Origin of the sequence: Mailhella massiliensis (genome assembly GCF_900155525.1) — a bacterium.
In the GTDB taxonomy this organism is placed as follows: Bacteria; Desulfobacterota; Desulfovibrionia; order Desulfovibrionales; family Desulfovibrionaceae; genus Mailhella; species Mailhella massiliensis.
The window spans coordinates 683749-794744 of sequence record NZ_LT706952.1 but is presented as its reverse complement, the minus strand read 5'-3'; the positions used below and the strand labels follow the sequence as shown (position 1 = coordinate 794744).

Here is a 110996-nt window from a genome sequence, read left to right as displayed (position 1 = left end):
TGTAGGTGTTCAGCGTACCCACGTTCTGCAGGAAGATGATCTGCCCGTAGGCGGCGAGCACGGTGGAAATCACGATGGAGATGATGCGCGTGCGCATGACGGGAATGCCCGAGGAATGCGCCACGGCGAGATCCTGACCTGTGGCCCGCATGTCCTGTCCGAGCTTGGTGCGGCGGAACCAGACGATGAACAGGCAGAAGACGCCGATGAGCAGGAAGGTGGCAAGCGGAATGTGAATGCCCATGATGTCGAGCGGAATGGCATTGTCGAGCGTGCCCCGGATATTGTCGAGGTTGGTCACGTTGCGGATGCCGTAGCCGCGCGAGAGCACGAGTTCGGGGTTGAGAATGGGCACGAGGCTCCCGAAGCCGTAGAGCACCACGAGCTGGTACACGCCGTTCATGAAGAAGCCGAGAATGTAGGAAGTGACCATTTCACGGCCGCGGGCCTTGTTGAGCACCACGCCGCACATCCAGCCGAAGAGTATGGCGAGCGGGGTGGCGATGAGCGCCGCAAGGGTCATGCCGTAGAGGCCGGAAATGTTCCAGTCGCTGATGAAGATGAGCCCGATCTGCCCGGCCATGGCGCCGAGCACCATGCCGAAGTTGAGCCCCATGCCCGCCATGATGGGAATGAGCAGGGAGAGCACGAGGAAGGAGTTTCGGGCGAGGCGGGTGAGCATTTCCTGGATCAGGTACTCCGCAGTGAACTGGGAGTAATAGATGCCGATGCTGCTCACCAGCAGAAAGACGATGGGCACGGCGTTGCGGACGCAGAAGAGCTTGACGGCATTGCCGCCGGAGGAACTTTTCATGATCTTACCTTTGTCACGCGGGTCAGGGCGTAGAGAATCATGCCGTTGGAAACGATGATGCGGATGACTTCCGACATGTCGGTCTGCAGCATGCTGTTGATGACCGAGGGCGTCATGGTCAGGATGCCCTGGAAGAGGAAGGTACCCACGATCACGTTGACGATGGAGGCCTTTTTCACCGAAGCGCCGCCGATGAGCAGCGCGGCCACGGCGGGGAAGGCCATCATGAACGGCCCCATGTAGAGCTGGATGAAGCCGAAGCTCTGCTCATACACGATGATGCCGAGAGCGCCGAGCCATGTGGAGAGGATGACGGAAAGGGTGCGCATACGGTTGATGTTCACGCCGCTTGCGCGGGCATACTCGGGGTTGGAACCCACGGTGGTCATGGCCGTGCCCGTGCGCGTGCGCATGAAGAGCCACATGAGCCCGCACAGCAGAAGGAAGAAGAGGAACATGCCCGTGGGGAAGTAGAAGGACTCTCCCAGGGTGAACGCGCCTATGTCGCTTATGGCCTTCTGCCAGAATTCCTCCACGGAAACCGTGGTTCTCAGGCCCACGCCCGCATAGCCCCACACCATGTTGGAACTTGAGTAGGGCAGCACCAGCCACATGATGCACATGAAGGCCACGGAGGAGAAGCCCACATAGGTGGCGATCATCATTTCCTCGCCCTTGACCTTGTTGAGCAGAAGCCCGTAGCCCCAGCCGAGGATGACGGCGATGGGGGTGGCGATGGCCATGGCCGTGAACACGCCGGGAATGCCCTTCGCCTCCAGCTCCACGCTGGTCACCGCGCCGAGAAGCCCGGCGATGATGCCGAGCGGCAGGCCGAAGTTCAGGCCGCAGCCGGACTGCACCATGGGCACCATGGCGAGCACGAGAACGCCGTTCATGCCGAAGCGCACGAGGGTGTCGCTGAAGGCGGCGTCCACAGGCACGCCCACGAACGGGGAAACAATGAAGAGAATGACGAGAAAGACGGCGATCAGGATTCTGGGCCAGCCCGCTTCCTCTATGAATTTCTTGATGCGGTTCATGCGCTTGCCGCCTCCGTAGCGTTGGAATGTTCCGCCGCGGAATCTTCCGCCTCTGCGGAACCCGCGCCCATGAGCAGATAGCCGAAGGCTTCGGAAGGCGTGCTCGCGGGCAGTATGCCCGCCACGGCGCCCTTGTCGATGATGGCGATGCGGTCGCACACGGAACGCAGTTCCTCAAGTTCGGAGGAAATCACCACCACGGTCATGCCGTGTTCGCGGTTGTAGCGCTTCAGGGTGTCGAGCACCACCTTTTTCGCGCCCACGTCGATGCCTCGCGTAGGTTCCGCCACGAAAAGGAGCTTCGGCTTCGTTTCAAAGGCCTTGGCAAGGCATACCTTCTGCTGATTGCCGCCGGAAAGCTCCTGCACATGCTGCTTCTCGCTCGTGCACTTGATTTCCAGGTCGCGGATGTAGGTGCGGGCGCATTCGGCAATGGCCTCTTCGTCGCGCAGCTTCAGGGGGCCTACGCGCTTCAGAAAGCGCCCCTGCATCTGCAGGGAGGTGAAGACGATGTTCCAGGCAATGGATTCCTCAAGCAGCAGGCCCACGCCGCGCCTGTCTTCGGAGACGGCGGAAATGCCGAGGGAAAGGGGCGAGGAGGGATTGTTGAGCTCAAGCTTCTTTCCGTGGAAGGTCACGGTTCCGCCCGCGGGATGCAGCCCCATGATGCCGTTGGCGATGCCGAGCTTGCCCTGACCGGCCATGCCGCCGATGCCGAGGATTTCCCCTTCCCGCACGCTGAGGTTGACGTTGCGCACGGTTTCGCCGGGCATGTCCACCCAGAGGTTCTGTATTTCCATGGCGATTTCGCCGGAGAAGGAGCGCTCCTCGCTTTCGCCTTCGTTCTTTTCTATCTTGCGGCCCACCATGGCGCTGGCAATCTGGCGCACGCTGGTTTCGGCGGGCGTGGTCTGCAGCACCACTTCGCCGTCGCGCAGGATGACGATGTCGTCGCACACGCTCATCACTTCCTGCAGGCGGTGGGAAATGAAGATGATGGAAATGCCCTGGGAGGCCAGGCGGCGCATGGAATCGAGAAGAATGTCGGCTTCGGCCTCGGTGAGCACGGCGGTGGGTTCGTCGAGCACGAGAAGGCGCGTTCCCTTCTTGTCGATTTCACGGGCGATTTCCGTAAACTGCTTGTAGCCTACGGGCAGCTCCGAGATGGGGGTGGAGCTGTCGAGTTCGATATTGAGTCTTGCGATGGCTTCGTCGGCACGCTGCGACATGTTTTTGCGGTCGAGCGTGGTGAGTCTGTCGCCGAAGGCTTCCACAAGGGGGTTGTAGACGAGCGTCTCACGGTTGAGCACGATGTTTTCCGCCACCGTGAAGCCGGGAATGAGGGAAAATTCCTGATGCACCATGCCGATGCCCGCCTTCAGGGCGTCCATGGGGCTGCGGAAGTGCACTTCCTGCCCGTCGATCAGAATTTTTCCTTCATACCCGCCTGTCTCCTGGATGACGCGCATGCCGAAGAGAATATTCATGAGGGTGGATTTGCCCGCCCCGTTTTCGCCTACCAGGCCGAGAATGCGTCCTTTCCCCAGGGTGAAATTGACGTTCTTCAGCACCCGGTTGGAAAAGTACGCCTTGCCGACGCCTTCCACGCGAAGCAATGGATCTGCTGCGCCCATGGTACCTCTTTAAATAAGGGCTGCGCCTCCGCCGAAGAAAAAAAACGATGAGAGGTGCGGAGGCTGTTTTCGAAGCGTTTCCAAAAAACGCAAGAAGCAGTATAGCATAAGATGCCGGAAACGGCAAAACTCGTTTCCGGGGGTGGGCGCGGCCCGGAAATGTGCTTGAAAGCGGGCTTTTTTCAGCGCCTTATACGGTGAGAGGGAAGGCCGGAGCCTTCCCTCTCGCTTACATGGTTACTTGATCTTCTTGAACTTGTCGGGCACGGGCACTTCGGTCATGTGCATGTAGCCCTTGCCGAAGATGTACAGGTCTTCGAACACGAGGACGTGGTTCTTCTTTTCCTTGCCGGTGGCCACGTCCACATAGTAGCCGCCGCTCCAGGTGGAACCGGGGGTCGCGGCGTTGTAGGCGGCGAAGAGGTCTTCCTTCTTGAAGTGACGGCGGAAGCTGCGGCCGCCGGTCACGCCTTCCTTGGCGTACTTGATGGCGAGTTCGCCGAGGCCCAGGGAGTTGGTGAAGCCGTAGGAGTAGGTCCAGGTGCCCATGCGGCCGGCCGCGCCCTTGGCGACGACGGTGTCTTCAACGCGCTTCAGAATGGCGGGGAAGTCGCCGGACACATCGGCAAGGTCGATGCCCAGAGCGCCGGGATAGCCCATGAGCGGGGAGGGCAGGTCGGCTTCGATGAAGTAGCCGCCCTTGTCTTCGGTGAGGCGCTTGAGCAGAGGTTCGGTGTGGGCGTCGTTGGTGCAGAAGAAGGCGGTCTTCGGGCCGAGCTTGTCGAGCCACTGGGGAACCTGTTCCAGAATGTACTGCTGGGCGCCGGCCACACCGACGTCGGAGGTGGGGTCGGGAGCGCTCATGAAGTGGAAGTTGACGCCGAGATCCTTACAGGCCGCTTCCATGATGTTGCGGCGGCGGGAAAGGAGTTCGTAGCTCATGTGGCGGGGGAAGGAAATATGCACGAAGTCGGTGACGCCGAGCTTCTTGGCGGCGGCGATGATGAGGTAGCCGCGGGAGATGTTGTCGGCGTTGATGGCGAGGTCGGCGGCGCTTTCAATGACATTGGGGTCTTCATGGGCTTCACCCACGAGGAGCATGATGTCGGGGCGCTTTTCACGGATGCGCTGGAAGGCGGCCGTGGTGCCGGGGATGCCCTGGTTGACGATGACGGCCTTCATGTCGGGGTCGTCGGCGAAGGACACGATCTGGGAGATGGTGGTCTCCATTTCGGTCATGAAGTTGTCGGGGTAGGTGATGTGCTTGATCATGCCGCCGTTGGCGACATCACCGTACTTCTTGATGAGCGCTTCGGCGCCGCGCAGATCGTCTTCGGACTGAGACACCGTACCGGTGCACACGCCGATGTGGATTTTGGCGGGTTCCGCGGCGTTCGCCTGCGGGGCGAAGGCCATCATGCCCAGACACATGGCTGCAAGAAAGCGTTTCACTTCTGTTCCCTCCTTGGGGTAATAAAAAAGGCCCGTAACAGTTCCTTAGGGCTATGAGAAATTCAAGGTACACCGATACCGCGTTCATTGTCAAAACATCTTGCTCAAAAAGGTCGCTCTGCAAGGACGTCCGGGGCATAAATGTCGTTTTTCCGCCTTTCCGGGGCGGAAAAACGGCCCGGGGAAGGGACGGAGAACAAAAAAAAGCCCCGGCGTTATGCCGGGGCTTCTGATGCGTCATGCCGACCTGCGGCATCCGGCCCTATTCCAGAGGAGCAAGGAACTTTCTGCAGGCCTCGTTGGCGGTTTCGTCCCACCAGGCGAAGCCGAGCTTGTTGAGGTTGGCGTAGAATTCCTCGCACTGTTCGGGAGCGAGCTCGAAGCCGCAGGCCACGCGGCCGTATTCCGCGCCGTGGTTGCGGTAATGGAACATGGTGACGTTGAAGTTCGTGCCCAGCGTTTCCAGAAAGTGCAGGAGCGCGCCGGTGCGTTCCGGGAACTGGAAGCTCAGAATGTGCTCGTTCTTCACCATGCTCGGGGCCTTGCCGCCGATCATGTAGCGCACATGGCTCTTGGCGAAGGTGTTGCGCGTCATGTCGGTGACGCTGTAGCCCGCCTCCCTGAGGCTTGCGATGATGCGTTCAAGCTCGTCCATGCCTTCGGTGAGGCGCAGGGAGGTGAAGATTTCCGCCTGCGAGGGATCGGAGAAGCGGTAGTTGAATTCCGTCACCATGCGGTTGCCGAGCTTGCGGCACAGGTCGAGGAACGCGCCCTTCTTTTCGGGAATGGTCACGGAAATGATGCCTTCGCGCTGTTCGCCCACCTCGCAGCGTTCGGAAACGAAGCGCAGGGTGTGGAAGTTCATGTTCGCGCCGGAAAGAATGGCCGCGGTGCGCGCGCCCGTCATGTCGTGTTCCGCAACGTATTTCTTGAGTCCCGCGAGGGAAAGCGCGCCGGAAGGTTCGGCAATGGCGCGGGTATCGTCGAAGATGTCCTTGAGCGCGGCGCAGATTTCGTCGTTGCTGCAGGTGATGATTTCATCGAGGTTCTCGCGCAGCACGCGGAAGGTCTCGTCGCCTATGCGCTTCACGGCCACGCCGTCGGCAAAGAGGGAAACGCGCTCCAGCGTCACGGGGGAACCCTTTTCCCAGGCGGCCTTGAGGCAGGCGGAACCCTTGGCTTCCACGCCGATGACCTTCACTCCGGGGAGAATCTGCTTGATGTACACGGCGATGCCTGCGGCGAGCCCGCCGCCGCCCACCTGCACGAAGACGTGGGTCAGGCGGCTGTCCTGTTCCAGCAGTTCCCGGGCGATGGTGCCCTGCCCGGCGATGACGTCGGAATCGTCGTAGGGCGGAATGAGGGTGAGGCCTTCCTTTTCGGCAAGGCGCATGGATTCGGCATAGGCCTCGTCGAAGCTGTTGCCGAAGAGCACCACGTTGCCGCCGAAGCGGCGCACCGCGTCCACCTTGATGTCGGGCGTGGTCTTGGGCATGACGATGGTGGCCTTCACGCCGAGCCTTGCGCCGGAAAGGGCGCAGCCCTGGGCGTGATTGCCCGCCGAGGCGGCGATGACGCCGCGCTTCTTCGCCTCATCGGGGAGCTTCGCAATCTTGTTGTAGGCTCCGCGCAGCTTGAAGGAATGCACGGGCTGGAGGTCTTCGCGCTTGAGGCTGACGCGGCAGCCCAGGCGTTCGGAGAGTTTTTCCATGTATTCCAGCGGGGTCACGCGGGCCACGTCGTACACGGGGGAAAGAAGGATTTTCCGCAGATATTCCGCAGAGGTGGGATGTTCACTGGGCATGATGTTCTCCTGGCGCGCCGCACGCGCCCGCCTTGCGTTATGAAGTTCAGTCGTTGTTCTGCCGCCCGGGGGTGCGCAGAGCGTGAAGGGCCTCGCGCGCGTCTTCCCAGGTGGGTTCCCGGAATTCGCTCTCTCTGCACGGCGAAATTTCCACAAGCGAGCTTTCCCCGTTCTGCGTCACGCGCACGAAGATGCGCTGACCTTCCTCTGCGGCCTTGCAGGCCTTGGGGGAATAGGAGGCCACGAGCGAGGCGGCCTTCCGCACGGTTTCGGCGTCCCAGGGGCGGGAGCTTCTGCCCAGGGCGATGGGGCCGGGGAAGCCCGCCATCTTGAAGTGCAGGTCGTTTTCACGCAGGAGGGAGGAATAGATTTCGTTGTCGAACTTGTGGCGGCCTATGGTGAGCCAGTATTCTCCGTACCAGAACTGGCGGCCCACGTCGGCAAGGCGGAAGTCGTTCACATCCGGCGCGCTCAGGCGGGAGAGCACGGGCCAGAAGCGGCGGGTGTTTTCCTTTTCCGTGAGCTTGCAGCCGCCGCCGGGCGTGGGAATTTCCGTAATGCCGAAATGTTCGGCAAGGGCGAGCTGTTCCTTGCGGCCGCGGCCGTTCATGCCGAGCAGAAGGGAACGGTCCACGAGGCCCGATTCCTCGGCCTCCGTGGGGTCGAGAAGCTTCGCGCTGAGGGGGCGCAGAAGAATGCCGCGCACGTCGGCGTCGCGCCGGATGACGTTGAGCGTGTCGCGCCGCTGCGACATGGGGCGCTGGCCCAGCACTTCACCGGAAACGAGAAATGTTGCCCCGTACTGTTCCATGCGTTCCCTGGCCAGGCGCATCATGAGTATCTTGCAGTCCACGCAGGGATTCATGGCGCTGCCGAAGCCGTATTCCGGGCCGTGCCGGAGCATGTCCACAAAGACCGCGCTCGCGTCCACGGGCGTGATGTCGAGTCCGTAGACCTTCTGCCAGTGTTCCACCCGGCCGGGATGGCCGAAAAAGGGCGAGAAGAAGTGCAGGCACTTGATGCTTCTGCCCTGTTCCATCAACAGCCGGGCGGCGAGGATGCTGTCCAGTCCCCCGGAAAAAAGAGCTATGCCGTCATAATTTTTCATGGCTCTTTAGATAGATGGTAAGCGAAGCGCTGGCAAGTGTTTCTCTTGCCCACGGGCCGGGCTTTTGCTAATGTTTGTCGACTTCCGGCTTTTCTTTTCGGAAAAGGCCGCGCAAGGCACCTTGCTGCCGGCTCGAAAGTCCGGCACGACAAGGAATCTCTCTCAGAGGAGTTCATCCATGGCGAAAAAGCCTCTTGTTTCCGCGGAAGACGCCCGCCGCGAAGCGCTCAAGACCGCCCTCAGCACCATTGAACGCAAGTACGGCCAGGGCGCGGTCATGAAGCTGTCCGACGGGGCGCACGTTCATGTGCCCGTCATCCCCACCGGTTCCATCGGCCTCGATCTGGCGCTTGGTATCGGCGGCGTGCCGCGCGGCCGCGTGACCGAAATCTACGGCCCGGAATCCTCGGGCAAGACGACGCTCACGCTCCACATCATCGCGGAATGCCAGAAGCAGGGCGGCGTGGCCGCCTTCATCGACGCGGAACACGCTCTGGATGTCACCTATGCGGCCCGCCTCGGCGTCAAGACCGACGAACTGCTCATTTCCCAGCCCGATCACGGCGAACAGGCGCTCGACATCGCCGACATGCTGGTACGTTCCGGCGCGGTGGACATCGTGGTCATCGACTCCGTGGCCGCCCTCATTCCTCAGGCGGAACTCGACGGCGCCATGGGCGAAACCCAGGTGGGCAGTCAGGCACGCCTCATGTCCCACGCCATGAGAAAGCTCACCGGCACCATCCACAAGTCCCGCACCTGCGTGATCTTCATCAACCAGATCCGCATGAAGATAGGCCAGATGGGTTACGGCAGCCCCGAAACCACCACCGGCGGCAACGCCCTCAAGTTCTACAGCTCCGTGCGCATGGACATCCGCCGCGTGCAGACTCTGAAGGACAGGGAGGAAGCCTACGGCTCCCTCACCCGCGTGAAGGTGGTGAAGAACAAGATGGCCCCGCCCTTCCGCGAAGCCAAGTTCGACATCATCTGGGGGACGGGCATTTCCCGTGCGGGCGAAATCCTCGACATGGCCGTGGATGCGGGCATTGTGGACAAGAGCGGCGCATGGTTCGCCTACGGCGACGAAAAGCTCGGCCAGGGCCGCGAAAGAGTGCGCGATCTTCTGAACGAGAACATCGCCCTGCGCGATGAAATCGAGGCCAAGGTCAAGGAACATCTCGGTTTCGGTACGGATCAGGCTCTCTCCGCAGCGCCCGCGCCCGAAGTGCCCGGCGACGAAGACAGCTACGACGAGGCCTACTAGGAATTTCATTCCGCGCCGGGTTCTTCCTATGAAGAAGAGGCCGCTGCGCGGACCATCACGAAAAAAGACGGGGGGAAGAAGTTTCTTCCCCCATGTTCATGTTGAGGGCTTCCGCCCATCGGAGAATATATGCTCACCGCTAAGGAAATCCGCAGAAAGTTTCTGGAATTTTTTGAAAAGAACGGTCACGCCGTCGTGCCGTCCTCTTCCCTTGTGCCGAAAGACGACCCCACGCTGCTCTTCACCAACGCGGGCATGGTGCAGTTCAAGAAGCTCTACCTCGGTCAGGAGCGCCGCTCCTACCGCTGCGCCGCCACCTCGCAGAAGTGCCTGCGCGTGTCCGGCAAGCACAACGACCTTGAGAACGTGGGCCGTACCGCCCGCCACCACACCTTCTTCGAAATGCTGGGCAACTTCTCCTTTGCCTACTACTTCAAGCGCGAAGCCATCACCTTTGCGTGGACCTTCGTCACCGAAGAACTGAAACTGCCCAAGGACAAGCTCTACGTCACCGTGTACGAGAACGACGACGAAGCCTACAAACTGTGGCAGGAAATCGCGGGTATGCCCGCCGACCACATCACCCGCATGGGCGAGAAGGACAACTTCTGGACCATGGGCGATACCGGCCCCTGCGGCCCCTGCTCGGAAATCTACATCGACCAGGGCGAGGACATGGCCTGCGGACCGGACTGCGGCATCGGCAAGTGCGACTGCGACCGCTTCCTGGAAATCTGGAACCTTGTGTTCACCCAGTACGACCAGAAGGAACCCGGCGTGCGCGTGCCGCTGGAACATCCCAACATCGATACCGGCATGGGCCTTGAACGCATTGCGGCCGTGTGCCAGGGCAAGCGTTCCAACTTCGACTGCGATCTCTTCCAGGACATCATTCAGTATGCCGCTTCCATTGCGGGCGTGACCTACAGCTTCTCCGCTCCCGACACCAACGATGTGGACACCGCGCTCCGCGTCATTGCCGACCACAGCCGCGCCGCCGCCTTCATGATCGCCGACGGTATTCTGCCTTCCAACGAAGGCCGCGGTTACGTTCTGCGCCGCCTCATCCGCCGCGCTCTGCGTTTCGGCACGCTCATGGGTCTGCATGAGGCCTTCCTCTACAAGACCGTGGGCAAGGTGGTGGAAGTCATGGGCGACGATTACCCCGAACTTCGCGAACACGCCGAATTTCTTTCCCGCGTGGTGTTCGAGGAGGAAAACCGCTTCCGCGTCACGCTGGACAAGGGCCTTGCTCTTCTCGACAGCGAACTTGCCGCCCTTGCCGCCGAAGGCAGGACGGTCATTCCCGGCGAAGTGGCCTTCCGTTTGAACGACACCTACGGCTTCCCGCTGGATATCGTGTCCGACGTGGCCTACAAGCGCGGCTTCACCGTGGACGAAGAAGGCTTTGCCGAAAAGATGCAGGAGCAGCGCGCCCGCGCCCGCGCGGCGTGGAAGGGTTCCGGCGAAAAGGATCTCGCGGCCCGCTTCCGCACCCTGCTTGAAGAAGGGATGCAGTCGGAATTCGTGGGTTACGGTTCTCTCACGGCCGAAAGCCGCATCGTGGCGCTTATGGATGAAGACGCGCTCCCCGTGGAAAGCCTGGAAGCCGGAGCAAAGGGCTACGTCGTCACGCTTCAGACTCCCTTCTACGGCGCTTCCGGCGGCCAGAGCGGCGATACCGGCATCCTGACCACGGAAGAGGGCAGGGCCCGCGTCACCGATACCCTGAAGCCCATGCCCACCCTTACCGTGGAACAGATCGAGGTGGAGGAAGGCATCATCCGCGCCGAACAGGAAGTGTCCATGGAAGTGACGGAAGGCGAACGCATGGCCGCCGCCCGCAACCACTCCTGCACCCATCTTCTTCAGGCCGCCCTGCGCAAGGTGCTGGGCACGCATGTGCATCAGGCCGGTTCCTCCGTGGGCCCGGATCATCTGCGCTTCGACTTCACCCACATTGCGGCCATGACGGAAGAGGAAATCGCCGCCGTGGAACGCGAGGTGAACGCCATGATCATGGCCGACTACCCCGTGACCACCCGCGAAATGGACCACGACGAAGCCGTGAAGTGCGGCGCCATGGCGCTGTTCAATGAAAAGTACGGCGACAAGGTGCGCGTGGTCAGCATGGGCGGCGAAGGAGCGGAACCCTGCTCCATGGAACTTTGCGGCGGTACCCATCTTTCCCGTACCGGTCAGGCCGGCTTCTTCGTCATTCTTTCCGAAGGCGGCGTGGCCGCAGGCGTGCGCCGTATCGAGGCCGCCACGGGCTGGAACGCCTACAAGGTCATGGCGGAACGCCGTGCGGAACTCGGCGCGCTGAGTTCCATGCTCAAGGTCCGTTCTTCCGATCTCGCCTCCCGCGTGGACGCCATGCAGAAGGAAATCAAGACCCTGCGCAAGGAACTGGACAAGGCTCAGGCCGCGAGCCGGGGCGATGTCATGTCCGCCGTGGAGGAAGTGTCCGGCGTGAAGGTGCTGGCCGCCAAAGCCGGTTCCATGAACGTGAAGGCCCTGCGCGAAATGATGGACGACGTGCGTTCCAAGATGCCTTCCGGCGTGGCCTGCCTTGTGGCGGAAGACGGCGGCAAGGTGCAGATGATACTCTACGTTTCCAAAGACCTGCACGACCGCTTCACCGCTCCCGCCCTCATCAGGGATGTGGCCGCCGCCATCGGCGGTTCCGGCGGCGGTCGCCCGGATCAGGCCCAGGCCGGCGGCAACAATGCCGAAGGCATCGACGAGGCCTTCCGCATCCTCAGAGCGAAGATTGCGGGCTAAGGGGCCTTCGGGGTCCTGCATGTCCGTCTGAACGACGGCGGGGAGGGAAGCGTTCGCTTTCTTTCCCGCTTTTTCTTTTGTGCCTGTCGAAGCCGGATAAGAGAAGAAGACCGGAGAGAAGGTTCTCTTCCGCCTTTCGGAACAGCGCGGCGCCGCGCCTTTTGAGGATGCCCGGCCGTGCAGGCGCATCAGTCCGCAGGAAACGCTCGCCTGGAGGCCTCGCGGAGACTGCCTGGGCGATGAACATTTCAGGGACGGGAGCGCGGAAGAAGCGGGCGTCTTCACGCGACAAACATCAGATCTGCAAGGAAGGAACATGCCGGAACTGCCGGAAGTGGAAACCGTGGCGCGCACGCTTGCGCCGCAGATATGCGGGCGGCGCATTGCGGCCGTGGATGTGCTGAACCAGGGATCGTGGCAGGGACTGACGGCCCCCGGCGACGTGGCGGAACGGCGGCCCGTCATCCGCGGTACGGGCAGGCGGGGCAAGCTGCTTTTTCTGTATCTTTCTCAGGAGGCTGCCCTTCCCCCGGAAGCGGAGGAGGAAATTCCCGTTCCCCATGCCTCTTCGCTCTGGCCGCTTTTCTATACGGCTTGCGGCATGGAACAGGGGCGGCCATCCCTTTTAGGAAAAACGCCGCGGGAGGTGACGGCCCTTGCCTTTCATCTGCGCATGACGGGGCGGCTTTTCGTGTACGGCGCGGATAAGGAACCGGAAAGGCATACCCGCGTCATTCTTACGCTGGATGACGGAAGGCGCGTGTTCTTCGACGATGCGCGCAAGTTCGGTCAGGTGCGGGCCGTGTGTGCGGATGAGCTGGAAGGGTGGGACTTCTGGAAGAAGCTGGGGCCGGAACCTCTGGAAATGACGGAGGAAGCCTTTGCCTCGCGTTTTTCTTCCGGTCGGGCCGTGAAGGCGCTGCTGCTCGATCAGTCCGTAGTGGCGGGAGTGGGCAACATTTATGCGGACGAGAGTCTTTTCCGCGCAGGCATACGGCCCGACACGCCGGGGAAAAAGCTTTCTCCGCCAAGGCTGGCGAAGCTGCACCGCGCCCTTGTCGAGGTGCTGCTTGCCTCCATACGCGAATGCGGCAGTTCCATACGCGATTACCGTACCGCAAAGGGCGATGTAGGGGCCTTTCAGAACCGCTTCTTCGTGTACGGCAGAGCCGGAGAGAAATGCCTTGTGTGCGGAAAAAAGCTTGTTTCCGCCCCTGTGGCGGGACGCACCACGGTGTGGTGTCCGCACTGTCAGAAAAAGTAGTCTTCCGTCCTGCGAGGGGGAGCGCCTTTTCGGAAGGAAACAACGGTTCCGGCGTGTTCTCCGGCGACAGAATGCGGGGACTGGTCTGTCTCAGGGGAAAGCGGCCCGCCTTCGGCAGGTATTTTTCTCCGTGCGGCGCGGACGGTTACGGGCGGGAACCCGGTATGGGGGGGCAGCGCTGCGGGCCGCAAGCAGGGATGAGGGCTCCCGGAGGGAGGCGCGGAGCGGCACGTTTTTCTGCGCAGGAAAAGAGAAAGGCCCTGAAGCGGGAATGCTCCCGGATCAGGCTCGACCGGCCCCCGGCAGATCTTTCCGCAGAGGCCGGAGGCGGCGAAGCGCCGCGCTCTTTTGGCAGGCAGATTCGCCTTCGCCGCGCGTGCGGGGCAAAAGCGCCCGCCGCACGAAGCCTGTGCGGCGGACACGGGGAAGGTCAGGAGCTTTTCGGGCGGAAGGGCAGCACCGTGGCCTGCCTTGCGGGGGCCTTCTTTTCTTCCTCGGGCTTTTCGGGCATACGCCGCCAGGGGCGCAGATCCTCGTGCCGGGGTTCGGGCGGATTTTTGCGCATGGCTTCCCGTTCTTCCCACTTGGTGTTGAAAAGCTGGTTCTTGCCCCGTACGGCCTGAAGAAGGGAAAGTACGATGGCGGCCTCTTCCCACTCTCGGGAACCGTCGAAATCCTGAACCCGTTGCAGATACTTGTTCCACAGGGCCATGAGGGAGGCCTCGTCCATGGCGTTGAGCTGGCGGGCCATTTTCAGCAGCATGTTTTCCATTGCAGTCCTCTTTCTGGAGTGCCCCCTTATACCCCGCAAGGCGGGCGCGGGCAAATGAATTCTGCGCGTCCCGCCTGCGGAGCGGGAAAGGGGCAATTTGCCCGCCATTAATTTTTATGATAAAAAAGCGGTTTCCCCGAGGTGCGGGCGGCCGCGCCTCTTTCGCCGTCACGCGGCTCGGGCCGCGGGAGGGGCTTCCAAACATTCTTTCGCAGTGCGGAGTTGACATGAGCGAACTCAAGGATATGTATCGCACCATCGTTGCGGACGGTTTCCCCGATACCATGACCATCACGCTGGGAGACAGCGTGCTTACCTACCACAAGCGCACCTGGGAGATGGGCGGCGAAGTGCGCGGCCTGCGCTACGGCGAAAACCCCGATCAGCCCGCCGCGCTCTATGAATTCGTGGAAGGCGAGAACAAGGTGGCGAATCTCAAGTGGCGTTCCCCGAAGCAGGGCATCGTTTCCGCGCTGACGGAAGAGCAGATGGTGCAGTCGGGCAAGCATCCGGGCAAGACCAACCTCACCGACGTGGACAACGCCTGCAACATTCTTCAGTATCTTTCCAGAAAGCCTGCCGCCGCCATTCTGAAGCACAACAATCCCTGCGGCGCGGCCTGGGCCGACACGCTTTTCGACGCGCTGAACAACGCCTTCTGGTGCGACCGCATCGCGGCCTTCGGCGGCGCGGTGGTGGTGAACCGTCCGCTGGACATGAAGTGCGCGGAACTCATCGCCTCCCAGTATTTCGAAGTGGTGGCCGCCCCCGCCTTTGAAGAAGGCGTGGTGGACGTGCTCAAGGGCCGCAAGAACCTCCGCATTTTCGAGCTGCCCGGCCTTGCCCGTCTCGAAGAGCTCAAGGGCATTCCCATGCTCGACTTCAAGAGCCTCACCGACGGCGGCATCGTGATGCAGAAGTCCTTCGTGAACCGCATAAACAGCGTGGAAGACTTCATTCCCGCCACCGGCGCGAAGAAGGACGGCACCGTGTTCACTGCCCGCAAGCCCACGGAGCAGGAAGCGGAAGATCTGCTCTTCGCCTGGGCCGTGGAAGCCGGCGTGACCTCCAACTCCGTCATCTTTGCGCGCAACGGCGCCACCGTGGCCATCGGTACCGGCGAACAGGACCGCGTGGGCTGTGCGGAGCTGGCCATCCACAAGGCCTACACCAAGTATGCCGACGTGCTCTGCTTCAAGCGCACCGGTCTTTCCCTGTACGAGCTGCAGCAGAAGGCCCTTGCCGATGCCGAATCCGCCGCTCTTCTGGAAGAGATCAACCGTGAAACGCGGGAAAACAAGGGCGGGCTCATCGGTTCCGTGGTGGTGTCCGACGGCTTCTTCCCCTTCCGCGACGGCGTGGACGTGGTCATGGCTCAGGGCGTGACGGCCATCGCCCACCCCGGCGGCTCCATCCGCGACTGGGAAGTGGTGCAGGCCTGCAACGAACATGAACCGCAGGTGGCCATGGTCTATACCGGCCAGCGCTCCTTCAAGCACTGATTTCATGCGCGCCGGGCATGTCGTGTGCCCGGCGCGCTCGTCCCCTTTTCGGGGGGCGTCCCTCCGGCGTCTTTGTCCTTTCCGGGCTGCATTGCGTTTCTCTGCCGTCTGTTCCGGCGCGGGGCGCAGGACGGCGCGGCGCGGGCTTTGCGTCTTTTTCCTGGTGTTCGGGCAACTTATTTTATTCTTTCAGGAAGAAAACATGGCATCGCATATCGTGCAGTACCCCGGCGCGGGCTGTATTGTGGAATTCATGCAGGGGAACGAACCCCAGATCGCGTGGGTGATGGAAGAGCAGAAGGGCAAGCTGCGCCTTTTTCTGCCCAATCGCCGCGAAACCACACTGTCCGCCTCCCGCATACTCCCCTGGGCGGGGCCTGCCTACGGCCCGCAGCAGAGCAAGGACGCCGTGGTGGACATCCTGAACAGGCACCGGGAGCGGCGCGAACGCCTTGCCTCGGAAGCCGCGCCCATGGAACTGTGGGAAATGGCCCAGGGCGAACTGGACAAGGCTCCGGCCGAATGGTTTGCGGAACTCGGCTATACCAGCCCGGATGCCGATACCGTGGCGGCCTGCGGCAGGGCGCTTCTGCAGTGCAAGACGCATTTCCGCTTTCAGCCTCCGGTATTTGAAATTTACGATGCCGCCACCGTGGAGTCGCGCCGTCAGGCGGAAGAGGCGGCGCGCGTGCGCGAGGCCATGGTCTGCGGCGGTGCGGACTGGTTCCGCCGTCTGTGGGAGGCGAGAGTCGGCCGCCACGCCGCGCCCGATATTTCCACGGCGCCGGATGAGGCCGTGCGGCAGCGCCTGGAAAAGATGCTCCGCGCCCGCATGATAGACCCGGAAACCGTGGAGGACGAAGCGCTCTGGAAGCAGGTGACCAAGGGCCTGCCGGACGATCCGTACCTTGCGCTCTATCTTGCCATGACCTGGGGCCTGGTGCCTGAGCATTACAATTTCTGGATGGACCGCGCGGACTATGAGGCGGGCACGGACTGGGAAAAGCCCTTTGCCGCGGAAACGGAGGCCCTGTGCCGCGCCGTGGCGGAAGGGGAGAACATGCCCCCCGCCGAGGATACGGCCTTCATCAGCATCGACAGCGCCACCACCCGCGACATCGACGACGCCTTCCGCATATCGGCTTCCGCCGACGGCGGCTGGGATGTGGAAGTGGCTCTGGCCTGCCCCGCGCAGCTCTGGAACTTTGAAAGCCCGCTGGGCCGTGCGGTATTCCACAGAGCCACCAGCATCTACCTGCCCGAGGGCAACTGCCACATGATGCCCGAGGCCCTCGGCGAGGGAGCGTTCAGTCTTTTTGAAGGCGAGTCCCGCCCCGCGCTCATCATAGGCGCGCACATCGCCCCGGACGGCACGCTCGGAGAAGGTTCCTTCCGTACGGCCACGGTGAAGATAGAGAAAAACCTTTCCTATCCCGATTGCGAGGCCGCGCTGGACGGTGCGGAAAACGCGGCTTCCCCCTATGCCGAGGCCCTGCGTCTGGCCTGCGCCATGAGCGAGAAGCGCCTTGCCTGCCGTGTGGAGCACGGCGCCGTCATCATAGAGCGGCCGGAACTCGACTTCGTGCTGGAAGGCGAGGGCGCGGACGTGGTGGTGAAGATAAAGGATATCCCCGCCGCGCCGAGGGCGCAGCTTCTGGTTGCGGAACTCATGGTGGTGGCCAATGCCGTGCTGGCGGAATGGGCGGTGAAGAACGACGTGCCGCTGCTTTTCCGCACGCAGGATGTGGCCGTGCCCCGCGAATACGCGGGCGTGTGGAAGAGCGCGCCGGATATCGCCCGCGTGGTGCGTATTCTTGTGGCGGCCTCTCTGGATGTTTCGCCCCGTCCCCATGCGGGCATGGGGCTTTCGGCCTACAGTCCGGTCACTTCTCCGCTGCGCCGCTTTACCGACCTCGTGAATGAGGCGCAGCTTCTCTTCATGCTGGCAAGCGGCCGTCCGCGCTGGTCGCGCGAGGAGCTTTCGTCCATGCTCATGCACCTTTCCATACGCCTCGAGGCCGCGGGGCAGGTGCAGCGTTTCCGTCCCCGCTACTGGAAGTATCTCTACATTCAGCAGCAGGCCCGCCTGCACGGCGAGGAATGCTGCTGGAAGGCGGAAGTGGCCGAGGAAAACGACATGTGGGTGAGCGTGCAGCTTCCTGAAGTGCAGCTCGGCCTGCGCGGCAAACGCACCCTTTTCGGGGAGAAGGTCTTCCCCGGGCAGGAGCTGCGCGTACGCCTCGGCAAGGTGAATCCGCTCAGAAGCGAAGCCGTCATTCTCAACGTCCGGGAAGACTGATTGCCTCCCGTTTTCTTCCCGTATATAATGAAAAGACAGGGTACCCTTATTCCGGTTCGCCAAGGAGAAGGAATGTCATCAGCCCGAAAGTTTGCAACCATCGCCCTGTATTGCCTCCTCATGGGCGGCATGGGCCTTTCGCAGACGGCCTGCGCGCCGAAACAGGGCAGGCCCGGCACGGAGCTGGAGGAAGCGGCCCAGGCTTCCGACCCCTTTGATTCGCTTGTCATCGACCGTGAACTGTATCTTGCCGCCACCACTCCCGGGAAGCTGGTGCAGAGTTCGTCGCTGAGCGTTTCCGAGCTTGAGGAGCACCGCGCCATGTACGGCGATTCCCTGGAGCTGACGAGCGACCCGCTTTCCCTTTCCCTGCCTTCGGGCGTGCTTTCGCTGGAAAACGTGCCGGGAAGTTCCGGCCAGTGGAAGATGGGCCCGGCCCCGGGCAGCGCCGAGGAACGCCACCTTGCCGAAATGCATACGCGGGAGGCGCTCTGTTCCGCCGGGGAAACGGTGTGCATCACCTCCCCCTACGGTGTGCGCCGCTCCTCCCGCCGCACGCACAAGGGCATAGACATCCGCGCCCCTCTGGGCTCCCCCATCATGGCCTTTCGCGGAGGCGTGGTGGTATGCGCCGAATACCACCGAAGCTACGGCTACATGGTGGAAATTCAGCAGGACGACGGCATTCTCGCCCGCTACGCCCACATGAGCCAGATTCTTACCCGCAAGGGCGACAGAGTGGAACCCGGTCTCATGATAGGCCGCGTGGGCTCCACGGGGCGTTCCACCGGTCCGCACCTGCATTTTGAGCTTCTGCGCGACAACCGGCAGATGAACCCCATGGCCTACCTGCCCACCCCCAAACAGGTGGTGACCAAGGGCACCGAGGCCGACGCCGCGGCCGCCAGAAAGGCTCTTGCCAAGTCCGGCCACGCCAAGAAGAAGAGCGCGGTGAAGAAATCTTCCTCCAAGAAGAAGTCTGCGGTGAAGAAGAGTTCCTCGAGCAGGAAGAAGAGCGTCGCCAAAGCGAAAAGCTCCACCAAGAAGAGCACGGCGAAAAAGACGAGCTCGAAGTCGAAGAAGAGCAGCGCAAAGAAAACAGGCTCCACTTCCAAGAAGTCCTCCTCAAAGAGCGCATCGAAAAAATGATGAGGCCCGGCGGGCTTTGCCGCGGGCGTATCCTTCCGAATCTGTTTTTCTGGCGGAACGTGCCGGAACAGGCCTTCGCCGCCCTTCCCGGAACATGCAGAAGTTCTGGAGAAAGGGCGGCGTTTTCGTATGCCTTTGCCGTTTTAAAGTTTTACCAGTCTTATTTTATTTGACTGGTAAAATATAAGCTCATCGTCTCTTCCGCGCGGAGGCTTCCGTTTTTCTCACGGCGTGCGCGGTTATTACAATACCTCTCTCACAGGCGGGGCGCTAGGCTCGGTTCAGAAGCAGGCACGGCCCGGCTGTTTCCTTTGTCGTGCGTCCGCCGCGGGCGGAGCTTCGGACGGGGAGCTGGCGCATCCGCACGGCGCCGCACAGGGCGGCAGTTCCGCTCCCCGCCTCCCCGGATTCCGGGGAAGGCGGCAGGAGCAGGAGAGCAGCCTGCCGACGGACGGGCCTTTGCCGAAGCACAACCTTTTACCAAGGAGATCACATGCACCTTACTCCGCGAGAAATCGACAAACTGCTGGTGCTGTCTCTGGCGGAAGTAGCGCAGCGCCGCAGGGAAAAAGGGCTGAAGCTCAATCATCCCGAAGCCGTCGCCGTCATCACGGCCACGGCCCTTGAAGGCGCGAGAGCCGGAAAGACCGTGGAAGAAGTGATGAACGAGGCCCGCAAGGCCCTTACCCGCGACGAAGTGATGGAAGGCGTGCCGGAAATGATTCCCTTCGTGCAGCTTGAGGCCGTGTTCACCGACGGCAGCCGTCTCGTCACCGTGCACGATCCCATCAGCTGAGGCTCGGGCGAAGACTTGTCACGCCGCGATCGCGGCACAGCAAAGGCAGGCAGATATGGCAGATGCATCCAGAGTTCCCGTCGGCGGATATGTTTTCGCCGATGCCCCCGTCACGTTCAACGAGTCCCGTCCTTCCGTCACCGTCAAGGTACGCAACACCGGCGACCGTCCGATTCAGGTGGGTTCCCATTTTCATTTCTTCGAGGTCAACCGCGCGCTGGAATTCGACCGTGCGGCGGCCTACGGCATGCGGCTGAACATTCCCTCCACCACGGCCGTCCGCTTCGAACCGGGGGATGAGAAAACCGTGTCCCTCGTGCCCTTCGGCGGGCTGTGCACCGTGTACGGATTCAACAACCTTGTGGACGGCTGGGCGGCAGACGCGCACGCAAAGCCCGTCAATGTGGCCAGAGCGCTGGCGCTCGGCTTCAGGAACGCGAACATCGTCTAACCCAAGGACGCGACATGCCTCAGATTTCAAGACAGGAATATTCCAGCCTGTACGGCCCCACCGTGGGCGATAAAATCAGGCTCGGCGATACGGATCTCTATGTGGAAATAGAGAAGGATTTGCGCGGTTACGGCGACGAGGTCATCTACGGCGGCGGCAAGACGCTGCGCGCGGGCATGGGCGGGGACGACCACTCCTCCCGCGACAACGGCGTGCTTGATCTCGTCATCACCAACGCCACCATCATCGATGCGGTGCAGGGCGTCATCAAGGCCGATGTGGGCATACGCGACGGCCGCATCGCGGGCATAGGCAAGGCGGGAAACCCCGCCGTCATGGACAATGTGGACCCGAATCTCGTGGTGGGCAACGCCACGGACGCCATTTCCGGCGAGCACCTCATTCTTACGGCCGGCGGCATCGACGCCCATGTGCACCTTGTCTGCCCCGAACAGGCGCAGACGGCCATATCCAACGGCATCACCACCTTCTTCGGCGGCGGCATAGGCCCGTCGGACGGTACCAACGGCACCACCATCACCCCCGGCGCATGGAACATACACCGCATTATGGAAGCGGCCGAAGGGCTTCCCGTGAACATCGGCATTCTGGGCAAGGGCCACGCCTTCAACGAAGCGCCCCTGCGCGAGCAGATAGAGGCCGGGGCCTGCGGCTTCAAGATTCACGAGGACTGGGGGGCCATGCCCGCCATCATCCGCGCCGCGCTTTCCGTGGCGGACAGGATGGACGTGCAGGTTTCCATCCATACCGACACGCTGAACGAGGCGGGCTATGTGGAAGACACCATAGCCGCCATGGAAGGCCGCGTCATCCACACCTTCCATACGGAAGGGGCGGGCGGCGGCCATGCGCCGGACATCATCCGCGTCGCGGGGCAGCCCAACGTGCTGCCGAGTTCCACCAACCCCACGCTTCCCTTCGGCGTCAATTCCCAGGCGGAACTGTTCGACATGATCATGGTCTGCCACAACCTGAACCATAACGTGCCTTCCGACGTGTCCTTTGCGGAAAGCCGCGTGCGGCCCGAAACCATTGCCGCGGAAAACGTGCTTCACGACATGGGGGCCATTTCCTGCATTGCCAGCGATTCCCAGGCCATGGGCCGCGTGGGCGAAAACTGGACGCGCGCCATGCAGACGGCCAGCGCCATGAAGGCGGCGCGCGGCGCGCTGCCCGAAGATGCGGCGGGCAACGACAACTTCCGCGTGCTGCGCTATGTGGCCAAGGTGACCATCAATCCCGCCATCATTCAGGGCGTGTCCCATCTCATCGGTTCCGTGGAAAAGGGCAAGGTGGCCGACCTCGTGCTCTGGCAGCCGCAGTTCTTCGGCGCCAAGCCCTACATGGTCATCAAGGGCGGCTCCATCGCGTGGTCGATCATGGGCGACCCCAACGCTTCGCTTCCCACGCCGCAGCCGGTCATCTACAGGCCCATGTTCGGTTCCACCGGTCTTCTGCAGCAGACAAGCCGCATCACCTTCACCTCGCAGGCCGCCGTGGAGCGGGGCATCAGGGAAAAGCTCGGTCTGAAGAGCCGCGTGGAAGCCGTGCGCGGCATCCGCAATCTGACCAAGAAGGCCATGGTGAGAAACAGTCTCACGCCTCATATCGAGGTCAATCCCGAAACCTTCGCCGTCATGGTGGACGGGGTGCACGTCACCGTGCCTCCGGTGCAGCGTGCAAGTCTCGGGCAGCTCTATTTCTTCAGCTAGCAGAGAGGCGCAAAACTCCGCCCGTCCGGCGCGGCCGGGCGGGCGGAGAAGAAAAAAGGAGCGGCGTATGGATATTGTGGAAAAGGTGCTGGGCAACAGGGCGGATGCGGCGTGGCGAAAGCGCCTTGAAGGCGCAACCGTGGATACGCTCGAACTTTCCCGGTGGGACGCCCAGAAAAACCGGCTGCGCAAGGAGACCGAGGGCGGCAGAACCGTGGCCGTGGCGCTGGAGAGAGGCGAATCCCTGCATGACGGCGACATACTGCTGTACGACGCGGACCTGAAGGAGGCCGTGCTCTGCCGCATCCGGCTCTGCCCCGTGATGGCCGTGGACATGGCAGGCATGAGGCGGCTTCCCGAAGACGAGGCCCTTTGCGCGGCGGTGCGCCTGGGGCACGCCCTCGGCAATCAGCACTGGCCCGCCGTGGTGAAGGGCGACAGGGTCTATGTACCCATGACGGCGGATGAAAAGGTCATGGGGGCGGTCATGGATACGCACGCCGTCCCGGGAACGGCCTTTTTCTTCCTGCCCGGGGAGGAAGTGAGCGCGCTGCTGGACAGGGATGAGGCGCGTCTGCTTTTCGGCGGCGGGGATATGGCGGCGGGCGGGCACGCGCATCATCACGGCTGCCTCTGACAGGTTCCGTTTTTTTTCTTCCGGGGCGCGGCCTGCGCGGCCGTTCCGGGAAAAACTTCGAAAAGGAGCACATGGTGGGCATTCTTTCCCTTGTGCGTCTCATGCAGTTCGGCGATTCCATGCTTCCCACCGGGGCCTTTGCCTTTTCCGGCGCTCTGGAGGCGGCTGTACAGGCGGGAGTGGTGCACGATACGGGCACGCCTCAGCAGTATGTCGCCCCTCCGCCCGTCTCTTTTACCCCTCTAGATGTGGATCCAATACAGCCCCGGGAGCTGGGGCAGAGGTTGTTGCTTAGGGTTTCCCAGGTTGTGGAGCAACGCGCCCCGTACGGCGGCTCCCTCGGGCTGGCCGGCGGCCCCTGCTCTGGAGGAATTGTGGGCGGTCTCTTATACACAGCGAGAGGTGTATAAGAGGGAGTGGCGCCGATGCGGTGAGCGCGGGCGCGCAGGTGGAGGAGCGCACGCTTGCGGTGCTGAGAAATATCGACCTTGCGCTGTACCGCCGCAAACTTCCCGAAGAATTCCGCGACATGATGGTGAAGACGGGGCGCCGGCTCGCCGAACTCGGCGCGCGCTCCACGCAGTCTCCGCTGCTTTCACGCTGGCTTTCGCAGATAGAGGGCGGCAGCACGCCCGGTTCCTATCCCGTATCGCTCTCGGTGCTCTTTGCCGTTTCCGCCTTTGCCGAGGCTCCCATACGCAAGGCGGACGGCGGCGAGGAGAAGGTCATCCTTCAGGAGGCGCTCACCGTGTATTTCTACGGGGTGGCCATGGGTGTGCTGAACGCCTCGCTCAGGCTCATGCGCGTCACCCATTTCGACGTGCACTCCATCCTCTACCGCATATCCGGGCAGTTCGAGGAACTGTGCGCGCTCGCCATGGATACGCCTCTTGACCGCATGACGGGCTACGCCCCCATGACGGACATCCTTTCCGCCGTTCATGCCGGGGGGCGCGTGCGTCTGTTCATGAGCTGAACGGGGCATAAGCAACACGCCGGGGCGGCCTGGCCCCGGAAAAGCAAAGGAAGAAACGATGAAGAAAATCACCCGTATCGGCGTAGGCGGCCCGGTGGGGTCCGGCAAGACGGCCGTCATCGAGGCCGTGGTGCCCGAGCTCATGCGGCGCGGCGTGCGCCCGCTCATCATCACCAACGACGTGGTGACCATCGAGGATGCGAAGCATGTGCAGCGGGAACTGGCGGGCATACTGCCTGCCGAGCGCATCGTCGGTGTGGAAACCGGTGCCTGCCCCCACACGGCCATACGCGAGGACCCGAGCATGAACCTTGCCGCCGTTGAGGATCTGGAAAAGCGCTTTCCCGACAGCGATGTGGTGTTCATCGAAAGCGGGGGCGACAACCTCACCCTCACCTTCAGCCCTGCGCTGGCCGATTTCTTCATCTACGTCATCGATGTTGCGGCAGGCGACAAGATTCCGCGCAAGAGCGGGCCGGGCGTGTGCCATTCCGACATCCTCGTCATCAACAAGGAAGATCTTGCTCCCTATGTGGGGGCGAGTCTCGAGGTCATGGAGCGCGATTCCAGGCTCATGCGGGGCAAAAAGCCCTTCCTCTTCACCAACTGCATGACGGGGCGCAACATTTCCACCCTTGCCGACTGGATCATGCGCGACGCGCTTTTCGACGTGCCGGAAAGGCCGACGGGAGCTTCTTTCGTGCGGGAAGCGGTGAAACGCGGGGAGGCGGACCATGCCTGAGGCAGGGCCGCAGCGCGGCCTTGAAGGGAGCGCACGTCCCGACTGCTCCAGCTTCGGCGCGGCGAAAAAGTCGCTTGCCCGCCTGGAACTTGGGGCGAAGGAACTCTGTTCCTATCTCGACGAACCTCCGCAGATGAAAAGCGCTGCCGTGGGCAAGGTGGGCTATCTCAGGCTGGATTTCCGGCGCGATGAAGCTCTCGGCCGTACCGTGCTTGCCGATCTCGACAGGCGCGCGCCGCTTCTGGCGCAGAAGGCCCTGTACTGGGACAGGTCGCAGCCGGACATGGCCTGCGTCATCACCATAGAATCCACGGGCTGCATCGTTCAGGGCGACCGCATGGCGCTCTGCGTCCATGCCGGGGAAGAGGCTCATGCCCTCGTCACCACGCAGTGCGCCACCAAGGTGCACGTCATGGAGCACAACTACGCATCCTTTCTCCAGCACTTCACGCTAGGGGAGAGAAGCTGGCTCGAATATGTGCCCGCTCCGCTCATCCTGCACCGCCATGCGCGCTTCGTGCAGGATACCTGGATCACGCTGCCTTCCTCGGCGGGATTCGTGTTCGGGGAAATCCTCATGCCGGGGCGGCGCTGGCATCATGCTGAGGAGCAGTTCGGCTTCGACCTCTATTCCGCAGGCTTTCATGTGCTCAGGGAAGACGGGAGACCGCTTTTTGAGGAACGCCTCGTGCTGGAGCCGGAAAAGACATCGTTCTGCAACGTGGGCGTCATGGCGGGCTATGAGGTGTTCGGCAGTCTTTTTGCGCTGGTACCGGAAGCCTGCATTCCCGCGCTGAAGGAAGGCGCGGGCAGCGACGTGACGGAAAAAGTCGCCTTCGGTGCGCTTTCCCTTCCCGGCAATGCGGGCGTCGCCTTCCGCGTGCTCGGCCGCAATGTGGAAGACGTGCAGGCGAAGATACGTTCGTTCCGTTCTCTGGTGCGCAAAACGGTGCTGGGCAGGGAACTTCCTCCCCGGTTTCTCTGGAGCTGAAGCGGCAAGGAGCATCCATGGTTCATACGGCAAAAAACGGCGATGCGCCGCGGCAGGCGCGGTATTTCCCCTTTCCCCGCGTCGTGGACGTGCTTCTGCGCGGGGCAGGGCAGGTCATGTTTCAGAATTCCCCGTGGACGGGACTTTTCTTCCTTCTCGGCATCGCCTGGGCGTCATGGCGGGCGGATACGCCGGAAGTCGTCATCGGCGCGCTGACGGGACTCTGCACGGGCACGCTTGCCGCCTGCCTGCTGCACGCCCCGCGCGAGGAGATAGATGCGGGCCTGCACGGCTACAACGGCATACTGGTGGGCTGCGCCCTGCCCGTGTTCTTCGGTTCCGGCCTCATGTGCTGGGCGCTCGTTGTGGCGGGGGCCTTTTTTTCCACGGTCATCATGATGGCCGTTTCCGGCTTTCTGCGTTCCTGGCGGGTTTCGGCCATGACGGGGCCTTTTGTGTTCACCACCTGGTTCATCCTGCTTTCCTCCTACAGCTTCGCCCACATCAGCATTGCGGCGCTGCCTGCGCCCGCGCCGCCTTCGCAGATATCCGGGGCGCTGGCCCTGACGCCCGGGCCCGAGGCTCTTTTTCTGGCAAGCTTCACCGGGATTTCCCAGGTCTTTCTCATCGACAACGCCGTCACCGGCGTGATTTTTCTCGCCGGCATAGCGGCAAGTTCCCCCTTCGCCGCGCTGCTCGGCTGGGGAGGTTCCGTGCTGGCCATTGCCGCGGCGCTCGTTCTCGGGGCGGACGGGCAAAGCATAGAGGCGGGACTTTACCAGTTCAGCGCCGTGCTCACGGCCATAGGACTCGGTTCCGTCTTTTACCGGACGAGCCGGAGCGTGCTTGCCTACGCCTTTCTGGGAACGGTGTTCACCGTGGTGGCTCAGGGGGCGCTCAACGCGGCCCTTTCTCCTCTGGGCATCCCCACGCTCACCTTTCCCTTCGTCATCGCCGCATGGCTTTTTCTGCTGCCCCACATCAGCTTTGAACGAAAAAGCGGCGATTCACCTTCAGCCTGACGGGAGTGTTCCATGTACACAGCAGATAGCGGAGATACCGCCTTCATCCTGCTCTGCACGGCGCTGGTCTGCCTCATGACGCCGGGGCTGGCCTTTTTCTACGGCGGCCTCGTGCGCCGCAAGAACGTGCTTACCATCATGATGCAGAACTTCATTTCCATGGGCGTCATTGCCGTCATATGGATTTTCGGCGGCTTCAGCCTGGCCTTCGGGCCGGATATCGGCGGCGTGATAGGCGACATCACCTACCATTTCGCTCTGGACAAGGTGGGCGGCGCGCCCAGCCCCGACTATGCCGTCACCGTTCCGTTTCTTCTTTTCTTCGCCTATCAGCTCATGTTCGCCGTCATCACTCCCGCGCTCATCACCGGGGCCTTTGCCGGGCGGTTCAACTTCCGCGGCTATCTCCGCTTCCTGGTTCTGTGGATGATCTTCGTCTACATTCCGGTATGTCACTGGGTATGGGGCGGGGGCTTTCTCGCGGGGCTCGGCGTGGCGGACTTTGCGGGCGGCATCGTGGTGCATGTGAGCGCAGGTTTCGCCGCGCTCTCTTCCGTGATGTTCCTCGGTCCGCGTGACGACATCGCCCCCGGCGAGCATCCCGAGCCCAACAATCTGCCGCTGGTGGCCGTGGGAGCGGGGCTTCTGTGGTTCGGCTGGTTCGGCTTCAATGCGGGCGGGGCCTATGCGGGCGACGCGCTTGCCGCCTACGCCTTCACCAACACCACCATCGCCGGTTCCATCGCCATGCTGGTGTGGCTCTTCCTCGACTGGCGCGCCTCGAGCCGTCCTTCCTTTTCCGGTATTCTTGTGGGCGCTGTGGCGGGGCTTGCCACCATCACTCCCTGCGCGGGCTATGTGCCGCCGTGGGCGGCCATCGTCATCGGAGCGGTCGGAGCCGCGGTGTGCTATTATGCCGGATGCGTGCAGGCGAAGCTTCATTTCGACGACGCGCTGGAAGTATGGCGCGCCCACGGCATGGGCGGGCTTACCGGCTCTCTTCTGGTGGGCGTGTTCGCCTCCGTCGCCGTCAACGACGTACACGCGGGGCTTGAGCAGTTCTTCATTCAGGTGCTCGGCGTCGGCGTGGTGGCGGCCTGGTCCTTTGCGGCCACATGGCTCATCCTCAAGGTCATCAGCTTTTTCGGTCCCATCCGCGTGAGCCGTGAACAGGAGCTGGAAGGGCTGGACGAAGCCCTGCACGGGGAATCGGCCTACAGGCTGTAAGCGTGCTGCGGGCCGCCCTGGGGCGGCCCGCAGGCATTGACAAGGGGCGGGAAAGTGCGGATGTTCCTGCTCTGGAGGAATTATGGGTTCTTTGCTTCTTGTGGCTGCGGGCGGAGCGCTCGGCGCGGCGTGCCGTTACGGCGCGGGGATTCTTTCCGCGGCGCTCTTCGGCAGGCGTTTTCCCGTGGGCACGCTTCTGGTCAATGTGGCGGGCTGCTTCATCATCGGGGCCGTGTTTTCGGCCGTGGCGGAGCAGGCGCACGGGCCGCTCGGCGTTTTTCTCATTCAGGGCTTCTGCGGAGCGCTGACCACCTTTTCCACCTTTTCGCTGGATTCCTTTCAGCTTCTGCGCGCGGGGAGAGTGGGGAGCGCGGCGGCCAATGTCGTGCTCAACATGACGCTCGGCCTCGGCGCGGCGGCGCTCGGCCTTGCTCTCTTCGCGTAGGCGGAACGCATCTTCCCCGGGCGCGTGCGCCGTTTTTTGGGCCTCGCGCGCATCTTTTCCAAGGACAGTCTTCATGAAACCATTGTTCAGGCAGCTTGCGGCCGTGCTCGTCGGCGGAGCGCTCGGCGCGGTGTGCCGCGTGGAAGTCGGCGGTCTGGTGACGGAAGCCGCGGGTGCGGTGCTGCCCGTGGGCATTTTGTGCGTCAACATGGCCGGTTCCTTCCTGCTCGGCCTGCTCATGGGCGCGGCCTCCCGTTCCCGTTCCGGCTATCCTACGGCCACGGCCTTTTTCGCCACCGGTTTTTTCGGCGGATTCACCACCTTTTCCTCCTTTGCGCTGGATACCGTCCTGCTCTGGAAGGCGGGGGACATGATGTTCGCGCTGCTCAACGTGGCGCTCAACGGCATCTGCTGCATCGCGCTTGCGGGACTCGGCTGGAAGCTTGCGGCAAAGCCGGAAAATCCGGCGTGACGTCATGGCGGGCGGCAAATGGAGCGTGTACCTTCTTCTTTGTGCCGACGGCACGCTCTACTGCGGCATAACGCTTGATGTGGCCCGCCGAACAGCCATGCACAACGGGCTTCTTCCGGGCGGCGCGAAGTACACGAGGGGCCGCAGGCCGGTACGCCTTCTGTCCTGTGCCGGAGGCTTCCGTCGTGAGGAGGCCCTCAGGATGGAGAGGAAGATAAAGAAGCTTCCGCGCGAAAAAAAGCTCGCCGCTCTGGAAGGGGCGGAACGGCCCGGGGAAGCGCCTGCGGCGGAGAAGGTTCCTTTTTCCCCGGAAAGGGAAGCGATGACGCGCTCTTGACCACGGGCACCGGCAAGAATATGCTCACCTCCCCGGACCGGCCGTATCGCGTCGGCCCGAAAAACCATGCAAGGGTGTCCTATGCGTAAATTCCTTCCTCTTTTCCATAGCCTCGTTATCCTTATGGTTCTGGCGCTCGCCGTGCCCTGCGGCGCCGCCACCATGGTGGACATTTACGGCGCGGGCCAGAACAAGATCAACCTGGCCATGGCCTCCCCCCTCACCGGTCCGAATCAGCGCGCCACGGCTCTCGGCGCGGAACTGAACGACGCCATCACCTCCAACCTCAACTACCTGCCCTTCATGCGCCTCACCTCGCCTTCCGCCGTTCTGGGCGGTACGGTGCTTTCCGCCTGGCAGGGCGCGGAGGTGGATTTCCGCCGCTTCCAGATCGCCGGGGCCGACCTGCTCGTCACGGCGCACTGGCCGAACGGCGACAGGGACAACAGCACCGTCGAACTGCGCGTGTTTGAAACCTATTCCGGCAAGTTCGTGTTCGGCAACGCCTATTCCGGCGTGACCCACAGCGAAGTGCCCAACGTGGCCGACCGCTTCTGCGACGACCTCATGGAAGCGCTCACCGGCGCGCGCGGCTTCTTCAGCAGCTCCCTGGCCTTCGTCAAGGGCAACGGCCGCAAGCGCGACGTGTGGGTGGTGCGCGCCACCGGCCGCGATCTGCGCCAGGTCACCAACATCCCCGGCTCGGCCATGTCTCCTTCCTGGTCGCCGGACGGCCGTTATGTGGTGTTCAGCCATCTGGACGACAGCACCCATGCCCTCGGCGTGTGGGACCGCATGAACAATACCGTCAAGCGCGTGCGCTTCCCCGGCAACACCGTCATCGGTCCGTGCTTTCTGCCCGACAACCGTGTGGCCGTGAGCCTTTCCACCGGTCACTATCCCGACATCTTCCTGCTCAACCGCCAGTTCCAGCGTGAACGCACCCTGGAACAGAGCGCCGGTATCGACGTGTCGCCCTCCTTCGACGCCACGGGCACCAAGATGGCCTTCACCTCCAGCCGCCTGGGCAGCCCGCAGGTCTTTCTGAAGGACTTCACCACCGGCACCGTTTCCCGCGTGAGCATGGAAGGTTCCTACAACTCCGAACCCTGCATCAGCCCCGACGGCACGCTCATCGCCTACACCAAGGCCACGCCTTCGGGCTTCCGCATTTTCGTGCACGACATGGTCACGGGCTACGAGCAGCAGATTTCCTTCGGCCCCGGCCGCGACGAACAGCCTTCCTTCGCTCCGGACAGCTACTTTGTGGCCTTCACCTCCACAAGAAGCGGCTCTTCCCAGATTTACCTGACCACGCGCCACGGCGGCGAAGCCAGGCAGGTTCCCACCGGGCCGGGCAACGCTTCGTTCCCGAGCTGGGGGAAGTAAAATAATTTAAATTTCGGGGCGAATTACCCCCCTCCCAAGCTTGACAACGGCATGTGTGAGGGTAATATGCCGTTCTGCCCATAAGTGCAGTTTTCTTTCCACGCTCTATTATTAAGAGGGAAGAGCGGGAGAGAGAAATATTATGACTTAACTCTCAGGAGGAGTTATCATGAAGTCTCTGAAGTCTTTTGGCCTGGTTATGGTTCTCGCTCTGGCTCTCGGCATGGGCGCCGGCTGCGCTAAGAAGAACGCTGAAGTGGAAAACGTGGAAGCCGCTCCCGTGGCCAGCACCTCCGCTGTTGATGCCGCTGCTCAGCAGATCACCGACGGCGTCGTGTACTTCGATTTCGACAAGTACGACATCAAGGCCGAATACCGCGACATGCTCCAGCAGAAGGCCGAACTGATGAAGCAGTTCCCCTCCATCCGCGTGCGCATTGAAGGCAACTGCGACGAACGCGGCACCCAGGAATACAACCTCGCCCTCGGCGAACGTCGTGCCCGTGCTGCCTATGAATACATGATCCGCCTCGGCGTGCCCGCCGAACAGCTCGACATCATCTCCTACGGCAAGGAACGTCCCGCCGTGGAAGGCACCGGTGACGCTGTGTGGGCTCAGAACCGCCGCGACGAATTCAACGTCATCGCCCGCTAAGGCATAGTTCATCAAAGGCTGCCCTGTAACCTCTGCAGGGCAGCCTTTTTTTCGGGGCGTGGCGCAGGGGTAGCGCACCTGCTTTGGGAGCAGGGAGTCGCTGGTTCAAATCCAGTCGCCCCGACCAGCTATTTTTCTTATTATTTGAAAGGGTTGCGGTTTTTATACCGTGACCCTTTTTTCGTAAGGGGATAAGAAAAAGATAAGAAAAATATAATTGCTTCCCAGCGGTTTTGGTAGAATCTGATGAAAAATCAACTACTTTAGCGAGGGGATAAAGATGGGAGGCAAGTTTTTCAGCACGACTCAGCCGGGAGTATTTTACAGAATCCTCAAGCAAAAAGATCCGGCAACCGGAAAGCCTGACTGTTCTTTTTATATCTCCAAGCCGGATGACTTCGGAGTGCCCCATTGGATAACCGTCGGACGTAAAAGCGAGGGCATGACTCCCAGAAAAGCCGCAGCTCTGAAAAATGGGGAATCTCAAAAAAATCTGATCTCCAGTAAAAGCAGAGCCTACACTATAGGAAATGCGATTGAAGACTATGTGTTGTGGGCTTCCAATCAAGGGAAAATTACTGACCGACCTTTGGATCAGTATGACTTTCATTGTAAGCAGCTTATCCATAATATTCCTTTGCGTTCTTTCCGTCCTGAACAGGCTGAGGCCCTGAAAGTACGGCTGATGAAAAAGAGCATCTCGAATCAGAGCGTTCATCATATGCTGGCCTTTCTGCGCCGGGCCATCAATTATGCCATAGGTATGGGAAAAGCCACGCATAACCCTTTTCGAGTTCTTCCAGGCGGGGTTTTTCGTATGCCTGTTCTCGATAATAAGCGCCTCCGGTTTTTGACACCGGAAGAGTGCCGTATCCTTCTGGCGGCCTTGAAAAACGCGAGTCCCCAGACTTACTACATGGCCCAGCTTAGTCTGAAGACCGGCATGAGAGCCACGGAAATTTTTCGTTTGCAGTGGACCGACATTGATGCCATGTCCTGCTGCCTCCATATCCGTGCAAAGGGAGGACGAAAGGAGGTTGTATCGGCTCCGCGGGAAGTGATAGAGATGCTTTTGAGTATGCCCAGGATTGAGGCCTCCCCATATTGTTTCCCTATGCCGGATGGAAGCATACGAAACCGAACACCCGCAACCTTCAACCATGTCGTTGCCCGTCTCGGTATGCAGGTGCCCAAGGAGTCGCCGTATCACATTTCGTTCCATGTTTTCAGGCACACCTTTGCCTCGTGGCTGGCCCAATCCGGCCAGGTGACGCTGCACGAGCTGATGCACCTTATGAGGCACAGGAGCATTGAAATGACTCAACGTTACGCCCATCTCATTCCCTCGGAAATTACCGGCAAACTGTCCTTGGTCTCTCGAATGCTCTCTCAGTAGAGAGGTTCACGGCGAAACTTCTGATACCATTCTTCGAGGTCGGCGACTTTGTAGCTGACGCTGTTGCCCATGACGTAGCAGGCAGGCCCTTCACCGTTTTTGCGCCAGTAGTCAAGCTGGCGCTTGGTGAAGGGAAAAATTTTCACAGCCTCGTGAAGAGTGACATACTCATGGGCAGCTCTCAGCAGCATGGGACGTACTCGTTCTACGCCTTTTGCGACGGCTCGCTCGATGATGGCCTCCAGTTGCCCCCTGGTCAGGACTATCAGCTCTTCCATATCATATCTTCCTTGGCCGCGTGTCTGGCCTCCTGCAACAGCATGAGTATGCCGCGAATGGCTTCATACCCGGCGTCATCAAGGCTATCAGCCTCGTCGGAAGTAATTTTCCCATCTTTGAGAGCGTCGCTGCAACTGGTCATCAACTCCCCGAACTTCTGCACACTCTCCATGCACTGAACGTGCACGGGATGCCCTCCGCGTTTTGCTTCAGGCATATGCATGAGAACACAGCCGGATTCTCTTGCCAGAAAGTCGAGAGGCGCATAGTCCCCCGTCGCCATGACGAGAGGGGCAAGGTGTTCAACCCCAAATTTCCTATGAGGATAATCGGGACTTACTTCCTGAGCCAGAGACGCCGGATTCTTATGCAAGGCTTCGGCAATCTGTTCCGTTGATGCTCCCGAAGGCGCTTTGTGCACGGCTCTATGCAGAAGAGGGTAAATGCCTTTCATGAAAAACTTCCCTTCTTTTTTGCTATTCAGACCTGCTCAGCTATGACATTCTCTTCAATATATCCTTTCCGAGGGATGTAATTACGACGAGGTGCTTCTTCTCGAATCTTAGGAAGGAGATCTTCAGGAATTCCGACCTGAGCGCGCATAATAGTGTGGTTCTTTTGAGAAATCTCATCGGAAGAGAGAATCCGTCTTACATACTGAGGGCTCAGACCAATACGGCGGCCGATGGCCGACATTGAAACGTCGTGAAGAATTAGATAGGCCCTGAGCCGGTTATACCTTGTAGTTTCTTCACTCATTTGATACCTCCAAAAAAACAAGCGTTTTATCATGTGTATATTGGTTGTTGTCGTTAGAACATTATACTTTTTTTATCGAATAAACAAGGATTTTATCGAATTTGCACCTGCTAATTTGACCGTATTTTTAACAACACGGCGAAATTTATGGAACTTTACGAGCGCGTATTATCGTTACAATCGGTACTTGGGAGCAAAAGCAAAATAGCAAAAGCCTTGGAGATCACTCCCCAGAAGCTCAACGCTTATTCCACTGAAGTTGGTCAGAAGAACTTTCTTCACAGGCTCCCTCGGCTACTCAAGGCCATACCGAACTTAAGTCGAGACTGGCTTTACTTCGGTGAAGGCCCCATGTTCATTACGGAGAAGGAAGACGAACCTGCTGAATCTCTATCCGAGACCGCAATGGATCCCAAGCCTACACGCGAAGAACACTTTCTCCGCCAGATAGATCGGCTTACCGAAACCAACCGGCAGCTCACCGAGACCAACCGACAGCTTACCGACATCAATCGGAAGCTCATCGAAGAGCTCATGAAAAGGGCGAACTAGGTGCGGGAGAACTTTTCCCTGACAGCTTCCCGTATGACCGCGGCCTTCGTTTTTCCGGTACGGACAGACTCCGCTTCGACATAAGCAAAAAGCTCTGGAGAAAGGAGGACGTTCACGGCTCTTCCGGCACGCTCGTGAGCGCGCTCGGCAGCATCGGGCAGCGCATGTCGTCCACCGGAAGCCAGGGAGCGCTTTCCGGTAATGCGTCGCCGTGCGGCGAGCACTGCCGACGGTGTGCAGCCCAGTTCACGGGCAATGGAGGAGTTATCCATGCTCCAGTCCACATTCGACCAGTCCAGGCGAGAAGCGGCCATACCTGCGGAACGGCGGGCGATGTTCACCGCGGTTACGGAGCAGCCTTTCTCTGCTGCGATCTCCTTTGAGGGGCGGGAAAAGTCCACATCGCTCCAGTCAATCCGCGGGATGATCACCATGCCGAAGTGACGCCGCGCAGCGGCCACCAGACCGGGTTCCACACCAAGGCGGGAGGCGATGTTTTTGTTCGGTTCACCCCAGTCCGTGCCGGTAAAGTCGACGCCCCGGAATATGCTGCCGTTCATGAGTTTCCTCCTGTAAAAAACGGGTACCATACCCGGGGCGAATAAGCCACTATCGCCTGTTCCAGCGTGTCACTTCATCCTGAAGGCGTCTGACATGGGCGGCGGCATCACGAAGATACAGGGACAAGGCGGCCATATCGTCGCCGTTCTGCTCCATGATGATACTGGACGCATAGGTCATGCGCTTTTCAATGCCATCCAGCTCCAGAGCCATATAATCCACCAGGGCGCGCAGCCGGGCATCGTCTGCGTTCATGCTGCCCTCCCGGCGCCGGTAGTGAAGGGAATGGAATCGACCGGGCGCTTATGGTAGAGCACTCCGCCGATGAGCACGGACTCTGGAAGGAGGAACAGGTTGACGGTATCGCCCACGCGCACATCAAGGCGAACGATGAAGGAAAGCGGCACAAGGACGTGATCTTCAGCAAAATCTTCACGCCACACGGGCAGAAATTCCACCCGAACCATGCCGGTTATGGGGTTCATGTGCAGGGCCGTGATCTCGGTCTGTTCCATGGGGAAACTGGTCATAGGGTACCTCGGCTTTAGGGATTAGGTTACAGGGTACAAAAAAAGACGGAACAACGCTCCCCGGCCCGAGATAGGCCGCCAGTCCTCACGGATACTGGACGTTGTTCCGCCGATATGTACCTGCACCATGAAAGAGATGCACCGGTGGCAGAAACTGAAAACGCCGCGATTTGCGCCAACGCGGGGAACACTGGCAAAGGCTCCGGCAAGCCTATCTCGGATTTGGGGAAGTTCAGTCTTAAAAATTTCGCCCTGTTTGTCAAGGCATGGGCGTGGTTCATGTGCAGGGCCGTGACTTCGGTCTGTTCCATGGGAAAACTGGTCATGATGCACCTCTGGTAATTTTTCGATTGGCCTTTTGCAGAACGCAAAAAAGGCCGGGAGCTCGAAAACGTTACCAGACGTCCAGGCCTATTCCCCTTGCGGGTGTTCTATTAGCCTACTCCCGGCCATACAGCCGATGAAATGCCGCTGCTTTTCCGGTACAGGGCATAAAAATAGCCACGCTTTCGGGGTAGTGACCAAACCGCTGGTAAAGGAGGTTTCGAGGCTCCGTACAGGTAGTGAATTAAATTTTCCGGCGGATGTCAAGGGAAGATTTCAGCCATCCCTCGCACGATAAAACAGTACGCCCAGGAAAGAGCCACTCCCTCCGGGCGTAACTGATGGCATTTTTTCCTATTTTAGGAAATGAGCGATCCTTGAACCGCTCGCAGACTGGATGCCGGAAGGGCCCGGATACTGTCCGCGCAGTTTTTCAGATCAGCAAGAAGGAACTCCGAGTGCATGTACCCCCGCATGGTAACCAGGTTTCCGCTGTTCACGGACTCTTTCAACCGGTCGATACTCCATATCACCAATGCGATGCCGAGTTTTTCCAGGTCATCTTTCGATACAAATTCGCGCATCTTTTTGATATACCGATAGTTTTTGTCTGCCTCGCAGGCTTCGAGCAGGCTGGTGGCTCGAATCCGTATCCCCTCAGCATTTGCCATGAAATCCTCGGACACTTCCGGGGGAGTAGGGCGATAATATATCTCTGGAAAATCTTCGGGCTTCATTTTCTGTTCTATGGCTTGTTTCGCGTTTATGATATGGCGTCGGACCAGATTCAGATTTGTCCCATCCGGCCAGAAAGGATCAGTTGTTCCGTCCGTTACGATATGGTTCCAACGGTCGAAGTCACGGGCAAGCTCCAGGGCGTAATCCTGCGTTTTCATCTGGCAGCTCCTTGTATCAGGGAAGGAAAAGGGCCGCGCATGGCGGCCCCAGTTTGGTTCACAGGCTTTCGATATAGGATTCCAGCTCCACACCTTCGCGGTGCCATGCGGGCCTTCCATCGCGTCCGAAGTTCTCTTTCCGAATGATCCAGCCGGAATACCAGCCACCTTGCCCGGCAAGGTAGTAGCCATGCCCGCCGGTGTACTTTTCCCGGTGTTCCTCTCCTTCTTCGGAGAGATGAGCAACGAAGGGGAACTTGGCGGCCAGCTTCCTCATTTCCGAGAAGTTCTCGCGGATACTCTTGGAAAAGCCCAACAGCACGACCCGTGTTTCGCTGGCGGAAAAATAGTCCGTCATGATATCCGACTCGTTTTGCTGGTGGACGGCGACGATGTAGGCCTTCGCCCATTCCGGGCAGAGCTCTCTGAACCGTGCCTCTCTGGCGTTTCTCAGCTCCGTAACCCGGAGCTTCTCTTTAGCCGCCTGCTGTTTTCTGGCCTCATTTCCGGCCAGTGCGGCCTTGTAGAGCCGGGCGCATTCTTCCGCGTCTTCCCGGAAATCAACATCCGGGTGCCAGTGGCAGATGGTCTTGCACGGTTCGGCAATGGTGGCCGCGTTCGCGCCCATTCCCTCTGGTTGTCCGTCTTTTCCCTGCCATCGCGCCATGAACAGGCTGGCCGCTCCAGGAATAACGCTTCCGTCAACCCTGTACACCTGCCGATCCGACGGCTCGACGTGGACCACCGTATAAACCTTATCGTAGAAAACGACCTTTCTTCCCAGATACTCGTTAATGTTCTTGGGAGCGTTCTTGCCATATCCGAAATCCCAAATACAGAAAGGACCTTCAAGCATAAAGTTCTCCTTTTGGGAGCCGGGGATAGCCCCGGCCCCTTTTCATTTCTAGTCGTCTATGCCGCACACCTTCTTTGCTTCGTACATGGCCCACCGGCTTCTCATCTTCTGCCATGCGGAGAAGCGGGGCGCCCACCGGAAGCCGTATCCCTTGAGCTCAGACCGGACTTCGTAGGACGGCTTTTCATCAAAGAGAATCTGGACACGGTTTTCTTCCACATTGTCCACGATTTCCCCGCCCTCGAATGGCAGGCGCGTGGTCACATCGGCAGCGTGCCTTTTCAGGTGCTCGATGCGCTGCCTGACCCTTCGGATGTTCGCGTTGTTGTTGCTGAGCTGGTAGGACTCGTAGGGCTTGGGATTGCCGCGTCCGGCTGCCTTGTTTGCAGCCTTCATGATTTCCTGAGCTTCTTCCAGTGAGGCCAGTTTCGCTTCCAGGCGTTCTATGGCGTCCGGCGCGTCGGAGGATATCCCGCCGCAGCCTACGCCATTCAGCTTGTCGCTCAGATAGTCGGCCTTACGGGAAAGCTCCACGCTTTTTTCCATGTAGCGGTCAGAGCGGGCGAGCAGTGCACGATGAGCGCGTTCCGAATAATGGCCGACCAAGATGGGCTGACCGAGGGGGATCTGACTGAGTTCACGCATGGCCTTGCCGTGTTCGTTCATGGCTTCATTCTGCGCACGTTCCAGACGCTCTTCGAGGCGCTGGCGGCGGGCTTCCTGACGTTCGTAGTAATCAGCAGGCATTTTTTACTCCTTTTTGTGTAACCTGTTGTTTTTATTAACTTCATATAAATAAACTACCTTATTACCTCTAAAAGTAAACATTTTTATTTATAAAAAATAAAAATATTTAATAAAAATATTCAAAAAGATATCTCCCTGAGGACCTGAAACATCCCTGTACTTGAAGAAGCCGGCTCCGATTTTCGCGCCGGAAACCTTCAGCAACAGGAGCGTTTCCATGTTGTACGATGAATTTTTGCTTCAGGTGTACCGTATTGTCATGTCCATCGAAATGCCCAAGCGGGAACTCTGCAAACGTATCGGAAAAAAATACAATACGTTCATGCGCGAGTTGAACCCGTTTGACGACCAGGCAAAGCTCGGACTCAAAACCGTGATGGACATCATCAGAGTCACCGGAGACAGAAGAATTCTTGACCTGATGGAGGAAGAGCTGAAGAAGTAATAAAAAAGCCGCCACGGGGCGAACGTGGCGGCTGCTTTTGTGACCTGGTTGAGCGGCGATGCTTTCAGGTCGATACCGTTGTACGGCATCACTCAAGAAAAAGACATTATATTTTTCGCGTTGAAGGCGGGCTTGATTTTTGTAAATCGCTTTCATATGGTGCCGACGTGGGCCAGCCTCCCGCAAAGGAGGATACGCCCATGCGTCAGTTCCTGCTGGAAGTTCTTTCCGGCACTTTGGCTACGGTTATCGGCGGCTGGGTACTTTACCAGCTTCTTAAATAACTTTGGCCTCTGAAGGAACTGACACTTCCTTCAGAGGCCGGAAACAATGTGAGGTTTTAACCAATCGGCGGGACTGGCCCATACATTGGGGCAGAGAGTGTTAGCGCACTCCCTGCCCCTTCTTAATGCGCACTTTTCCTGATTTCGTCAAGCAGCCCGATGTTTCCACGGCTCCATATTCATATGCTTCACGCGGTCATGTTCTTCCACACGCTTGGCGTTGTTGAACCTGTCCAGTGCGCCCACAAGGTAGCCGGTAATCCGGCGGATACGTTCGAAGTGGACGCCCTGACCTATGAGCTTTTCCATTACTCCGTCACCTCCTGCCACCATGCGCCGATGGTTCCGGGAAGCCAGGTACAGGGCAGCATGTCGTTTGTGGCCAGCCAGAGTTTGCCGTCCCAGGTGAAATACTCATCCTTGTGAACGTCCATTCCATAGATGAACTCGAAAGCTTTTTCCTTCGTGCCGTCCATGCCATAGGAACCAGAGGAAGAAAGCGGGCGATATATGGCAAGCATACCTTCCGCGGACGGCGGCTGATGTTCCTGTGCGGTCACCTGCTGAACGACTTCATAGATGACGCCTTCGTGCTCCAGACGATAGCCTTTTTCATACGTCTGCCCAGCCTTCCACACGTCAAAGCTGTGAGCTTTGGCCATGGTGGCGAGTTCCGGCACGGAAAAGGCCGCTGTCTGGAGCGTGGTTGCACGCATACGGGAGGTGATCAGGCTGCTTGCCTGCATCCGTGCGGCGGCGACTTCTTCGGCTTCGATATCTTCCTGAGTCTTCTCAGGCCGTTCCAGGAGCGCGCCTTCCGGCAACGGACCCAGCTCCGTGAGATAGCGTGCCGGAGTTCTATACGTATCACCGGGGAGCCAGTACGGCGTACCGGATCCCTCCTCGATGACGCCGCCTTTGTCTCTTGTCTGCCGATAATCTTCCACCACCTCCCAGGCTTCTCCCGTCCAGCGGGCGGCCTGCTTTTCCCCTACGGCGGGCGGTTCCTGTGTGACAGTCCCCACCACGTCGGTGATAAACTCGCCGTTCGGGCGCTGCTGAGCTTCCAGAGGCCCCTTGTACTCGCCATTTTCCAGATCGTACCTGTGCAGTATCATAGCTTTTTCTCCTATCTATCCTTTTAACTTTTTTCTTTTCTGGCGTACAGCCAAAATCAAAAGAGCGCAGCAAGAGACTCCCTTCCTCTCGGCAGCAAGGGAATTAGTTTTTCATGGAAGCAAAAATTGGCTATATCATCGTTCGACGCCTTCCCTTTTGCGATAAGAGCACCTTCATTGCGGGAATGGAGTCCACGGCGGCCTGTTTGGCGGGCATTCTGATATGCTGATAGACTTTCAGCAGCATATTCGCGTTGCTATGCCCCATGAGTTCCGCCACAGAGCCAATATCACCCGTACCGGCTATGGAAAGAGTGGCGAAAGCATGACGCAGGTCATACGGCCGAAGTGGCCTTGTGATACCAACCGAACGGCAAAGCTTTCTCCAGCTTGCGGAAATTCTTTTGACTGACTTTCCCCGGAAACTTATGACCCATGGCTGACTTCCGTCCTGTTCCTTCCAACGTTTCAATATCCGGGAAAGGTCTGGCCGGACAGGGATATACCGCCCGTCCGCTCCACGGGATTTATAGGCACAGGGCATATAGATCAGGCCGGAGGACAAGTTGACCTGATCCCATCGTAGCCGAAAAAGCTCCGATGCTCCGACTCGCGCGCCGGTGTACAGGCCCAGAAGGATAATCCGTTGAATGTGTGGCGGAGCCGCTGCATAGAGTCTGTCCAGTTCCGCTATTGTCGGTGGGGATATGCGCCTGGACTGCGCAGCAGGCAGCCGCAGTCCGACCAGAGGACTCACTTTCAACATTCCTTCCCGCACAGCCCAGTTACAGGCCGCACGAAGTATACCAGCACGGCGGTTTGCCGTGCTTTGCTGAAGCCCACGCATACGCTGTGCCTGCATGAATGCCTTTACATCGTCCAAAGTGAGAGAGGCGAGCTTTCGGTGACCCATGAGTCTTACGATTTCATGCATATGATAGATATTGCCTTTGGCCGTGTTTGGCCGGATATCCGGCCGGGAAAGATAGGCGGTCAGAACTTCACTGACAGTGTAACGCGGAATGTTGGACCTTGCCCTGCGTCGAGCTCTGGCCAGAAGCTCTTTTTCTTTCTGAGCCAGTTCAGCTTGAACCCGCTCAAAGTTTTTGGCTTCTCCTTCCGTTACAAAGGAACGGGACCTCATTTTTCCAGAAACCGGGTCACGCCACTCCAAACGCCACGGTTTGCGCTTCCAGGGGAAATGCTTCAACATGAAATACCTCCTTTTCAGGGAGGATTTTCAAACTTTTCCTTTTTCATCAACCATTGAAAGAAATGACTTTTTTGAGAGCAAAAATGTTCTTGCGGAACGCTGACACTATAGGGAAATACAATACTCCTGGTCTCCCTAATATCACGGGAGGTCTGAGAGGCGTTGTAATGTCCAGCGGTAGCGAGTCTGGATGCATATTAGCATCAGAACCAATTTCCGCTTATATTTCTGGAGGCAACTCTACTTTTTTACACGCAACTATCAATATATACGCATCTAACTGTTCAGGAATTTATGGAGCTTCGACAACAGTCATGCCTGCTTCCTCTGACATGCTTGTCGGAATTTACCTAGGCCGTAGTTCCTAAATATATTCCAATGACCATATCAACGGAAGGCGGTTGCACACTTGTTGAAGCTCCATATATAGAATTGTATTTTTTGGCAGAAAAATCCATATTTTTGTATCTCGTGTTATTATCGGTTGATGGTTGTGCAGGATGACCGGTGACACTCCCCGATCGGGAAAAGACTCCAGAGCACGTTATCGGGTCTATGATGATCATATTCACATCGCTTGAGCCCACCGAGCCTAGCTGTACGGAGCCGGCAAGGTCAGGCAAACCAGGCGCGTTGTATCGCCCCGCAGTGCCCAGGTTCCGCAAGGGCATAGATAGACAGGATTTTTTCTGTTATCTTCAGCCCTTGCGGAACGCGGGTACTGTTGGCCGATATAACAAACCAGGCATTCCTAATATATATGGTGAACTAAACAATACGGCTTATGTAACAGAGGATAATGCAACCGGAGCATTTGAAAGCGTTGGCATTATTGGTGTAGGGATGACTGAAGGAACCTATCCGTTTGGCTCATGGCATGTTGGAATAAACGCTCAGAACTGTAATTCTGTTTATGGTACATCTGATACCGTCATGCCTCAGTCCGTAGATATGACCATTGGAATATATCTAGGCAGGGCAGCCTAAATAGATTCCTGAAACCAGATTTACGTTCGGAGGCCGAACTTCGGAGCTTGCACCGAAAATAGAATTGACGCTTGTAGCGTTCAATGCCAGGTCTGCCCAAAAAATATTAAGAGAACCAGAACCAGGGCTAACAAGATTACCAATGGAGCCTTTCCCATCAACAAGAGAAAATACCCCTTCTGTATTTGAATCCTCCCTGTACAAAAAGGACGCTCGACCATACAGTGAAGGTAAACCGGAAGCTTCGCTTCGGCCCGCAGTACCCGCGTTCCGCAAGAACAGTCCGCTCAGTCTAGGCAGATATAATCCAAGCCCTTGCGAGTGCTTCACCCATTTTCCCGCCCAGGTGTTTTTGTCGGTTGCGGACGCATTCGCTTCCAGAATCATCCCATTGAAGGCACCGCTATTATAGGCTTCCTCAAGTTCGGGATAGTCATCAAAGCGCACAAGGGAGCCGTCGGGCTTCATGAAGCCGGACGGAAGCGTCGCCCGACCGAAGTAGAACAGCGAGCCGATAAGCGACTTGCGGAAGTCATTGATATACGACTCGGCCAGCTTTTTCGGAGTAATGATTCTGCTGTTATCCGTTCCCGCGTCGACCTCCGCCTGTGTGGCTATCTCCGCAAGCCCTGTTCTGGACTCCGTGGCAGTCCTGGAAACAAGTCCCTTCGGAGTCACCGCCCGGACAGTATCCGTTCCCGCCTGTACCTCAGCGGCAGTGGCCAGTTCCACAATGCCGCTCCTTGTTTCCGAGGCGGCGGAATATGTCGTATTGGTATCAATGTCCCCGACAAGCTCATAGGAGGAACCGTCGTAGACGAAAGCGTAGGTTCTGTTTGCAGCCAGGTATCCGGCGGATATGGCGGCATTCCGGTACTGTATGGCCTTGGCGCCGGTGTTGTTCACATTGAGCGTAGGATTTGCCGCCGTATTGGTGGCAGAAAACCGCACAAACACGACAGCTCCAGTCACAAGCTTGAATCCCGTCAAGGCAACAGTCTTTGCCGCCGTACCGGCCGCAGTCGAGCAGGTTCCATAATGGGTAATGGGTGCACTGCCGTTGAAGTCCACCCCGTCGATAGTTCTTGCGGTCTGAAGCTTCGTCGCCGTCGCGGAGTTGCCTTTGCAGGAACCAGAGGAACCCGTAACATTCCCCGTAACATTCCCCGTGAGATCCCCCTTTACATCACCGGTGACATCACCTTTCAGATCCCCGGTAACATTGCCAGAGAGTGCCCCCTTGAAGCCGCCAGTCGACACAAGCTGACCTGTTTCGGTAAATTCAAGACTTTCCTCAACCTTGTTCGTTCCTGCTTCCACGTTCGCATCGGTGAGATATGAGATAAGCATCCCATCACTGTGGCCGTTCAGGACAAAGACACCGTTCTCCGACTTGTACCGGATAAACGGTGCGAAGCCGCCTGCACTTACATCCCCCTCAATAAGGCTTCCGCCTTCCTTTGCTGCACCTACCCAGGTCGTTTGAGTGATCTGTCCTTCCAGTCCTTTCGCAAGTATCTTGTCCGTACTGGGGTTCACTTTGACATCGGCCGCGTATCTTGCCTCTTCTGTTCTTGAAGCCGTATTATTCGCCGTGTACCCGAGCAGTATGGGATATGTGCCGTTTGCCCCAGTGACGTTCTGGGTTACCCTGGTATTGGTATCGGTATTGATATCCCCCACAAGTTCCCATGCCGTACCGTCATACACAAAGACGTACACGCGGTTCGCGGCAAGATGCCCTGCGCTGATGGCGGCATTGCGGTACTGTACAGCCTTGGCCCCGGTGCCGTTCACATTGAGCGTAGGATTGGAAGCGGTGTTTGTCACGGTGAACCGCACAAAAATCACCGCTCCGGTCACAAGAGCGAAACCGCTCAGGGCGACGGTTTTGGCCGCTGTGTCCGCAGCCGTGGAACAGGTGCCGTAGTGGGTAATGGCGGCGGAGCCGTTGAAAGACACACCATCAATCGTCTTGGCATTCTGAAGCTTGGTAGCCGTTGCGGCGTTGCCGGTACAGGAACCGGAAGAACCGGAGACGTCTTCCTGCTCAGGGTGCACATGATCCTCGAGGGCATACTTTGCAGATTTACCGACGGAGCCGGTTCCGGCAACCTTCGGTGTTGCCGTGGCCTTTCTACCGTCAAGAACCGCCTTGAGCTTTTTGGGGGAAACGATGCGTGTATCATCCGTGCCCGCGTCGACTTCATCCTGTGTGGCGATTTCTGCGAGTCCGGTCCTGGACTCCGTGGCAGTTCTGGAGGCGAGCCTCGCGGGGGTCACTGCCCTTGTCGTATCCTTCCCTGCCTGTGTTTCAGCGGCCGTAGCCAGCTCGACAATGCCGGCACGCGTATCCGTAGCGGTTCTGGAAGCAAGACCGGCGGGCGTCACAGCTTTCGACGTATCAGTTCCGTCCTGCACTTCTTCCTCGGTTGCCAGTTTCACGATACCGGCGCGCGCATCCGTGGCAGTTCGTCCGGCCAGCTTTTTAGGCGTGATCATGCGCGAGTCATCCGTCCCGGCATTGGCTTCATCCTGTGTGGCGATTTCCGCGATGCCCGTTCTGGACTCCGTAGCCGTTCTGGACGCAAGGGCCTTAGGAGTCACAGCCCTGGACGTATCCGTCCCCGTCTGAGTCTCCGCATCGGTTGCCAGCTCCACGATACCCTGCATTTCCGTGGTCGCGGAAGGCAGGAAAAAATTCGTATCGCCGAAGGTGACGGAGTCGACGGACACACCGACAAGCGCGATATCCAGGGAAAGCATCATCCAGGACGCCGACGCCTTCTGAATGATGGGCTGCGACTGGGCATAGACGGCAAAGAGTGTGCCGCTTTCCGTAAAGAGGCCAATCTCATGCACTGTATACGTATCGTCGCTTTCATCAGTGACGGAGACGTGAAGTGTGTTGTCGCCGATACCGCCTCCTGCGACGGTATCCAGACGCTTGAACTCGCTCACCAGCCCAGTCTGTCCCGTAGTGGCCGTGTACTGGCCGGAGCCCAGACCTATCTCCGTAAGCTTGACCGGAGCAGTGCCGTTTGCTTCGGCGTTGATGACTTCCGCAATACCGGCGTCGGTAACAATAAGAGGCACAGAAGGCATGACAAAACTCCTACTTGTTATACAGCTTTGCAAAAACCAGAGGGCGGGCGGCCCCCACCATTCCTATCTGTCCGAGTCCCATATGCTGCAAAACGAATTCATAATGGGAACGCAGGGGCTTGTTGTCGTCTATGAGCGCAAAAAGATCTTCCTGAGTTTCAGTATCCAGAGATCCGTCGATATCGGAAAGCGTGGCGTAAACCGTGAAGGTATGAGGCGTGCCTTTCGGAGACTCCTGCCACCACTCGCGTATCGTCGCAATGGAGGAAATGGACGCGAGCGCTCCCTTGACGGCGGAGACGGTTCCTTTTTTGCGTTTGTCGATAATGGCCGTGGAAAGTACGGATCTTTTCACATCATCCGTCCACGTCTCGCGCCACACGCTCACATCCCACTGCTTTGCGATATGGTCGAGCTGTGCGCCGGTAAGACGGGACAAGCTGGCGTAAATGGCCGGAAGTTCCCGGCCGGAAGCAACCGCCGCGAGGTACGGGTCAATGGCCGTAGCCGCGGCCGAAACTTTCGCGTCTCTTGCGATGCTGTCCGGCAGAACGTCGGACAGCCTGATATCGTCCAACGTTTTCATATGGCCTTGTATCCCTTGAAGTTGACGGTGACTCCGGTGCACTGGGCGACTTCATTTTCTTTCAGCTCGACAAAGGACGCAGGGGAAAGCGTGGACGAATCCACCCTTGCCGCGCCGGCGGCGATAACGCTGCGGATGAGCTGATCGGGCAGAATATCCCGGCCGATCCTTCCTTGCTGCCAGAGGCGATATTCCTCGACCGCAGCGTCAACATCCGCTTTTATCTGTTCAGCCCGGCTCTGATCTTCACTGAAAATCCAGTAGTCCACTTTTATGGAGTAGTTCTTCGCCGTGGGGGCCAGTGCGTGGACTTCGTCGGTTAGCGGTCTGATATCGTCTGCGGAAAGATAGGCTTCCACGTCGCCGAGAAGCTCTTCCCCCGGAAGTTCTCCGTCTTCCAGCAGCGGATAGACGTTGACCACGCCGGGCGTAGGCGACGTGACCGCCACGTCGATGATGGCTGAACTCACACTGTAGGTATGGAAAATATACGCCTTCGACGGCCCGGCCACGGAAAAGCTGTTGGGCGCCAGACGAATGCGTTCGGCAAAGGCCGAATCTTCCTCTGCATCAGCTCCGCCGGAGGTCTCTGAGAGATTGACCGCCGAAGCCAGGTAAGGCATGGGCGTCACGATAGTGGCTATCTGGCCTTCCAGATATCCGTTCCCTGCTTCTCCCAGCGTGGTGCAGGTAGCAACCGCGTCAACGAAGAGTTCACCGGGGCTGATGACGGCTTCCGCGTCCGTAGCGAACGTTATCGCGCCGTTGGTCACCTCGAACCCTGCGGGAATGACATAGGCTTCCGCAAGCTCTTCCGAAAGTGTAAAACGGAAAGTGCTTTTCGCGCCGCTTGCAGGAAGGCGCGTCACTGCAAGGTATCGCCCGAGTTCATCGAGATAACTCCCCGTGGCGTAGGAAAGCAGATTCTGCTGCGCGGCCACGTTTACCGCATTCCTGAGCTGGATGATGGCCGCCGCTATGGAGAGCAGAAACAATCTCACGGGATCACCGTCGGCCAGCGTTCTTCCGCTGGCCTCTTCGTATCCTGCGATAAGGCCGGACTCTATGGCGGACGGGTCAGTCTCCATGAAGCTGACCTCCGGCAGATTCCAGCGGGGAAGTATCTCACTCATTGTCTTCTCCAAGGTTCAAGATCACACGCGGGCGGCTGATACCTTCCATGGTATCCGATTCCGTCTCCTCAAATTCCACGGCCTCGATATTTGCCCTGGGCTCATACCGTTCTATGGCCTCGATGACTTCCGCCCGCATGAGCGAACGGGCCACGGGAAGCGGCTTGTCCAGGTGTTCCCAGCTCACGCCGAAGTCCCTGTCCAGCGGTACGGTTCCCACCCGTGTTGCCAGAATGGTACGCACGTTCTGCACCACTTCCGCTTCTTCAGAGGACGGAGCAAAATCGACCTCACTCAAAGCAGTGACCGCAACTCGTCCCATAGCGACGTCCCTCCGCACTCTTTCAAGTTGATTTTTGCTTCCGCCACCTGGCACACCCCGAAGCCGGTATGGTGCCGTCGCTCTTCGCTGATGCTTTCCATGACGAAACGCCCGAAATATTCCCCGCCGATGATGAGAGCCCTGGCCGTGCCGTCTTCCAGCATTCCCTTGAGCTTTTTGAGCCCCATGAGAGGGGCCAGGCCAAGCGTGGAATCGAAACGGATACTCATGGAAACGGCGGCCAGATCCGGGCCTATATACTCCAGGACAGGCTTTGCTCCGATGACATCATGCTGGGCCCATCGAACGGAAAGCTCACGACTGAGACCGTCGAATGTAAGCACGAAGGCAGAAGAACAGACGAAAGGCAAAGTTCCAAAAGTGCCGATAACCCCCATGACCTTCTCCTATCAGTGCGGCCCGCCGGTTTCCCCATCCGGGCAGGTATGGGTATGACTGATCTGCGATATGCCGCCCGCAACAACATCCCCGGAAACTTTCTGAGAACCGGTCTGATCGATGTTGCCCTTGATGGTCATGGTACCGGAGCCGCCGCTTTCCGCCGCCGTGTTGATTGCGCCGTTCAGGTTGATGACCGGAGCCTGCAGGGTAATGGAGGTCGAACTTTTCACTGTCACCGTGCCTGAAACGGTGAGAGAGACGTCGCCCTTCACATCGCCCGTGAGCTTGTGGGAAGAACGGTCATAGAAAAGCTTCGTCCCGTCGGAGAATTCCACCATGCGCACATCGCCGCTGCCGGAAGGCGGCGTCACTTCCCCGGCGTAGAAACTTCCCAGAATGAAACCTTCCTCAATGCCGGTCGGCAGAAAAAGACAGAGCGCGTCTTCCCCCACGTCCACGCAGCAATGATCGTGATTGTTCAGCGTGTTGCGCTGAAGTATGGGCAGATCATAGCTTGTCACGCCGTCATCATCATCGAACGTCACCCTGGCAGTCATGGCGGCCGGGTTCACGCTGGTAACCTCACCTACGCGGATAAGGTCTGCCAGGTCGGGCTGATATCCTTTCATGGCGCGCTCCTAATAGTTGTTGTTCACCCTGCGCAGAGACAGAGACGTGGTGTAGCCGCCGCTTGAAACGCTGTGTGTGGCTTCCTGCACGATGAAATTCCCATCAAAGGAGCCGAAACCGGACACCGCCACCACCACGCCGGCCACAAGTGACGGGTCCCCTATAAGAGATATGGAGCCGGTGACACTGCGCGCATTGAGTTCTCTAAGCTTTGCCTTGGCCAGACGCTCCGCATCCGAAACGGATTTTGCCCGGCGTTTCAGGGAGTATTCCTGCCACTGCTCATTTGCGTCCGGGTCCGTGTAGGTGTAGGTCATGACCGCAGGATTCGAGGACTTCTTGCCGCCGACCTTTTCCAGATCCATGTTGTACCCTGCGGCCGTTCCTTTTTTCTTCTGCTTAGGGTCGCGATAGGCCACGGTCACGGACTTGTACTTTTCCGACTGCGAGCTTTCAAAGCTCCATGACAGGATAGGCGAACGGTTCAAAGACAGAGTTTTGACCGGCGCCTTCTTTTCGTAGGAGGCCTGATCGAACATGACGATCTTTTCATCCGTGAGCTTCAAGGAGATACCCATTTCCCTGCTCAGGCGAGAAAGAAACTGAAGGTCACTCTCCCGCTTCTGATCCTGCCGGTCGTAGACGGGATTATCCTGAGCGTCATAGAGGAGTTCCATTTCCGCCTCTTTAGCTATGACAGTGGCGATATCCTTCAATGCCGTCTTTTCCCAGGCGCGAGTCTTGAGCTTGCGGCGTATGGGCTTGTTCAGCGGAATGGATACCGCGCGCATATTGAGGACGCGGGGATTGCCGGACGTACTCAGGGAGTCCACGAAAAACTTCCCGCAATAGAGACGCGAATCTTCCTTGCCCGAAACATCCCCGGCATAGATATATGACTCGATCTTTTCCCCGCCGTCGGGCGTCCACGTTCCCGCCCATACTCCATGGGGATCTTTCAGAGTCAGGGAAAGCTCATCGGCTTCATCCGTCTCCTTGTCGGTGTAGGAGAACGACAGAAGATCAGCGATGATATTCTGCGTCACGTCCTTTCTTTCGCTGGTGAAGTACAGCGTAAAGGAAGTCTTTCTCGGCTCCATGACTACTTCCTTTTCCATGGCGGCAGGTTGATATCGTAGGCAGTGGAACGCGTATCAATTTCCGGCGTCACAATTTCCACCCCGTAAGAAAAGATCACTGTGTCCCGAAGTTTCACATTGGCCGCGATAAGCGCATCCATGAAATGCTCATCGCCATACACGCGCCTGGCCACCATATCCCAGGTCTCGCCCATCCGGCTCAGTGTCGTTTCCATGTTCATCCCCTTATGCATAGGACAGGCGTTCCCTGTCCCGCATCATCCTGTCGAACTCACGCCGGAAATCCGTCTGAGCTTCCTTCATGCCGCGTTTCACAGATTCATAGGCATCCGCTCCTCCGCTGATGTTGATGACCGGAGAAAACGTAACCTGATAGGACGGGGCACTGCTGTTGCCGAGTTCAGGGAGCATAGCCGTAAGCCGGGACAGCGGCGCGACAGCCTCGCTTTCCCGTCCTTCACCGAACGAAGGCAACAGGGAGGATAGCCGGGACAGCGGAATAACGGCTTCCGGTTCGGTTCCTTCACCTATGGCTGCGAGCGTGGGCCCTGTGACAACACCGCCGGATGCCATGGCGGGAACGGCCAGGGCATTCAAGTCCCCGCTTGCTATAGCTTCCATCTGCTCCTGACTTGCCCAAGCCGGGCCAGTTCCGTTGCCCATGGCGGAATAGGCCTTTACCGCGTCCCCGGCGCCGCCCATGATGTCTCCAAGAAATTTTCCGACCTTTTCAAGCATCTTGATCAGGCCAGAAATTTTGTCGACCGCAAAAGAGATCGCAGCGTCCACCATATTCCTGAACGCCTCACAGTTTTCATAGGCGAGCGCAAATCCGGCGGCTACCGCTCCAACTGCGGTGATCAACAGCCCTATGGGGTTGGCCTTCATGGCGATATTGAGCGCGGTCATGGCGATCTTCATTTTCTGCCATGTCTTATAGACGGAGACTAAAGGCGATATCGCAAAAAGCACACCGAGACGCAGGGCATGGAAGGCTATGACGCCGGTCGTGAGCGCGGCGCCGAGCTTCATGGCTGTGGAAACCAAGGGCTTGTTGGCTTCCATCCATGCCCCGGCCGCCCTGGCCGCCTTGACGGTCGACAGAGAGATCTCCCGGATGGGCTCCAGAAGCGGAGACCCCATGACCGTAGCGACATACTTCCCGGCGTTCCCCATGAGCGTCAGGCTGTTGGAAGTCGTGGCACTTCTGGCCTCGAATTCCTTCAACATGGAATCGGCGTACCTGATAGGGTCGCCTATGCGCTCAAAGTTCTTCCGAAGGGCCTCCGTGTTCTGCATCATGGGTCCGATGGCAACGGCGGCCTCATCGCCGAACATGACGGACAGGTACTGATTCCACTTTTCCTTGGGGATCTTCTTCTGAATGGCTTCCAGCGTTTTCAGAATCGTCTCGGGAGCGTTCTTCTGGAGATCTTTCTGAAGTTGCTTGTAGTCGAGCCCGGCGTTCTGGAAGGCTGCCTTTTGCATGTCGCTCATTGAGCCACCCTTACCCATGGCTTGCATGAAGGCCTTGATACCTGTCGCCGCAACTTCCGCTTCCGCACCGCTGGCGATAACCGTGGAAGCAAAGGCGGCGATATGCGTTTCCGTCAAGCCGGACAGCTTGCCGAGAGGCCCGTACCTCTTGAGCACTTCGCCGATCTGTTTTGCCTGGGCGGCGTTGGAGTTGGAAAGGAAGTTGACGGCATCGGCCAGGGCATAGGTCTTTTCCAGGGACAGCCCCATGCCGGACTGCCACTTGGCCATCATTTCGCCGGATTCTTCAGCGGAAATATCAAAGGCGACGCCCATCTTGGCGGCCTGTTCGGTGAACGCAGCCAAATCCTTTTCCGCAATACCGGACTGCCCGGCGGCCGCCGCAATCATGGCGAGCTGATCGGCGGCCATGGGTATGCGCAGCGACATCTCCTGAAGCTGTCTCTGCAGGTTGATCAGACCGTCGGGCGTCTCGAAGTCCACCACCTTGCGGACTTCTGCCATTGAGTCTTCCATCTTCATGGCTTCACGCACGGGAAGCCCCACGCTGCCGGTAGCCATGGCCGCCGTTGACACGATGGCCCCCATGCTGCTTGAACGCATGGCCCTTATTTTTTCCTGAGCGGCGGAAGCGGCGGCAAGCCTTTTCTGCGTTCTGGCAAGTCGTTCCTGGGAGGCTCTTGCTTTTTCTGCGGCGCGGGCGACTTCCTGCTCACGCTGGGCCACTTCACGAAGCGACGCACCGAGCATACCGGCGGCCAGCTTGTTTTTCTGCAAGGCGGTCTGTTTCTTGTCCAAAGCGGCCGAAGCCTTTTCCACCGCCTTTTCCGCCGCATCAACATTCCGTTTCAAAGCGGCTTCTTCTTTGGTTGCCGTGCGAAGCGCCGCGCCCAGCTCCTTTGACTCGGAGGTGTTCTTTTTCAAGGCTGCGCTTTCCGCTTCCAACGCCTGCTCAAGCCGGGTCACTCTTTCCCCGGCCTGCTGGTAGCGTGCGATCATGTCCCGCGTGGGAGCATCCGCAGCTTCGATTTCTCCGTTGACCAGAGAGAGTTCCGCCCGTGCTCGCTGAAGCGTTGATGTATGCTCAAGCACAGCCTTGCGGGCGCGTTCTTCCTCTGCACGCAGTTTCGCAAGAGCCGCCTCTGTATCCGCAAGAGAAGCGCCCTGGGCCTTGAGCTGCGCACTCACTGCTTTCGACTCGGCTCTGGCACGTTGCAGGGCTTCTTCTTCGTACTTCAGAGCCTTTTCAAAAAGGCTTACGGAGTCCTTCGCTTTCCGCTGCCTGGAGGCAAGCGCCTGTATGGAAGCGTCCGCAGCCTGCACTTCACGGCTGACAAGGTCAAACTCCGTGCGCGCCATCTGAAGGGAAAGCCTATGCGCGTCCACGGCTTTTCTGGACTTTTCCGCCGCAGCCCTGGACTTCTGAAACTTTTCTTCCAGAGCGGTCAGCGAAGCTTGTCCGTCCTGGAGCTTTGCGGAAAGTTTGGTGAATGTCGCCTGCACATGGCCCAGCTCGACGTCAGCCTCCCGTACTTCCTCGGAAAGCTTGCTCATGCCGGACAGAGCAGCGGCCTGCTTGTCCAAAGCTTTCGTGCGTTCGGTGAAGGAACGCATGAGCTTTTCGCCTTCCCAGAACGACTTGGTGAAAGCGGGCGAGAGCTGGCCGGCCAGCTTGAACGCTACTTCATAGACTTTTGCCATTTCTTTTCCCGCCTGACTTTTTCTTCCGCCGCCTCAATCCATCCGCCGAGCTCCGCAAGAGGGACTCGCATCCAATCCAAGGCGCTGCCGCCGCACACCTGCGAGAGAACCACGCTTATCAGCCGGAGCTCCCCCGCAGGGTTTTTAATCCTCAGTCCGAGATCAGAAAAAAATCCGAAACTTTCTGCGTCAGCCACAGGTATTCCCGCCCGGGAAGATGCTCGAAGAATTCCAGAGGAAGGTGAGCAGCAGCGGCGGCACAGCGGATGCAGAAAGACATATCCAGAACGGGAAGCGGGGCCATGTTTCCGGCGGCCCGCCACTGTTTCTGAATTTTTTCGATATCCGAGCCTTGCAGATTATCGAGCGGGATATCAATTTCGGTATAGGTCTTATCCTCGAACGTGTACTCTTTGGCGAAAGTGTGAAGCATGAAAATGTCTCCGATACATGGTTGGCCGGGAACGGAAAGGAGAAGGGAAGCCGCTCCCGGCCTATGGAGGTAAAAAATCAGTTCAGGCCGAGATCAGCACGGACGGAAGAGAGAATGTCTTCATCTCCGAATTTGCTGATGTAGTTGTACTTGTCGATTTCCGCGACTTCTTTCCCACCCACGGAAATCTTGATGTACACCACCTCGAACTCCTGCGAGGAATCGGTAGTTGCGCCGGTTTCAAAGGTGCCCAGCGTGGTCGTTTTGGGTGTGGCGCGCAGGGTAATGCGCACGGCTTCGGTGGAATACACGCCGCCCGCTGCGTCGTAGACCTGCTGAGAGCCTCTGAGTTCTAGGGCGTGTGCCTTGTGCGCGGTAAGCTCCAGAGCCTTCTTTTCGATGGTTCTCCAGTTCAACGTGCAGGTTATGGACTGGTAATGTCCGAGCACGGGAGAGTCCACTTCACCGGCAATACCGGCGCCGGTCACCGTGTCCGTCATGGAGGACAGTTCCGGCAAGTCGACCGTGGCAATACCCAGAAGGTCGTTGGCGTCGTTGTATACGCGGAACGCGATCAACCGCTCTTTGATGTTGTTTTCACCTGCCATGGCTCACTCCTATGCAAAAAGTGCGGAAAGATAGTCCGCATCATACTCAAGAACAAAGTCGATTTCCCTGTTCGGACTCGGCGGCGTGACGTACACATGGAAACGGGCGATGCCGTCCATAAGATCGGTGGTAGAATTTTCATCGCTGTTGAATTCGACACGTCCACCGAGAATATACTGGCGGGCGGCGAGACCGTTCAGCCAGATGTTGATCGAGTCGACGATGGTATCCACCTGCCTGCGGTTCAGCGGGAAGTCCACTCGCTGCCAGTAAGTTTGAACAAGCGTGTTGCCGATCCAGTTGAACATTCGGCGTATGGGAATGAAAGCGTCCTTCGGGTCGGTCACCGCGGGATAGCACGCCGTGCGGTTACCCCAGCACTTCCAGCCGCCGATGAAGTTCAGAGCGGTGACCACGCCTTCCCCGTTCAGATAGGCCGCAGTTTCAGGCGCAAGCCAGACCTCAGTGCCATCTTCCAGCACCGTCGCCGTCATCTGGAAGTTTTTGTTCGAGGGGCTGACATAGGGCACGTCTTCGTTTTCGCTGTCCACCTGCCCCAGCAGACCGGCAAGCTGCGTGCTCATATGGTAGAGCGTTCCGTCCATGCTGAGCATGGGCCAGCAGCAGATCTGATACGGATCAACCACGTTGTTCTGGTTCTTCCACTCGGCAACACCGCTGTACTGCTTCACGGAACCGGTGGGAGCATCAACAATGGATATGGCCTTGAAAAGTTCGTTGATGTTGGAGGCCTTGGCCGCCAAGACGGCGGCAACCTCAGGATCGGAGGAGTAGCCCGGAGCGATCAGCACACCGGGCACAAGACGGAAGCGAGGGAAGCAGTCACCCACAAGCTCGAGACCGGACTTGTTACCGGAGACGTCGACGCCGCCGATAATGTCGTCGGAGTCGACAAGCGTCACGTCCGTCTTTTCCGCGGACATGGTGATCACTTCACCGGTAGCACAGCGGAAAGTGCCGTCATCCGACAGGCTGGTAACAACAAGATAGCCGTTTTCATCATAGGTCAGCTCAAAGTCTTCCCCTCTGACATACGGATCACCCTCGGAGGGCGTGAGCGTGACGGTGGACGCGATGATACCGGTCTCTTCCACCGTGGCACTACCGCTGATGGCATTGAGCGTCACGTTCTGCGTCGTTGCGCTTTTCTTGTGCGTCTTCGGATCGAGTACGTTGACGATGATGACGGGCGTCACACCGAAAAGCGAAAACTGACTCCTCAGGAACTCGCTGATGCTGTACTCGAACTTTTTCAGCCCGCTGGAGGCGTCAAGAACCGGCGGCACATAGCCGAAAGCCGCTACCGCTTCCGCATAGGAATAGCAGAGCACAGGCTTGTTGACGTTGCTTTCATCAGCCATACCGACAGGAGCCGTACCGACGATGAAAGGAATACCGGCCGCCACTTCCACAGTAGGAAGCAGTGCCGTGGCCTGTTCCGAAGCATAAACGCCGTGCCTATAAGCCATTGCTATTCTCCCCTGGCTTCCTTGCGGATCTTCGTCGCGTATACATTGAGCAGTCTGCCACTGGTGGACACGTCCTTTCTCGCCTGGCCGAGCTTTGCCACAGGAACAATCAGAGGCCGCAAGGACGGGCATTTGCCCATCAGAGCCACAACGTGATCAGGCAACTCCCCCTTGAAAACCGTGAACTGGGGAAGCGTTCCGCCGGGCAGAGAAGGCCCGACGTAAATTTTCCTACTTGAAGTACCCATAGACCTCATCCTCATTTTCCGTGCGCACGTCCGGCGTGCGCAGTATCCAGTTCGTAGTCATGACAGCCGTCCATGACGGATAGGGCTGCTCATTCAAAAATTCCCACTTGACAGGAAAGCCCAGCCGAAAACGGCGTGCCAGCGTTCTTGTCGGAAGCATGGTGAGCGCATTGCGTATCCGGCTCAGGACATTGAGGCTGTACTCGTACCCCTCGAATTCTTTCGACCAGCATCCCACGATAATCTGAACGGAAACCGTCGTTTCTTCTTCGGCTATGGAGCCTTCCACCGGCCTTACCACCACAAAGGGCCAGTCCCTGCCGTCCGGTTCTTTTTTGGGCGGAAGAAAGGCGTTGATGACCTTCGGCGCGCCTTCCGTTTTCCCATCCTGAGCGAGATAGGAAAAATCCTTGAGCGCGTCGGAAAGAAACGCTCTCAGTTCCTGCGTGAGATGATTTTCCGTCATGGTCTATTCCTCATTTGAGCTTTCCCGTTTTCATGTACCGGTCCAGCACATGCTCAAGACGTTTCGCGAATGTGGCCCTCGCGTAGTCCCCCACGAATTCCTCGCCTTCCTTGGAGGTCAACGCCTGTATGGGAGAAGGGCCCATGGGATGAATCACCGCCGACTTGTAATGCCCGTTGAGTCCGGGCTGGGTATAATCGCGAACAAGCAGCCTTTCTTTGCCTTTATGCAGGTACCAGAAGGCAGATCCGCCGTCGGTGTAGTCGCCGACCTTTTTCCAAGGGCCGTTTTTCAGCACCTTTACCCGTACACCACCGGCAGGGCGACGCTTGAGGGGATGGACGCCCTTGTAGCTTTTATATCCGCGCGGGCTGGTTCCGAATCTTTCCAGCGGATAACCTACGTTTCCACGGAATTCGACGCTGCCATAAAGCGCGTCTTTCTTCGACAGGTCGATTTTTATGTAGGATTTGAGATCGACCATGCTTTTCACCCGCAGGTTATATCGATGTGAGGCGTATATGATCGCGTTGGAGCGTGTGCGCATCAGCGTGTCGTTCATGGCAAAACGTATGATTTTCGCAGAGTCGACGCGCATATTTTCCATGAATTGCAACAGGTTCTTGTCGATATCACCGACAGTCAAATACACCTTATACGCCCTGCCCATCTCAATACCCCCTGCGTACCAGCTCCAGCCGTGTCATGCTCCCAAGTCCGTCATGCCTTGATACCACCTGACAAAGCTCCCCGTTCAACGTGACGCTGGCCCCCATGGCGATCTCCGGCAGGAGCATGTCAGTGGATACATGCAGCACGATGGGGCGCTCCGGCAGTTCCGGGTACAGCGTGGACGCCTCGAAGTTTTCTTCTTCACCACGCACCGCGATCAGCTTCACGCCGTCCAGTTCCACTTCTTCCCCGAACTCTTCCAGGTTCAGAAAGACGTGTTCAGAATCGAAAGCCAGTGCGTCCTTGAAGTTCATCGCTTCTGCTCCAGAGCTCTCAGGCGTTCATCATGCCTGGAAAAAAGTTCGTCATGTTCCTCGAACTTGCTCCAGACATGCTCCTTGCCTTCCTTGTATTCCTCTTTGGTCATGAACTTGTTGGTGCAGAAAAGTTCCCGACCGGAAAGTTTGTCCAGTTTGCCGTCCACACGCTTGGTCCAGCCGGTGAAAAGCTTCCACCCCACGCCGAGAAGCGCGAACAAAATATAAAGGAGAGTGTTCGTGTCTATCTGCATACGCGTTCCACCTGCTCAAGATAGAGGTAGAGATTTCCGGCGTCGGAACTGTTCATCCAGACGCCTTCTTCACCGCCCCTGCTCATCCTTTCCATTGAGGCCAGAATGGGCAGGGGCTGAAGATTTTTGTTCGGACTCTGGATTGAGCAGCCCGATAAGAGCACCGGCGCCATCATGAGCAGCAGCGTCGCGCTCTTTATCGAGCTGCCTTTTTCTGAGCTGCTGAAAAACAGCAGCCAGAAATTCGCAGGCGAAACGAAGCAGCGTCCAGAACCCACTACTCATTTCCCTTTTCCGCGTCTTCCGCGACTTCCTTGTTGAGCTTGTTGACCACCACGTCGAAGTTGGCGGCCTTGCCCACGTTGCAGCCGATGGTGTTGATGACGCCGTACAGGAAGCGCCACACGACACTGGTGTCCTCGGAAGGCGCGGGAATCACCGTGCAGAGCAGCGCGCAGAGCGACACCGTGAACGCGGCGACCGCAGCCCAGGTGTCGCCGAGGGAGCACAGCCAGTTGTAAAGGTCATTGAAAAGCGCATCCATGTTTCACCTCAATAACGCCCGCTCTTCTGGTAGAAGGCGACGTCCTGCGGTTTGCTTCCGTCCACGTCCACATGAATCCATGTGGGCGCGAGTTCGATCCTGCGAAAACCGACGGAGAACAGAGCGGAGAGCATACGGAAGCGCGTCGCGGAATCCGTGCACACGATATCCGCCGCCATACCACTGGTATGAGAGGAACCTTCCACGCCGCCGACGGCCCTGTTGTGGGCCTCACAGCGGAACCCCGAGGAAATCACGAAAGGCACTCCCGCGAGTTCCCGCGCCTTGTCGAGCCTGTCCAGCATGGCGGGGGACATTTCCCCCGCACCGCAGCCGCACTTGCAGCGGAACTCTTCCGGCTTGAAGTACTTGAGCATCACGCGGTCTCACCGCCGTCTTCCGGTTCAGCCTCAGCACCGGTAAGCGTGACCAAAGCCTCCGGGAACATGCAGAGCGTGAGCGGGTTGGCCTGCACTTCGAGGTCAAAGCCCTTACCGAACTTGCGCTCTTCAATCTTGGAGTAGAACGGCAGACCGAGCGTGTTGACGGTTTCGTTGTAGTTGGCGGGAGCATTGAACGTCTGGAAGATGCCCGGCCCATACGGGAAAACATGGGCCTTGGTGTCTTCCACCAGCAGCTTACCGCCGACTTTCTTCCCATAGCGATACCAGGTGATACCGCCATAGGTGAATGCACGATCACGGAAGTCGTTGTCACCGAACCGGGAAAGGTTGGCCGCCCACAGGTTGTAGGCGTCACGCACAAAGGGATTGCTGATCAGGTAGTCCCAGAAGGTTTTGCCGCAGATTGCCGCAATGCCATTATACGCCCAGCCGCCCATGGCATCGTCGATGGTACCGCACACGTCCTGGAACGTCGTAAGCACCGAGTTCTGCGCTCCAGTGGAGTCCAGAGGCCAGGTGATATCTTCGTCGATACCGGCAGACAGTCCGAAGACCTTGTAGATATCATAGAGTACCGTCGTGCCGTCCGCGTCGAGCACTTTGCCCTTGACCGCTCCCACGCGATGAAATTCTTTCGTCACTTCGATATTCCGACGCATGGTGATCTGTTTGTCCAGAATCCTGTCGGCTCCGGTTTCAGGCTGGTCGGAGCCGAACGCACGACGGTCCTGCAGGTCATCAGGGAGAAGCGTATCATGCTGGGGCAGATGCGCGGCAGGCAGATGGACGGTGCTGCGGGAATCCTGTGCGGGGACATCGCCATCATCGGCACCGCGGGGAGTGTCGTGGACGAGATGGAGCTGCCCCTTTTTCACGTCGATGGCGGCGTGCGTGGTGCTGATGCCCTTTTCCTCGAAGAACTGACCGAGCAAACCAGGCATGGCCGGAATTTTATTCACGGCGGCGGTGAGTTCCGCGCTGGTGAACATGTCCATATTGATATACGGCATGATTTTTTCTCCCTATATAAGCTTGATGCCCTGCTTCACGAGGGCTGCTTTCGCGGTGTCGGCTGCTGCTGCAATGGTCAGTTTTTCAGCCACGGCTATGGCACAGCGGGTCACAATCCCCACCTGCTGAGCTTCGGAAGACGCGGGAACGTCGGACACGAGAATGCCGAGCGCGCCGGTTCCGGCGGTCACTTTGCCCCATGCACCACCCGACGCCTGTTCAAGCACGGTACCCTTGGACAGGGCTTCCGACGTGGTGATGCTGATAGTGTCGCGGGTATAGAAACTGTCCACTTCCCAGGGAACGATCTCGGACAGATCGCCGGGCATGGTTTCGAGTACGGCGTTGTATCTGGCCATTACTTTCCGAACCTCCTTTCCGTCGCCTGAGCGAGCGGACTTTTTTCCTTTTCACGCGCGCCGCCGTCCAGCTTCACCGGATCAGGAGACGCCGCCTGCATGGCCTTCAGCATATCGCTCTTGAACGAGTCCTTTCCCGCGGCTCTGTCGCCTTCAACGGGCATGACGGAAGCCATGGCCGCCGTCTGTTCCGGCGTGAGTTTCGCGTCCGCACAGGCCTTGAAAAATGCCTCAGCGTGCGCGAATTCATCCGCGCCCATGAAAGGCTTCACGCACGAAAGAAAATTTTCCGGGTTGAAGGTATGCTCCGCGAGCGCGAGCGCTTTTCCTTCCTCAAGAATGGAGGCCAGCAGTTCGGGGTGCTGAGCCTCAAGCGTAGCTCTATCCATGATGACCTCCCTGGAGAGCCTGTTCACGGCCCCGTCCAGACCGCTCACAACGGCGGTGGCAAGGCCCACAGTTACGGCGTCCGCGCCGAGAAAAATCTGCGCGTCGCCCCATGTTTCACTTTTACCTTCGTCCAGTCCCATAGCCTTCGCTACTTCACGCCGGAAAACCGTGTGGATGCTCCCGGCATGGGTCTGGAAATACGCCCTGTCTTCTTCGGAAAGCTCCATGGCCGGATGACCGGCGGACTTGAACTTGCCGGAGGATATGACGTTGACCCTGATACCGATGTTTTCCAGCATCTTCGAGCAGTCCACGAGCGTCATAATGACGCCGATGGAGCCTACACTGGCCGTCTCCGTGCAGAACACCCGGCCGGTTGCCGAGCCTATCCAGTATGCCGCCGACGCCATGAGCGAGCTCGTGAAGGCGGCCATGGGCTTTCTTGCCGCCGCTTCGGAAATGAAAGCCGCGAGTTCCTGACATCCGCTCACCATGCCGCCGGGAGAGTCGACATCAAGCAGAATGGCGCTGATCTTCGGGTCATCCAGCGCGGTCTGAATCCGACTGCGTATGGTGCCGTACTTCAGGCCATACTTCCCGGCGTTCACGAGCACGTCGTCAACAGGGATGACGGCCACGCCGCCCGCGGTAACAACCGGGGCCCCGTCGGAGGTCAGGGCCCCGGCCTGGGCAGGCTTGCACGCATCGGCCTGCCCATCCGCGGAGGAGACACCCCAGCTCCCGTCAGGCCCCATGCTGACGGAAGTATCCTCCCTGCCCTGTCTCATGCTGAGATCGCGCAGGATAATTTCAGCGCTGTCCTCAGGAAGCGCCCAGAAACGGTTACTCAGAAGCTTGTTCATCATCTTCTTCCTCAATCAGAAACGTGTCTCCAGTGGCCAGGGCCCTCATTTTTTCATGTTCTTCCAGCATGACCGGGTACTCGTCATCGAAGTCGCTGCCGCTTTCCGCCATGGATTGGTGACGGGTCTTCAAGTGGTTGTCGATGGCAAGGATTTCCGCCTGAACTTCCTTTGTGGGATCCATGTAGCCGCGCGCCGGGCCGTTCCAAGCACAGGCACACCAGAGGTCTTTCGCCTCGTAAAAGTCCGGCGCTCCGGCGGGAAGCGTAAAGTAGTCTCGCAGCCAGGCTTCCTCCATGACCGCTTCCCACACAGGCTTGCAGTAGCTCACAGAGAAAAATTCCCGATACCAGCGGTACAGCCGCCAGGCTTCATTCATGGCGGCACGGGCGACGCTGTAGTTCGCGCCCTCGAAGTCCTTCATCATGGCGATGTATGAGCCGCCCACGCTGGCGCTCATGGCTTTCTGAACCAGCTTCACGAAGCTCTGGAAATTTACGGACGGGCGCTCGTTGGTCAGCACCTGCGGCTTTTCACCAGCATTGCCGTACATGATCTGGGGACCGCGAAGATCGGTGTAGTAGTTCCCGTCGTCGTCCTGTTCCACCCCCTGTGGGAGCTGTCCCATGATGTTCATGCTGTTGTCTTTTTCGATGAACACCGGAAATTCTGCGGCCATGTTCTGAGCAAGCAATTCAAAACTGATGGCGTCGTTCAACGTGCGGAACAGGCCAATGGAATTGGAGAAGATACTCTTTCCCCGTATCTGTTCACTGTCCTTATGGATGAAAAGATGAAAAATGCCCGGCCTGCCCGCACGCATGGCCGGAATCGTCGAGTAGGAAGCCGTGCCGTCTCCGTCCTGGAGATGGGCCTTGCCCATGCTCTCCGGCGACGCGATGTAGTACGCAACCGGCCTTCCCCAGGCGTTCATCCGTATGCCGTCCTTCACGGCATCGTCCGCTTCCATGGAGGCAGGAGTACGCAGTCGCGTAGGCGTCACGTCCTGAATGGACAGGGAAAACGAAAGCCCGCGACGGCTTCTTTCCGATTCCGGCAGCATAACCGGGATATGCAGCATCTCGCCGTAGATCAGCATGGTACGCAGTCCCAGAAACTGGAGCTGCTCAAAAGTCTGCTGGCCGCGAACATCCGCCCGCGTGCTCCATTTCCACCACAGCCATTCCATGCGGCGGCCGATCTCAAGCGCCTGTTCCCTGCTGATGCCGAGTTCCTCAAAAGGAATCTGCGCGCGGGGTTTCAGTCCCACGCCCACGGCGTTCTGGGTAATGGAGGAAAGAATGCTTTCCGCCGCCCAGTCGTTTTCCGCGAGATCCGCCGCACGGCGCTGAGAGATGACACGTTCCGCCATGTCATCATGCTCACCGTACACCTGAGGACCGCGCCAACCACTCATGGGTCCGCGACGTGCACCAGCATCCGCACTGGCGTGCGACATTCTGCGGGACGTGGTGACGGGCTTTCCGTACTGATCGAGTATCGCCATCACTTTCTCCCTATCTGCGGATGATCGGCCGGACCAGAATCCGGGAAGAGCGTCTTTCAGCGGCGGCGAGCAGATCGGCCAGCCAGGAAAGATGATCCCGGATGGCCGGAAGGTCCTGCCGCGTAAGGGTGCGTCCGTCGATGGTATAGGACTTTCCCGTCGCGCAGGCGGTGAGAGCCTTCTTCCAAAGGCTTATCTCGGCATGAAGTTCTTCTTTCGTATAAACGCTGCTCATGCCATGCAGTATGGCGCATTGGTAATTTATATTGCAAGCAAAAAATATTTTTGTTGTCCAAAAAATATAAATAAATTAGCGAAAAATATATGTAATTTTTATTATTTAACTGTTTTAACATGTTAAATTTAAAGTGTTATATAAAATATTTGTATTTTATTTTTTCTATTTGAATATGTACAAATGAACATATATCATTTACTAATAAAAAACGCCCTGTAAATACAGGGCGTTGTAATGATGTGTTATCGGTTATTCTGCAAACATTTTCAGCGCTTCACGCTGTTTGTAAGCATACTCCTCGGAGTCTTCCAGAAGTTGCGCCAGACCGGACAGGTTGGCCTTGGTTTCTTCTGGGAGGAAGTCGATAAACTGGCGCATGAACTGAAGCCGGACGGATTGCTTTTCGAGCATAACGTCCATGCAGGCAACCAGGCCTTTCAGGCGAAGCTCGGCGTTCATGCCATAGCCTCCCCCAGGGCCGCAAGCCGCTGGCGAAGCTCGGTGTTTTCGTTACGCAGACGGCGTTCCTCCCTGCGCGAAGTCCACAGGCGGCGGAGCCACCAGTAGCGCTGACTCTGAAGACGTTGTTCCAGGTAGGAGTTTCGCGCGACCAGTTCGGCGATGACGCTTTGGGTGTTCATGGGGTACCTCTTCGGTTTTTTGATTGACCTTCCGCAGAGCGCAAAAAAGGCCGGGAGCTCAAAAACGCCGAAGAACGTCCGGGCCTATTCCCTTACAGGTATTGTATTAGCCCACTCCCGGCCATGGATAGCCGAAAATATGCCGCCGCTTGTCAGGCGCGAGGCATGAAAAAGGCCACGCTTTCGGGGTAGTGACCGTACCGTCTTCGGAAGGAGATTTTGAGGCTCCGTAAAAAAAGAGTACCGTATTGATACCGGAAGTCAAGGAAAAAGGCCGCCGGTGGGCGGCCTTTGGAAGACTACAGCTGAGCCTTGTTGCAATATTCCCTAGTGGCGACGGCGATAAGGCCGGAACGGGTAAGGCCAAGTTCTTCTGCCGTCTGATCAATAAGAGAAACGATCTGAGGTTTCAGAGAAATGGAAAGACGCACTGGGGCATCTTCCTTCTTTTTCACCTCTGCCATGACGAACTGGCGCAGCGTACCTTCCGGCAGCGTATAACCTTCTTCCTTGGCAAAGGCTTCATCTTTTGCACGGGCTTCTTCAAGACTGGAAGGTTTGGGGAGCTTTTCACCGTCTTCCAGCATACCGGAAAGGTGCAGTGCCAAGGCTTCCTGAGCCATACGCATGGCGTCTTCCAAACCGGTGCCCTGCGACACACAGCCCGGAAGATCCACGAAGGTCACATCATATCGTCCTTCGGTATTCGGAGCAAACGTAGCAGGATAATACACTTTTTTTCCTTTTTTCAGGAGGAGGAAGATCCTCCTCCTGGTTTAGCGGAGTTTCAGTCCGCTTTGTCTGCGAATGCTTGCCAGTGTCCCCGGGGGAATATCCTTTTTGGGATGGGGAACTGTGACACGTCCCGGAATTGTAGGATGCTTGAACTGGTGGTGATCGCCTTTCGTTTCCACCAGATACCAGCCGGCGGCAAGCAGTTGTCGGATAATTTCCCGGCTATCCATTATAACCTCCCTTTGACAGGTAAAAAGTATATATTTTTTATGCAAAAGTCAATAAGAATTATATAAAAAATATATAAAACTATCCATATCGCCCCACACCTAGTCGTGCTCCAGTCGTTACTGTCCTGGGGATCGTTTTACGCGGAGGTTTGGCTCCCTGCTCAGGCAGGGGAATATTTTTCACCCCCTTGATGTCGGCAAGAGCAAGGCACATAACCTCACAGTCCCAGTAGTGGTTCGGGCGCTCCATCGGATTAACCCAGGCCATGGTTTTGTCATCCCAAATTTCAGCGCACATTTCCTTCCCGTATCCGTCCAGGCTTCCGTCTTCGTTGCTGTGCAGGTGGAACGCTCCGGGATCACCGGGCTGAATCATAAGCTTCTGGGCAAGACCTGACTTGAAATAGGTCGTATCGCACTGGAACAGGGTAAGCCCGCCGGGGATCTTCACCTTGTTGCCCATGAGGCCGGGGAAATACTCGACAGGGGACATCGTATAGGGGGAACTCATGCTTCTCTTGCCTTGCCATGGCAGGACAAACTGACGATGATGCGCTGCCCAAGCGTAGACCTCTCTCGTGCGGTTACCCATGGCGTCTATCATCGCGCCTACCACGCGGTACTCATGTCCGGCGGCATCATGGTACACGCTGCCGAAAAGAAGCTGTTCCAAGTCAGAGAAGGACGCTACCGCACCGCACTGAACCAGCCAGCTTTCCAGAGACTCGCCAAATCCCCACGCACGGATGACATAGCGGAAGTATCCCTTCTGGGTATCGATACCGGCCAGCAGACAGGACACGCGGGGAATGTCCGGCGTTTCCGGCAGCGGGCCGGGAACCGTGCCGCGCGGCCGATCGTCACAAAGACGGAAGATTTCTGCTTCATCCCGTTCTTCGTATTGCTCCGCCCACGGTTCGGCCAGGTACTGGTTGTTGAAGTTGCGCAGGGCGGCCATTTCGTCGGTTTCTTTGTATTTGAGATAGGCGCGGGCGATTTCGGATAGACTCACGAAGTAGCTCAGGAACGCCGGGACATGGAAAGCCACTTTCACCGGACGATGCGCCGCAATGTAGTCGTACATCCCCATGCCGCTTTCCTCCTCGCGCCACTCGCCGCGACGGACGGCCCTGTCCCTGTCTGTGTCCGTCCAGCAGGCGCCGCAATGGGGACAGACATACCAGGCGAGTTTCCGACTAAGCACGTCTTCCGCCTTCGGCTCTTCTTTGGTGTCCCTGTTCGGCCAAGTCAGGTTGTCAAACGTCATGAGCTGCATTTCTTCGCAGTGCGGGCAGCGTACCCAGTACCGGAAACGGGCGTTCGCTTCTTCCGAGAAGGCTTTCCATATGGGACCGTTTTCCGTGGTGGGCGTGGAAATTTTCATGATCTTGCGGCGGGAGCGCCACGTCGTAGTACGCTTTTCGGCAAGGTCCTCAGAACGCGCCTCATTCTTCGGATTGGCGTACTTGTCCAGCTCGTCCAGGATGAGCACACGCACGGGCTTGTTGCCCAAGCGGGAAACCGAGCCGGACCATGCAAGGCTGATGGTCATGTGCTGGAGCTTGATTCTCAGGCTGGAGGCATCGTCACCAAGTCCGGTCATATAGGAACGCAGTCGCGGACTTGATGTGATCATGGGAATGATCCTGTCCTGTGCATTCTCTCGTGCGGTGAGTTCATCAGGAAAGACGTACATCACCGGGCCTGGGAGACGGTCGATGCAGTAGCCCACCAAATTGTGCCCGGATTCCGAGCCGCCGGTCTGAGGGCTTTTGCAGATGATGACCGTCTCCACGCCCGGCAGATTGGCCGCGTCCATGATGCCCGCTAGGTACGGGGTGAAAACGTTCTGCCAGCGCCCGCGGATGGAGGAATTTTCTACAACGCGGAATTTTTCCGCCCAGGCCGAGACCGCCATGGACCTTGAGAAGCGCAACGCCCTGCGTTCACCGGCGGAGAACGATACAGAGATGGAAAACTTCCGGCGCTTCTGGCCGGATTCATCAACTCCGACCTGTTGCAGCGCAACTTGAAGGTTCACAGGCAGCCATGAAGGTATACCGCGAACCTTCAGCTTCTTTGTCACGCGGGGGCTGGCAGACGTGCTCATACTTTCTCCATACCGCTCATGAGCTTTTCAAGACGGCGCAGCTTTTGCTCTTTGATCCGAGACAAAGAGCGGCCGAGGGTGTCCGTCTGGTCGGAAAAAAGCAGTTCGAGCTGCTCAATCATAATAGAGGCGTCGGCCAGTTCTTCAAACAGCGAATCCTTGATTTCACCGGCGGTATGTCCTTCCGGTCTAGTCAAAAAACGGGTGATGGCTGCGGAAGCCTCGCAGAACTCCTCCAGAGCCTTACCAAGTCTGCTTTTTACACCGAACATGGCTATGGTCTTCAGGTACAACTGTTCGCGCGTATCATTGTTGTATTTCATAGTTTCTCCTGTCGCCCAGAGGCTGTTTTTTCATAATATCCTGAAGCAGGTTGCGCTGTTCATCCGTAGATTCGCGCCGGCCGATTTCAATCTCGGAAAGCATTCCAGGTGACAGACCGACCAGCCTTGAAAGTTCACTGAACGTCATGTTGTTGTGCAACCGCCATTCCCGGAGTCGGTTTCCAAACGGCGTGGGCGTGGGGGCGTCCGTCGTGCCGAGAAGATGCTTTGTTTCATCGTTGTACGGTATCAGAAAGTTTGAAAGGAATTCGTTCTCGTTTATCGGCATATGCCCCAGAATATAATGGCGTCCTTCGTCACAATGACTGTAAAAGTCCGCCTGCCACACTTCATCAGCACTTTCCCGTACCAGTACCTTCTGAAAAGGTTCATCTGAAAAGGTTCAAACGTTGTCATGATAAAATCTCCACCTTGTTTCTTACATTCCAGAGCTTGCACACCGTCAGCTTGCTTGTGACTTCTTCCGTGGTGTTGGGATCCTTGCATTTCGCGCATTCCTCGCAGCGGACATACCACTTGCCGGAACGCGAGTGATGAAGCTTCGCCAGGCCGCCGCAACGGCGGCAGCGGTTCAAAGGTACAGAAGGCGTTTTATCTATGGGCATGATTTTCTCCTTATATTGCAAGCAGCGCGGCGGTATCGGCAGCGCGTCCGGTTTCTTCAAAGATTGCCCGTTCGGTTGCCGTTCTCGGCATGGGCATGGCTAGGAAGCGGAAAAAAAATTCTTCCTCTGTCCCCAACTTGCTTGCGGGGAGTCCGTCCAGTAGGGAGTTCCGGCAGAAGTCGAACAGATCGGCCGACAGCATCCAATCGGAACCGTCCCCCAGAAGGAGGCACAACTTGTCCACTTCGATGTAGACCATGCGCCTGTGAGCGGTATCGCCTAGCTCCAACCGTGCCCAGAACAAAGCCAAATTCAACGTCGCCAGGGTAATAACAATCTCACGCCACTGCTTCAGCTTCTGCTCGATAGTCCAGCGGTTTATCCTCGAAATTTTGGAATTGATGAGACCGCGCTCTCGGCTGGTCAGATGATATCCTTTCCGGCGATCGATGCCGGACTGGAGCAGTGCGGTATCGAGCCACCGCTTGCACTCGGCAAGCTGCTGCTCCACGCGCGTTGCCAGACGTTCGGGGAGTTCGACGCGAGGATAGGTCACGCCGCACACATGCCCGCCGCCCTTGAGGCAGATAAGTATGGCCCTGAGCGTGTCATCCATGAGCACAAGGACATGGCGGATGACACACGACCGGAGAAAGTCCTTTCTAGCTGACTTCTTCACGCTCTGCCTCCTCAAGATACCCCTGAACTTCCAGACGCTTTCCCTCTGAAGAACAACCCATGGTTCCGATATTGCAGAGCGTTCGATTGGATATACCCCAAAGAGCTTCAAGCCCGATGTAGGAAAGTCCGTTCTTCTTCTTGAAAGCGAGAAGCTTCTGAGCAAGTTTTTTCTTGGACCACGGCTTAATCTGAGGCTTTTCCGCAACTTCCGGCTTTTCCGGTACGACGGGCGGCTCCTTTACCTCCAGCGGAACAGACTCCTGCGAAAGAGTCTTGTCCAGCTTCCTCCAGAAGGCCACGGCGGACGCCTCATCCTCAAACGTGAACTGGATGTAGCAGTCATCTCTCGCCGTGCAACGGCATTCCAGGCTTACGGTTCGCAGACCGCCGACGGCGTTCTCCACGATATCAGGAGCACGACCGCAAAAAGGACAGGGAGGAAGTCCGTCACCATGCCGGGAAGAACGTTTGCCGAAAATTTTAGTAAGTTTCTCTTTGGGAGGTTCCTTCGCTTTTTTTTCAGTGGACGCCATACTCGCCTCCGCAGAGCAGCGGTCTCGCGCCACCGTCGGGCGTCACCTCCCAAAACTGGGTAATGCCTCCTTCCCGGCTCCGCTCGAACACCGCGAAGACATACCCGTTGACGCAGGTGAGAGAAATACCGCTCAGAGCGTTGTGGACTTCATATCGGGGAGCTTTCCCATCATCCGGCGTACAGGCGAAGAGAAGGGAACAGAAGAACAGGATACAGATGATTTTCTTCATGCCTCTTTCCTCCCGACCGACAACCGCACGTTGAGTTCCGTCGCGAGCGCCATTTTCAGCACGACACAGCCCACCCATACGGCGACTTTTTTATTGGTTGCGCGTCGCCAGTTTCTGTAGTTATGCCGGAAGTTGGACATGGCGTGACGCAGCTTCCATCTACGGTTGCGATGTTTATCGGTCATTGCAGTTCTCCTTCAACTTTCGGATCTTCTTTATCTTCCTCTTTCGGCTTCATGCGCAGGTACGTTATGGTGTTGTCGTTCAAGTCCAGCAGGACGGGCCGGTCATAGCCGGGGATGAAGCGCAGAATCTTTCCGTCACCGTAGACGAAGTTGACGGCCTCCTGTCTGTCGTGGATGACCTGGCCTGCCCCCTTTCTGTGGCCGCGCTCATAACCGACTTCATATGTCAGCTTCAGACAGCCAAGGTAGATAATCATCAGTGCCAAAAAGCCGAACCCTTTCGTCTGTATGAACTCCTCGAAACTCATGACTCTTCCTCCATGTCGGAAAATTCCACATCTATGGTCATGGGCCGGGCGTATTCGCCCAGCGATTCATCAATGATCCTGCTCATGCGTTCCAGAAAAGCCGTGGAACACTTCGCGTCCCCACGGACTGCCTCGATGATGTCCAAAACGTAAGTCTCCAAGGCGTTTTTCAGTCCGTCCCGCAAGGCTATGGCACGGACGGCCATTTCCAGTTCGACAGCGCCCCGGGGGATGAATTTCCCCTGCTTCACGGCAAGATCGAATTCTTCCTTGGCGGCGGCCGCTTCCGCCCGGCGTATGTCCGCTTCTTCCTTGCGTCGCTGTCTGTCAGCTACCTTTTCCGTGAGACCGTCCGGGGTTCCCAGCGTGGCAAGACTGAGCATGTATCTGTCCACGTCCTTCTGCCGAAAAGAGCCGTCGGGCTGTCTTTTCAGGCGGGCTTCCTGGATGTCCTTGTAAAGCTTTGCCCGTCCCAGCTTTCGCCCGCACTCGCCGACATAGGCAAGCACCTCCGGGACAGACTTCAATTTCTGCTGTTCCTGCATCGCCGCTCCCAAGAGCTTGGAAGACTTCTCGAAAGCGGTAATGAGCGCGGGATTTGTGGGGTCTTCAAGCAGTGCGCGTTTCGCATCCTCCTTCGCCTGCAGAAGGATTCTCACGTCGGTGCTGGAACTCTTTTCAACAAGCTCCGCAATACTGTTTTGTTCCGCCATCATTCACTCCGAAAAGTTTTCCACGGCTGCCCCCCCACCACGCTCGTGGGGGGGGGCAGGTAACAGGTTAAAAATTACACCAGGCTGAACTGCTCAGGTTCGGCATTGCTCCACTCAGGCACATCTATCCCCAAACGCTTTCTGATGAACGTAGCGAGTACTCGCCGGTGACACTGGGTCTGATCTTTCTCGAAGCAGCAGAGAATCGGATTACGAGTCCTGCGCTCGATATCCAGAAGATAGTGCTTCAGGCTCTCCGCATCGGGGAAACGCTCTTCGAGGTCTCTCCAGTACGCCCCCTGCCAGTCCACAGCCTTCGGATTGGAAGGGGCGAACAGCGGAGCCCTGGGTCCATTCCAATTCCTGTGCCACTTGGCAATGCACACCTTGCGCTCCTTTGGAGCCTTGCTTGAGAAAAACGACGTCTGAATCATGGGGAATCTCCTGTCTAAAAAGGTGAATCTGGGGCGATAGTTTCGGTAATGCTTTCTGCGGCAACCATTTCCCGGAGCCGAGAATCAAAAAGCTGGTCGCACATCTTTTCTTCAAGTCCCTTCTTGGGGACATATGCCAGAAGGTACTCGATCAGATCGGAAGTACTTTCAAAGCCATAATCGTTGGCAGCCTCGTCGATAGTCCGCAGTTCCGGGTGCTGATAGGTCAGAAGGTTCGGCATGACCGCATTGATCTCCTTCACCGTATCTTCTCCATGGTCGAATATGGCAGGAGTGATCCGAATACGGTCCGTCCAGATACGGTCATAAAGAGAATATTTTTCGGTAATTACCGCCTTTACTTCTTCCCGGCAGGTCTTGTACAGGTCGCGTACTGCGCTGATGGTAAGCATGGCGACCTCCTTATCCGAGAATTCCCGGAAGCATGAACTGACTCTTTCTGGTAGGGCTTTCAGGAAGCGAAACTCCCGGCATCCAGTACCGGTTTCCGGTGGTCGTGCTGTAAACAGCGCGAGTTCTGGTGTCTGCCCAGGACAGCTTCAGAGCACAGCGGAAATACAGCTTTGTCGTTCCTCCGAACTTCCTCACTCCCTGCCGGGAAAGCTGCCAGGCGTTTCTCATGACTCCCGCCAACTGAATGCGTTGCGACTTTTTCATGGTATCCTCCGATTTTTGTAAGATGTTGTTTTTGCTTACTTAAAAGATACCATGAAACCCGCTGAAAGCAATGAAAAAACTCAAAAAAATAAGCTACTTACGATATTTTTTCAACCATATTTCATACGCTTCACGCATGGTCCACTGACCAAGAGGAGCGTAGTAGTTCAGGCGGTATTTTTCTGCCCCCTGGCCTTCCAGGCGTTTGTGCAGTTTATAGATACCGCGGTACTTCATGGAGACCGGATTCCTTGAAAAGGCCGTGGTAGTAACCCATCGGCAATCTTCCTTGAATGCCGCGTCCAGAAGTTTCTTCACCTCTTTGGATTGGGCAAAAAGAAGAACGAGCTTGGCCAGACGTTTTTCTGTGCTGGGCACGGCAAGATCGCTTTGCTGATAAACTTGGAAACCGTCTTCGCCGATGGCCCAGTGAGCCTTGGAAAATTTAAAGTCTAGCTTGCCGATGATCCGACCGTCCAGGCACAGACCTAGCGAGAGCACAATCCCGGCCAGCGCATAGTCCACACGGACGCTCATGAAGAGCTCGTTCATGCGGACGGTCTGTCTATTGGTCAGTACGGTAAGGCCGGGTTCTTCCTGCCCGGTGAGTCGTATATCGCCCGGAAAGATGGGTCCCGGGCTGGAGGACTGGAGATAGCTTCGTGTGATGACGCATTTTTTCGAGTGGCCGGCATAGGCGTAGGTAATGGAGTTGCGCCCCTTGTGCACCACAGCCACAGGATCGCCCAGAATTTTCTCCACATCCGGCAAAGGGCGTTCCATGACGATCATCCACTCACGAAATGCCGTTATTTTTTGATAGATATCGACTTCCTTGAAGGAGATTTCCTGATAACTCGGGGCACCCCATTCCACCGATGCAGCGAGCATCTTTTCCTGTTTGATGTAGTCCTGGGAGCCGAACGTAGGCGGGGCGATGAATACCGCATGGTCATGATCATGAGCATCGAGAAATTCCACGGCATCCATGGGGACGTAATCGAATCCGTCTCCCTGCGTCATATGCTCATAATAGGAACCGAGCTTGAGCAGCGTTTTTTCCATCAGCGAAGGCCAGCATTCATGATATCCGGCCAGAACTCGCCGATGCCATATGTTTTTAGCCTGCCATACCTGCCGAAGATCAAGCATGATGGAAACCGAGGCTGCAAATCGGACAGGTGTGGAAAGGTCAAGGAACCCCTTGAGCTGCTCAGGGATATCATCACGGATACGAGCTTCCAGAGTTTTGTCCGCTAGGTAGGCGCCAAGCGCAGACGTGTAGAGCGTGATGTCGCATCCGGTTATGCGACCTCGATATCCGCCGCTTCGAAGAGCCGCTCCCACGGTAAAGTTGCCCGCGCACGGCAGAAGCACAGGTATGGAAATCTCCGCGGCATATCCGGCCAGTACGCGTCTGAGTGGCGTGGCAATGGATCCGAGAAAACTCATACCGTCTCCCGTGTCAGCCAATCGTTACAGACTTCCAGAAGACGAACCATCGCCAGCGAGGTATCACGGATATTTTCCGCATTTTTCGTATCGGATAAGAGCTGAAGAAAAGGTTCGTATTCCGAAGACGGGCATATATACACAGTCCCGCTCTTTTTCGCCTGCTGCTCCAAAAGCTCGAGAATCTCCGAAAGGTGCTCCTTTTCCCCGTCGGTAAACATGAAGGTCACCATATGGGTCGGGACCTGCGGCGTGGAAAAATTGACGAGCTCCACTTCTCCCAACGCCTGTACCGCCTCCGAATCAAGGCCACTGTAAAGCTGATCCCGCGTGTTCTCTATCTGCGCCCAGAGATTGGCCAGAATGCTTTGATCGTCTTCACCGACAAGCGCGTTGTGGGAAAGCTGAATGGCTATACGCCTGGATTTTTCCAGTTCCTCCGTGATGACCAGCACCATGATGAGCGGAATCCCCGCCTCGATGCTTGCCTGTACGCGGTGGTTGCCGGACAGGACTTCCAGTTTCCCGTCGGGGTAACGGTAACAGAGCGGCACACTGGACAGACGCTTGTCCGCCGCGATGTTGTCACGAAGCTGCCGGAAGGTTTCCCGCTTGAAAAACCGAGCGTTGTCCTTCAGCAGAGTCAGGCTTTCCGGCTTCACCACCATGAGACGCATGGCGTCCCCGAACAGATCGGCACTGACGGCGGCCAGTTCCTCATTCCTCTTTTCCAAGGTTTCATCGGTCATCATTTGCAATCCTCGAAAAGCTGTAAAAAGTTTCTGCTGGAAATATCCGTTGCCGAATGGGTATCCAGCCAGTCCGCTACATCGCGGGACGATGTAGCCAAGCGCAGGAAGCGATCATACTGGGCGGGAAAACGCTTCGCCCATGCCGTGGACGTGTTCCACTCAAAACCACCGGCAGGAAGCTTCACATAATGGATGGGCGCGCCGCGCCATAACACCGCGAGCGCAAGCACATCCCGAGAAATCACTTCCATATCCAGATACGAAGGAAGTGCGGCGCGCAGTCCTTTCAAATTCTCTTCCGTCAGCAGATCCGCGAAGTTGTCCTGCACATCTGCCGTCGCTTCCCCTGCCTCACACTCCTCAGAAGTATTTTTTACCCCCTCCCCCTCAAAAGACAGCCTGCCGGATGAAGTGCCCATGGGTCCGCTGGCGCACTCATACGATGGCCCGCAGGCCTCAGGAGCCAGGGAAACGGTGCCGGGAACGACCGCTTCCAGCCACAACCGCACGTCCATGCCCGCCTTCCATGCGTCTCCCGGATCTTTGAAGCCGGGGATGGGAGTGTGCACCGCCTGCCTGTAGGTCTTTTTCCACCAGTCGACGCCCTTGGTGCCCGCTTCGTCGGTATCGAGGCAGACCAGAATCAGATCGGAAGCGGAAAGCAGCTTGTGGCCTTCCATGTCGGGCTTGTTGGAATTGGAACGCATGGCCATGACGCCGAGCGTTTCCCCGGCAAGAGAGTGGAGAAGCATGGCGTCGAATTCGCCTTCGACGATGACGGTCACGAATACATGGCCGGGATGTTTCGCCGGAAGGAAGTATGGGATGCTGCTGCCGCCGGTGAGCTCCCAGTACTTGCAGGTCTTCCGTGTCTGGAGGTCCATATCCGGCCTGCGGATACGGAACATCACGATATCGCCCCTGCGGCTTCTGCTGGGAATGGAAATGCCTCTGGGGATGAAGAACTTCTTCACTTCCCGCCCGTCCTTTGCCTTGCCGGGCTCCAGTCCGAAGGAGGAGCGCCACCGAAAAAGCCCGGGCTTCCCGTTCTCTCCATTCACGCATCCGAGCTCGTAGCGCTTCGCCATGGTGGGCGTGATGCCCCTTCCAGAAAGCCAGCGCAGCGCATTGGCGGACTGTCCGAGCGCTTCCACAGCTTTGCCGTTCAGGTGTTCCACTTGGGCAAGCCAGCTCACTCCCGGCTCCTTCACTTCCCGCCCGCTGAAACTCGGCGTCTGAGGCTTCTCTACGGGCGCAGGGCGAACAGAAATTTTTCTGGAAGGCTCGATACCGAGTTCGGCGCAGGCGTCGTGAAAGTCCATGCCTTCCGCCTTCATGAGGTACTCGATGGTGTCGCCCTTGGCTTCGCACTGGCGGCAGAAGTACACACCGGGGATACCATGCTCCATGCAGGTCTTGCCCAGGTTCTCATTGCGCCGAGTCCAGATAATGAACCGGTCAACTCCGCCGTTGCAAAACGGACACGGGCCGTTGATGCTGTCACCGTGAACTTTGGCGGCTTCTCCGTACCGGTGAATGTAAAAATCCTTGAGCGTGGACATGGTTTTGCCTGCCTTTTGAAAGTAAAAGTCCATCTGTCCGCTTATGTCCGCGTTGTGTCCGCTTCTTTTTATATGTATCTTACTATTTTTATTCATTTTATTTTTTTAATGGACATATGGACATATAAAACATGCATATATACGCATAATGCACGCAGGCGCGCGCATATGTGCGCGCCTGGGGTTTCTTGTGTCCAAATGTCCATTTTTGAATTTTTTCCAATTATTCCGTGTGAATACCTTCCGTGCGAAATGTACAGATGCGGACACATGAAAAATGACACTCCTTTTCTCCAATAAAAACAGTATGTTACTAAAACTCATTTTGGACATAACTGGACGCATCTCTGCGAGAGGAGTACTTTTGCTGCTCATCTTCCACGCGTGAGCGCCAGTCAGGCTTGAGTTCAAGTCCGAGCCGCCACGTGCCGTTGGAGCGGATTCTGGGAATATCGCGCTGGTCGAGCTTGAGACTAAGCGAGCGACCGCCGGGGATATGCTTCCTGTCGCGGTTCTCCGCGTACCAGAGGTTCCAACAATCCCGAAGGTCGCCGGCCTTGATGCGTGTCGAGTACGCGGAAGGAAGCTCATGCCTTTCTTCCATGACGCAGCACTCCTCAAGGAATTCGGCCAGATCATCGAGGGAATCGCGCTGTTCCATGGTCCACGCCTTGACCTTTTCGGGGATCTGGAGGCCGTTTTTCAGGTAATCGATGGCACCGCGCACCATCATGGCGAGCACGCCTTGGGCTTCCTCCTGGACCTTGGCGTCCAGATGCTTGTCCGCCGGTCGCTCGTACTCTTCCTTGGGCTCGTCTACAAAGGAGAGTTCCCATTTCACGATGATCATGCGCGCCCAGAACGCCGAGTCTTCCGACTTCGAACGCGGCAGTTCATTGGTGGTCATGATGGGCAGATGGGTCTGCTCGAACGTAGTCGCCTTCTTGTCCTGGAGGCCGCGACCGGAAATCTCGCCGCCGCCCGTCAATTTTTTGAGGCGCGCCATGGCGAATTTCTGCCCGTCCTCGGCCTCATTGATCCATGCCAGGCACATACCCTTCAGGGCCAGAATGTCCGGGGACGGCGCCGCGCTGTTTCTTGCCTGGCCGGTCTGAAGGAAGACTTCCACGGGCACGTCGCCCGACAGGTTCTTGCCCAAGACCTTCGTCACCAGCTTTATGAGCGTGTCCTTTCCGTTTCGACCATGCGCGCCCCAGAATACGATGAACTTATGGTCACTTCTTTCCCGAATCAGGCCATAACCGAGTATGCGCCATATGAAGTCTACCAGCTCCTCATCTTCATTCATCGAGCTTAGAAGAAACCGGGATGTCTCAGGACACGGGTCTGAAACTTCCAACAGCTCAGGCGAAAAAGGCGTTACGCAGTAATTGAGGATGTAGTCATCAGGGATACCCGGCCGAAACAGTCCGGTCTTGAGATCCACCACGCCGTTGGGACAGGCCAATGAAAAATACTTCTTGTCTATCTCGTCAGGGAGAACCACAAGCGGATAGGGAATTCTGGTAATCTGGGTCAGAAGGTTTTCCTGACCCTGCTTTGAGCGGAGCTGCTTGATGCGCCGATCCAGTTGGTTCACCAGGCCTTCGATCATCCTCTTTTCTTCATTGCTCAGGGATTTGTCTTCCAGTTCGTTTCTCTTGAGCGCGGCCACACGCTCGTAGAGCTTCACCACCGACTCAATTCTCTGGAAGGCGATGCCGTAGTGGTCATCTTCCCAGTGGTGCCCGGCCCATACAAGGAACCTTTCCCAGTACCGGACATAGACCACCATGCCGCGATTGAGACGAGCGTAGAGCTTGGCGTCTCCCAGCATGGACTCGCCGAAGTAGGCCAGAATTTCCCCGTCGGAAATCTCGTCGCCGTCAGGCCAGTTGGAAGCGTCCCGGAGGTTCGGCAATTCCGTCGGGAAAACCACCGCTTCTTCCGGGTGCACCCGCGCAAGAAGTTCTTCCGACTGCCGGGAAGTCAGCGCGCGCATCACGCGAACCTGTTCTTCCTTCGGAAGGGAAGTCAGCTCCTTCATGGCCTGCATGATTTGTTCCGAGGTCATGCTCATGCCGTCACCTCCACGGATTCCATTTGTCCACGGGTTCCATTCCATGAATAGCGACCGAGAGCTGGGGGTTGCCCTGTGTTGCTCTGTCCCTCAGCCGGGAAGGACCCGCGACGACGGCCCTCAGCGGTAATCCGCTTGGCGATTTCGGCCGGATTTAAACTCTGATTGTGGGGGCGGGGGAAAGCTTCTCTTGAGGGGGCGGGATAAGATTTAGGATAATTTTTTGCCTCAAAAAGTGCTCGACAAAGTTTTTTTAACCATTTTAACTTGATTATAGAAACAGAGTTATTTACACATGTTAAATGTAACTCGGTTACTACCATGACCGCTTTGGGAGCAGGGAGTCGCTGGTTCAAATCCAGTCGCCCCGACCATGCTGTAGAAGCATAAGGCCTCATAAGAAGTTATGGCTTCTTATGAGGCTTTGTTTTTAACCTCCATCATCTCTTTCATGTCCTCCCATGATGTCTATAGACCTGCCAACATAGTGTTGGCATAATTGTTGGTATATTTTTGCCGTGAACAGCATGGAAGCATCAGATACCAACACGGCAGGAAAGGCCCCATGGCCTTGACGGATACCAAAGTACGCGGCCTTCATGGGCGTGCGCAGAAAGGCGAGAAGGTCAGTAAGGCGTCCGATGGGGGAGGCCTCAACTTTCAGGAGGGGAAGTACTGGCGGATCTCCTATCGTTTTGCCGGAAAGCAGAAGTCCCTTGCCCTTGGCGTATATCCTGATGTCTCCCTCAAGATGGCCCGGCAGGCGAGGGACAAGGCGCGGGAACTTCTGGCACAGGGCCTAGACCCCGGTGAAAAAAGGAAGGCGGACAAGGCCGGGGCGGAACGGAGAGAGCAGGAACAGGCGCGCACCTTTCAGGCGGTGGCTCAGGAATATTACGAGCGGAAACGGATGGACAAGCGCGACCTGTACAGGAAGCAGACTCTTGCCCGGTTTGAGAATCAGATATTTCCCTGTATCGGCCATATTTCCATGACCGGACGGCGTGACGTGGCCGGGGGACAGCCCTGCGGAACGTGCGGCCGGATGAGGAAGCGGGCATGTTCTTTCCCCTCATCCGCACGCGCTTTTCGGCGCACGACATGCAGCGCGGAAGAGCGCCGGCCCGCCGCCCTGTTCCGTGCACCGGAAAAAGGGCCGACAACGGGCGGGGAGAGGGCAAAACTGCCGGAAAATACGGCCCCGGAGCCGTGCTTTTTCAGGTCAGGACACACTTTTTTTCAGGAAAACACCCGCTTCGGAGTAATTTCACATTGCCGCCTCCACGAAGCTGACACCGCGTCCCTTTGCGCGGAGTTTCTTCCTTCAAGGCGGTTTTTCATGCCGCAGGTGCCCTGCCGGGCGAGGCTCGGAGCCGGGAGAGAGGGGAAAAAAGGGGCTTCTGCTTGAGAAAGAGCGTCCATGCGTCTGTTTCGGTCCGATTCCGCGGAAGACGACGGCGGCGGGGAGAGGGATGTCTCTGCCCCGGGAAAGCGGTCTGCGGCGGCTTCCGGCAGGCCGGGAAGGCATGTCTGCTTAAAACATGTGTTTTTAAACACCAGCTTGACAATGTTCGTACTCTTATTGAAAAGTAAGGAAAATTGAGAAAAAGATGTTCGTCATCACGAAAACAGGAGGATACCATGTCTGTTTTTTCCAATATCGTCTGCTGCATCAGCCTTTCTGAAAATCCCGACGACGTGGCTCAGTACACGAACGACATCACCCGTCAGAACGACGCCAAGCTCATCCTCGTCCATGTGGCTGCCGACAACGAAAGCATCCTGCGCCGCACCGGCAGCAAGAGCATGGTGGAAAAGCTCATCGACGAAAGCCGCAAGGCCAATGAAGACGCCTTTACCGCCTATGTGAACAAGCACTTCGCCGGTCTCGACACCACCATCGTGCTCACCGAAGGCAAGGTCGAGGAAGAACTGCTCAAGATCATCGACAAGTACTGCGCCGACCTCATCGTCATCGGCAGCATGTCCACCAAGGGCCTGTTCGGTTCTCTGTTCAACAAGCCTTCCGAAAGCATCATCGGCAAGACCCGCATCCCCGTCATGGTCATTCCCAACGACCTCAGCCTGGAATGCGTGCCTGAATTCTAAGCCGCACGCGTCCGCCTCTCCGGCGTTCCGTCCGGCCCGAATGCGGCGCATCTTCTGTGCCGCCACGTATGAAAAAAGACCCGTTCGCCTTGCGGACGGGTCTTTTCATGTCTTCAAGGGATGATGCGCCGGACGACGGAACCTTTCAGGCCCGGCAGATGTGATGCTCCACGGCGATGCCGTCGAGCAGGGAAGCGGTGATGAGGCAGCGCTTCACGATTTTCGCACAGTGCTCGAGCTGGGGGAGCCATTCATCGTCGAGATCCACGGAAACCTCGATGGAAAGGGAGGAGAGGCGCATGGAGCCCTGTTCGTTCATGGTTTTCACGCCCTTCCCCACGGCCTGAAGGGAACGGAACGGCACGCCCCGGGCCACGAGGGCGGCCCTCACGCTGCCGCAGAAGCAGCTCAGCGCGGCGGAAATGAGCAGTATGGAGGAGTTGCCTCCCCGTGCGTCTTCGGGATAGCCGGAATAATCCATGACGATGTCGCCGAGCACGGGGGAACCGGTATGCACGGTATAGACATCGCCCTTCTGTTCAAAACGGACTTCGATTTCCTGTGACATGGGCATTCTCCGGGGGAAAGAGGATCAGCCCGCAAGGCGCAGCGGCGAGGCGAGCTGCCGCAGCAGAGCGGGAACGGAATACATGGCGAGAGCGGAACTTCTGGGATTTTCCCTGAGAGGCGCGGGCGCGGCCGCAACTTCCAGAGAGCAGCTTCCGGCGCGGGCCGTGATGCTGTGCCGCGTGCCCCGGGCGGAGGGGTCGGCGATGAGGCGCACGGTGGTGCTCTCAAAGCCGTTTCCTGCCAGGGACAGGGCCACGGCGATGTTGACGTTGGCGGGGAAGCGGCGGATGGCCTCGGCGGCGTTGCCTTCAAACACCAGCCTTGCTTCGGGCGAAAAGCCTTCTCCCGCGGGGGGCAGCGCGGAAATGTCGGCAAGTCCCAGGCTCTCCGGTCTTTTCACCGTGGTCAGGGCAAGGCTTTCCAGGCCCATTTCACGCATGGAGCGTATGCCGTCGAGCCCGGCCACCGCGCCCGAGGGCACATGCACGAGGCAGCTTTGCCGCGTAACCTCGTCGAGAAGAGCGGCATCCAGGGAAAAGCCGCCCACGCTCAGGCATATCACTTCCTTCTGCGCCGCAAGGCAGGCGCGGACGATGGAGGGCATGGCCGCGGCGCTTGCGGATTCCACCAGAACGTCGCAGCGGGAAATGAGCGTATCCAGAGGCATGGCGGGGACGGAAAGTTCCCGGCCGAGCGTTTCGGCGTGTGCTTCCGTGCGAGAAGAGACGCCTGCCAGGTCGTAAAGGTGTGCAAGTCTGTCTTGCACATGCAGGCCGATGAGGCGGCCCATGGCTCCGCAGCCGATGATGCCGAGCGTTTTTTTCATGTCTGCCTTCCTGGGTGCGTTTGAAGGGGAAAAAGGCGGGAAAAGGCCGTTTTTTTTCGCCTTGTCGGTTTCCGGCGGTGCGGTAAAGAAAAAGGGCCGCCGTCGTTGAGACTGCGGCCCGGAAAGACGCCGGAAGGCGAAGGTTGCCGCTACAGGACGGCGATGGCTTCCACTTCCACGCGGGCGCCCTTGGGCAGGGCGGCCACGGCCACGCAGGAGCGGGCGGGAGCGTCGGAAGCGAAGGTCTCGGCGTACACGGCGTTCACGGCCTGGAAGTCGGCCATGTCGGTGAGGAACACCGTGGTCTTCACCACGTTGTCGACGGTGGCGCCGGCGGCGGCAAGCACGGCCTTCATGTTCTTGAGAGCCTGGGCGGTCTGTTCCTTCACATCGGCGGAAACGAGTTCGCCGGTGGCGGGGTTCATGCCGATCTGGCCGGAAAGATACACGGTGTTGCCGGCCTTCACAGCCTGGGAGTAGGGGCCGATGGCCGCGGGGGCATCGGCGGTAAAGACGATGTTTTTCATGTGGAATCGCTCCGTTAGGGGTTACAGCATCGCCCGGCGCAAAAAACTGCGGCGGGTCAGGACTTTATATCAGCGCTTCCAGTTGAAGACAAACACCTGTTCCACGTCGGGGTGCAGGCTCAGGTGCACGGGGCAGCTGTGGGCGCAATGCTCGATGGCGGCCTTCTGGCGGTCGGTGTATTCGCGGTCGGGCATGTCGAGGATGACTTCGATCTTGCCGATGCGGCGGGGATTGGCGCTCATCACCTTGGTGATGGTGATTTCCGTGCCCGTCACGTCCACGTCGTGCTGTTTGGCGTAAATGCCGATGATGGTCATGCAGCAGGAGGCCAGGGCCGTGGAGCACAGGTCGGTGGGAGAAAAGGCTTCGCCCTTGCCGTTGTTGTCCACGGGGGCGTCGGTGATGATGGTGGTGCCGCTCGCGATGTGGGTGCATTCGACGCGCAGATCGCCCAGATACTTAGCCTTCATGTTAGCCATAGAGAACTCCTTTTCTCCGGAATGGCCCGGAGCTGTTGCATGTGACAGAGGACGCAGGCCGCACGGATTTTTCCGTAGTTAAGGCAAGCAATACCGGCAACCGCATGTTTAGTCAACTGTCTACTGTCGACAAAGTGAAGTGCGCCGGTTCTTCGTTCCGGCGAAAACGTGCGCGGAGGGCGCTATTCGGTGGGGAAGTGCGCGTCGCCCTTTCTGCGGCGCGAGGGAGTTTTCTGATCGCAGAAGCAGGCAAGCCTTTCCACCGATTCGGCGTAATGGGCGCGGATGGCCTTGCGGATGCGTTCCGGGTCGCGGGCGCAGAGCGCTTCGTAAATGCGGTTGTGTCTGTCGAAGAGTTCTTCCGGGGTGTAGATGGTGCGCCATTCCTGATAGAGCAGGTATTTCGAGATCACCCGGCTGAAACGCGAGGCAAGGGAGCGGAGCAGGGCGTTGTCGGAAAGGCTGAGTATGGTTTCATGAAACTGCGTTCCGAGTTCCGCATGTTCTTCGTAACTGCCTCCCGAAGCGACGGCCTCGCGCATCTGCTCCATCAGAAAGGTGAGCCTTTCCTGTACCTTGGGGGGCATGTTCTCTGCCGCGGTCACGGCGGCCTCGCTTTCCAGTATGGCGCTCAGTTCGTAGTTTGCACGAATGCTTTCCGGGGTGAGTATGGTCACGCACTTGCCCCTTTTGGGGTGCGACATGAGCAGCCCTTCCGCTTCGAGGTGATGCAGGGCCTCGCGCACCGGGGCGCGGCTTATGCCGCATTCGTCCGCCATGGCCGCTTCGCCTATGGAGTCGCCGGGCCTGAGTCTGCCGCTGCGGATGCGCTGCATGATGAGATGCGCGACTTTTTCACTGTAGGTGGTTTTATTGAACTGCTGCACATGACCTCCGACGATTCGCATACTGGCTCGGGCGCACGGCTTCCACCCTGTCGGGATACGCCCGGTGCGGCTCCGCGCCCGGCAGGGCGGCGGAAGGGCGCAGGCAGTATCCTTCCTGGGCAGGTGAAGTGATGCCTGGGGATTTTCCCGCAGGGGCGGGAAGCTTCGGCCCCGGGCGCAGACCCCGCGGAAACGGGGCGACGAGGTTTTTCGCCGGCTGCTCGGGCGGCGAAAATTTTAGCTTATGGGCGCTTTCCTGTCAAAAGGTTCAGTGGTCCTGCCCGCTGGAGAGTTCTCCCCATACCGGGGACACGATGCTCAGGGCAAAGGGCCGCATGGCCGCCACCACGCCGCGCACCCCGGCATTGATGTACACCAGCGGTAGCTCGAGCAGCGTCTGCTGCGCAAACACGGGCAGGGGAGTCTTCAGGTTGAAGGGGCAGATGCCGCCCGGCATGTACCCCGTCAGCTCCAGCGCCGTTTCCGGGGAGGAGGGCAGAAGGCGGCGTATGCCGGAAAGGCGCTCCAGCCTGTGCATGGAAACGCGCGTGTCGCCGTGGGTGAGCGCCATGACGGCTCTGCGCTCCTCCCCCTCCCTGCCGTTGTCGAACACGAGGCTCTTGATCACGAGGTGTTCTTCCACGCGGAGCTTCTGCGCCGCGTCGCGTGTGCCTCCGCGTTCTTGATACTCATAGCAGAGTCCCGCGGCCTCCATGCCCGCCGCGTGCAGAATGCGGAGCGCGGGGGCTTCATCAAGCAGATTCTTCATGATTTTTTCCCTGGAAAAATTTTATCGTTTTTTGTCGACAAAAAACTGTCGACCGATGTTGACAAGATGTTTTTCTTTTCACATACTGACCGTGAAAAGGCAAGAGTCGGGGCCTTCCCGTATGGGCGGCCATGAAACATGGTGTTTAACCTTCTTATTTTCCAGGAGAAAATATGAACGCTGAATGTACGGGCCTTGTTTGCCGCGATTGTGGAACGCGCATCGCCGAATCCGAATTTTCCCTTTCCTGCCCCAAATGCGGGGCTCCCATGCGTGTCGACTTTGCGCCCGGCTCCATCCGCGAGGCGCTGAAGGGCGGACTCCCCGCCTATGACGACCGTTCCTATCTCTACCAGTGGCGTTCCATCCTGCCCATTTCCGACGAGTCGCTCATCGCCGAAGTGACGCTCGGGGAAAAGGAAGCCTCGCTTCTGCGCTCCCATCGCTACGGGCCTTCCCGCGGCATCAGGGACCTGTATTTCAAGATAGAGCAGGGGCCCACCCTGTCCCTCAAGGACCGGGGCACCGCGCTCTGCGTGCTGAAGGCGCTGGAATCGGGCTGCAGCACCATCTGCCTTGCCTCTTCCGGCAACAATGCGGCCAGCGTGTCGGCCTACGGTTCCCGCGCCGGGCTGCGCCCTGTGGTCTTCGTGCAGAAGCAGGTTTCCCCCGCCAAGATCTTCAAGAGCCTCGTGTACGGCGGCAGAGTGGTGCGCATCGACGGCGACATGGCCGCCGCAAGCCGCGTCTGCGCGCAGATGGTGCGCGAGAAGGGCTGGTATCAGTGCGGCGGGCCCAACCCCTACCGCGTGGCGGGCAAGCGTACCTTCGCCTACGGCATCGTGCAGCAGCTCGGCCGTGTGCCGGATACCGTGCTCATTCCCTGCGGCGGCGGTGCGGGCATGGTGGCCGCCTACGACGGCTTCTCCGAAATGCTGGAAGCGGGCATCATCGAACGTATGCCCCGTCTGGTGGGCGTGCAGCTTGAAGCCTGCTGCCCCACGGCCACGGCATTCCGCGAAGGAAAGGACGTTGTCGTTCCCGTGGAGAAGAAGCCTTCTCTCTCCGACGCCATCATGAACAACAATCCCTACTGGGGCAAATACTGCCTCGAGGCCGTGCGCACCACCGGCGGCACCATGATTACGGTGTCCGACGACGACTTCATCCGCGCCATCCGCGCCCTCGGCCGTGAGGAAGGCATCTTCACGGAACCTGCGGGCGTGGTCTCCGTGGCGGCTCTGGACAAGCTGACGAAGATGCCCGGTTTCGAAGACCCCGGCGTCACGGTCTGCAATCTTACCGGTCACGGTCTGAACTCCCCGCAGGTGGCCACGAGCGATTCGGAATATCCCGAAGCCGTGGAAGCCTCCTTTGAAGCGGTGGAAGCCTATCTCGGAAAATAAGGTTTTTTGGAACGGCTCTGGAATCATACCTTTTTCGTAACCTTCAGGAGGTTGACATGAAAAAGTTGTCCTGGATCATCGCTCCGGTCATGGCCCTTTCCCTCTGTGCCGGCGTCACGGCTCATGCTGCGGACTATCCCGCCAAGCCCATCACGCTGATGACGGCCTTCAATGCCGGCGGCGGCAGCGACGTGAGCCACCGCCTCATTGAAAAATACGCCCGGGGCGTCATATCCCAGCCCATCGTGGTGACCTACAAGCCCGGCGCGGGCGGTGAAGTGGGCTGGACGTGGCTCATCGGCGCAAGGGCCGACGGCTACACCGTAGGCGGCGTGGATCTGCCTCACATCGTGCTTCAGCCTCTGCTGCGCGCCGAAGGTCAGCCCGGCTACAAGACCGAACAGCTCAATCCTCTCTGCAACCTCGTGTTCGACCCCGACGTGGTCATGGTGAAGGAAAACAGCAAGTTCAAGACGCTGGAAGAACTCGTCAACTACGCCAAGGCCAACCCCGGCAAGCTGAAGGTGGGCACCGTGGGCAAGTTCACCGGCGACCATCTCTTCCTCATGCAGATTGAAAAGCTCACCGGCGCCAAGTTCACCCAGGTTCCCTATCCCGGCGGCGGCAAGGCTGCTCCTGCGCTTCTGAGCGGCGAAGTGGACTGCTACTTCGGTTCCACCTCCAACTTCCTGCGCATGGAAGGCGCCCGCGGTCTGGCCATCGCCACCAAGGAACGCTACGACCTGTGCCCCGACGTTCCCACCTTCAAGGAACAGGGCTATGCGCTGGAATCCGCCAAGTACCGCGGCATCGCCACGCCTCCCAAGTTCCCGGCCGAAGCCCAGAAGTACCTGGAAGCCAAGCTTGCCGAACTTTGCGCCAATCCTGAGTATCAGGAAGCCGTGCGCGGCGCCGGACTGACCCCGTATTACACGAACGGCAAGGAATTCGGCGAAATCATCCAGCGGGAAAAGGACAAGGCCGTCAGCATTCTCAAGTCCTACGGCTTCATTAAGTAACGTCTGCGCCGGGGGGAGGCTTCGGCCTTCTCCCGGCCTCTGTTCTTACCGCCCGGGGTTCATGGGCACGATCCGACCGGGCCGGTTCCGCTCTCATTACGGAAACGCAGCGAGGCGTGTATGTTTGATATCTCGGTCGTTCTTTCCAATCTTTTTGAACCGATGACGCTGCTGCTCATGGCGCTGAGCGCCTGCTTCGGCATCATCATGGGTGCCATACCCGGCCTTTCCGGCACGCTCGGCATCGCGCTTCTTCTGCCGTTCACCTTCGGCCTGGAACCCGGCGTCGCCCTGCTCATGCTCGGCTCCGTGTACTGCGGTTCGGAATACGGCGGCAGCATTCCGAGCATCCTCATCAATACTCCCGGCACGGCGGCGGCGCTGTGCACCACCTTCGACGGGCATACCATGGCGCAGAACGGGCAGGCGCAGAAGGCGCTGCTCACCGCGCTCATTTCCTCCGTCTTCGGCGGACTTTTCGGGGTATGCGCCCTCATCTTCCTTTCCGTGCCTCTGGCCCATGTGGCCATGAGCTTCGGCGCGCCGGAGCAGTTCTGGCTCTGCGTGTTCGCGCTCACCATCATCGCCTCCCTTTCTTCCGGGCAGGTGCTCAAGGGCATCATCGGCGCTCTTCTCGGCCTGCTTTTCGCCTGCGTGGGCATGGACCCCATCACCGGCATCCCCCGCTTCACCTTCAATACCATGGAACTTATGAACGGCATCAACGTGGTGCCGGCGCTCATCGGTCTTTTCGCCATTCCTCAGGCGCTCATGCTGCTCAAGCCTGCGGGCGAACACGGCGGCATGGCTCCCTACCGTCCGGCTCCCGGCGTGTTCTGGCAGACGCTCAAGGACTTTTTCCGCCGCATCTGGGTGGTGGGCGTGGCCGGCGTGGTGGGCCTCATCATCGGCATCATGCCCGGCGCGGGCGGCAATATCGCCACCTTCATCGCCTACAACGAGGCCAAGCGCTTCTCCCGCAAGCCGGAGAAGTTCGGTACCGGCATCATGGAAGGCATCATGGCCCCCGAAGTGTGCAACAACGCCGTGGTCGGCGGCGCGCAGATTCCCATGCTCACCCTGGGCATTCCCGGCAGCGCCCCCGCCGCCGTCATGCTCGGCGCGCTCATGACGCACGGCCTCAAGCCCGGCTTCGCCCTGTTTACGGAACAGAGCGACGTGGTGTTCACCTACTTCATCGGTCTTTTCCTCGCCAACATCATGATTCTCGTTCTCGGCCTGGTGCTGGTGCGCATCTTCGTGCGCGTGCTCCAGATTCCTCAGAACTTCCTGGTGGTGGCCATCATCGCCATGTCCGTGGTGGGCGCGTACTCCATCAGCACCTCGGCCATGGACGTCATCTCCATGTGCGCGGGCGGCCTCATCGGCTACATCCTCATCCGCTACAAGTTCGGCGTGGCGCCCATGGCGCTTGGCCTCATTCTCGGCGGCATGATGGAAGAAGGCTTCAAGCTTTCCCTGCACCTCGGCGCGGCGGAAGGCAACGTGGTCATGTTCTTCTTCTCCCGCCCGCAGAGCCTCGTGCTCATCGCCCTCACCGTTCTTTCCCTCGTCTACTCCATCTGGAAGGAAATCTCCGCCGCCCGCAAGGCCGGGCAGGCCGCAGGATAAGGAGACCGTCATGAACAACAGCCGTATCGTCGATGTCAGCTGCGCCGTCGTCGTCATCCTGTTCTGCCTGCTGATGCGCTCCCAGCTCGTGAACATTCCCCAGGAAGGATATATCTTCCCCATGTGCATCATCTACCTGCTCATGGGTGCGAGCGTCCTTCTGGGCCTGCGGGCGTTTCTGACGGGCGGGCCGCACATGGCCTTCTTCGCGGGCATTCCCGTCATGCGCTGGTGCGTCATTTCCGCGATTTTCGTGGCTCAGTGCCTGGGGGCCATGTACCTTTCCTTCAAGCTCTTCATGGGGCTCGGTATGCTCACCACGCTGTTTCTTCTGGAAAAGAAGCATTCCGTGAAGGGCATGGTGGGCAACGTGGCGTATGTGGCGCTGTTCCTGCTGTTCTTCCAGCTTTTCTTTACCGACGTCATGCACATCTACTTCCCGGAAAATCTCTTTTACTAGCGGCGGGCCTCTGAAGCGCTTCGCGCGGCGGAGGCTTTGCCGGGGATGCGCTTCCCCGCCGGAAAAGGCGCGGCGACGGCTCCGGGAACATTCCCCGCCCGTCTTTTCCGGCAAAAGCGCCGTATGATGCCTGCGACTTCCCCTGCAAGGCGGGGGAAGTACCGGCCCCGGTCGGAAGAAAGAAGCTCCGCCGGGGCGGAAAAGGCCGGATGAAACCCGCTGCTGCGGCGTCATCCGCCCCTATTTTTTATGAAACTGGTCAGGATACTACGGAGTGAATCATGGAAGGCAACGCGCTTCTTCAGGCCTGCGAGCGGGAGCTTCCCGCCGTACTGGGGCTTTCGGAACGGCTGGTGAACATGGATTCCGGGACCGACGACCTGCCCGGTCTCCGGCGCAAGGCGGAAGCGCTCAAGGCTCTGTTCGAGGAAGCGGGCGGAAGCGTCCGTCTGCTCGAAGCCGCTCCGCCGAAACAGGGAAAATGGAATGTCGTCGCATCGTTTGCGGGAAAGGGCAGGGCGAAGATACTCGTGCTCACCCACTACGATACGGTGTTTCCTGCCGGGGAAGCCGCGAAAAGGCCGTTTTTCTGCGACGGAGAGAAGGCCTTCGGCCCGGGCGTGGCCGATATGCAGACCTCCCTTGCCATGATTCTCCGCGCCCTGCCCATGCTGCGCGGTCTTGAGGGGTGCGACTGGCATACCCTTACGGTCTTCTGCAATTCCGACGAGGAGTCCGGCTCTCTCGGCAGCCGGGAACAGATCATGGCCCTTGCGCGCGGGCACGACATCGCGCTCAACATGGAACTGAGCGGCGCGGAGGGCGATCTCATCACCGTAAGCGGGCGCGGCATGGCCAACGGCACGCTGCGCGTGCGGGGCAGGGCGGCGCATTCCGCCGCCGAGCCTCCGGCCGGGGTGAATGCCGGACTGGAACTCGCGCATCAGCTGCTTCAGCTTCAGGGGCTTTCCCGGCCGAAGCTGCGCACGGCGGTGAACGCCACGGTGGGGAGCTTCGGTTCCCGGCCCAACGTCATTCCCGACCGCGCGGAAGCGCTGCTCAACATCCGCGTGGCGGACGCGGCGGAATTTGACCGTGTGGAGAAGGACATACGGGAAATCATCAAAAACAGGCTCTTTGCGGAAAGCGAAGTCTCCTTCGATATGGACGTAGCCCTCATGCCCTACGGCAATAATCCCGTCACGCTCGCGCTGGCGGAAAAGGTACGCGACATGGCGCGCGCGGAACTGGGCATGGAACTGGGCTACCGCCATGCCATAGGCGGCAACGACACGAGTTTCAGCGCTCAGGTCTGTCCTTCGCTGGACGGATTCGGGCCGGGCTGCGTGGCCATGCATTCGCCCGAGGAATATCTGCCCGTCCGTACCGTGGCGCCTCGTCTGTATCTTCTGCTGCGCATGGTGCAGGAGGTGTGCCGGGGCAACGTGGTGCCTCTGAACGCAAGCGCCGGGGAGGAAAACGCATGAAGAAACAGGATGTGATAAGCGGCGTTCTGCTCATGGGACTGAGCGCGGTTCTCTACACGCAGACGCTGGTCGACCCCAGCGAGATCATGTTTGAAGACGACATCGACCCCATGAAGTATCCGCGTCTTCTCATTCTGCTGCTGGCGTTTCTGGGTGCGCTGCTGGCAGGCAGAGGGCTGTGCCTTGCTCCCGTGGTTTCCGCGGTGCCCATTTTTTCCCGGCGTACTCTGGGCATCATGGCCGTGCTTCTCGTCTATGCCGCCGTGTTCACCACGGTGGGCTTCTTCGTGTCGAGCTTCGTCGCGGCCTTTGCCGTGTCCTTCATCATGGGCTGGCGCAGGCTCCCCCTTCTTGCCGCCGTATGCGGCCTGTCCGTGGTGCTGATATGGCTGCTTTACACCTATGTGCTGCGTATTCCCCTGCCCACGGGCACGCTGTTCTGATCTTCCGGGAGCATAGTTTATGGACATGATACTTTCCACCTTCGCCGAAGTGCTGAGTCCCTTCCCCCTGATCATGAACCTTGTGGGCGTCATGATAGGCATGATCATCGGCGCGCTGCCCGGACTCGGTTCCGTGGTGGCCATTTCCATCTGTCTGCCCTTCACCTTCGGTATGCAGCCGCTTCAGGCCATGGCGCTGCTGCTCGGCGTGTACTGCGGTTCCACCTGCGGCGGCAGCATCGCCGCGGTGCTCATCAATACCCCCGGCACCCCGCAGTCTGCCGCCACCTCCATCGACGGCTATCCCATGGCCCGCATGGGCAAGGGCGGCGAGGCCATAGGCTGGGCGCTGGCCGCCTCCATTTTCGGTGGACTTTTTTCCTGTGTCATACTGGCGTTCGCCGCGCCTTCCGTGGCCACCTTCGCGCTTCAGTTCGGCCCGCTGGAAACCTTCGGCCTTATTCTCATGGGACTCACCTGCATTTCCAGCGTGTCGGGCAAGAATCAGCTCAAAGGCCTTGCCGCAGGCGTCATCGGTCTGCTTCTGGCCTGCGTGGGCATGTCGCCCTTCACGCCCGATGCGCGTTTCACCTTCGGTTTCTATGCGCTGGACGGCGGCATGGATACCGTGGCCGTCATCGTGGGGGTGTTCGCCATTTCCGAAGTCATCGACCGTGCGGAACGGATGCTGCATGAGAAGCAGGCCGTAGTGGCTTCCTCCAGCATCGTGAAGATGCCGCGCCCCTCCGACTTCCGCGGCCGCGTCCGGCTGCTCATCAAGTCTTCCCTCATCGGCACCTTCATCGGCATTCTCCCCGGTACGGGAGCCACCACCGCCGCCTTCATCGCCTACGGTGAAGCGCAGCGCACCAGCCCCCGGCGCGACAAGTTCGGCACCGGCGAACCCGACAGCATCGTGGCCGCAGAATCCGCCAACAACGCCGTGACCGGCGGCGCTCTGGTTCCCTCCCTCGCCCTCGGCATTCCGGGCGACCCGGTCACCGCCATCATGCTGGCCACCTTCATTCTGCACGGCATCACGCCCGGCGTGCGCCTCATGACCGACAATCCGGGCATCGTGTACGGCATTTTCGTGGCGCTTGCCGTGGCGAACCTGCTCATGTGGCCCTGCTGCTGTCTGACCACGCGCATATTCAACTATCTGCTCAAGACCCCGGAACCCATTCTCATGGGGCTCATCACCGTACTCTGCGTGCTGGGTTCCTACGGTTCGCGCGGCAACATCAACGACGTGGCCGTCACCATAGGCGCGGGCATCGCCGCCTATCTTCTGCGCCGCAGCGGCTTCCCCATGCCGCCCATCGTCATAGGCCTCGTACTCGGCCAGCAGTTTGAAATGAGCATAGGCCAGATGACCCTGTACAAGGCCGATCTCGGCTGGTGGGAGTTCATTTCCCAGTCGCCCATCGCGCTCTGCCTGTTCGCCGTCACCGCGCTCATTCTCTGTATGCCGCTTCTGCGCCGCGCCAGGGCGCGGAGCTGATGTTCCGGCCGGGCGGAGCCCGCTTCCGCCCGCTTTCTTCGTCCGCCCGAAAAGGGGCGCGAAACCTCAACCCTGTACAAGGAGCAAGCATGAACAGTCTCTTCAAACGCCTCGGTCTGGCTTTCGCCTGTACGCTGCTTGCGGCCGGATCCGCTCTCGCCGCCTATCCTGAACGCCCCATCACCATGATCGTGCCCTTCGGCGCGGGCGGTTCCAACGACCTTCCCGCCCGCGTGCTGGCCGGAATGATGGAAAAGAAGCTCGGCCAGCCCGTGGTCGTGCAGAACGTGGTGGGCGCGGGCGGCACCCAGGGTACCACTCAGATAGCCCAGGCCAAGCCCGACGGCTATACCATCGGCTTCGACCCCACCGGCGCGCTGTGCCTCCAGCCCCACATGAAGAAGCTGCCCTACGGAGTGGACAGCTTCCAGTTCATCGGCATGGCCACCCAGCAGCCCGTGGTGCTCATGACCGGCAAGAACGCTCCGTGGAAGAATATCGAGGAAATGGTGGAAATCGTGAAGAAGGCCCCGGGCAAGTACATCGTGGGCATTTCCGGCAAGGGCAACATGAGCCATGTGCCCGTGCTCGCTCTGGCCAAGCATTACGGACTCAAGTTCCGCTATGTTCCTTACCGTTCCACGCCGGAAATCATGAAGGAAATAGCCGCCGACCGTCTGCAGTTCCATGCCGACATGCCCGTGGCGCTTTCCCAGTATGAAGTGTACGGCCTCGTGCAGTTCTCCGACAAGAAGGTGGACAACCTGCCCATGCCGAACTCTGCGGATATCGGCCTGAACAAGAACTTCATCATGTGGCAGGCCTGCATTGCGCCCAAGGGAATGCCTGACGACGTCGTCAAGGTACTCGTGGATACCATGCGCGAAGTGGTGAACAGCCCCGAATACGCCGAAGCCGTGCGCAAGCTCAGCATGAACCCCTGGTGGATGGAACCGGAACAGGCGCAGGCTTTCTATGCCGAAGAATACGCCTCCTACGGTGAAGCGCTGAAGGAAGCTCTGGGCAACTAGTTTCCCGGAACATCATGAAAAAACGCTCTCCGCGTCATGCGGGGAGCGTTTTTTCATGCCTGTTTTCCGTCAGCCTTCCGGCATGAGGGACATGCGCCGCCGAAGGGGTTTGACGCTCTCCCGGAGAGAGACCGGCACCCCTGCGTGAAATATGGAGCGTTTCCGCCGTTTCCGTTCCGGGGAGAGGCAGGAGCGGGCCTGCCGGAAGGAGAAGATGACGGAGCGGGCGCAGGAAATTCCGGCAAGGCGGCGCTCCGCACAACGATGGCGGAGGAGGTCTTTTCGGCGCTCAGCGCCTGTGAGGAAGGAACGGCATCCGTGTGCTTTTCCGCCGGAAGAGCGCGGCGCAAGGGGCCTTTCATGGGGGGTGCTTCCTCGGAACCGGAGATTCCGGCATGTTTCTTCCGCGTACTGCGACGGAGAGGAGAGAGGACGCCTGCTTCCGCAGAAGGGCTACGGTCTGGCGGATATCCTGTCTTTTTCCGTGATGGGGCGCAGCACCCGGCAGGGATTGCCCGCAGCCACCATACCGGAGGGAATGTCGCGTGTGACCACGCTTCCCGCGCCGATGACGGAGCCGTCGCCTATGGTTACGCCGGGCAGAACGGTGACGTGTCCGCCGAACCATACGTCGTTTCCCACGGTGACGGGTCTGGCCCATTCCAGACCGGAGGCCCTTTCCTTCGCGTTCAGGGGGTGACAGGCCGTGTAGAAGCCGCACTGAGGCCCGATGAAGCAGTTGTCGCCGAAGCGCACGGGCGCGCAGTCGAGAATCACAAGCCCGTAGTTGGCGAAGAAGTTTTCTCCGAGACTGATGTTGAATCCGTAATCGCACATGAATCCGGGTTCTATGAGAAAGCGTTCGCCCGTGCTGCCGAGAATGCGGGCAAGGTGCTCTTTCCGTTCGGCAAGCTGCGAGGGCAGAAGCCTGTCGCACATCGCGCAGGCGTCCACGCAGGCCCGGTGCAGGGCCGTCAGTTCTTCGTCAAGGACGCTGTACACCATGCCCGCGATCATTTTTTCCTTTTCCGTCATGTTTTTTCCCTGAAAAGTATGATTCCGTGTCGTTATAAGAAGAAACAGCGCAGCGGCGCAACGCTTGTCTGCCTGCGGCCTGCAGGGGAGGCCGCCTTCTGCCGTATCGGCGCGGGAAGGCGGCGCGGGCCGTGTTCGCGCTGCGTTTCGGCTTCTGCATATCGTTTTTGCGGAACGCCCCGGAATGCAGCCGGAATGTGCCGGGGCCGCATCCCCCGCGGAGCTTTTTCCTTTTGCGTTTACGGGGCGGGAGGTCCTCTTTCTTCGTCGTGGAGGAGAGCATACCGCACGGCTCCCTGCGGCGGAAGTCTTCCGGCCTGCGTCGTCGGCTTTCTTCCATGGGAAGCCGGATGCGCGTCATGCCGGAAAAGGCATGAAAAAAGGCCGGAGCTTTCGCCCCGGCCTTCGCGTTCTTTGGCCTTGTCAGGGAATACCCTGTACGACTAGTTCTTCTTGGCTACCAGTTCTTCAGCAATGCTGGCGGGCACTCTTTCGTAGTGATCGAACTGCATGCTGAAGGTGGCGCGGCCCTGCGTACGGGAACGCAGGTCGGTGGCGTAACCGAACATTTCAGACAGCGGCACATGGCAGCTGATGACCTGGGCGCCGGCGCGGGCTTCCATGGCCTGCACCTTGCCGCGGCGGCCGTTGAGGTCGCCCATGACGTCGCCGAGGTAATCTTCGGGAGTCACCACTTCCACGCTCATGATGGGTTCCAGAAGCACGGGGCTGGCCTTGCGCATGGCGTCCTTGATGGCCATGGAACCGGCAACGTAGAAGGCCTGTTCGGAGGAGTCCACTTCGTGGTAGGAACCGAACACGAGGTTGACCTTCACGTCCACGGCGGGGTAGCCGGCGAGCACGCCGCTCTTCAGAGCGTCCTGGATACCCTTGTCGATGGCGGGGATGTATTCCTTGGGAATCACGCCGCCCGTGATGGAGTTGATGAACTCGTAGCCCTTGCCCGGGTTGGGTTCGACCTCGATGACGGCATGGCCGTACTGGCCGCGACCACCGGACTGCTTGGCGTACTTGGTGTCGGACTTGGAGGGTTTGGTGATGGTTTCGCGGTACGCAACCTGGGGCTTGCCCACGTTGGCGTTCACGTTGAATTCGCGGGTCAGGCGGTCCACGATGATGTCAAGGTGGAGTTCGCCCATGCCGGCGATCAGGGTCTGGCCGGTTTCCTCGTCGCCCGTCACGCGGAAGGAGGGGTCTTCCTTGGAGAGCTTGTTGAGGGCGGCGGAAAGGGCGTCGCGGTCGGCCTTGGTCTTGGGTTCGATGGCAACCTGGATAACGGGATCCGGGATGTCCAGGGATTCCAGAACCACGGGAGCGTCGTCGTGGCAGAGGGTATCGCCGGTGGAGACGTTCTTGAGGCCCACGAGAGCGACGATGTCGCCGGCGCCGGCCCACTTGATTTCTTCACGCTTGTTGGCGTGCATACGCACGATACGGCCGATACGTTCCGTCTTGCCGGAGGTGGAGTTCAGCACGGACATGCCGGGTTCCACGAAGCCGGAGTAGACGCGGAAGAAGGAAAGGTGACCGATGTAGGGGTCGGCCGCCAGCTTGAACACCAGACCGGCAAGGGGAGCCTTGTCGTCGGCGGGGCAGAGCACTTCTTCGTCGGTGTGGGGGTTGGTGCCCTTCATTTCCGCGATGTCGAGGGGAGAAGGCAGGTACTCGACGATGGCGTCGAGCAGAAGCTGCACACCCACGTTGCGGAAGGCGGTGCCGCACAGCACGGGAACGATGGTCTGGGCGATGGTGGCCTTGCGGATGCAGTAGTGGAGGTCTTCTTCGGAAAGCGTGCCTTCTTCAAGGTACTTTTCCATCATGGCCTCGTCCTGTTCGGCCACGGCTTCCATCATTTCCAGACGCTTTTCTTCGTACAGGTCCATCAGGTCGGCGGGGATTTCCTCTTCCCAGAAGTCGGAACCCTTGCTTTCCTTGTCGAACATGATGGCCTTGCCGCGGATGAGGTCCACCACGCCGCGGAATTCATCTTCGTGACCGATGGGCAGCTGCAGCATGACGGGGTTGGCCTTCAGGCGGTCATGGATGGTCTGCACGGAATGGAAGAAGTCCGCGCCGATTCTGTCCATCTTGTTGATGAAGCAGATACGGGGCACGTTGTAGCGGTTGGCCTGACGCCACACGGTTTCAGACTGGGGTTCCACACCGTTCACGCCGTCGAACACGGCCACGGCGCCGTCGAGCACACGCAGGGAACGTTCCACTTCGATGGTGAAGTCCACGTGCCCGGGGGTGTCGATGATGTTGATGGTGCGGCCCTTCCACTGGCAGTGGGTGGCGGCGGAGGTGATGGTGATGCCGCGTTCCTTTTCCTGTTCCATCCAGTCCATGGTGGACTCGCCTTCGTGCGTTTCACCGATCTTGTGGTTCACGCCCGTGTAGAAAAGGATACGTTCGGTGGTCGTCGTCTTGCCGGCGTCAATATGGGCCATGATGCCGATATTGCGCAGATCCTTGATTTCAAAGGTACGGTTGGACATGGCGGCCTACCAGCGGAAATGGGCGAAGGCCTTGTTGGCTTCGGCCATGCGATGGGTGTCTTCCTTCTTCTTCACGGAACCGCCGCGATTGTTGAAGGCATCGATGAGTTCGGCGGACAGCTTGGCGATCATGCCCTTTTCACCGCGGGCGCGGGAATAGGTGATGAGCCAGCGCAGAGCCAGGGAAATCTGGCGTTCGGGGCGCACTTCGACGGGCACCTGATAGTTGGCGCCGCCCACGCGACGGGACTTGACTTCCACATGGGGCTTGACGTTTTCCACAGCCTTTTCAAAGGCGTGCAGAGCTTCTTCGCCCGTCTTTTCACCGAGGATTTCCAGAGAGCGGTAGAAGATCGTTTCCGCCGGGCCCTTCTTGCCGTCGTACATGAGACGGTTCACGAAGCGGGCCACGAGGCGGCTGTTGTAGATCGGATCAGGCAAAATTTCCCTTTTTGCAATGGGACCTTTGCGGGGCATGGTGATTCCTCCGTAAGAAAGTTGGAATGGCCTTCAGAACCACTGAAAGACCATAAAAATGGAGTGAAGACTCTAAAATCAGTTCTTGGGACGCTTGGCGCCGTACTTGGAACGACGCTGACGGCGATCCTGCACGCCGGAGGTGTCCAGGGTACCACGAACGATGTGGTAACGGACACCGGGAAGGTCCTTCACACGGCCGCCGCGGATCATCACGACGGAGTGTTCCTGAAGGTTGTGGCCTTCGCCGGGGATGTAAGCCGAAACTTCGATGCCGTTGGTCAGGCGCACACGGGCGACCTTACGAAGAGCGGAGTTAGGCTTCTTGGGGGTGGTGGTGTACACACGGGTGCACACGCCGCGGCGCTGGGGGCATTCCTGCAGAGCCGGGGTCTTCTTTCTCTTCACCACCTTCTTCCGTTCGATACGGATAAGCTGCTGAATAGTAGGCATGTGTTCCTCCAAAATAAAAACACAAAGTTAGGCCAAAGAACGATATCAAATATCTTTGAACGCCTTTTTTGTCAAGGAATTTCTCCCCGGCAGGGGAAAGAATCCGGGCAGGCCGGGGGAGATTCTGAAAAAGCATAAGAAAAACAATATTAAAGGGTTGCCGTGTACCGGCGGGGAAGAACCTGCGCACGGCGTTCTGCCTCTTCGCTGCGCTGCGGCGGAAGGCGGGCGGGGCAGGCCGCGGCCAGACACGGAGGCTGCCTCGTCGCGCCTTCCGGGGGCAGCGTTCCGCAGGCCCGCGGAGGTTCCGGCAGACGCATCGTTTCACATTCCTGTTGTTCTGCTCCGGCTGCGCAGGCATCGCCCCTGCCGGGGAAAGAAGGCAGGGCGTTTCTCCGGCGACGCGGACCGGGCGCGCCGTCATGCCGGGGACCATGCGGCGCGTGAAGCGGTTCCGGCTCCATCCGTTGACAGGGCCGGGCACGGCGTTTACCCAAGAAGAGAAACATTTTCAGGAGCAGGCATGGATATTTCTTCCTCCTTCCACGATCCGGCGCTCTGCCGGGCGCTGCTTGACCGCCTTTCCCGCGAGCTTCAGGCTCTGGGCCGGCCGGTACGCTTTATGGAAGTATGCGGTACGCATACGGTTTCCCTTTTTCGGAGCGGGCTGCGTTCGCTTCTGCCCGAAGGGCTTGAACATCTTTCCGGGCCGGGCTGTCCGGTATGCGTGACCCACGATTCCGAGGTGGCGGCCTTTCTCCGTGCGGCGGAAAAGCCGAACGTCGTGGTGGCCACCTTCGGCGACCTTCTGCGCGTGCCCGGGCCGGACGGGCGTTCCCTCAAGCACGCCATGGCGGAAGGGGCGCGCGTGCAGGTGGTCTATTCTCCGCTGGACGCGGTAAGACTGGCGGCGGAACATCCTGCGGATACGGTGGTCTTTCCTTCCGTGGGCTTCGAGACCACGGCTCCGGTCATTGCCGGGGCCGTCATGGCCGCGCGCAAGGCGAACGTGACCAACTTCCGCATCATCGCCTGCAACAAGCTTGTGCCTCCGGCCATGAGGGCCCTGCTGGAGGGAGAGGAAAAGAGCCGCGTCGACGCCTTCCTGCTGCCCGGGCATGTGGCCGTGGTGCTGGGGCTTGAACCCTTCGCCTTTCTTGCGCGAGAGTACGGCAGGCCCGCCGTGGTGGGAGGCTTCGAACCTGCGGACATTCTTTCCGCACTCTGCCTCATGGTGGAAATGCTGCGGGAGAACAGGCCCCGGGTGGGCAATACCTACATGCGCGCCGTGAGTGCGGAAGGGAGCCCTCAGGCCCGCCGCATCATGGATACGGTGTTCACGGTGACGGATGCGCGCTGGCGCGGACTCGGGCGCATTCCTCAGAGCGGCCTTGCCCTGCGCGACGAATGGCGCGACTTCGATGCCATGGAAAGCCTCGGTCTGGAATTTGAGGAAACGGGGCATATCCCCGGCTGCCGCTGCGGCGATATCCTGCGCGGCGCGCTTACCCCCGACAGGTGTCCGCTTTTCGGCAGGGTCTGCACGCCGCAGAATCCCACCGGCCCCTGCATGGTTTCTACGGAAGGAAGCTGCGCCGCCTGGTTCCGTTACCGGGGGGCGTGAGCCGCAGCCCTTTTTGTCCCGGGGCTTTGCGCCTTTTCCGGAACATGCGTGAATATTAAAAGGAAAAAATCGTGTTCCTCCCCGGTGTTTTCCCCGGGGTTCTCCTTGACAGAACAGCTCTTTTTCGTTAGAGAGTAAACCCATGAATACGAAGAACGCCATATCCTTTATCTGCCAGTGGTGGTGGCCCTGCTAAAAGGGCCGGGTTCTGGAGTATTCACCACATTACCTATCGAACCGCGGTCGGAGCAACGGCCGCGGTTTTTTTACAGGCAGAAACGGAAGGCCGTGCTCCCCCTCAAATAAGAAGGAGCATCCTATGAGCGTTTCCGAATCCAGCAAAACCTGTGCCCAGGCGTTTGAAACCGGTTTCTTCGGCCCCTACGGCGGCCAGTACGTTCCCGAAGCCCTGAAGAAGGTGCTGGACGAAGTCAACGAAGCCTTCACGCACTATCGCGACGACCCCGATTTCAAGGCCGAGCTGGCCGACCTCTTCGCCCATTACTGCGGGCGTCCTTCTCCTGTTTTTCACTGCCGCAATCTGAGCCGTGAACTCGGCGGCGCGCAGATCTATCTGAAGCGCGAGGACCTGAACCACCTCGGCGCGCACAAGATCAACAATACCCTGGGTCAGGTGCTTCTGGCGCAGCGCATGGGCAAGAAGCGCCTTGTGGCGGAAACCGGCGCGGGTCAGCACGGCGTGGCCACGGCCGCCACGGCTGCGCTTTTCGGCATGGAATGCATCGTGTACATGGGCGAGGAAGACATGCGCCGTCAGGCGCTCAACGTGTTCCGTATGCGCATGATGGGGGCGGAAGTGCGCGCGGCCATGAGCGGCCAGCGTACCCTGAAGGAAGCCGTGGACGAAGCCCTGGAATGCTTCGTGAAGGAACCGGACATGTTCTATGTGCTCGGCTCCGCGGTGGGTCCGCATCCCTATCCCGTCATGGTGCGTCACTTCCAGTCCGTCATCGGCAAAGAATCCCGCGCCCAGTGCCTGGAACAGATAGGCCGTCTGCCCGACTATGCCGTGGCCTGCGTGGGCGGCGGCTCCAACTCCATCGGCATGTTCGCCGGTTTCCTCGATGATGCGGAAGTGAAGCTCGTGGGTGTGGAACCCGGCGGCAAGGGGCAGGGATACGGCCAACATGCGGCGAGTCTGTGCAAGGGCAAGCCCGGCATTCTGCACGGCTTCAACAGCTATGTGCTTCAGGACGAAAACGGCGGCGTGGCTCCGGTGTATTCCATTTCCGCCGGTCTCGACTACCCCGGCGTGGGCCCGGAACACAGCCAGCTTAAAGATTCCGGCCGGGCCGAGTATGTGACCGTGACCGACGACGAGGCCGTGGAAGCCTTCCTTACCCTTTCCCGCAGGGAAGGCATCATTCCCGCGCTGGAATCCTCCCACGCTCTGGCCCACGCCATGCGCATCGCGCCCACGCTGGACAAGGACAAGATCATCCTGGTCTGTCTCTCCGGCCGCGGCGACAAGGACGTGACGCAGATTTCCGAACTTCTCAAGGGCAGAGTGTAGTTTTCTCCTTCGGGAAGTGAAAAGGGGCGGCGCCTTCGGGCGTCGCCCCTTTTGCATGGAATGTCCCGCCGTATGGGCAGCAAGGGGCATGTCTTTTTTGAGGGCTACGAGAGCGATGCTATATGTCTTGCCCGCAGAATAAGAAGAATATCCGCAGCGCTGATGAACAGCAGCAGGGTGATAAACGCCCCGACGCCCCAGGAACTGTAGATGATGACGGGAATAAGGGAACCGAGGGCGCTGAACAGATAATAGACGCTGAGATACAGGCTGTTCGTGATGCCGTGGTCATAGGATGAGGCCCGGTTCACCATGCCGGGGCAGTTGCCGTAAATGATGGCGAAGGCTGTCCCCGCTCCCAGCATGGCCGTACATGCCGGAAGAAGGGACGGAAAGAGAAAGAGAGGAAAGAAAAGAAAAAACAGGGAGGCTGCCGCCAGCAGAAGGTTCCATTCTCCTTTCAGAATATTCAGCAGCCGGCGGCTGTTCATGGCCACGCATGCACTGAACAGGCCGGTGAGATAGGCAAGACCCACGGCTGCTTCAGATATACTGCTGTCGATGCTCCGCAGGTGAAAGGGAAGAAAGTTCAGAACACCGGAGTAGCCGAAAATGCAGACGGGGCCGATGAGCAGGACGGGGAGAAGTTTTTTGTCCCGCAGGAAGGAGCCGACGGCGGAAGGGCTGAATTCGTGACTTCCCGGCTTTTCCGCGTCGGAAACATACAGGGAAGGGACTATGGCGCACAGTTGAAGCAGGCCGAAGAAGGCAAGCGTGGAGCCGGGAGAAAAACGGGAGCAGAGAAAGCCCGCAAGAATACGTCCTCCGTAGGCTCCCACCATGGTTACGGCCGCATAGGTGGCCATTTTCACCTGAAGTTCGCGTCCGCAGTACAGGGAACCGATGCGTGTTGTGAGGCACAGAAGAACGGCCGGCAGCAGGATTCCCTGTACGGAGCGGAAGAGAAGCATGACAGGAAAGTTTCCGCTGAGTCCTGCAAGAAACAGGGAAAGCCCCGCGCCGAGCAGGGAAGCACGCAGCAGTCTGCTGAGAGTGAGAAAATGCAGCAGCCTGCCGTAGAGAAAAGGTGCTGCTGCAAAAGGCAGAATCGTTACGGTCATGAGAAGTCCGGCTTCCGGTTTGGAAATGTTTTCCCCTGCGGCAATGGTATCCAGAAGCGGCTGCGGACAGTAAAATCCCATGAAGGTCAGTACGGTAACGGAAAGAAGCGCGGCGTATTCTTTTTTGCAGGAATCGATGCGCCTGCCAGTGGCGGAAGAATCCATCATGAAAGTTCCTTCTGACAAGGGCCGCTGCGAATGTTCGCAGCGGCCCTTGCGGGAATGAGGGACACCGTCATGCACGGTGACAAGGCAGAGGAAGAGTGTTGGCTTTTGCTCCGGCTGCTCCCTCGGAGAAGCTGATATCCGTCATGCCTGAACCTTTTCGCCGTCGGTCCGGGCCTGCCTGCTTTTTCTGACGTTCCACAGAATCAGGGCGACGAGCAGTCCGCAGCCCGCGATGTCGGTGATGAAGCCCGGCTTGATGAGCAGCATGGCGCATGCCACATACAGCGCGCGTTCCGCATGACTCACAGAGGTTTTCAGGTAGCCGATGATGGCGATGGAGAGGGCGATCACGCCGACGATGGCGGTAATGCAGGCCTGAGCAATGGAGAGCGGATCGCCAACCAGCAGAAGCTGCGGTCCGTACACGAACATATAGGGAATGATGAAGCCGGCTATGCCCAGTCTGACGCTGACGCAGGAAACCTTGAGCGGATTGGAGTGGGCGATGGCCGCTGCCGCGAAGGAGGCAAGAGCTACGGGCGGCGTGATGGCGGAAAGGGAGGCGTAGTACAGAACGAACATGTGCGCTGCAAGTTCGGGAACTCCCATGTCGACCAGGGCGGGAACCACCACGGAGGCGGGGATGGCATAGGCGGCGATGGTGGGCAGGCCCATGCCGAGCAGAATGGTCAGCAGCATGGTCAGCACGAGGCATACGAAGAGGTTGCCGCCCGACAGACTGACCACGATGGATGCTATCTTCAGGCCGAGACCGGTGAGGGTGAGCGCCCCCATGATCATGCCTGCGGCCGCACACGTCGCCGTTATCTGTATGACGTTCATACCGCCGTCTTTGATGGTTTCACACCATTCCTTCATAGTGAACATGCTGCCGGAGGAGAGACGTCGTTCCACAATGCCGATGCCGATGGCGGAGACAAGGGCCACCAGGCCGGAGAAGACGACGGAAGCCTGCATGATGAGAAGACAGTACAGAAGAACGAAGACGGGCAGGGAAAGATAGGCCTTGCGTCGTATGTTCTTCCACGGGGGCAGTTTGTCGCGGGAAACACCCATCAGACGGATACGGCCGGCTTCAAGATCCACGGACATGTAGAGTGCCACATAGTAGAGCAGCGCGGGCAGAGTGGCGGCCACCATGATTTCCGTGTAGGGCATGTTGATCATCTGTGCCATAAGGAACACAGCCGCGCCCATGACGGGGGGCATGATCTGTCCGCCTGTGGAGGCGCAGGCTTCCACCGCGCCTGCGAATGAGGGACTATAGCCCGTTCTTTTCATCAGAGGGATGGTCAGCGTACCGGTGGTGACCACGTTGCCCGTACTCGTGCCGTTGACCATGCCGAGAAGGCCGCTGGAAATGATGGCCACTTTGGCGGGACCTCCGCGGGAACGGCCTGCGGCGGCGTAGGCGAAGTCCATAAAGAAGGGAGCTGCGCCGGAAAGCTCGAGAAAGGCCCCGAACAGGACGAAAATATAGACGAATCGGGCCGTGGTACCGAGGGGAATGTTGTAAATGCCCTGCGGGCTGAACATATAGCTTACGATACGTTCCAGCGAATACCCCTTATGCCACAGAAGCCCGGGGAGCCACGGTCCTACGACGCAGTAGATCAGAAATACGACGACGAGCAGCGTGAGCACCCAGCCTGCCGTGCGGCGGCTCAGCTCGAGCACCGTTATGATGGCGAGGCAGCCGAACAGCATGTCGTAGCCTTCGGGAAGAACGCCGGCTCTGTCTATGAGTTCCGTGAAGTGGTACATGACATAGACATATGTCGACAGGCTCGCGAGAATGAGAAGAATATCGAGGATGCTTACGGAATGAAGAAAATGCTTATGGGCCGCATAGTAAATGAAACCGATCACCATGACGAAGTTCAGATGCGTGATGCTGAATATCCATGGATCGGTCGGGGAAAAGGCAAGTATATAAATATGATAGATGGCCATTAATACGGTGACGAGATAAACGAAGATCAGAGTTTTTCCTGATATCGTTCTTTTCAGACTGACGTGTTCCTCCTGCGGAATCACGACTTCGTCGGTTTTGGCCTGAGGATCATGCTGGTTCATGCGTACTCCGGTGGCGGGAGGCGGGAGAGGCGTGGCCTCCCCCGCGGGTGCCGAAAGAATGAAGGGCCTGAGGGCGTTATCGGATGAGATTGTCGGGAATATTGACACCGTGCTCCTTATACCAGCGCGCGGCGCCGGGATGGATGGGGATGCAGGAGGTGAGCACGTCTTCCGGGCGGGTGTTGCAGGTATCCTTGTAAATGCTTTCGAAGGCGTCGAGATGGCTGAAGAAGGCGTCGATGAGCTTGTAGGCCAGATCGTCGTCGAGAGACTCATGACAGATGAACAGGTTCCAGTACATGAGCGTGGGGCGGGGCGTCGTGAAGTTTTTGTAGCCGCCGGCAGGTCTCATACCTATGTACCAGGAGGGGTATGCCTTGATGAAGGTTTCCATATCTTCCTGAGAGATGTCGAGAATCTGCACCGTGTTGGTGGAGTCCACTTCGACGGCGGGGGCGAAGGGTTCGCCGCCGCTGCCTGCAGCCGCGTCGATCATGCCGTCCGTCATCTGGCCGGGAATGTCGTTCATGCCCGTGTTGACGATTTTTTTGGGAGTGATGTTGAGGAGCTTCAGCAGGCTGCGGTAATACTGGTCGGGAGTCCCTCCCTTGGGCCCGGGAGCAAAAATCTTGCCTTCAAGATCGCGGATGTTCTTGAGGCCGGAGTCGGCCAGGGCATAGAAGGTCGCGTAGCTCGGATACATGGGGAAGAGCGTGCGGATGCTGTGGTACTTTCTCTTTGCCCAGTCCTGACCATTCCATGCATCGAAGACGGCGGGCATACTTACCGTGCCGAAATCCAGTTCCCGGCTTTCAATCAGTTTGATGTTGTGCACGGGACCGCCGGTTACCTCAATATTCATCGCGTAGTCGGGGATGGCTTCACGGACGATCTGATTCCACGGGCCGGACCAGATATAGTAGGTGCCGCCTACGGTGGCGGTGCCAACGGAGCCGCCCCGCGGGGCGGCCGTCGCGGCGGAAGAGCCGAAACACAGGGCGAGGGCCATTACCAGAGCTGAGTGCAGGAAACGATTCATAAAAACTCCCTGGGGTTAAAAGTCCGTTCGCAGGAAAGCAAGCATAGCTTTGCAGGTAAGCTTTTTCGCACGGAACGCTTTTGTGAAGTAATTTTGCAAAATCCGTGCCAATATATTGGTAATTTTTATATTTTATTGAATTTTATACTTTTTATTTTGATGGGTCTGTCAGGAATAGCGTCGTGCAGATCCGTGTAAGGGGTGCATTGTTATTTTTATTGCAAATAAAGGGGGGAGGAAAGAAGGGCATTTTTGTTTTTGCAAACACGTTCTTCTCAGAGGACCGGTTCCAGTTCGAGCAGCAAGGTGGGACAATGGCTCCAACATGATGGATTCCATGCAGATATGGTCATGTTTTATGGGTTGCCGGTATTGCAAACGCCCAAATGAAAGAACTCGCAGAAGAGTTTTGGGGAAAAGGGGTATTCTTGTAATATATTGATATATATAATATTTTATATGTTGGCATGTTTTTTGAAAATAAGATGCCCAAGAGAGGAAAAAGACATGTCCATCATAGATTTCCGTTACCGGCCCTCGACCAGAGCGTCGCTGGACAGTTTCATCAGGCATCCCGTGTACAGGGAATACGTCAAGCTCACCCCCTTTGCTTCCACGCCTGCAAAGAGCCTTGAAGCCTGCGTGGAAGAGCTGCAGTCTCTGGGCATCGAGAAGGCCGTGTACACCGGCCGCGACTGTGAAAGCACCTATGCCTATCCGCCCTCCAACGATCTGGTGCTGGAGTGTATGCGGGCCTTTCCCGACCTTTTCATCGGCTTTTACGGTTTCGACCCGCACAAGAAAATGGCGGGCGTGCGCGAGTTCCGCCGTGCGGTGGAAGAAGACGGGATGCGCGGTGCGTCCATAGAGCCGTGCATGGCGCATATCCGCGCCGACGACGCGCTCTACTATCCCCTTTATACGGTATGCTGCGAGCTGAACGTGCCCGTCATCATCACGGCGGGGCTTTCTCCCTTCATGCCCGACGTTTCCCTCGACCCCATGCACCCCGTGTACATCGACAACGTGGCGCGCGATTTTCCCGAGCTGCGCATTCTCATCAGTCACGGCGGTTATCCGTGGATGCTCGAGGCCGTGGCCGTGACGCAGCGCAACCGCAACGTGTATCTCGATTTCTCAACCTGCGTGGGCAAGCCCCAGTCGCAGACGCTCATCGAGGCCGCAGGCTCCGTCATTTCCCGCAAGGTGCTTTTTGCCAGCGCCAACCCCTTTGTGGACGTGAGCCGGGCGGTTTCCGCCTTCCGCAACATGCCTTTCAGCCCGGAAGTCATGGAACGGATTTCCCACGTCAACGGCCGGGAATTTCTCGGACTTTAAATCAGCGCAGGCGGCCCTGAAAACGTCGTTCAGCGGCCGCACTGCCCGCGTACTGCGGAAAACGCGCATTTTTTGTACCCCGGCGCGGGTGTCCGCTCCCGCGTCCTTCCGGCGGCTTTTTCACGACAAGCCGTTCCAAGGAGCATTGTCATGTCCTGCTGTGAACATCTGGCCTATTCCGGCCAGGAACAGACCATTCTCGACCGCATCGCGGGCAAGAAGGACCCCAACGAAGCGAAGCATCCGCGCCTGTACAAGCTCATCAGCGTCTTTGACGGCAAAAAGCCGTTCATCGACGTGGAGCGCGCCCGTCTGTTCACGGAATCCATGAAGGAAACCGAAGGCGAAATGCTGGTGCTGCGCTGGGCCAAGGCACTGAAGCACATGGGTGAGAAGATGACCGTCTACATCGACGACGATCAGCTCATCGTGGGCCGCATGGGACATCAGGGTTCCCGTTACGGCATCCTGTACCCGGAACTGGACGGCGACTATCAGGCCTCGGCCCTGAAGGAACTTCCCTCCGATCCCGCCTCTCCCTTTGAAGTCACGGAAGAAGACGCCCGCGTGGTGGAAGAGCTCATCACTCCCTACTGGAAGGACAAGACCTTCCATCAGGATCTGAACAAGCGCCTGCCCGGGGATTCTCATCGTCTGGCCTATGCCGACGAGGGCGGCTATCAGTCGCGCTACATCTGCTGCGAAACGGCCTCCAACCGTTCCAGCCTTCAGTGGTGCCTCGACTACGAACGTCTGTTCAAGCTGGGGTACAAGGGCATCAAGGAGGAGGCTCTTGCCGCTCTTGCCGCTCTTGACCCCGACGATCCTCTGGACCAGTGCGAAAAGCGTCCCTACCTGGAAGCCATGGTGCTGCTGAGCGAAGGCATCGTGACCTGGGCGCACCGCTATGCGGCCAGGGCCCGTGAGCTGGCCGCCGCGGAAAAGGACGGGAAGCGCCGCGCGGAGCTTCTGCAGATTGCGGAAAACTGCGAATGGGTGCCCGAAAATCCGCCCCGCACCTTCTACGAAGCGTTGCAGGCCCACTGGTTCGTGCAGGCCTTTGCCCGCCTCGAACAGAAAATCAGCTCCAATCCCACCAACGGCCGCATGGACCAGCTTTTCTGGCCCTATTATGAAAAGGACGTGCGCGAAGGGATCATGGATGAAGACAGGGCCGTGGAACTTTTCCAGTGCATGTGGGTGAACATGGCCCAGTGCCTGGACCTGGCCATCACTCCCTACAACAAGGCCACCCATGAAGGCTATTCCCACTGGGAGGCCGTGACCATAGGCGGCCAGACCCGCGACGGCCGCGACGCCACCAACGAACTCACCTATGTGGTGCTGCGCTCCAAGCGCGAATGCCCCCTGCATTATCCCGACCTTGCCGCGCGCATTCATGCCCGCAGCCCGGAACGCTACCTTTACGAGGTTGCCGAAACCATCAAGCAGGGCTGCGGTTTCCCCAAGCTTCTGAACGATGAGGAAATCATCCCTCTGCATCTGGCCAAGGGCGCGCCTCTGGAAGAGATCTACGACTACGCGGCCTCGGGCTGCGCTGAAATCCGTATGCCCCGCGTGGATACCTACACGAGCGGTCATGCCCAGTTCAGCCTGGGCGCCGCGGTGGAACTCACCCTGTACAACGGCCGCATGAAGAAGTTCGGCGACGAGCTGCTCACGCTGGAAACCGGCGACGTGCGTACCTTTGATACCTGGGAGAAGTTCTGGAACGCCTATGTGAAGCAGCAGATGTTCATCATCCGTCACGCCTTCCTCCAGCAGTACCACATCATCAGAACCCGTGCTGCCCACTTCGCCACGCCGGTATCCGATTCCCTGCATGTGCTTGCCATGCGCGAATGTGTGGACCTGCATCAGGATCATCAGTACAAGGGCGGCCTGAACCTCGGTTACTTTGAATGCCTGGGCTACAGCACGGCCATCGACTCCCTCGCCGCCATCAAGAAGGTGGTGTACGAAGACGGCATCCTGTCCATGCAGGAAGTGCTGGACGCTCTTGAGTGCGACTTCGTGGGCAAGGAGGACGTGCAGGCCATACTCGCCAACGCGCCCAAGTACGGCAACGATGATGAATACGCCGATTCCATCGGCCTTGAAATCGACCGTCTGGCCCAGGAGTTCAGCGCGAAATACGCGCACAGGCTCGGCATCCGCTGCGACTTCCGCATGGTGCCCTTCACCTCCCATGTGCCCTTCGGCCGTGTGGTTTCGGCCACGCCCAACGGGCGCAAGGCCTGGACGCCGCTTTCCGACGGTTCCTCCGCCTCCCACGGCGCGGATATCAACGGACCCACCGCCGTGCTGCGTTCCAACTTCAACACCAAGAACTACAACATGAGCCAGAGGGCCGCGCGTCTTCTCAATGTGAAGTTCTCCCCCAAGTGCCTGGAAGGGGAGGACGGCACCAGAAAGCTCGTAGACTTCATCCGCGTGTTCTGCGATCTGCGTCTGTGGCATGTGCAGTTCAACGTCATCAACCGTGAAACGCTCATTCAGGCCCAGCAGCATCCCGAGCTCTACAAGGGACTCATCGTCCGTATCGCGGGCTACAGCGCCTACTTTACGGAACTTTCCCGCGATCTGCAGAACGACCTGATCGCCAGAACGGAACACGACAAGATGTAGTTCTTTTCCTTCCGCCGGCCCGGAGTCTCCGCTCCGGGCCGGTTTTCAGGAGCCTCCATGAGCGCGACGCACGGCATCATTTTCAATATTCAGAAATTTTCCATACACGACGGCCCGGGGATACGCACGCTGGTCTTCTTCAAGGGCTGTCCCCTGCGCTGTCTGTGGTGCTGCAACCCCGAATCCCAGTCCCCGGAGCCGGAACACGGGTACAGGCCCGAAAAATGCTTCGGCTGCGGCCGATGCGTGGTCCGCTGCGGGAAAGGCGTGCTTTCCCTGAAGGAAGACCGCACCCTTGCCATACGGCGCGATCTGTGCCGGGCCGAATGCCCCGACTGCGTCAAGGTCTGCCCCGACAAGGCGCTGGTGTTCTACGGCAGGCCCTATACCGTGGAAGAAGTGCTGAAGGTGGTGGAGCAGGACGCCCTTTTCTATACCCGTTCCGGCGGCGGGCTTACCGTGAGCGGGGGAGAACCGCTCATGCAGCCGGCGTTTCTGCTGGCGCTCTGCCGGGAGGCCGGGCGCAGAAGAATAGACGTGGCCATGGAAACGAGCGCCTTCGCCCCCGAGGAGACCTTCCTTTCCGTCATGCCCCATATCCGTCACCTCATGGTGGACGTAAAGCATATGGACGAGCAGGCGCACATGAAGGCCACGGGGGTTTCCAACAAGCGCATTCTCTCCAACCTTGAGGCGCTCCGCCGGGAATTTCCCTCCCTGCCCCTCAGAATACGCACGCCCGTGATTCCCGGCATCAACGACGACGAGGACAACCTGCTCGCCACGGCCGATTTCGCCCGTTCCCTCGGCGCGGAATACGAGCTTCTGGCCTATCACAGCATGGGGCGTTCCAAGTACGAGTCGCTGGGCAGAAGCTATCCCATGGGCGATGTACAGCTTCCCGGAGCGGACTTTGAAGCCTTGAAAAAAAAGGTCGCTTCCCTATAATATCCTTGCTTCTTCGGGGGAAAGCATGAATCAGATCTCTCTTCCCGCGCCGTACAGGAGGCCTTCGCGTCTTGCCCGGCGCATCAGCCGCATAGCCGCTTCGCGTCCCCGCCTGTTCATGGGCAGGGCGCTGTACTTCACCGAGTCCATGCGGGAAACGGAGAATCTGCCTCTTCCCCTGCGCTGGGCGAAGGCTCTCGTGCATGTGCTCGATCATGTTCCCGTGGAACTTTCTCCCGACGAGATGCTTGCCGGTTCCTTCGGTTCCGGCCGCTGCGGCATCTTCTATCCCGAACTCGACAGCGCCTTTCTGGAAGACGAGGATTTCGCTCCCGAGGAGTTTCTGATTTCAGGCGGCGACATGGAGCTTGCCCGCACGCGGATACTTCCCTACTGGCACGGCCGCACCTATCAGGAGCATTTTTATTCCGAGCTGCCGCCGGAGCTGAAGAACCTTCTCTACATCAACGGCGACGCCTCGCATCCCGCCTTCATCGTGCAGGAAACGGCCACGGTGCGTCATTCGCTCCAGTGGGCGCTGGACTACGACAAGGTGCTGCGGCGGGGATTCCGGGGCATTGCGGAGGAGGCGGAGAAAAAGCTCGCGGAAGCTCCGGCGGAAAAGCGGGATTTTTACGAGGCGGTGCTGGAAATCTGCCGGGGGGTACGGCGTTTTGCCGAACGCTTTGCCGCCCTTGCCGAGGAACAGGCTCTCGGGGCGGCGACGGAGGAATTCCGCAAGGAGCGTCTCGCCCTTGCCGAACGCTGCCGCCGCGTGCCGTGGGAACCTGCGGAAAGCTTTGCCGACGCCGTTCAGGCCCAGTGGTTCACGCAGATGGTTTCCCGCATGGAGGCGGAGTACGGCGGCAACATCAGCAACGGCCGCATGGACCAGTATCTCCGGCCTCTGTACGAGAAGGACATTGCCTCCGGCGTGCTGACGCAGCAGAAGGCGCGTGAGTATCTCGACGATCTGTGGTGTCACCTTGCCCAGTTCGTGCGCCTCAAGCCTTCGCCCACGGGCGCCAAGATTTATGAGGATCTCGCCCACTGGGAATTCACCACCCTGGGCGGCAGGCTCGCTTCCGGCGGCGACGCCACCAACGCTCTTTCCTTCCTGATTCTGCGTTCGGCCTCGGAATTTCCGCTGGACTATCCGTATCTCGGCGTGCGTATCCATAAGGACACGCCGGAGGAATTTCTGAGGGAGATATGCCGCGCCACCCAGAAAAACGGCGCAAGTCCCGTGCTTTTCAACGACGAGACCATCATCGCGCGGCAGACGGCCAACGGAGCCACGGCGGAGGAGGCGCGCGACTACTGCGGCAGCGGCTATTCCGAGGCGAGGCTCATCAACAAGGACACCTATTTCGTGGGAGCCACCTGGCTGAACCTGCCCGCCGTGCTGGAAATGGCCCTGCACGACGGCTACTGTTCCCCCAAGCCTTCCCGCCGCACGGGCCTTTCCACGGGGCCTGCCGAGGCCATAGGCTCCTTTGAACAGCTCATGGAGCTTTTCCGGCGTCAGCTTCTGCACATTCTCGACATGGCCTTCCGGCAGCAGGGCATACTGGAGCGCCTGCGGCCTCGGCACATCGCTTCTCCGCTGCTTTCCTGCCTGCATGATCTGTGCATGAAACACGGGGTGGACATGTCCGTGGGGGCCGTGCCCGAAGGCCGCAGCATCGGCGGTTTTCTCGGCATCATCGGCTTCGCCACCGTGGTGGATTCCCTGGCCGCCATAGACACGCTGGTCTTCCGGCAGAAGAAGCTTTCCCTGCGTGAACTTCTGGATATTCTCGCGGTGAACTTCGAAGGGCATGAGGACGTGCGTCAGCTCTGCCTGAACTCGCCCAAATACGGCAACCGCATCCCCTGGGTGGACGACATCGGCCGCCACATCGACAGGCTGCTCCTCACAAGAGCGAGGAGCGAGGTGAACAGCTACGGCGGCAGGGGGGAAATCTTCTATGTGCCGGTGAAGGCGCACATCGCCATGGGCCGCGTTTCGGGAGCCACGGCGGACGGGCGTTTCGCAGGCAACAATTTTTCTTTCGGCGTCACCCCCTCGCACCTGGTGAGGACGCTCGGTCCCACGGTGTCGCTCAGTTCGGAAACGGCGGTGCAGAATCCCGATATTCCCTCCCTCGGGGCGCGGGTCATGTTCTCCACGCTTCTGCCCGGGCAGATATGCGGAGAGGCGGGCGTGGAGGCGCTCATGAGCCTGCTTCAGACATGGTGCCGTCAGCAGCACTGGTTCCTGCGTTTTCAGATATTGACGCCGGCGGAATTGACGGTGCTGCGCAATTCACCGTATGAATACAACAGCCTGTTTTTGAATGTTCCCGGCCTCAACGCGCAGGGCTATTCCTTCCCTTCGGCGGCGTTTTCCTGCAGATGTCCGCTTCAGAAAGCCCGGTAGACGGCGGGCCTGTCATGTCGAAAACCATGAGAGACGAGAAGCTTCCCCAGTCATCGCTTTCCTTTCTTCCCCATGAAAGCGTGCGCGCCTTTACCGACGCGCTCTCTTCCGGGGTGCTGCTGGTGGATGCCGAGGGCGTAGTCTACCATATCAATCA

General features: G+C 58.7%; 119 protein-coding genes, 1 tRNA gene and 3 pseudogenes (2 of these 123 only partly in view). 43 read left to right on the top strand and 80 right to left on the bottom strand.

What is annotated here, in order from left to right:
* The 6 genes from CZ345_RS13900 to CZ345_RS13875 all read right to left on the bottom strand — a co-directional run.
* Positions 1-814: the 5' portion of an ABC transporter permease gene (locus CZ345_RS13900; RefSeq protein WP_077073695.1), read on the bottom strand. It extends 299 nt beyond the left edge of the window; 814 of the gene's 1113 nt are visible here — the first part of the coding sequence; its start codon is at positions 812-814; the stop codon falls past the left edge of the window.
* On the bottom strand, positions 811-1854 hold the full coding sequence (locus CZ345_RS13895) for an ABC transporter permease subunit (RefSeq protein ID WP_077073694.1): 1044 nt from the start codon (positions 1852-1854) through the stop codon (positions 811-813). Before CZ345_RS13895 ends, CZ345_RS13900 begins: the two co-directional genes overlap by 4 nt.
* Entirely contained in the window at positions 1851-3488 is a 1638-nt protein-coding gene (locus tag CZ345_RS13890) for a sugar ABC transporter ATP-binding protein (RefSeq protein ID WP_077073693.1), read from the bottom strand. The genes CZ345_RS13895 and CZ345_RS13890 overlap by 4 nt, the downstream gene beginning before the upstream one ends.
* Before the next feature lie 237 nt (positions 3489-3725).
* Positions 3726-4940 (bottom strand): DUF3798 domain-containing protein, encoded by a 1215-nt coding sequence (locus CZ345_RS13885; protein WP_077073692.1) that lies wholly within the window; start codon positions 4938-4940, stop codon positions 3726-3728.
* A gap of 262 nt (positions 4941-5202) precedes the next feature.
* Positions 5203-6744 (bottom strand): threonine ammonia-lyase, biosynthetic, encoded by a 1542-nt coding sequence (ilvA, locus tag CZ345_RS13880; RefSeq protein WP_077073691.1) that lies wholly within the window; start codon positions 6742-6744, stop codon positions 5203-5205.
* Between the two features lie 46 nt (positions 6745-6790).
* Entirely contained in the window at positions 6791-7852 is a 1062-nt protein-coding gene (locus CZ345_RS13875; RefSeq protein ID WP_077073690.1) for a tRNA(5-methylaminomethyl-2-thiouridylate) methyltransferase, read from the bottom strand.
* Between the two features lie 178 nt (positions 7853-8030).
* On the opposite strand from CZ345_RS13875, the gene recA reads away from it, so the two are divergent.
* The 3 genes from recA to mutM all read left to right on the top strand — a co-directional run bounded on the left by recA (position 8031) and on the right by mutM (position 13167).
* Entirely contained in the window at positions 8031-9119 is a 1089-nt protein-coding gene (gene recA, locus CZ345_RS13870; protein WP_077073689.1) for a recombinase RecA, read from the top strand.
* 129 nt (positions 9120-9248) lie between these two features.
* Positions 9249-11903: an alanine--tRNA ligase gene (alaS, locus tag CZ345_RS13865; protein ID WP_077073688.1), complete on the top strand. Its 2655-nt coding sequence runs from the start codon at positions 9249-9251 to the stop codon at positions 11901-11903.
* A gap of 316 nt (positions 11904-12219) precedes the next feature.
* Positions 12220-13167 (top strand): bifunctional DNA-formamidopyrimidine glycosylase/DNA-(apurinic or apyrimidinic site) lyase, encoded by a 948-nt coding sequence (gene mutM / locus CZ345_RS13860; RefSeq protein ID WP_077073687.1) that lies wholly within the window; start codon positions 12220-12222, stop codon positions 13165-13167.
* Positions 13168-13597: 430 nt separating this feature from the next.
* On the opposite strand, the gene CZ345_RS13855 is transcribed toward mutM, so the two are convergent.
* A complete protein-coding gene (locus CZ345_RS13855; RefSeq protein WP_077073686.1) occupies positions 13598-13939 on the bottom strand; it encodes a hypothetical protein in 342 nt (113 codons plus the stop codon).
* A 227-nt stretch (positions 13940-14166) separates the two neighbouring features.
* On the opposite strand from CZ345_RS13855, the gene CZ345_RS13850 reads away from it, so the two are divergent.
* The 20 genes from CZ345_RS13850 to CZ345_RS13755 all read left to right on the top strand — a co-directional run bounded on the left by CZ345_RS13850 (position 14167) and on the right by CZ345_RS13755 (position 32158).
* Positions 14167-15441, top strand: a complete 1275-nt coding sequence (locus tag CZ345_RS13850; RefSeq protein ID WP_077073685.1) for an IMP cyclohydrolase — start codon at positions 14167-14169, stop codon at positions 15439-15441.
* A gap of 202 nt (positions 15442-15643) precedes the next feature.
* On the top strand, positions 15644-17740 hold the full coding sequence (locus tag CZ345_RS13845; RefSeq protein ID WP_077073684.1) for a ribonuclease catalytic domain-containing protein: 2097 nt from the start codon (positions 15644-15646) through the stop codon (positions 17738-17740).
* 72 nt (positions 17741-17812) lie between these two features.
* Complete coding sequence (locus tag CZ345_RS13840; RefSeq protein WP_077073683.1) at positions 17813-18889, top strand: M23 family metallopeptidase; 1077 nt, start codon at positions 17813-17815, stop codon at positions 18887-18889.
* Between the two features lie 493 nt (positions 18890-19382).
* The gene (locus CZ345_RS13835; RefSeq protein WP_077073682.1) at positions 19383-19685 is read left to right on the top strand and encodes an urease subunit gamma; all 303 of its coding nucleotides are present in this window, start codon (positions 19383-19385) and stop codon (positions 19683-19685) included.
* 55 nt (positions 19686-19740) lie between these two features.
* Complete coding sequence (ureB, locus tag CZ345_RS13830; protein WP_077073681.1) at positions 19741-20136, top strand: urease subunit beta; 396 nt, start codon at positions 19741-19743, stop codon at positions 20134-20136.
* A 14-nt stretch (positions 20137-20150) separates the two neighbouring features.
* Positions 20151-21869, top strand: a complete 1719-nt coding sequence (locus tag CZ345_RS13825) for an urease subunit alpha (protein ID WP_077073680.1) — start codon at positions 20151-20153, stop codon at positions 21867-21869.
* A 67-nt stretch (positions 21870-21936) separates the two neighbouring features.
* Positions 21937-22506 (top strand): urease accessory protein UreE, encoded by a 570-nt coding sequence (locus tag CZ345_RS13820; protein WP_077073679.1) that lies wholly within the window; start codon positions 21937-21939, stop codon positions 22504-22506.
* 71 nt (positions 22507-22577) lie between these two features.
* Positions 22578-22916, top strand: coding sequence for an urease accessory UreF family protein (locus CZ345_RS17495; RefSeq protein ID WP_077073678.1), 339 nt, complete (start codon positions 22578-22580; stop codon positions 22914-22916).
* Between the two features lie 20 nt (positions 22917-22936).
* Entirely contained in the window at positions 22937-23482 is a 546-nt protein-coding gene (locus CZ345_RS13810; protein ID WP_077073677.1) for an urease accessory protein UreF, read from the top strand.
* 58 nt (positions 23483-23540) lie between these two features.
* On the top strand, positions 23541-24224 hold the full coding sequence (ureG, locus tag CZ345_RS13805; protein WP_077073676.1) for an urease accessory protein UreG: 684 nt from the start codon (positions 23541-23543) through the stop codon (positions 24222-24224).
* Entirely contained in the window at positions 24217-25215 is a 999-nt protein-coding gene (locus CZ345_RS13800; protein WP_083717473.1) for an urease accessory protein UreD, read from the top strand. The genes ureG and CZ345_RS13800 overlap by 8 nt, the downstream gene beginning before the upstream one ends.
* A gap of 17 nt (positions 25216-25232) precedes the next feature.
* Positions 25233-26237, top strand: coding sequence for an urea transporter (gene yut / locus CZ345_RS13795; protein WP_077073675.1), 1005 nt, complete (start codon positions 25233-25235; stop codon positions 26235-26237).
* A 12-nt stretch (positions 26238-26249) separates the two neighbouring features.
* A complete protein-coding gene (locus CZ345_RS13790) occupies positions 26250-27464 on the top strand; it encodes an ammonium transporter (protein WP_077073674.1) in 1215 nt (404 codons plus the stop codon).
* 82 nt (positions 27465-27546) lie between these two features.
* Positions 27547-27909, top strand: coding sequence for a fluoride efflux transporter CrcB (gene crcB / locus CZ345_RS13785; protein ID WP_077073673.1), 363 nt, complete (start codon positions 27547-27549; stop codon positions 27907-27909).
* A gap of 73 nt (positions 27910-27982) precedes the next feature.
* Positions 27983-28381 (top strand): fluoride efflux transporter CrcB, encoded by a 399-nt coding sequence (crcB, locus tag CZ345_RS13780; RefSeq protein WP_077073672.1) that lies wholly within the window; start codon positions 27983-27985, stop codon positions 28379-28381.
* Between the two features lie 4 nt (positions 28382-28385).
* Positions 28386-28718 (top strand): GIY-YIG nuclease family protein, encoded by a 333-nt coding sequence (locus tag CZ345_RS13775; RefSeq protein ID WP_077073671.1) that lies wholly within the window; start codon positions 28386-28388, stop codon positions 28716-28718.
* Positions 28719-28799: 81 nt separating this feature from the next.
* The gene (locus CZ345_RS13770; RefSeq protein WP_077073670.1) at positions 28800-30107 is read left to right on the top strand and encodes a PD40 domain-containing protein; all 1308 of its coding nucleotides are present in this window, start codon (positions 28800-28802) and stop codon (positions 30105-30107) included.
* A gap of 169 nt (positions 30108-30276) precedes the next feature.
* Entirely contained in the window at positions 30277-30762 is a 486-nt protein-coding gene (gene pal / locus CZ345_RS13765) for a peptidoglycan-associated lipoprotein Pal (RefSeq protein WP_077073669.1), read from the top strand.
* A gap of 52 nt (positions 30763-30814) precedes the next feature.
* A tRNA-Pro gene (locus CZ345_RS13760) sits at positions 30815-30889 on the top strand.
* Between the two features lie 153 nt (positions 30890-31042).
* On the top strand, positions 31043-32158 hold the full coding sequence (locus CZ345_RS13755) for a tyrosine-type recombinase/integrase (RefSeq protein ID WP_077073668.1): 1116 nt from the start codon (positions 31043-31045) through the stop codon (positions 32156-32158).
* Here CZ345_RS13755 and CZ345_RS13750 read toward each other — a convergent pair.
* The 3 genes from CZ345_RS13750 to CZ345_RS16755 all read right to left on the bottom strand — a co-directional run bounded on the left by CZ345_RS13750 (position 32152) and on the right by CZ345_RS16755 (position 33196).
* Entirely contained in the window at positions 32152-32349 is a 198-nt protein-coding gene (locus CZ345_RS13750) for a DNA-binding protein (RefSeq protein ID WP_144277367.1), read from the bottom strand. The two genes, CZ345_RS13755 and CZ345_RS13750, sit on opposite strands and share 7 nt — an antisense overlap.
* A gap of 74 nt (positions 32350-32423) precedes the next feature.
* The gene (locus CZ345_RS13745; protein WP_077073666.1) at positions 32424-32891 is read right to left on the bottom strand and encodes a phage regulatory CII family protein; all 468 of its coding nucleotides are present in this window, start codon (positions 32889-32891) and stop codon (positions 32424-32426) included.
* Between the two features lie 26 nt (positions 32892-32917).
* Positions 32918-33196: a hypothetical protein gene (locus CZ345_RS16755; protein ID WP_144277366.1), complete on the bottom strand. Its 279-nt coding sequence runs from the start codon at positions 33194-33196 to the stop codon at positions 32918-32920.
* 405 nt (positions 33197-33601) lie between these two features.
* Between CZ345_RS16755 and CZ345_RS16920 the strand changes: the two genes are divergently transcribed.
* Positions 33602-33748 carry a hypothetical protein gene (locus CZ345_RS16920; protein WP_154674815.1) on the top strand — a complete coding sequence of 49 codons (147 nt, stop codon included), beginning with the start codon at positions 33602-33604 and terminating at the stop codon, positions 33746-33748.
* Here the strand turns inward: CZ345_RS16920 and CZ345_RS13735 are convergent.
* The 6 genes from CZ345_RS13735 to CZ345_RS13705 form a co-directional block, all read right to left on the bottom strand.
* Complete coding sequence (locus tag CZ345_RS13735; RefSeq protein ID WP_077073664.1) at positions 33745-34308, bottom strand: hypothetical protein; 564 nt, start codon at positions 34306-34308, stop codon at positions 33745-33747. The two genes, CZ345_RS16920 and CZ345_RS13735, sit on opposite strands and share 4 nt — an antisense overlap.
* A 49-nt stretch (positions 34309-34357) precedes the next feature.
* Entirely contained in the window at positions 34358-34564 is a 207-nt protein-coding gene (locus tag CZ345_RS13730; RefSeq protein ID WP_077073663.1) for a hypothetical protein, read from the bottom strand.
* On the bottom strand, positions 34561-34839 hold the full coding sequence (locus CZ345_RS13725) for a hypothetical protein (RefSeq protein ID WP_077073662.1): 279 nt from the start codon (positions 34837-34839) through the stop codon (positions 34561-34563). The genes CZ345_RS13730 and CZ345_RS13725 overlap by 4 nt, the downstream gene beginning before the upstream one ends.
* Before the next feature lie 683 nt (positions 34840-35522).
* Positions 35523-36059 carry a hypothetical protein gene (locus CZ345_RS13715; RefSeq protein ID WP_077073660.1) on the bottom strand — a complete coding sequence of 179 codons (537 nt, stop codon included), beginning with the start codon at positions 36057-36059 and terminating at the stop codon, positions 35523-35525.
* A 58-nt stretch (positions 36060-36117) separates the two neighbouring features.
* Positions 36118-36915 carry a hypothetical protein gene (locus tag CZ345_RS13710; RefSeq protein WP_077073659.1) on the bottom strand — a complete coding sequence of 266 codons (798 nt, stop codon included), beginning with the start codon at positions 36913-36915 and terminating at the stop codon, positions 36118-36120.
* Positions 36916-36963: 48 nt separating this feature from the next.
* On the bottom strand, positions 36964-37662 hold the full coding sequence (locus CZ345_RS13705) for a DUF3560 domain-containing protein (RefSeq protein WP_077073658.1): 699 nt from the start codon (positions 37660-37662) through the stop codon (positions 36964-36966).
* A gap of 217 nt (positions 37663-37879) precedes the next feature.
* Between CZ345_RS13705 and CZ345_RS13700 the strand changes: the two genes are divergently transcribed.
* Entirely contained in the window at positions 37880-38107 is a 228-nt protein-coding gene (locus CZ345_RS13700) for a phage regulatory CII family protein (RefSeq protein ID WP_077073657.1), read from the top strand.
* Positions 38108-38538: 431 nt separating this feature from the next.
* Here the strand turns inward: CZ345_RS13700 and nrdD are convergent, their stop codons facing one another.
* The 32 genes from nrdD to CZ345_RS13540 all read right to left on the bottom strand — a co-directional run bounded on the left by nrdD (position 38539) and on the right by CZ345_RS13540 (position 63545).
* Positions 38539-38724, bottom strand: a complete 186-nt coding sequence (gene nrdD / locus CZ345_RS13695; RefSeq protein WP_077073656.1) for an anaerobic ribonucleoside-triphosphate reductase — start codon at positions 38722-38724, stop codon at positions 38539-38541.
* Positions 38700-39509, bottom strand: a complete 810-nt coding sequence (locus CZ345_RS16750; protein ID WP_144277365.1) for a hypothetical protein — start codon at positions 39507-39509, stop codon at positions 38700-38702. Before CZ345_RS16750 ends, nrdD begins: the two co-directional genes overlap by 25 nt.
* A 130-nt stretch (positions 39510-39639) precedes the next feature.
* A complete protein-coding gene (locus CZ345_RS13685) occupies positions 39640-40722 on the bottom strand; it encodes a tyrosine-type recombinase/integrase (protein WP_077073654.1) in 1083 nt (360 codons plus the stop codon).
* A 969-nt stretch (positions 40723-41691) separates the two neighbouring features.
* Entirely contained in the window at positions 41692-44814 is a 3123-nt protein-coding gene (locus CZ345_RS13680) for a phage tail-collar fiber domain-containing protein (RefSeq protein ID WP_077073653.1), read from the bottom strand.
* A 10-nt stretch (positions 44815-44824) separates the two neighbouring features.
* Complete coding sequence (locus CZ345_RS13675) at positions 44825-45400, bottom strand: phage tail protein I (protein ID WP_077073652.1); 576 nt, start codon at positions 45398-45400, stop codon at positions 44825-44827.
* Entirely contained in the window at positions 45397-46533 is a 1137-nt protein-coding gene (locus tag CZ345_RS13670) for a baseplate assembly protein (protein ID WP_077073651.1), read from the bottom strand. The genes CZ345_RS13675 and CZ345_RS13670 overlap by 4 nt, the downstream gene beginning before the upstream one ends.
* Entirely contained in the window at positions 46526-46831 is a 306-nt protein-coding gene (locus CZ345_RS13665; protein ID WP_204224306.1) for a GPW/gp25 family protein, read from the bottom strand. The genes CZ345_RS13670 and CZ345_RS13665 overlap by 8 nt, the downstream gene beginning before the upstream one ends.
* Positions 46828-47253 carry a phage tail protein gene (locus CZ345_RS13660; protein WP_077073649.1) on the bottom strand — a complete coding sequence of 142 codons (426 nt, stop codon included), beginning with the start codon at positions 47251-47253 and terminating at the stop codon, positions 46828-46830. The genes CZ345_RS13665 and CZ345_RS13660 overlap by 4 nt, the downstream gene beginning before the upstream one ends.
* 12 nt (positions 47254-47265) lie before the next feature.
* A complete protein-coding gene (locus tag CZ345_RS13655; protein WP_077073648.1) occupies positions 47266-47886 on the bottom strand; it encodes a phage baseplate assembly protein V in 621 nt (206 codons plus the stop codon).
* A gap of 9 nt (positions 47887-47895) precedes the next feature.
* Complete coding sequence (locus CZ345_RS13650; protein ID WP_077073647.1) at positions 47896-48987, bottom strand: phage late control D family protein; 1092 nt, start codon at positions 48985-48987, stop codon at positions 47896-47898.
* Between the two features lie 2 nt (positions 48988-48989).
* The gene (locus CZ345_RS13645; RefSeq protein WP_077074112.1) at positions 48990-49202 is read right to left on the bottom strand and encodes a tail protein X; all 213 of its coding nucleotides are present in this window, start codon (positions 49200-49202) and stop codon (positions 48990-48992) included.
* Between the two features lie 10 nt (positions 49203-49212).
* Positions 49213-52185 (bottom strand): phage tail tape measure protein, encoded by a 2973-nt coding sequence (locus CZ345_RS13640; protein ID WP_077073646.1) that lies wholly within the window; start codon positions 52183-52185, stop codon positions 49213-49215.
* Positions 52186-52336: 151 nt separating this feature from the next.
* Positions 52337-52618: a phage tail assembly protein gene (locus CZ345_RS13635; protein ID WP_077073645.1), complete on the bottom strand. Its 282-nt coding sequence runs from the start codon at positions 52616-52618 to the stop codon at positions 52337-52339.
* A gap of 77 nt (positions 52619-52695) precedes the next feature.
* A complete protein-coding gene (locus tag CZ345_RS13630) occupies positions 52696-53226 on the bottom strand; it encodes a phage major tail tube protein (protein ID WP_077073644.1) in 531 nt (176 codons plus the stop codon).
* 9 nt (positions 53227-53235) lie between these two features.
* On the bottom strand, positions 53236-54717 hold the full coding sequence (locus CZ345_RS13625) for a phage tail sheath family protein (RefSeq protein WP_077073643.1): 1482 nt from the start codon (positions 54715-54717) through the stop codon (positions 53236-53238).
* A gap of 2 nt (positions 54718-54719) precedes the next feature.
* Entirely contained in the window at positions 54720-54965 is a 246-nt protein-coding gene (locus tag CZ345_RS13620) for a hypothetical protein (RefSeq protein ID WP_077073642.1), read from the bottom strand.
* Positions 54949-55431, bottom strand: a complete 483-nt coding sequence (locus CZ345_RS13615) for a hypothetical protein (protein WP_077073641.1) — start codon at positions 55429-55431, stop codon at positions 54949-54951. Before CZ345_RS13615 ends, CZ345_RS13620 begins: the two co-directional genes overlap by 17 nt.
* A 10-nt stretch (positions 55432-55441) precedes the next feature.
* The gene (locus CZ345_RS13610; RefSeq protein WP_144277364.1) at positions 55442-56077 is read right to left on the bottom strand and encodes a hypothetical protein; all 636 of its coding nucleotides are present in this window, start codon (positions 56075-56077) and stop codon (positions 55442-55444) included.
* A gap of 25 nt (positions 56078-56102) precedes the next feature.
* A complete protein-coding gene (locus tag CZ345_RS13605) occupies positions 56103-56417 on the bottom strand; it encodes a hypothetical protein (RefSeq protein ID WP_077073639.1) in 315 nt (104 codons plus the stop codon).
* Positions 56414-56674 (bottom strand): hypothetical protein, encoded by a 261-nt coding sequence (locus tag CZ345_RS13600; protein ID WP_077073638.1) that lies wholly within the window; start codon positions 56672-56674, stop codon positions 56414-56416. The genes CZ345_RS13605 and CZ345_RS13600 overlap by 4 nt, the downstream gene beginning before the upstream one ends.
* Positions 56675-56743: 69 nt before the next feature.
* Complete coding sequence (locus tag CZ345_RS13595; protein ID WP_144277363.1) at positions 56744-56959, bottom strand: hypothetical protein; 216 nt, start codon at positions 56957-56959, stop codon at positions 56744-56746.
* Complete coding sequence (locus CZ345_RS13590; RefSeq protein WP_077073636.1) at positions 56952-57218, bottom strand: hypothetical protein; 267 nt, start codon at positions 57216-57218, stop codon at positions 56952-56954. Before CZ345_RS13590 ends, CZ345_RS13595 begins: the two co-directional genes overlap by 8 nt.
* 8 nt (positions 57219-57226) lie before the next feature.
* On the bottom strand, positions 57227-57595 hold the full coding sequence (locus tag CZ345_RS13585; protein WP_077073635.1) for a D-Ala-D-Ala carboxypeptidase family metallohydrolase: 369 nt from the start codon (positions 57593-57595) through the stop codon (positions 57227-57229).
* Positions 57595-58632, bottom strand: a complete 1038-nt coding sequence (locus CZ345_RS13580; protein ID WP_077073634.1) for a major capsid protein — start codon at positions 58630-58632, stop codon at positions 57595-57597. Before CZ345_RS13580 ends, CZ345_RS13585 begins: the two co-directional genes overlap by 1 nt.
* A gap of 12 nt (positions 58633-58644) precedes the next feature.
* Positions 58645-58992 (bottom strand): head decoration protein, encoded by a 348-nt coding sequence (locus tag CZ345_RS13575; RefSeq protein WP_077073633.1) that lies wholly within the window; start codon positions 58990-58992, stop codon positions 58645-58647.
* Positions 58992-60245: a S49 family peptidase gene (locus tag CZ345_RS13570; protein WP_077073632.1), complete on the bottom strand. Its 1254-nt coding sequence runs from the start codon at positions 60243-60245 to the stop codon at positions 58992-58994. The genes CZ345_RS13575 and CZ345_RS13570 overlap by 1 nt, the downstream gene beginning before the upstream one ends.
* Positions 60226-61752 carry a phage portal protein gene (locus CZ345_RS13565; protein WP_083717467.1) on the bottom strand — a complete coding sequence of 509 codons (1527 nt, stop codon included), beginning with the start codon at positions 61750-61752 and terminating at the stop codon, positions 60226-60228. The genes CZ345_RS13570 and CZ345_RS13565 overlap by 20 nt, the downstream gene beginning before the upstream one ends.
* 10 nt (positions 61753-61762) lie before the next feature.
* Positions 61763-61987 carry a DUF6148 family protein gene (locus CZ345_RS13560; protein ID WP_077073631.1) on the bottom strand — a complete coding sequence of 75 codons (225 nt, stop codon included), beginning with the start codon at positions 61985-61987 and terminating at the stop codon, positions 61763-61765.
* Positions 61988-62239: 252 nt separating this feature from the next.
* Positions 62240-62449, bottom strand: a complete 210-nt coding sequence (locus CZ345_RS13555) for a hypothetical protein (protein ID WP_077073630.1) — start codon at positions 62447-62449, stop codon at positions 62240-62242.
* Positions 62446-62631 carry a hypothetical protein gene (locus tag CZ345_RS13550; protein ID WP_077073629.1) on the bottom strand — a complete coding sequence of 62 codons (186 nt, stop codon included), beginning with the start codon at positions 62629-62631 and terminating at the stop codon, positions 62446-62448. The genes CZ345_RS13555 and CZ345_RS13550 overlap by 4 nt, the downstream gene beginning before the upstream one ends.
* Positions 62632-62930: 299 nt before the next feature.
* Positions 62931-63365, bottom strand: coding sequence for a type II toxin-antitoxin system HicB family antitoxin (locus tag CZ345_RS13545; RefSeq protein WP_077073628.1), 435 nt, complete (start codon positions 63363-63365; stop codon positions 62931-62933).
* A 42-nt stretch (positions 63366-63407) separates the two neighbouring features.
* The gene (locus CZ345_RS13540) at positions 63408-63545 is read right to left on the bottom strand and encodes a type II toxin-antitoxin system HicA family toxin (RefSeq protein ID WP_239446724.1); all 138 of its coding nucleotides are present in this window, start codon (positions 63543-63545) and stop codon (positions 63408-63410) included.
* Here CZ345_RS13540 and CZ345_RS17490 point away from each other — a divergent pair.
* Positions 63510-63662 (top strand): hypothetical protein, encoded by a 153-nt coding sequence (locus tag CZ345_RS17490; RefSeq protein WP_239446733.1) that lies wholly within the window; start codon positions 63510-63512, stop codon positions 63660-63662. The genes CZ345_RS13540 and CZ345_RS17490 overlap by 36 nt on opposite strands.
* Before the next feature lie 13 nt (positions 63663-63675).
* On the opposite strand, the gene CZ345_RS13535 is transcribed toward CZ345_RS17490, so the two are convergent.
* From CZ345_RS13535 to CZ345_RS13455, 17 genes are all read right to left on the bottom strand, one after another.
* Entirely contained in the window at positions 63676-65706 is a 2031-nt protein-coding gene (locus tag CZ345_RS13535; protein WP_077073626.1) for a terminase gpA endonuclease subunit, read from the bottom strand.
* Positions 65703-66029, bottom strand: coding sequence for a nucleoside triphosphate pyrophosphohydrolase family protein (locus CZ345_RS13530; protein ID WP_077073625.1), 327 nt, complete (start codon positions 66027-66029; stop codon positions 65703-65705). The genes CZ345_RS13535 and CZ345_RS13530 overlap by 4 nt, the downstream gene beginning before the upstream one ends.
* Complete coding sequence (locus CZ345_RS13525; protein ID WP_077073624.1) at positions 66013-66318, bottom strand: helix-turn-helix domain-containing protein; 306 nt, start codon at positions 66316-66318, stop codon at positions 66013-66015. Before CZ345_RS13525 ends, CZ345_RS13530 begins: the two co-directional genes overlap by 17 nt.
* 124 nt (positions 66319-66442) lie before the next feature.
* Positions 66443-66655 carry a hypothetical protein gene (locus CZ345_RS13520; protein ID WP_077073623.1) on the bottom strand — a complete coding sequence of 71 codons (213 nt, stop codon included), beginning with the start codon at positions 66653-66655 and terminating at the stop codon, positions 66443-66445.
* Positions 66656-66665: 10 nt separating this feature from the next.
* Complete coding sequence (locus CZ345_RS13515; protein ID WP_077073622.1) at positions 66666-67334, bottom strand: hypothetical protein; 669 nt, start codon at positions 67332-67334, stop codon at positions 66666-66668.
* Positions 67318-67869 carry a hypothetical protein gene (locus CZ345_RS13510; protein ID WP_077073621.1) on the bottom strand — a complete coding sequence of 184 codons (552 nt, stop codon included), beginning with the start codon at positions 67867-67869 and terminating at the stop codon, positions 67318-67320. Before CZ345_RS13510 ends, CZ345_RS13515 begins: the two co-directional genes overlap by 17 nt.
* Positions 67856-68101 carry a hypothetical protein gene (locus CZ345_RS13505; protein WP_077073620.1) on the bottom strand — a complete coding sequence of 82 codons (246 nt, stop codon included), beginning with the start codon at positions 68099-68101 and terminating at the stop codon, positions 67856-67858. Before CZ345_RS13505 ends, CZ345_RS13510 begins: the two co-directional genes overlap by 14 nt.
* Positions 68098-68286, bottom strand: coding sequence for a hypothetical protein (locus tag CZ345_RS13500; RefSeq protein ID WP_077073619.1), 189 nt, complete (start codon positions 68284-68286; stop codon positions 68098-68100). Before CZ345_RS13500 ends, CZ345_RS13505 begins: the two co-directional genes overlap by 4 nt.
* On the bottom strand, positions 68283-68594 hold the full coding sequence (locus tag CZ345_RS13495) for a hypothetical protein (protein ID WP_077073618.1): 312 nt from the start codon (positions 68592-68594) through the stop codon (positions 68283-68285). The genes CZ345_RS13500 and CZ345_RS13495 overlap by 4 nt, the downstream gene beginning before the upstream one ends.
* Entirely contained in the window at positions 68591-69307 is a 717-nt protein-coding gene (locus tag CZ345_RS13490) for a hypothetical protein (RefSeq protein WP_077073617.1), read from the bottom strand. The genes CZ345_RS13495 and CZ345_RS13490 overlap by 4 nt, the downstream gene beginning before the upstream one ends.
* Positions 69308-69381: 74 nt before the next feature.
* Positions 69382-69741 (bottom strand): DUF488 family protein, N3 subclade, encoded by a 360-nt coding sequence (locus CZ345_RS13485; RefSeq protein ID WP_077073616.1) that lies wholly within the window; start codon positions 69739-69741, stop codon positions 69382-69384.
* Between the two features lie 14 nt (positions 69742-69755).
* A complete protein-coding gene (locus CZ345_RS13480; RefSeq protein WP_077073615.1) occupies positions 69756-70154 on the bottom strand; it encodes a hypothetical protein in 399 nt (132 codons plus the stop codon).
* A gap of 10 nt (positions 70155-70164) precedes the next feature.
* The gene (locus CZ345_RS17760) at positions 70165-70383 is read right to left on the bottom strand and encodes a hypothetical protein (RefSeq protein WP_083717465.1); all 219 of its coding nucleotides are present in this window, start codon (positions 70381-70383) and stop codon (positions 70165-70167) included.
* Between the two features lie 129 nt (positions 70384-70512).
* Positions 70513-71871: a putative antirestriction adenine methyltransferase gene (locus CZ345_RS13470; protein WP_077073613.1), complete on the bottom strand. Its 1359-nt coding sequence runs from the start codon at positions 71869-71871 to the stop codon at positions 70513-70515.
* A complete protein-coding gene (locus tag CZ345_RS13465; RefSeq protein WP_239446698.1) occupies positions 71868-72623 on the bottom strand; it encodes a ParB N-terminal domain-containing protein in 756 nt (251 codons plus the stop codon). Before CZ345_RS13465 ends, CZ345_RS13470 begins: the two co-directional genes overlap by 4 nt.
* On the bottom strand, positions 72620-74185 hold the full coding sequence (locus tag CZ345_RS13460; RefSeq protein ID WP_162274981.1) for a toprim domain-containing protein: 1566 nt from the start codon (positions 74183-74185) through the stop codon (positions 72620-72622). Before CZ345_RS13460 ends, CZ345_RS13465 begins: the two co-directional genes overlap by 4 nt.
* A gap of 313 nt (positions 74186-74498) precedes the next feature.
* Positions 74499-76265: a DNA primase family protein gene (locus CZ345_RS13455; RefSeq protein WP_162274980.1), complete on the bottom strand. Its 1767-nt coding sequence runs from the start codon at positions 76263-76265 to the stop codon at positions 74499-74501.
* A 565-nt stretch (positions 76266-76830) separates the two neighbouring features.
* Here CZ345_RS13455 and CZ345_RS17755 point away from each other — a divergent pair.
* A pseudogene (locus CZ345_RS17755) lies at positions 76831-77031 on the top strand (Arm DNA-binding domain-containing protein); the annotation flags it as partial.
* 33 nt (positions 77032-77064) lie between these two features.
* Here CZ345_RS17755 and CZ345_RS17485 read toward each other — a convergent pair.
* Entirely contained in the window at positions 77065-77250 is a 186-nt protein-coding gene (locus CZ345_RS17485) for a hypothetical protein (protein WP_239446697.1), read from the bottom strand.
* A gap of 656 nt (positions 77251-77906) precedes the next feature.
* Between CZ345_RS17485 and CZ345_RS13445 the strand changes: the two genes are divergently transcribed.
* Entirely contained in the window at positions 77907-78374 is a 468-nt protein-coding gene (locus CZ345_RS13445; RefSeq protein ID WP_077073610.1) for a universal stress protein, read from the top strand.
* A 145-nt stretch (positions 78375-78519) separates the two neighbouring features.
* Here CZ345_RS13445 and CZ345_RS13440 read toward each other — a convergent pair whose 3' ends face one another.
* From CZ345_RS13440 to CZ345_RS13415, 6 genes are all read right to left on the bottom strand, one after another.
* The gene (locus CZ345_RS13440) at positions 78520-78942 is read right to left on the bottom strand and encodes an OsmC family protein (protein ID WP_077073609.1); all 423 of its coding nucleotides are present in this window, start codon (positions 78940-78942) and stop codon (positions 78520-78522) included.
* Between the two features lie 24 nt (positions 78943-78966).
* A complete protein-coding gene (locus CZ345_RS13435; RefSeq protein ID WP_077073608.1) occupies positions 78967-79770 on the bottom strand; it encodes an aspartate dehydrogenase domain-containing protein in 804 nt (267 codons plus the stop codon).
* 149 nt (positions 79771-79919) lie between these two features.
* The gene (locus tag CZ345_RS13430) at positions 79920-80297 is read right to left on the bottom strand and encodes a RidA family protein (RefSeq protein WP_077073607.1); all 378 of its coding nucleotides are present in this window, start codon (positions 80295-80297) and stop codon (positions 79920-79922) included.
* A 69-nt stretch (positions 80298-80366) separates the two neighbouring features.
* Positions 80367-80777 (bottom strand): OsmC family protein, encoded by a 411-nt coding sequence (locus CZ345_RS13425; protein WP_077073606.1) that lies wholly within the window; start codon positions 80775-80777, stop codon positions 80367-80369.
* A 182-nt stretch (positions 80778-80959) separates the two neighbouring features.
* Complete coding sequence (locus tag CZ345_RS13420; RefSeq protein WP_239446696.1) at positions 80960-81685, bottom strand: GntR family transcriptional regulator; 726 nt, start codon at positions 81683-81685, stop codon at positions 80960-80962.
* A 247-nt stretch (positions 81686-81932) separates the two neighbouring features.
* Positions 81933-82433 carry an aminoacyl-tRNA deacylase gene (locus CZ345_RS13415; RefSeq protein ID WP_077073605.1) on the bottom strand — a complete coding sequence of 167 codons (501 nt, stop codon included), beginning with the start codon at positions 82431-82433 and terminating at the stop codon, positions 81933-81935.
* Between the two features lie 173 nt (positions 82434-82606).
* Between CZ345_RS13415 and CZ345_RS13410 the strand changes: the two genes are divergently transcribed.
* From CZ345_RS13410 to CZ345_RS13375, 8 genes are all read left to right on the top strand, one after another.
* The gene (locus tag CZ345_RS13410) at positions 82607-83839 is read left to right on the top strand and encodes a threonine synthase (RefSeq protein ID WP_077073604.1); all 1233 of its coding nucleotides are present in this window, start codon (positions 82607-82609) and stop codon (positions 83837-83839) included.
* A gap of 56 nt (positions 83840-83895) precedes the next feature.
* On the top strand, positions 83896-84858 hold the full coding sequence (locus CZ345_RS13405) for a Bug family tripartite tricarboxylate transporter substrate binding protein (protein WP_077073603.1): 963 nt from the start codon (positions 83896-83898) through the stop codon (positions 84856-84858).
* Between the two features lie 120 nt (positions 84859-84978).
* A complete protein-coding gene (locus tag CZ345_RS13400) occupies positions 84979-86490 on the top strand; it encodes a tripartite tricarboxylate transporter permease (protein ID WP_077073602.1) in 1512 nt (503 codons plus the stop codon).
* Between the two features lie 10 nt (positions 86491-86500).
* Entirely contained in the window at positions 86501-86950 is a 450-nt protein-coding gene (locus tag CZ345_RS13395) for a hypothetical protein (RefSeq protein WP_077073601.1), read from the top strand.
* A 281-nt stretch (positions 86951-87231) separates the two neighbouring features.
* Positions 87232-88437, top strand: coding sequence for a M20/M25/M40 family metallo-hydrolase (locus CZ345_RS13390; RefSeq protein WP_077073600.1), 1206 nt, complete (start codon positions 87232-87234; stop codon positions 88435-88437).
* On the top strand, positions 88434-88880 hold the full coding sequence (locus tag CZ345_RS13385) for a tripartite tricarboxylate transporter TctB family protein (RefSeq protein WP_077073599.1): 447 nt from the start codon (positions 88434-88436) through the stop codon (positions 88878-88880). The genes CZ345_RS13390 and CZ345_RS13385 overlap by 4 nt, the downstream gene beginning before the upstream one ends.
* A 19-nt stretch (positions 88881-88899) precedes the next feature.
* Positions 88900-90384, top strand: a complete 1485-nt coding sequence (locus tag CZ345_RS13380; RefSeq protein ID WP_077073598.1) for a tripartite tricarboxylate transporter permease — start codon at positions 88900-88902, stop codon at positions 90382-90384.
* Between the two features lie 89 nt (positions 90385-90473).
* Positions 90474-91415 carry a Bug family tripartite tricarboxylate transporter substrate binding protein gene (locus tag CZ345_RS13375; RefSeq protein ID WP_077073597.1) on the top strand — a complete coding sequence of 314 codons (942 nt, stop codon included), beginning with the start codon at positions 90474-90476 and terminating at the stop codon, positions 91413-91415.
* 539 nt (positions 91416-91954) lie between these two features.
* On the opposite strand, the pseudogene CZ345_RS17790 reads toward CZ345_RS13375, so the two are convergent.
* The 5 genes and pseudogenes from CZ345_RS17790 to rpsL form a co-directional block, all read right to left on the bottom strand.
* Positions 91955-92057: pseudogene (locus CZ345_RS17790) on the bottom strand (DapH/DapD/GlmU-related protein); the annotation flags it as partial.
* Positions 92058-92291: 234 nt separating this feature from the next.
* Positions 92292-92432, bottom strand: a pseudogene (locus CZ345_RS17785) (maltose acetyltransferase domain-containing protein); the annotation flags it as partial.
* Between the two features lie 461 nt (positions 92433-92893).
* Positions 92894-94969 carry an elongation factor G gene (gene fusA, locus CZ345_RS13360; protein ID WP_077073594.1) on the bottom strand — a complete coding sequence of 692 codons (2076 nt, stop codon included), beginning with the start codon at positions 94967-94969 and terminating at the stop codon, positions 92894-92896.
* 6 nt (positions 94970-94975) lie between these two features.
* Entirely contained in the window at positions 94976-95446 is a 471-nt protein-coding gene (gene rpsG / locus CZ345_RS13355) for a 30S ribosomal protein S7 (RefSeq protein ID WP_077073593.1), read from the bottom strand.
* Between the two features lie 78 nt (positions 95447-95524).
* The gene (gene rpsL / locus CZ345_RS13350; protein ID WP_077073592.1) at positions 95525-95899 is read right to left on the bottom strand and encodes a 30S ribosomal protein S12; all 375 of its coding nucleotides are present in this window, start codon (positions 95897-95899) and stop codon (positions 95525-95527) included.
* A gap of 523 nt (positions 95900-96422) precedes the next feature.
* On the opposite strand from rpsL, the gene hypD reads away from it, so the two are divergent.
* On the top strand, positions 96423-97523 hold the full coding sequence (gene hypD / locus CZ345_RS13345; protein ID WP_077073591.1) for a hydrogenase formation protein HypD: 1101 nt from the start codon (positions 96423-96425) through the stop codon (positions 97521-97523).
* A 319-nt stretch (positions 97524-97842) separates the two neighbouring features.
* Positions 97843-99057 carry a tryptophan synthase subunit beta gene (gene trpB, locus CZ345_RS13340; protein WP_077073590.1) on the top strand — a complete coding sequence of 405 codons (1215 nt, stop codon included), beginning with the start codon at positions 97843-97845 and terminating at the stop codon, positions 99055-99057.
* A 104-nt stretch (positions 99058-99161) separates the two neighbouring features.
* Here trpB and CZ345_RS13335 read toward each other — a convergent pair whose 3' ends face one another.
* From CZ345_RS13335 to CZ345_RS13325, 3 genes are all read right to left on the bottom strand, one after another.
* Positions 99162-100346, bottom strand: coding sequence for an MFS transporter (locus CZ345_RS13335; protein ID WP_077073589.1), 1185 nt, complete (start codon positions 100344-100346; stop codon positions 99162-99164).
* A gap of 141 nt (positions 100347-100487) precedes the next feature.
* A complete protein-coding gene (locus CZ345_RS13330; RefSeq protein ID WP_077073588.1) occupies positions 100488-102443 on the bottom strand; it encodes a TRAP transporter permease in 1956 nt (651 codons plus the stop codon).
* Between the two features lie 76 nt (positions 102444-102519).
* Positions 102520-103482 (bottom strand): TAXI family TRAP transporter solute-binding subunit, encoded by a 963-nt coding sequence (locus CZ345_RS13325; RefSeq protein ID WP_077073587.1) that lies wholly within the window; start codon positions 103480-103482, stop codon positions 102520-102522.
* 507 nt (positions 103483-103989) lie between these two features.
* Here CZ345_RS13325 and CZ345_RS13320 point away from each other — a divergent pair.
* The 5 genes from CZ345_RS13320 to CZ345_RS13300 all read left to right on the top strand — a co-directional run.
* The gene (locus CZ345_RS13320; protein ID WP_077073586.1) at positions 103990-104820 is read left to right on the top strand and encodes an amidohydrolase family protein; all 831 of its coding nucleotides are present in this window, start codon (positions 103990-103992) and stop codon (positions 104818-104820) included.
* Between the two features lie 150 nt (positions 104821-104970).
* Entirely contained in the window at positions 104971-107469 is a 2499-nt protein-coding gene (hpsG, locus tag CZ345_RS13315) for a (2S)-3-sulfopropanediol dehydratase (protein WP_077073585.1), read from the top strand.
* 57 nt (positions 107470-107526) lie between these two features.
* Positions 107527-108417 carry a glycyl-radical enzyme activating protein gene (locus CZ345_RS13310; protein WP_077073584.1) on the top strand — a complete coding sequence of 297 codons (891 nt, stop codon included), beginning with the start codon at positions 107527-107529 and terminating at the stop codon, positions 108415-108417.
* A 25-nt stretch (positions 108418-108442) separates the two neighbouring features.
* Positions 108443-110839, top strand: a complete 2397-nt coding sequence (locus CZ345_RS13305) for a pyruvate formate lyase family protein (RefSeq protein WP_077073583.1) — start codon at positions 108443-108445, stop codon at positions 110837-110839.
* Between the two features lie 14 nt (positions 110840-110853).
* A protein-coding gene (locus CZ345_RS13300) for a sigma 54-interacting transcriptional regulator (RefSeq protein WP_077073582.1) crosses the window boundary here: on the top strand, positions 110854-110996 show its 5' end (the start). 1735 nt of this gene lie beyond the right edge of the window; the window shows 143 of its 1878 coding nt (coding positions 1-143); the start codon lies at positions 110854-110856; its stop codon lies beyond the right edge, outside the window.

Excerpts from the sequence above, each read along its gene's own strand:
- CZ345_RS16750 (WP_144277365.1), bottom strand. The coding sequence starts at position 39,509 with ATGATACTGCACAGGTACGATCTGGAAAATGGCGAGTACAAGGGGCCT.
- CZ345_RS13850 (WP_077073685.1), top strand. The coding sequence starts at position 14,167 with ATGAGCGAACTCAAGGATATGTATCGCACCATCGTTGCGGACGGTTTC.
- CZ345_RS13455 (WP_162274980.1), bottom strand. The coding sequence starts at position 76,265 with ATGAGCATGACCTCGGAACAAATCATGCAGGCCATGAAGGAGCTGACT.
- CZ345_RS13790 (WP_077073674.1), top strand. The coding sequence starts at position 26,250 with ATGTACACAGCAGATAGCGGAGATACCGCCTTCATCCTGCTCTGCACG.
- CZ345_RS13330 (WP_077073588.1), bottom strand. The coding sequence starts at position 102,443 with ATGAACCAGCATGATCCTCAGGCCAAAACCGACGAAGTCGTGATTCCG.
- CZ345_RS13700 (WP_077073657.1), top strand. The coding sequence starts at position 37,880 with ATGTTGTACGATGAATTTTTGCTTCAGGTGTACCGTATTGTCATGTCC.
- recA (WP_077073689.1), top strand. The coding sequence starts at position 8,031 with ATGGCGAAAAAGCCTCTTGTTTCCGCGGAAGACGCCCGCCGCGAAGCG.
- CZ345_RS13440 (WP_077073609.1), bottom strand. The coding sequence starts at position 78,942 with ATGTCACAGGAAATCGAAGTCCGTTTTGAACAGAAGGGCGATGTCTAT.
- CZ345_RS13390 (WP_077073600.1), top strand. The coding sequence starts at position 87,232 with ATGGAAGGCAACGCGCTTCTTCAGGCCTGCGAGCGGGAGCTTCCCGCC.
- CZ345_RS13335 (WP_077073589.1), bottom strand. The coding sequence starts at position 100,346 with ATGATGGATTCTTCCGCCACTGGCAGGCGCATCGATTCCTGCAAAAAA.
- CZ345_RS13560 (WP_077073631.1), bottom strand. The coding sequence starts at position 61,987 with ATGAGCAGCGTTTATACGAAAGAAGAACTTCATGCCGAGATAAGCCTT.
- CZ345_RS13605 (WP_077073639.1), bottom strand. The coding sequence starts at position 56,417 with ATGAACTTCAAGGACGCACTGGCTTTCGATTCTGAACACGTCTTTCTG.
- CZ345_RS13395 (WP_077073601.1), top strand. The coding sequence starts at position 86,501 with ATGAACAACAGCCGTATCGTCGATGTCAGCTGCGCCGTCGTCGTCATC.
- CZ345_RS13405 (WP_077073603.1), top strand. The coding sequence starts at position 83,896 with ATGAAAAAGTTGTCCTGGATCATCGCTCCGGTCATGGCCCTTTCCCTC.
- CZ345_RS13660 (WP_077073649.1), bottom strand. The coding sequence starts at position 47,253 with ATGGGGGTTATCGGCACTTTTGGAACTTTGCCTTTCGTCTGTTCTTCT.
- yut (WP_077073675.1), top strand. The coding sequence starts at position 25,233 with ATGGTTCATACGGCAAAAAACGGCGATGCGCCGCGGCAGGCGCGGTAT.
- CZ345_RS13775 (WP_077073671.1), top strand. The coding sequence starts at position 28,386 with ATGGCGGGCGGCAAATGGAGCGTGTACCTTCTTCTTTGTGCCGACGGC.
- crcB (WP_077073673.1), top strand. The coding sequence starts at position 27,547 with ATGGGTTCTTTGCTTCTTGTGGCTGCGGGCGGAGCGCTCGGCGCGGCG.
- fusA (WP_077073594.1), bottom strand. The coding sequence starts at position 94,969 with ATGTCCAACCGTACCTTTGAAATCAAGGATCTGCGCAATATCGGCATC.
- CZ345_RS13310 (WP_077073584.1), top strand. The coding sequence starts at position 107,527 with ATGAGCGCGACGCACGGCATCATTTTCAATATTCAGAAATTTTCCATA.
- CZ345_RS13470 (WP_077073613.1), bottom strand. The coding sequence starts at position 71,871 with ATGAGTTTTCTCGGATCCATTGCCACGCCACTCAGACGCGTACTGGCC.
- CZ345_RS13525 (WP_077073624.1), bottom strand. The coding sequence starts at position 66,318 with ATGCCGATAAACGAGAACGAATTCCTTTCAAACTTTCTGATACCGTAC.
- CZ345_RS13655 (WP_077073648.1), bottom strand. The coding sequence starts at position 47,886 with ATGAAAGGATATCAGCCCGACCTGGCAGACCTTATCCGCGTAGGTGAG.
- CZ345_RS13640 (WP_077073646.1), bottom strand. The coding sequence starts at position 52,185 with ATGGCAAAAGTCTATGAAGTAGCGTTCAAGCTGGCCGGCCAGCTCTCG.
- CZ345_RS17485 (WP_239446697.1), bottom strand. The coding sequence starts at position 77,250 with ATGGCCGATACAGGGAAATATCTGATTCTCAAACCGGGCAAGAGTCTG.
- CZ345_RS13630 (WP_077073644.1), bottom strand. The coding sequence starts at position 53,226 with ATGGCAGGTGAAAACAACATCAAAGAGCGGTTGATCGCGTTCCGCGTA.
- CZ345_RS13465 (WP_239446698.1), bottom strand. The coding sequence starts at position 72,623 with ATGATGACCGATGAAACCTTGGAAAAGAGGAATGAGGAACTGGCCGCC.
- CZ345_RS13485 (WP_077073616.1), bottom strand. The coding sequence starts at position 69,741 with ATGATTCAGACGTCGTTTTTCTCAAGCAAGGCTCCAAAGGAGCGCAAG.
- CZ345_RS13875 (WP_077073690.1), bottom strand. The coding sequence starts at position 7,852 with ATGAAAAATTATGACGGCATAGCTCTTTTTTCCGGGGGACTGGACAGC.
- CZ345_RS13425 (WP_077073606.1), bottom strand. The coding sequence starts at position 80,777 with ATGGCTAACATGAAGGCTAAGTATCTGGGCGATCTGCGCGTCGAATGC.
- CZ345_RS13575 (WP_077073633.1), bottom strand. The coding sequence starts at position 58,992 with ATGGCCAGATACAACGCCGTACTCGAAACCATGCCCGGCGATCTGTCC.
- CZ345_RS13600 (WP_077073638.1), bottom strand. The coding sequence starts at position 56,674 with ATGCAGATAGACACGAACACTCTCCTTTATATTTTGTTCGCGCTTCTC.
- CZ345_RS13890 (WP_077073693.1), bottom strand. The coding sequence starts at position 3,488 with ATGGGCGCAGCAGATCCATTGCTTCGCGTGGAAGGCGTCGGCAAGGCG.
- ilvA (WP_077073691.1), bottom strand. The coding sequence starts at position 6,744 with ATGCCCAGTGAACATCCCACCTCTGCGGAATATCTGCGGAAAATCCTT.
- CZ345_RS13635 (WP_077073645.1), bottom strand. The coding sequence starts at position 52,618 with ATGCTTCACACTTTCGCCAAAGAGTACACGTTCGAGGATAAGACCTAT.
- CZ345_RS13675 (WP_077073652.1), bottom strand. The coding sequence starts at position 45,400 with ATGAAAACGTTGGACGATATCAGGCTGTCCGACGTTCTGCCGGACAGC.
- CZ345_RS13580 (WP_077073634.1), bottom strand. The coding sequence starts at position 58,632 with ATGCCGTATATCAATATGGACATGTTCACCAGCGCGGAACTCACCGCC.
- CZ345_RS13380 (WP_077073598.1), top strand. The coding sequence starts at position 88,900 with ATGGACATGATACTTTCCACCTTCGCCGAAGTGCTGAGTCCCTTCCCC.
- CZ345_RS13825 (WP_077073680.1), top strand. The coding sequence starts at position 20,151 with ATGCCTCAGATTTCAAGACAGGAATATTCCAGCCTGTACGGCCCCACC.
- CZ345_RS13325 (WP_077073587.1), bottom strand. The coding sequence starts at position 103,482 with ATGAATCGTTTCCTGCACTCAGCTCTGGTAATGGCCCTCGCCCTGTGT.
- CZ345_RS13800 (WP_083717473.1), top strand. The coding sequence starts at position 24,217 with ATGCCTGAGGCAGGGCCGCAGCGCGGCCTTGAAGGGAGCGCACGTCCC.
- CZ345_RS13750 (WP_144277367.1), bottom strand. The coding sequence starts at position 32,349 with ATGCTGCTGAGAGCTGCCCATGAGTATGTCACTCTTCACGAGGCTGTG.
- CZ345_RS13650 (WP_077073647.1), bottom strand. The coding sequence starts at position 48,987 with ATGGAGCCGAGAAAGACTTCCTTTACGCTGTACTTCACCAGCGAAAGA.
- CZ345_RS13730 (WP_077073663.1), bottom strand. The coding sequence starts at position 34,564 with ATGAACGCAGACGATGCCCGGCTGCGCGCCCTGGTGGATTATATGGCT.
- CZ345_RS13400 (WP_077073602.1), top strand. The coding sequence starts at position 84,979 with ATGTTTGATATCTCGGTCGTTCTTTCCAATCTTTTTGAACCGATGACG.
- CZ345_RS16920 (WP_154674815.1), top strand. The coding sequence starts at position 33,602 with ATGGATCCCAAGCCTACACGCGAAGAACACTTTCTCCGCCAGATAGAT.
- CZ345_RS13745 (WP_077073666.1), bottom strand. The coding sequence starts at position 32,891 with ATGAAAGGCATTTACCCTCTTCTGCATAGAGCCGTGCACAAAGCGCCT.
- CZ345_RS13735 (WP_077073664.1), bottom strand. The coding sequence starts at position 34,308 with ATGAACGGCAGCATATTCCGGGGCGTCGACTTTACCGGCACGGACTGG.
- CZ345_RS13855 (WP_077073686.1), bottom strand. The coding sequence starts at position 13,939 with ATGGAAAACATGCTGCTGAAAATGGCCCGCCAGCTCAACGCCATGGAC.
- CZ345_RS13710 (WP_077073659.1), bottom strand. The coding sequence starts at position 36,915 with ATGCTTGAAGGTCCTTTCTGTATTTGGGATTTCGGATATGGCAAGAAC.
- CZ345_RS13430 (WP_077073607.1), bottom strand. The coding sequence starts at position 80,297 with ATGAAAAACATCGTCTTTACCGCCGATGCCCCCGCGGCCATCGGCCCC.
- pal (WP_077073669.1), top strand. The coding sequence starts at position 30,277 with ATGAAGTCTCTGAAGTCTTTTGGCCTGGTTATGGTTCTCGCTCTGGCT.
- CZ345_RS13510 (WP_077073621.1), bottom strand. The coding sequence starts at position 67,869 with ATGGCGTCCACTGAAAAAAAAGCGAAGGAACCTCCCAAAGAGAAACTT.
- hpsG (WP_077073585.1), top strand. The coding sequence starts at position 104,971 with ATGTCCTGCTGTGAACATCTGGCCTATTCCGGCCAGGAACAGACCATT.
- rpsL (WP_077073592.1), bottom strand. The coding sequence starts at position 95,899 with ATGCCTACTATTCAGCAGCTTATCCGTATCGAACGGAAGAAGGTGGTG.
- CZ345_RS13590 (WP_077073636.1), bottom strand. The coding sequence starts at position 57,218 with ATGGATGCGCTTTTCAATGACCTTTACAACTGGCTGTGCTCCCTCGGC.
- CZ345_RS13595 (WP_144277363.1), bottom strand. The coding sequence starts at position 56,959 with ATGAGTAGTGGGTTCTGGACGCTGCTTCGTTTCGCCTGCGAATTTCTG.
- CZ345_RS13375 (WP_077073597.1), top strand. The coding sequence starts at position 90,474 with ATGAACAGTCTCTTCAAACGCCTCGGTCTGGCTTTCGCCTGTACGCTG.
- ureB (WP_077073681.1), top strand. The coding sequence starts at position 19,741 with ATGGCAGATGCATCCAGAGTTCCCGTCGGCGGATATGTTTTCGCCGAT.
- nrdD (WP_077073656.1), bottom strand. The coding sequence starts at position 38,724 with ATGGTGGCAGGAGGTGACGGAGTAATGGAAAAGCTCATAGGTCAGGGC.
- ureG (WP_077073676.1), top strand. The coding sequence starts at position 23,541 with ATGAAGAAAATCACCCGTATCGGCGTAGGCGGCCCGGTGGGGTCCGGC.
- CZ345_RS13435 (WP_077073608.1), bottom strand. The coding sequence starts at position 79,770 with ATGAAAAAAACGCTCGGCATCATCGGCTGCGGAGCCATGGGCCGCCTC.
- CZ345_RS13445 (WP_077073610.1), top strand. The coding sequence starts at position 77,907 with ATGTCTGTTTTTTCCAATATCGTCTGCTGCATCAGCCTTTCTGAAAAT.
- CZ345_RS13535 (WP_077073626.1), bottom strand. The coding sequence starts at position 65,706 with ATGAGCACGTCTGCCAGCCCCCGCGTGACAAAGAAGCTGAAGGTTCGC.
- CZ345_RS13845 (WP_077073684.1), top strand. The coding sequence starts at position 15,644 with ATGGCATCGCATATCGTGCAGTACCCCGGCGCGGGCTGTATTGTGGAA.
- CZ345_RS13420 (WP_239446696.1), bottom strand. The coding sequence starts at position 81,685 with ATGCGAATCGTCGGAGGTCATGTGCAGCAGTTCAATAAAACCACCTAC.
- CZ345_RS13505 (WP_077073620.1), bottom strand. The coding sequence starts at position 68,101 with ATGAAGAAAATCATCTGTATCCTGTTCTTCTGTTCCCTTCTCTTCGCC.
- hypD (WP_077073591.1), top strand. The coding sequence starts at position 96,423 with ATGGATATTTCTTCCTCCTTCCACGATCCGGCGCTCTGCCGGGCGCTG.
- CZ345_RS13570 (WP_077073632.1), bottom strand. The coding sequence starts at position 60,245 with ATGAACAAGCTTCTGAGTAACCGTTTCTGGGCGCTTCCTGAGGACAGC.
- mutM (WP_077073687.1), top strand. The coding sequence starts at position 12,220 with ATGCCGGAACTGCCGGAAGTGGAAACCGTGGCGCGCACGCTTGCGCCG.
- CZ345_RS13840 (WP_077073683.1), top strand. The coding sequence starts at position 17,813 with ATGTCATCAGCCCGAAAGTTTGCAACCATCGCCCTGTATTGCCTCCTC.
- CZ345_RS17760 (WP_083717465.1), bottom strand. The coding sequence starts at position 70,383 with ATGAGAAACGCCTGGCAGCTTTCCCGGCAGGGAGTGAGGAAGTTCGGA.
- CZ345_RS13625 (WP_077073643.1), bottom strand. The coding sequence starts at position 54,717 with ATGGCTTATAGGCACGGCGTTTATGCTTCGGAACAGGCCACGGCACTG.
- CZ345_RS13835 (WP_077073682.1), top strand. The coding sequence starts at position 19,383 with ATGCACCTTACTCCGCGAGAAATCGACAAACTGCTGGTGCTGTCTCTG.
- CZ345_RS13480 (WP_077073615.1), bottom strand. The coding sequence starts at position 70,154 with ATGCTTACCATCAGCGCAGTACGCGACCTGTACAAGACCTGCCGGGAA.
- CZ345_RS13755 (WP_077073668.1), top strand. The coding sequence starts at position 31,043 with ATGGGAGGCAAGTTTTTCAGCACGACTCAGCCGGGAGTATTTTACAGA.
- CZ345_RS13520 (WP_077073623.1), bottom strand. The coding sequence starts at position 66,655 with ATGCCCATAGATAAAACGCCTTCTGTACCTTTGAACCGCTGCCGCCGT.
- CZ345_RS16755 (WP_144277366.1), bottom strand. The coding sequence starts at position 33,196 with ATGAGTGAAGAAACTACAAGGTATAACCGGCTCAGGGCCTATCTAATT.
- CZ345_RS13385 (WP_077073599.1), top strand. The coding sequence starts at position 88,434 with ATGAAGAAACAGGATGTGATAAGCGGCGTTCTGCTCATGGGACTGAGC.
- CZ345_RS17495 (WP_077073678.1), top strand. The coding sequence starts at position 22,578 with ATGGTGGGCATTCTTTCCCTTGTGCGTCTCATGCAGTTCGGCGATTCC.
- CZ345_RS13410 (WP_077073604.1), top strand. The coding sequence starts at position 82,607 with ATGAACGCTGAATGTACGGGCCTTGTTTGCCGCGATTGTGGAACGCGC.
- CZ345_RS13705 (WP_077073658.1), bottom strand. The coding sequence starts at position 37,662 with ATGCCTGCTGATTACTACGAACGTCAGGAAGCCCGCCGCCAGCGCCTC.
- CZ345_RS13305 (WP_077073583.1), top strand. The coding sequence starts at position 108,443 with ATGAATCAGATCTCTCTTCCCGCGCCGTACAGGAGGCCTTCGCGTCTT.
- CZ345_RS13620 (WP_077073642.1), bottom strand. The coding sequence starts at position 54,965 with ATGGGTACTTCAAGTAGGAAAATTTACGTCGGGCCTTCTCTGCCCGGC.
- CZ345_RS13555 (WP_077073630.1), bottom strand. The coding sequence starts at position 62,449 with ATGAACGCCGAGCTTCGCCTGAAAGGCCTGGTTGCCTGCATGGACGTT.
- CZ345_RS13500 (WP_077073619.1), bottom strand. The coding sequence starts at position 68,286 with ATGACCGATAAACATCGCAACCGTAGATGGAAGCTGCGTCACGCCATG.
- CZ345_RS13670 (WP_077073651.1), bottom strand. The coding sequence starts at position 46,533 with ATGAGTGAGATACTTCCCCGCTGGAATCTGCCGGAGGTCAGCTTCATG.
- CZ345_RS13645 (WP_077074112.1), bottom strand. The coding sequence starts at position 49,202 with ATGGAAACGACACTGAGCCGGATGGGCGAGACCTGGGATATGGTGGCC.
- CZ345_RS13615 (WP_077073641.1), bottom strand. The coding sequence starts at position 55,431 with ATGACGGAAAATCATCTCACGCAGGAACTGAGAGCGTTTCTTTCCGAC.
- CZ345_RS13415 (WP_077073605.1), bottom strand. The coding sequence starts at position 82,433 with ATGAAGAATCTGCTTGATGAAGCCCCCGCGCTCCGCATTCTGCACGCG.
- CZ345_RS13585 (WP_077073635.1), bottom strand. The coding sequence starts at position 57,595 with ATGCTCAAGTACTTCAAGCCGGAAGAGTTCCGCTGCAAGTGCGGCTGC.
- CZ345_RS13820 (WP_077073679.1), top strand. The coding sequence starts at position 21,937 with ATGGATATTGTGGAAAAGGTGCTGGGCAACAGGGCGGATGCGGCGTGG.
- CZ345_RS13680 (WP_077073653.1), bottom strand. The coding sequence starts at position 44,814 with ATGCCTTCTGTGCCTCTTATTGTTACCGACGCCGGTATTGCGGAAGTC.
- CZ345_RS13550 (WP_077073629.1), bottom strand. The coding sequence starts at position 62,631 with ATGAACACCCAAAGCGTCATCGCCGAACTGGTCGCGCGAAACTCCTAC.
- CZ345_RS13685 (WP_077073654.1), bottom strand. The coding sequence starts at position 40,722 with ATGTTGAAGCATTTCCCCTGGAAGCGCAAACCGTGGCGTTTGGAGTGG.
- CZ345_RS13490 (WP_077073617.1), bottom strand. The coding sequence starts at position 69,307 with ATGGCGGAACAAAACAGTATTGCGGAGCTTGTTGAAAAGAGTTCCAGC.
- alaS (WP_077073688.1), top strand. The coding sequence starts at position 9,249 with ATGCTCACCGCTAAGGAAATCCGCAGAAAGTTTCTGGAATTTTTTGAA.
- CZ345_RS13565 (WP_083717467.1), bottom strand. The coding sequence starts at position 61,752 with ATGGCGATACTCGATCAGTACGGAAAGCCCGTCACCACGTCCCGCAGA.
- CZ345_RS13320 (WP_077073586.1), top strand. The coding sequence starts at position 103,990 with ATGTCCATCATAGATTTCCGTTACCGGCCCTCGACCAGAGCGTCGCTG.
- CZ345_RS13895 (WP_077073694.1), bottom strand. The coding sequence starts at position 1,854 with ATGAACCGCATCAAGAAATTCATAGAGGAAGCGGGCTGGCCCAGAATC.
- CZ345_RS13460 (WP_162274981.1), bottom strand. The coding sequence starts at position 74,185 with ATGTCCACGCTCAAGGATTTTTACATTCACCGGTACGGAGAAGCCGCC.
- CZ345_RS13725 (WP_077073662.1), bottom strand. The coding sequence starts at position 34,839 with ATGACCAGTTTCCCCATGGAACAGACCGAGATCACGGCCCTGCACATG.
- CZ345_RS13770 (WP_077073670.1), top strand. The coding sequence starts at position 28,800 with ATGCGTAAATTCCTTCCTCTTTTCCATAGCCTCGTTATCCTTATGGTT.
- CZ345_RS13530 (WP_077073625.1), bottom strand. The coding sequence starts at position 66,029 with ATGAAATACAACAATGATACGCGCGAACAGTTGTACCTGAAGACCATA.
- trpB (WP_077073590.1), top strand. The coding sequence starts at position 97,843 with ATGAGCGTTTCCGAATCCAGCAAAACCTGTGCCCAGGCGTTTGAAACC.
- CZ345_RS17490 (WP_239446733.1), top strand. The coding sequence starts at position 63,510 with ATGCTTGAACTGGTGGTGATCGCCTTTCGTTTCCACCAGATACCAGCC.
- CZ345_RS13495 (WP_077073618.1), bottom strand. The coding sequence starts at position 68,594 with ATGAGTTTCGAGGAGTTCATACAGACGAAAGGGTTCGGCTTTTTGGCA.
- rpsG (WP_077073593.1), bottom strand. The coding sequence starts at position 95,446 with ATGCCCCGCAAAGGTCCCATTGCAAAAAGGGAAATTTTGCCTGATCCG.
- crcB (WP_077073672.1), top strand. The coding sequence starts at position 27,983 with ATGAAACCATTGTTCAGGCAGCTTGCGGCCGTGCTCGTCGGCGGAGCG.
- CZ345_RS13715 (WP_077073660.1), bottom strand. The coding sequence starts at position 36,059 with ATGAAAACGCAGGATTACGCCCTGGAGCTTGCCCGTGACTTCGACCGT.